Here is a 113,670-nt window from a genome sequence, read left to right as displayed (position 1 = left end):
CAGATAATGCGGTTATGCGGATCGGCAGCCGTCACCACGGCGCGGCGGTCGGTCGGCCGGAAATGCGCAAATGATACCTCGGACACCGCAAGATCGGTTTCCATCAGCAGGAAAAGCGCCGCATCCCGCTGCTCGCGTCCATCGACCATCTGGCAGGTCGGCAGGAAATTCATGCCCTTGGCGGTCGAGCCGCCGACGATGGGCAGGCCCGGTATCGCAGCATCCAGCGTGGCCACCAGAACATCTTCCTGCCGGGCCAGCGCATCGGCCAGAAGCACCCCGAAGATCGAGCGCCGCGGGTCGGGCCTGAACTCGGCGTGAAGACGGCGCAGGGACGCCATCCAGCCCGACACCGGAACCTGGGACTGGTTGCGAAGGACACAGATGCCAATGCGAAAACTGGCCGCCGGAAAGCCCAGTGCGACCACGCTGTCGCTTGCATAGCCGTGGGGCCCGATCTCTCCGGCCGACGAGCATCCGACAATCCTGCAGCCGGGCCCGAACCGGGCATGCAATCCCGCACCGAGATGCGACAGCCCGTCGGACGGATCGCCGAAAATCAGAACGAGCGAAGGATCGACCGGCGCGAGCGCCGCATGGATACGATCCTCAAGATCTTGCAGGGCCGCCGGGAAGGTGACCGCAAGAGGCGAAGCTGGAACGATCGAGGCCGGTTCTCGGCTTTCGGGTGACCTATCGCCCGGCCAAGGCTCGGGCATGGCGGAGTTCATACGGGTTCGAACAGCCTCACGCTGTTGGCCAGAAGCACGGCCTGGGTGCGGCGGCGCGCGTTGATCTTGGACATGATCGCGGTGATATGCGTCTTGACCGTGGCTTCGGCAATGGAAAGTTCGTAGCTGATTTCCTTGTTCGCCTTGCCTTGGCAGATCAGGCGCAGGATCTTCATCTGCTGTGGCGTGAGGCTGGCGAAACGCTGCGCCAGCGCAGCGCGTGCAGCGTCTTCTTCGCCCGCATGGCCCGGCTCATAGCCTTCCGGGGTGACGTGTTCGCCTTCCCACATGCGCCGCAAGCTGTCGACAAGCGACTCGCGGCCCAGGGACTTCGAAAGATAACCCTGCGCCCCGGCCGCCATCGCCGCCGAAATCATCGCATCCTCGAGATCGGCCGAGATCATCGTTATGGGAACCTCTGGCATCTGGCGACGAAGGGCGACCAGCCCTTCGGTGCCACGCGCATCGGGCAGGTTCAGGTCAAGAATGACGGCATCGGGAACGCCCTGACTTCGGATCTGTTCCTGCGCAGAGGCAAGACTGCGCGCGGTTCGGACATTCTTCAGCCCGAAGCTGATCTTGAGCGTCAGCGCCAGCGCGTCGCACATCAAGGGGTGGTCATCTATGATCAGGATCTCGCGCACGCGCTCCGCAAGGAGCCGGGGCGCAGAACTTCGATCCTGCATCTGTTGCATGGCTAGGGCCATCGTTCTCCTCCCAAAGAAACGAATGGGGCCGGGCTCGCATCTCCGGCGGTAACCTGGGGTCATCTTAGTCTGCGTGGGGAATGAAGCAAGCCTCATGGCGGAACCGGGGAAAATCACCTAAGACTTCGGACGTATTGGTGCTTCACAGGCGGCGTGGCAGGCTTGGCACAGCAGATGGAGGCGAAGAACGATGCGACTGACCCGAAGACTGATCCTGCTCGGCGGGGCGGTGATCCTTGCCGGGCTTGCTGGTCGTGGCTCGGCCGCTACGGATCTGCCCGTGATCCGCATCGGCACGCTTGAGAACGGCACCGTCAACTGGGAAATCCAGACCATCATCAAGCAGGGGCTCGACACGGCCAACGGCTTCCGGCTCGTGCCTCTGATCCTAGCAGGCAATCCCGCCACCCAGGTCGCCATGCAGGGTGGAGAGGTTGACACGATCGTTTCGGACTGGCTCTGGGTCGCCCAGCAGCGCGCACGCGGGACCGATTTCACCTTCCTGCCCTATTCGACTTCGGTAGGGGGGCTGATGGTCAATGCGGACAGCCAGATCCAGAGCCTTGCCGATCTGAAGGGCAAGAAGATCGGCATCGCCGGCGGTCCCGTCGACAAAAGCTGGCTCATCCTGCGCGCCTGGTCGCGAGAGGAGCTGGGAGAAGACCTTGCGGACGTGACCGAGCAAGTCTTCGGCGCGCCGCCCATGATCCAGAATGCCGCCGAAACCGGCGAGGTCGATGCCGCGATCAACTTCTGGCATTTCCAGGCCAAGATGCAGGCGCGCGGCATGCGCGAACTGGTTTCCGTCGAGACGGCCGCGAAGGATCTGGGGCTCGATCCTTCGACGCCGCTGCTGGGATATGTCCTGCGTGAAAGCTGGATCGCCGATCATCCGGAGCTTGCCTCGGGGCTTGCTCATGCATCGCGGGCGGCCAAGGATCTGCTGGCCAGTGACGATGCCGCCTGGGAGGAAATCCGCAGCTATGTGAACGCGGCGGATGAAGCCGAGTTCAACGCGCTCAGGGCCGGCTGGAGAGCAGGCATTCCGCCGGCCGGACCGGTCAATGCCGAGAATGCAGCCAGGATGTTCGCCACCATGTCCGAACTGGGCGGCGACGAGCTGACAGGTGGCGTTTCAGAACTGCCGGACGGGCTTTTCTGGGCGCCGGAGTAACGATCCTTGGCTGACAGCAGAATGCCGCGCTCGGGCCTGACCACCGGGTTGCTTTCGGTGCTGGCGTTGCTGATGGTCTGGACGATCGCCTCGCAACTGACCGACAGGCCGCAGACCTTGCCCGCCCCCTGGGTGGTCGCTTCCCGGATCGGTCAGCTGGCCGCTTCGGGTGAGCTGGCCTTCAATGCAGGAATGACCCTGATGCGGGTCATCGCGAGCTTTGCTCTTGCGATGGTGGCCGGGCTGGGTCTTGGACTTGCGATGGGGCGCAGCCGAAACGTCGACAACTGGCTGAACCCTGGGCTGATCATCCTGCTGAACGTGCCGGCCCTTGTGCTGATCGTGCTGAGCTATATCTGGATCGGCCTCAACGAGACTGCGGCGATCCTGGCCGTCGCGCTGAACAAGATCCCGGTGGTCACGGTCATGGTGCGCGAAGGCGCCCGCGCCCTGCGCCCCGATCTTGACGACATGGCCCGGTCGTTTCGCATGTCGCCAGCCGCGCGCCTGCGCCACGTCGTTCTGCCGCAGCTTGCCCCGCAGATCGCGGCGGCCGCACGGGCGGGAATTTCCCTGATCTGGAAGATCGTCCTGGTGGTCGAGTTCCTTGGCCGCTCGAATGGGGTCGGATTCAAGATCCACCTGCTGTTTTCCAGCTTCGATGTCACCGGAGTGTTGGCCTGGGCGCTGACCTTCGTGGCCGTGATGCTGGCCATTGACCTTTTCATCCTGCGGCCATGGGAACGCCACGCCAATCGCTGGAGACGGGATGAAGCTTGATCTGCAATCCAAGAGCTTCGGAACCAGGCCGGTCCTTGGCGACCTCGTCCTGTCGGTCTCGCCGGGCGAACGGCTGGCGATCCTTGGCCCCTCGGGCATCGGCAAGTCGACGCTGCTGCGAATCCTGGCCGGACTCGACACCAATTTCCGAGGGAACAGGAGCGGCAGCGAACGACTCGCCCCGGTCTTTCAGGAACCCGTCCTGCTGCCCTGGCGAAATGCGCTGGCCAATGTCACCATCCCGACAGGCTGCCCGCCGGGGGTCGCGCGCGAATGGATGGCTCGCGTCGGGTTGGCCGGGCATGAGACGAAATTCCCTCGTCAACTCTCGCTTGGCCAGCAGCGACGTCTGTCGCTTGCGCGCGCCTTTGCATCGGACCCCCAGATCCTGCTGATGGACGAACCATTCGCCTCGCTTGATGCCGAAACCGCCAGCCGAATGATCGCGTTGACCGCCGATCTGCTGGATCGGACCGGGGCGGGGCTCGTCATCGTCACCCACGACCCGGCCGAGGCCGAGGCGCTCAGCGCCCGTTCGGTCACCCTTTCGGGAACGCCTGCCCGCCTTCAGAAAGACTGATCCCAGACCCGGCCGTCGGTATCCGCGGCGTGAACCATGACCGGGCCGCTGCCGGGCTCGTAGGCAAAGCGGAACACAGGGTCCTCGGAAATCGAAATACCCGCCGACATGGTGAACAGTTCGGCATCGTCCTGCCGCACAGCAAGCGTCTGGATGAATTCGGCCGGGATGGTCAGCAGGGTCAGCTGGTCGCGTTGCAGGCCCGAGAAATTGGGATGGCGGATCATCAGCGTTCCGATGCTGCGCCCTTCCTCATCGGCCTTGCGAAAGCGCATCTCGCCCATAGTGGCCCGAACCTCGTCCATGCTCTTGCCGGCGGGCGCAGCGCATCCGCCCGAGGCCTTGACATAGCGCCCCGCCATCACCTTGCTGCCGTCTTCGAGCGTCGCGATCGCGCGAAGGTCAGAATAGGTGTCGACACGCACCCGCACCTCGAAATCCAGGGGCATCAGCGCCTGACCAAAAGTGAACTCGGCAGCGACCGGCGCAGGGTTTCCGTCAATGACCAGGGTGAGCGCGGCAATCGCCGGCGCGCCATCGGGTTGGGTGACATGCACCGGCACGAGCGCCGGGTTGTCCGCCCGCTGCGGCGCATCAAGGAGCAGGATCGAGGGGTCGATCCGCGGCTCTTCGTCGGTGCCCAGAATGCTTGCACGCAGATCGTCCCACAGCGGAGAGGGCTGCAAGGGGTTTTCCACCTCGGAAGCAAGAGGAGGACCGGCCGCGAGCAGGGCCGTCGTGAAGGCAAGAACCAGAAGTTTCATGTTCGTTTCTCCTTCGACATGCGGCGGTAGACCAGCGCGATGTCGTCGCTCGACGCCTCGGCTTCGGCCTCGGCGCGAAGCCGGGCGTTCAGGGGCGAGCGCGAACAGACAGGGTCCGTCGCCGCCGGATCATTGGCCATTGCCATCGCCTGGCATCGGCACCCGCCGAAATCGATCTCGCGCCGTTCACACGAAGCGCAGGGCTCGGGCAACCATGCGGTGCCGCGAAAGGCATTGAAGGCCGAACCGTCCCGCCAGATGCGGTCAAGGCTGTTGTCCCGCACATTCTCGAATTCCAGCCCGGAGATCGTCTGGGCCGCGTGGCAGGGCAGCACGATGCCGTCTGGCGTGACGTTCAGGCCGGTCGAGCCCCACCCCCCCATGCAGCTCTTGGGAAAGGTCGCATGGTGATCGGCGGGAACGTAATCGATGACCATCCGCCCGCGCAGCCTGTCGCGTGCCTCGTTCACCACTTCACGAGCACGCTGCGCCTGCTCCGGCGTTGGCATCAAGGGCCTGCGGTTAAGGTTGGCCCAGCCGTGGAACTGAACCGTCGCGACCTCGATCCGGCGGCAGCCGAGACGTTCGGCCAGGGCGATCATCTCGGGCAGGCGATCAAGGTTCTGGCGGTGAACGACAGCATTCAGCGTCAGGGGGAAACCGATTTCGCCGATCCAGTGCGCAACCTGCATCTTGCGCGAGAAGCTGCCGCCGTAGCCGCTGATCCAATCCGCCATCTCGGCGTCGATCCCCTGCAACGAAAGCTGGACGTGATCGACCAGACCGTCCAGTTCGCGCAGCCGCGCCTCGGTCAGACCGATGCCCGAGGTGATCAGATTGACATACAGACCTGCGTCACGCGCGCCCTGTGCAATTTCTGAAAGATCGCGCCGCGAGGCTGGCTCTCCGCCCGACAGATGTACTTGCAGAACGCCAAGTTCGGCTGCCTGGCGAAAGATCGCGGTCCATTCCCCTGCCGTCAGCTCTTCGGCGACGCGGGCCAGTTCGACCGGGTTCGAACAATAGGGGCATGCCAAAGGGCAGCGATGCGTCAGTTCGGCGAGCATCGCGATGGGCAGGCCGACCCTGACCGGATTGCCCTGGATGTCGCGGGGCAAGGATTGGCCGTTCATCGCCCCCTCCCCTCGTCATCGCAACCCGCCAGGAAGACCATCCGTCGATCGACCAGACCCGAGAGGAAATCCTTGACGTCGCCTTCGATCTGCTCGATCGGGGCCGAGTATCGGTCGCACAGGCTCCGGATCACCTCGGCGAGGCTGCGATGGCCGTCCAACTCGGAAAGGATCGCGTCCCCCACCGCATCCAGCTGCATCGCGCGCTCGGGGGCCAGCAGAACACGGATGCCGCGAACCTGGTCGTCGTGCAGGCGAACACCCCTTGGCAGGTATGGAATGCAAAAGTTGCTGAGGGAGGGTGCAGTCATGGGACCTCGGCCAATTCCGGGCTGCGGATCGCCAGCCCCTCGCCGGGACGCCACGCGCCCGGCGCAATCGCCCCTTCCACATAGCCGTGCCAAAGCGCGTCAAGCTGCGCCCAAAGCACATCGGTCTTGAACGTCAGCGCGGCCGCCGCGGCGTCCTGCTTTTCAAGAGTATCGGCACGATCGAGCACATAGTTCAGCCCGAACTCGACATCCTTCGACGCCTCGTTCAGCCGATTGCGAAAATAGGAAAGGCTGGAATCATCGGCGAAATCGTAGTGTTTCAGCAGACCCTCGATGCGTTCGGCATGGATCTTGGGCGCGAACATTTCGGTCAGGCTGGCGGCAACCGCGTCCAGCAGCGGCATGTCGCGCACGAAACGGACATAGGCGTCCACGGCGAAACGCGTGGCCGGCATGACCCCGGCGCCGCTTGCCACATAGGCGGGATCAAGGCCCACGGCCTCGGCCAGGGCCAGCCAGCGTCGAATGCCGCCGCCCTCATCCGTGCCGCCGTCATGATCCTCGATGCGCGACCTCCAGACGCGGCGCAGTTGCGGGTCCTCGACACGCGACATGAAGGCTGCATCCTTCATCGGAATGCGCGACTGGTAATACCATCGGTTCACAACCCAGGCACGCACCTCGTCCGGGCTGCACTCGCCCCCGTGCAACCGCTTATGAAAGGGATGGCGATCGTGGTAGCGCTCGGCCCCGATATGCTTGAGTCTTTCAAGAAATTCAGCACGGGATTGCGGTCCGTGATCGGCAAGCTTCATGGCATGATCTCCATTCCGTCATGGCCGACCTGCCAACCTGCAGCTTCGGCATGGGCTCGCTCCGGGCTGGCGGGATCGACCAGCGGATTTGAATTGTTCAGATGCACATAGATGCGTCGTTGCACCTGCACATCCGCAAGAAGGCTCATGCTGCCATCCGGGCCCGACACCGGCACATGACCCATGCGCCGTCCCGTCTTTACCCCAAGACCGGCGCGGATCATCTCGTCATCCGTCCAGAGCGTTCCGTCGAGCAGAAGCGCGTCCGCGCCCGAAATCCGCGTCCTGAGCCAGTCGGGAACAAAGGCGCAGCCGGGCACGTAAAGCACCCTGCGACCCGCCGCGCTCAGCTCGACACCCACGGTTTCCTCGCCCATGCGTCCGGTCTCGACCACGTCGCCCTCAAGGTAGAGCGGCACCTTGCCGGGCACGGAAAACAACTCGGCCGTAAGGCCTTTCACCAGTTCGAATGGCCGATCCAGCGCAATCTCGCGGCGCTGGACCAATTTCGGATTCAGCGCAGACAACATCGGGTTTGCCGCCAGCACGGCATGAATGGCCGGAGTGGCGAACAGATCGAAGGGCTGGCCTTCACGCAGGGTCAACAAGCCGGCAACATGGTCGATATCGCCATTGGTCACGAGAACCGACAGTATAGGCGAACCGCGCAGCGCGCCGGGACGCAGCACCGGGCTTGCGGCAAGCTGATTTCGCAGGTCTGGTGAGGCATTCACCAGCGCCCAGTTTTCACCATCTGCGGAAATCGCGATCCCGCTTTGGCTCATCGAGGGAATCCGCCCCTCGCGGGCAGCGTCGCAGTTCGGGCAACCGCAATTCCATTGCGGCAACCCGCCACCGGCTCCGGTGCCGAGAATCACGATACGCATGGTCACGGTTTCATGGCACGACCGGCCCCGCTCCGGGGACCGGCCGGTTCAGGTCGACGTCAGTTCAGAACAGAACCGGCTCGTCCTCGGCCGGTGCATACATGTTGATTTCCATGCCGCAGGAGATTTCCTTCAGCGCGGGTTTCTTCCAAGCCATGAGTTCCTCCTCCTCGTTTCGCCCGTGTCATCGGACGTTCTGATGCTATGCCCATGACGGTTTCAGTCAACCCGCCAAAGGTCTTAGATGGTGCTGGCAGAGCAGCCATGTTACCCTGATCCGCCGGGCAAACGAAGGAGACGGCGGTTGTTTCATCTGGTTCTGGCTGCATGTCTCGCCAATGACCCCGAAATCTGCTCGCAACGCCTTCTGCCCGCCGCCGATGCCCCCACCAAAGAGGATTGCCACAACAGGGCAGAGCCCATCGCGCGCGACTGGCTTGCCCGACATCCCGAGTTGAAGGGCAGCATGGCCAATTGTGTCGAAACTGCATCCCTTCCGGCATTCGATGTTCAGGAAATCGCCGACGGCGTCTATTTCCGGCAGGGCGAAATTGCCCAGATGACGCGGGAAAATCAGGGGCGTATCGCCAATCTTGCCTTTATCATCGGCGATACGGTCGCGGTCATCGACGCGGGCGGAAGCAGGGCAGAAGGCGAGGCGCTTTATGCCACCATTCGCCGCCTGACGGATCGTCCGGTCAGCCATCTGATCCTGACCCATATGCATCCCGATCACATCATGGGTGCCGAGGTCTTCGCCGAGGCAGGGGCGACCATCCTGGCCCATTCCGCGCTGCCCGAGGCCGTGGCGCGCCGAACCGCCGCATGGATGATCTCGGTCCCGGACCAGATCGGCCCGCTGGCATTCCTGGGCACGCATATCGCGCCGGTGGACCAGACGATCGACAGCGAAACGATCATCGCGCTGGGTGGAACCGAACTGACGGTCACGCCGCAGCCGACCGCGCATACCGACAACGATCTTGTGGTGCGGGACAGCGAATCGGGCGCACTGTTCACGGGCGATCTGGTGTTTCGCGGCCTGACGCCTTCCATCGACGGTTCTTTGAAGGGTTGGCAGGAATGGATCAACGCCGGGCCACCCGAACCTGCCCCCAGCATGATCATCCCGGGCCACGGCCCGATCGCGAAAACCTGGGACGAAGCCGTCGCGCCCGAAGCCGGCTATTTCGACGCGCTGCGCGACGCGACACGCAAGGCCGTATCCGGTGGAATGCCGCTTTCCCAGGCCATCCCCGCCATCGTCGTGATGATGAAGTCTCATGCCGAAGGCTGGGTCGACTTCGACGCAATCTCGGCCCGCAATGCCGCGACAGCCTATTCGCAACTGGAATGGGAATAGGCCGGTTGCCTGACCGCTGCCACGATGCCACCCTGTCGTCGCGGAGTGGAGGGATATCATGGCGCAGAACTTCTGGCATCGGCTTGTCCCCGCAGCCATGACCCTGGGGTTGTTGGCGGCGCTTCCCGCTCAGGGGCAGGATGCGCCGATTCCACCTTCGCGGCTGGAACTCGAGCCGGACACCGATCGACCCGGAGGTGATCTGGGACGCATTTTCGACACCACGCTGCAAGCCTGTATCCAGGCCTGTCTGGCCGACCCGCAATGCCGCGCCCTGACCTATAATCAGAACGCCCGTTCCTGCTTTCCGAAGGGCCAGGAGGCCGCCGCCGCGACCCCATTTTCCGGAGCCTTGTCAGGGCAGGTGGTTCCCACCGGGCCCGAGGCACTGTCGCGCGCTGCCAGACGAGCCGATGCCGCCAGCTTCCTTGTGCCGGCGGATCTGAACGCCGCGCTGCTTCAGGCAAGGACGCTGCCCGCGATGAACCCGCCCGTCGCGGTGGGCGACCCGCTTTCCGGCTCTGCGGAAGCCGAGGCAGCCGGAGACCTTCCTGCCGCTGCCCGCCTGATGTCCCATGCCGTGGCGGCCAAGGACCGCGCCGAGGATTGGACCAATCTTGCGCGGCTGATGCTTTATACCAGCGATTCCGATGACCGGGACGCTTCGGCCTCGATCGCGTCGATGGCGATCAACGGTTATCTGCGGGCCGATAGCGACGCAGTCTCGGGGCGCGCGCTGTCATGGCTCGCCATGGCGTTTGAAAGGCTCAACCGGGGCCGTGACGCATTGGGCGCTTTGCGGCTGGCTGCCGAGCTTTCGCCCGGAGACGCTGAGATTGCCGCCGCCTTGTCGGAATCCGAGATCCGCAACGGGTTTCGCGTGACTGACACCGAGGTCGAATCCGAGGGGCGGCTGCCCCGCTTCTGCGCCATCATGTCGCGCGATCTCGCCAAGGGTCGCGACTATTCCAGCTTCCTGCGTCTTCCGCCGGGCGATCTGACGGTCGAGGCCGAAGGAAGCGAGCTTTGCGTCGCCGGTCTCGCGCATGGGCAGGAGATCACCTTGACCCTGCGCAGCGGTCTGCCCTCGGCAGATGGCGAAACCCTTGCCCGCGACGTCAACCTTCGCGGCTATGTTCGGGACCGCTCACCGGAAGTGCGCTTTCCGGGCAGGGCCTATATCCTGCCCGCATCGGGCGACCAGCGTCTGTCGATGGTCACGATCAATGCCGACCGGGTCGATCTGAAACTGCTGCGGATTTCGGATCGCAACCTGATCCGCGCCATGACCGAAGACATGTTCGCCAAGCCGCTCGACAGTTGGCGCAGCGGCTATTTCTCGGAGCGCATGGCGCGCGAGATCTGGCAAGGAACGGCCGAGGTCGCCAAGCCGGTCGGGCAGCCCGCCCTGAACCGGGAGCTGACGACAAGCCTTGCCATCCCGGCAGCGGCGGGGCCGCTTGAACCCGGCATCTACATTCTGGAGGCGGGGGTCGCCGATCGTGACCCCGACGAAACCGGGCTCGCGACCCAATGGTTCGTGATCTCGGATTTCGGGATTTCGACCTATTCGGGCACGGACGGGTTGACCGTTGCCGTTCGAAGCCTTCGGGATGTGTCGCCCAAGCCGGGGGTCGAGGTCGCGATGGTCAGCAGGTCGAACGAGGTCCTTGCAAGGGCACGGACCGATGCAGAAGGCATTGCGCATTTTCCTCCGGGCCTCAGTCTTGGCAGCGGCGGGGCCGAACCGGCGCTGGTCACGGTCACGTCCTGGGACGGCCAGGGCCCGGATCGCGTCCCGCTGGACATGGCTTTCCTGTCCCTGGCCGAGCCGGAATTCGACCTTTCCGACCGCGGCGTCGAGGGCCAGCCCCCTGCCCCCCCGATCGACCTTTTCCTGACGACGGATCGCGGCGCATATCGGGTGGGCGAAACCGTCAATGCAACTTTCATTGCCCGTGATGCGGATGGCCGGGCGCTTGTTGGCCTGCCCCTGACGGCCGTCATCCTGCGGCCGGACGGGGTCGAACACGCCCGCATCGCCCCAACCGCTGCGGGTGCCGGAGGTGGAACCGCAAGCTGGTCGATCCCCGGGAATGCGCCACGGGGAACATGGCGCATGGAACTGCGGACAGCGGCCGACGGCCCGGCACTGGCGACCGCCCGGCTTCTGGTCGAGGATTTCCTGCCCGAGCGGATCGACTTCACGCCCTCCCTTCCCGAAGGTCCGGTAAAGGCAGGTGGCGATCTGACCTTGTCGCTGAGTGCGCATTGGCTGTTTGGTGCCCCGGCCGCGAACCTGCCAGTCGAAGCCCAGCTCCGCATCGCGCCGACCCGCAGCCTGGACAGTTTTCCCGGCTACCAGTTCGGACGCGAGGACGACGAGTCCCAACCGGTCATCAGAACCATTCCGGCTGGCGTGACGGATGCGCAGGGGAATTACAGCCTGACGGCAGCGCTTCCTTCGGCGGCCGAGCTTGGCCCCCACCCTGTCGAGGCTGAAGTCGTTCTGGATATTCGCGAAGGCGCGGGCCGCCCGGTCGAAAGAACCGAATCCCGAACTGTCATGCCAGACGAGCCGGTCATCGGCATTCGGCCGCTTTTCGAAGGAGAAACCGTTTCCGAAAATGCCGAAGCGCGTTTCGCTTTCGTCGCCATCGGCCCGGAACTTCAGCCAGTGGCGACTCCGCTGCGCTGGGTGCTGAACAGGATCGACACGGATTACCAATGGTATTCGCTGGACGGCGCATGGAATTGGGAGCCGATCACGACACGCCGGCGCGTGACCGAAGGCGTGGCCGAACCCGGAGCTCAACCGGCCGCGATCACCGTCCCTGTCGAATGGGGTCAATATGAACTGGTGGCCGAGCCAGCTTCGGGCAAGGGCGGGGAAAGCTCTGTTACCTTCCATGCCGGCTGGGGCGCCGTTGCGGAAGCCGGAAGTCCCACGCCCGACCGGCTGCAGGTCGTGCTCGACAAGCCCGCCTATCGCAGCGGCGAAACGGCGCGCGTTAAGATCGTGGCGCGGTCCGACGGAACCGGGCTCGTCTCTGTCCTGTCGAACCGGCTGGTGGCGTTGCAGCCCGTCGAACTGCGAGAGGGAGAGAACACGGTCGAACTTCCGGTGACGGATGCATGGGGCTCGGGCGTCTATGTCACCGTAAGCGCGCTGCGCCCGGTCCGAGATGTGGCGGCGGGCAACCGGTTGCCTGTCCGAGCCCTAGGCCTGGCCCATGCCGCCGTCGATCCGGGAGAAGGCCAGCTTGTCGCCTCGCTCGACCTGCCGACCGAGACCCGCCCGCGCGGAACGGTCCCCGTGACATTGAAGCTCGAGGGCGCCGCTGGCGCCAAGGTCCACGCCACGGTCGCGGCGGTCGATCAGGGCATCCTGAACCTGACGCGTTTCAACCCGCCGGACCCGTCCCAGCACTACTTTGGCCAGCGTCGGCTGGGGGTCGGCCTGCGCGACCTGTACGGGCGGCTGATCCTGTCCACGGGCGCGCCGGACGGTGCGCTGCGCGAGGGCGGCGATGCCATGAATTCGAACACCGCAGCCCCTCCACCCACCGAAGAGCTGATGAGCTGGTTCTCGGGCCCGCTGACGCTGGGCGAGGATGGAACGGCGACGGTCGAGGTGCCGATCGGAGATTTCAACGGCGAAATACGCGTGATGGCCGTCCTTTGGTCCGAAAATGGCGTCGGTCAGGCGAACGCATCGGTTCTCGTGCGCGATCCGGTGGTGATGACTGTAACAGCGCCCGCATTCCTTGCGCCGGGAGACCAGGCCGAGATCGGTCTGCGCCTGACCCATGCTTCGGGTCCGGGCGGAGAAATGAGGCTCGCCCTTGAACAGACGGGCGGCGATGCCCCCCTGACGACCAGCCTGCCATCCGACAGCGTGACGCTGAACGACAAGGACGAAAGCTTGCTTCGGATACCCGTCTCGGCCAGCGATGCCCAAGGGCGGGCGAACCTGCGCCTGACGCTGACGACGCCTGACGGCATGGGTCTTACCAAGGACATCACCCTTCCCGTTTCGCTGAACGAGACCGACATCCAGCGCCATGAGCGAATGACCATCGGTCCGGGACAAAGCGTCACCCTGCCCCCCGAACTGACCGCTTCGCTTTCGCCGGGGGCAGTGCTGAGCGCGGCGGTCGGTCCCTATGCGCGACTCGACGTGGCCGGAGCCCTGACCCGGCTTGCCCGCTATCCCTATGGCTGCACCGAGCAACTGACCTCGGGGGCGATGCCCTTGCTCTACGCTGCAGGACTTTCCGCATTGGAAGGGGTCGATGGCGGCGCGACCGAAGAAAACGTTCAGCGCGCGATTGCCCAGATCCTGACACGTCAGGGCGCGAATGGCGGGTTTGGCCTTTGGCGGGCGGATTCGGGCGATCTCTGGCTTGAAGCCTATGTCACGGATTTCCTGTCGCGCGCCCGCAGCGCGGGATACCAGGTCCCGGACAAGGCCTTCCGGCTGGCCATCGACAACCTGCGCAACCGCTCGAATTACGCGATGGACCCCACCGCCGCTTCACCGGACGAGAACGCGGCCCTCGCCTATGCGCTGGCGGTTCTGGCGCGCGAACGCGCGGCAACCGTCGGCGACCTGCGCTATTATGCCGATACGGCCGCGGCGGCGTTCTCGACCCCGATGGCTGCGGGCAATCTGGGCGCTGCGCTGGCCTCGTACGGCGATCAGGCTCGGGCAGACCGGCTGTTTGCGCAGGCCGCGCGGCTGCTGGAACAGGGCCAGGATGAAGCCCATGTCTTCCGCGCCGATTACGGTACGCGGCTTCGCGATGGGGCGGCCCTTCTCGCTCTTGCCGCCGAGGCAAGGACGCAGACGATCGACGAAACCGCGCTGACTTCGGATCTGGCGGAACGGATCGACCGCGCGGCGCAGGCGGGGAACCCGCTTTCGACGCAGGAATCGGTCTGGACGATCCTGGCGGCTGCTGCCCTGTCGCGATCGGTTCCGCCAGCGGCGCTGAACGGCGTGGCGCTGACCGCACCGATCGCAGAGCTTCCTGATGACGATGCCAGCATCTCGAATCCCGGCGACCAGCCGCTGGAGGTGACGCTGACCGCGACGGGCAAACCCGTTTCCCCTCCGCAGGCGGGCGGGCGGGGCTACCGGATCGAGCGGAGCTATTTCACGACCGGGGGCGAAGCGATCGATCCGGCAAGCGTTGCCCGCGGCACGCGGATCGTCGTGCGTATCGAGGTCACGCCCCAGACCGAGGGCGGCGGACGGCTCATCATCACCGACCCGCTGCCTGCGGGATGGGAAATCGACAATCCCAACCTGCTGCGTGCGGGCGACATCTCGGCCCTCGACTGGCTGGACGGGCAGACCGGGGCGGAGATGACCGAATTCCGTGCCGATCGTTTCTCGGCCGCATTGACCTGGATCACGGACGAGCCGTTCACCCTGGCCTATATCGTCAGGGCCGTCACGGCCGGCAGCTTCCGCCATCCGGCCGCCAGCGTCGAAGACATGTATCGGCCAGAATTCCGGGGCTGGAGCCAGGGCGGAACCATCACCGTGACGCCCTGAGCGGGTCACGACCGCATGAGCAGGCGAAAGGATTGCTTGCCCCAATGTGGAAGCCGCCCGATAATCCGGCGGATCGAGTAAGGAAGGGAGGAAGCCTTGCCCGAACACCGACATGAGGATCGCGTGCTGCAGGCGTCACAATCGCCCGGCGCCGTCACCCGCCTTGCGGCAAGCTGGCGGCGCTCGATGATGAAGCACGGACTTGACCCGGCCCGCGCACCCCGGGTTCGCCAGCTCACCTCGCGTGAACTGGTCGAACGTTGCGATGCGCTGGAAGACTTCATCGAAGTGGCACGGCCCCAGCTTGACCACCTGTTTCAGTTGGTCTGCCCGACCGGATGCAGCGTGCTTTTGACCGATGCCACCGGGATCGTCCTTGAGCACCGCGTAAGCGACGCGGATGCCCTGACCTTTCGCGATTGGGGCCTTTGGAGCGGCGCCGACTGGTCCGAGGCAGCCGAGGGAACCAACGGGATCGGCACCTGCCTTGCCGAAGGACGGCAGGTCACGATCCACCGCGACGAACATTTCTATGCCCGCAATACCGGGCTCTCATGCATGGACGCCCCGATCTGGGGACCGGACGGGCGGTTGATCGCGGCGCTGGATGTCAGCTCGGCGCGCTCGGACCATGCCGAACGCTGGAATGCCCTTATCGGCGCGCAGGTCGCGCAGAGCGCCCGCCAGATCGAGGCCAGCTTTTTCCGCGCCTCGTTCCCCGGCGCGCGCATCGTCACCGCACAGGCCGAGGGCACGGATGACGCCACGCTGCTTGTCGCCGTCGACAAGGACGATCTTGCCATCGGCGCGAACCGGGCCGCGCGCCGCGCCTTCGGGCTGGAAAAGGAAGGCCAGCTTCGCCCTCGCCCCGCCTCTGACCTGTTCGGACGCGAGGACGAGGCGACGGGCTTCGAAAAGGCCGAGCGGGCCGCGGTGATTCGGGCGCTTGCGCGGGCCGAAGGCAATGTCTCGGCCGCGGCGCGCGCGCTTGGCGTTGGCCGTGCGACGCTTTACCGGCGCATGTCTCGGTTGGGAATTTCCGAAAATCCCGGCCGACTGTCTCGGGGGTGAAACACATTCCGCGCTGCGGCGTGAAGCCCGCGTTGATTTGTCTTTCGCCCCGTCACAGGCTTCCCTCAGCACCGGCTGGAGGAGCCGGTCTGACAGGAGGAAACCATGCCGAACGACCAGACGCATGACTTCAAGGGCGTGAACGTGATGCCCTTTGCGAAGCGTTACGACAACTTTATCGGCGGCGATTGGGTCGCCCCGAAATCCGGGAAGTATTTCACCAACACGACGCCTATTACTGGCGCCGAGATCGGCGAGATCGCCCGATCGAACGCCGATGACATCGAACTGGCGCTGGATGCCGCCCATGCCGCCAAAGACAAGTGGGGCCACACTCCGGCTGCCGAGCGTTCCAATATCCTGCTGAAGATCGCGGACCGGATGGAGGCGAACCTAGAACTTCTCGCCACCGCCGAAACCTGGGACAACGGCAAGCCGATCCGTGAAACGATGGCCGCCGACATTCCGCTGGCGATCGACCATTTCCGCTATTTCGCGGGCGTGCTGCGTTCACAGGAAGGCTCGATTTCCGAAATCGACTCGACCACCATCGCCTATCACTTCCACGAGCCGCTGGGCGTTGTCGGCCAGATCATCCCGTGGAACTTCCCGCTGCTGATGGCCTGCTGGAAGCTTGCCCCGGCGCTGGCGGCGGGGAACTGCGTGGTGCTGAAACCGGCCGAGCAGACCCCGGCCACCATCATGGTCTGGGCCAGCCTGATCGGCGATCTGCTGCCCCCGGGCGTGTTGAACGTCGTCAACGGCTTCGGTCTGGAAGCCGGCAAGCCGCTGGCGTCATCCCCGCGCATCGCGAAGATCGCTTTCACCGGGGAAACCACCACCGGCCGGCTGATCATGCAATATGCGTCGGAAAACCTGATCCCGGTGACGCTGGAGCTGGGCGGCAAATCCCCCAACATCTTCTTCGAGGACGTCGCCCGCGAGGATGACGATTTCTTCGACAAGGCGCTGGAAGGCTTTGCCATGTTCGCGCTGAACCAGGGCGAGGTCTGCACCTGCCCGTCGCGCGTGCTGATCCAAGAATCGATCTATGACCGCTTCATGGAACGCGCCGTCGCCCGTACCAAGGCGATCAAGCAGGGCGACCCGCGCGACCTGTCGACGATGATCGGCGCGCAGGCTTCGAGCGAGCAAAAGGAAAAGATCCTGAGCTACCTCGATATCGGCAAGAAGGAAGGCGCCGAGGTTCTGACCGGCGGCAAGGCGGCCGATCTGGGCGGCGAGCTGTCCTCGGGCTTCTACATCGAGCCGACGATCTTCCGCGGCACCAACAAGATGCGGATCTTCCAGGAGGAAATCTTTGGCCCCGTGGTTTCGGTCACGACCTTCAAGACCGAAGCCGAGGCGCTCGAGATCGCCAATGACACGCTTTACGGCCTTGGCGCGGGCGTCTGGTCTCGCGACGCGAATACCTGCTTCCGCATGGGCCGCGGCATCAAGGCGGGCCGGGTCTGGACCAACTGCTACCACGCCTATCCGGCCCATGCGGCCTTTGGCGGCTACAAGCAGTCGGGCATCGGGCGCGAGACCCACAAGATGATGCTCGATCACTACCAGCAGACCAAGAACATGCTGGTCAGCTACTCGCCCCAGAAACTGGGCTTCTTCTGACAAGATCGGGGGCGCCGGGACACCGCGCGCCCCTTTTTCCACGCCTTTCCTTTCTGGATCGACCCCATACGAGGTTACTTCATGGCAAAGACGATGAAAGCTGCGGTCGTCCGCGAATTCGGCAAGCCCCTTACCATCGACGAGGTTCCGATTCCCGAACCGGGGCCGGGCATGATTCAGGTGGCGATTCAGGCTTCTGGCGTCTGCCACACGGACCTGCATGCCGCCTCGGGCGACTGGCCGGTCAAGCCGAACCCGCCCTTCATCCCGGGCCATGAGGGCGTGGGCTTCGTCTCGGGCGTGGGCGCGGGTGTGAAACATGTGAAAGAGGGCGACCGCGTTGGCGTGCCCTGGCTTTACACCGCCTGCGGCCATTGCCGTCATTGCCTCGGCGGCTGGGAGACGCTTTGCACCGAGCAGCAGAATACCGGCTATTCGGTGAACGGCGGCTTTGCCGAATACGTGGTGGCCGACCCGAATTACGTCGGACACCTGCCCAAGGACATCGACTTTCTTGAAATCGCCCCGGTGCTTTGCGCCGGCGTCACCGTCTACAAGGGGCTGAAGGTCACGGACACGAAGCCGGGCGATTGGGTGGTGATCTCGGGCGTGGGCGGGCTTGGCCACATGGCCGTGCAATATGCCAAGGCGATGGGGCTGAATGTCGCCGCCGTCGACATCCATGACGACAAGCTGGAATTCGCCCGGAAGCTGGGCGCGACGGTGACGGTGAATGCCGCAACCGAGCCCGACCCTGCTGCTGCGATCCGGCGCCAGACCGATGGCGGCGCGCAGGGCGTGCTGGTCACCGCCGTCAGCCCCAAGGCCTTCGAACAGGCCATCGGCATGGCCGCGCGCGGGGGCACGATCTCGCTGAACGGGCTGCCGCCGGGGACCTTCCCGCTGGATATCTTCGGCATGGTGCTGGACGGGATCACGGTGCGCGGCTCGATCGTGGGGACGCGGCTCGACCTGCAGGAATCGCTGGATTTCGCGGCCCAGGGCAAGGTCAAGGCCACCGTCAGCCGGGCCAAGCTCGACGATATCAACGGGATTTTCGACCGCATGCGCAAGGACCAGATCGAGGGCCGCATGGTCCTTGATCTGACCGCCTGATCATGGAGGTGCTTGATCAGGTCGAGGCCACGCCCGCTGCGCTGGAACTGCTGGCGGCGATCGTCGCGGATCACGGCCCGGTGCTGTTTCACCAATCGGGCGGCTGCTGCGATGGCTCTTCTCCGATGTGCTATGCGCAGGGTGAGTTTCAAATCGGCGCGCGCGACGTCAGGCTGGGCGAGATCGGTGGCATGCCCTTCTATATCTCGGCCAGCCAATACGAGGCCTGGAAACATACCCGCCTGATCATCGACGCCATTCCCGGTCGGGGGGGCATGTTCAGCCTCGATAATGGGCGCGAGAAAAGGTTTCTCGTCAGATCAGATCTCTGCAAGATCTGATCTGCCAGCGCGGGCGCGGGTCCTCCCCCGAAGCGTGGCGCGCCCGCGCTGCCTTTCCCGGTTTGCCTGAACTGGACGGTTGCTGTAAAAGGCCCCGGCAAACAGGAGGCCATGATGGCGCACAAGGTTTTCATCGACGGCGAGGCCGGCACGACAGGCCTGCAAATTCGCGACCGGCTTGTCGGACGCGACGATATCGAACTGATCCAGATCGATCCCGCCCGCCGCAAGGATGCCGATGCCCGCCGCGATGCCTTTGCCAGCGCCGATGTCGCGATCCTTTGCCTGCCCGACGCCGCCGCGAAAGAGGCTGTCGCGCTGGCCGAAGGGCTGCCGGTCCGCTTCATCGACGCCTCGACGGCCCACCGGGTCGATCCGAACTGGGTCTTTGGGTTCGCCGAACTGACCCCGAACGCGCGCGAAGCCATCGCCGGAGCGAAGCTTGTTTCGAACCCCGGCTGCTATTCCACGGGCGCGATATCGCTGCTCGCGCCGCTGGTTCGTCTTGGGCTGATCGCCCCCGGCGAGGCGCTGTCGATCAATGCCGTCTCGGGCTATACGGGCGGCGGCAAGGAGCTGATCGGCGAATATGAGCGTGGCGAGGCGCCACCCGCTTTCGTCTATGCACTGGGTCAGAAGCACAAGCACCTGCCCGAGATCATGAAATATGCCGGCCTGACGGCACGCCCGGTCTTTGCCCCATCGGTCGGCAATTTCGCGCAGGGCATGGCCGTGCAGATCCCGCTGCATCTTGAAGGGCGCGGCAATATCGGCGACCTGCGCAAGGCCCTGGCCGAGCATTATGCCGGTCAGCAATTCGTCACGGTAGTCGATGCCCCGGCGCGCATCGTGCCGACTGCAGTCAACGATACCAACCGGCTGGAAATCTCGGTTCATGGCGATGACGCGATCGGCTGCGCCGTGCTGGTCGCGGTGCTCGACAACCTCGGCAAGGGGGCTTCGGGCGCGGCGGTTCAGAACCTCAACATCATGCTCGGCGCTGACGAGGCGGCCGGCCTGTAAGCCGCCCGGGAAACGATTGCGGCCTGTGCCCGGCACGGGCCGCAGTTTCCGCCGGACGGATCAGTTCGCCTTGATCTGTCTTGCCTCGTCGATCAGCATGATCGGAATGCCGTCATGGATCGGGAAGGCGAGGCCAGCCGCTTCCGAAATCAGTTCCTGCCGCTGCGCATCATAGCGCAGGGTGGTATGCGTCACCGGGCAGACCAGGGCTTCGAGCATGTGGCGATCGAAGCCGCGTGCGGCTGCCGTTGGGGTGGTTGCGTCGGTCATTGAATGATTTCCTCGTCATCGCCGCCCCTCAGGGCATATTCAAGCAGCCCGTCCAGCAATTCGCGGCGATCCGCAAGGGAAGGGCTTTCCAGAAGCGCCTGTTTCTCCTCGGTCGAGAACGGCAACAACATCGACAGCGAGTTGACGAGCGCTTCCTCGTCGGCGGATTCGGCCGAACTCCAGTCCGAGACAAGCCCGCGTTGCCTCGCAAACCGCGCCAGCCGGGCCATCAGGGCATCGCGATCGAAACCTTCGACCGTTTCGGGTCTGGAAGAGAGATCCCGTTCAAAACCCGTCCACCTGACTTTTGCGTATCGATAGGGGCGAAAGCCGTCTTCGATGCGTCCCAGCCGAAAACGCGACCGCGCCTTCAGCGAGATCATCAACCGGTTGTCGTCGAGTTCCGAAAAAGCGACGATCCGGCCCGCGCAGCCAATCTGTGCCAGGCGCTGCCCCTCGGGGTGAACAGGTTGGATCATCCCGATCAGCCGCGAGGGCGTCTTGAGAACATCCTCGACCATCTGCAGGTAGCGCGGCTCGAAGATCTGCAACGGCAGGCGCGTGCGGGGCAACAGGATCGCCCCGCTCAACGGGAAAAGCGGAATTCCATCGGGCAGTTCCGCAGCGCGTGACATGTCAGGCAAAGATAAGCGACGACAGGCGCCGGCGACCTTTCTGGGCGATCGGATCGGTGGGCTTCATCGCATCGAAAATGGTGATGAGCTGCGCCTTGGCCGCCGCGTCATTCCATTCGCGATCGCGGCGGAAACCTTCCAGAAGCTGGTCGATCGCGGCCTCGACATCGCCTGCCGCGTGAAGGGCGGTCGCATAGTCGAAACGCGCCTGCTGGTCCGCCGGGTCGGCCTCGACCTTCAGGCGCAGGTCATCAAGCGGTCCTGCGGAAGCCGCCTGGCGCGCCAGTTGCAACTGCGCGCGGGCGGCTTCTACCGGCCCGGCCTTGGCGATGACAGCGGGAACATTGGCCAGATCGGCCTCGGCCGTGTCCATGTCGCCCTGCGCCATGCGAGACCGGATCAGGCCACCCCAGGCGATGGCGTTTTCGGGTTCTTCCTCGATAATGGCGGCGAAGGTCTCGGCCGCATCATCGGCGGCGCCCTCGGTCAGCATCGCCTCGGCCGCTTCCAGCGCATCTGCCAGACCGCCGTCATCGCCGCCCATCTGGGCAAGCTTGTCGACGAACTGCTTGATCTGGCTTTGCGGGACCGCGCCCTGGAAACCGTCGACCGGCTGCCCCTGGAAGAACGCATAGACCGTGGGGATAGATTGCACGCGCATCTGCGCTGCGATCATCTGGTTCTCGTCCACATTCACCTTGGCCATGCGGACGCGGCCCTTGTGGCGGGCGACCTCGGCTTCCATCTGCGGCCCCAGCGTCTTGCACGGCCCGCACCAGGGCGCCCAGAAGTCCACGATCACCGGGACCTCCATGGATTTCTCGACGACTTCGGCCATGAAATTGGCCTCGGTCACGTCGATGATGAAGTCTTCGGTCTTGGGCGCGGGCGTATCGGCGCCGTCAAAAATCATGGCCATGGTCTTCCCCAGAAGCTCGGGTTTTCTCGGTCAGGCGCAATATGGTGTCTAAGCGCCCGTTGCGAAAGGGCGGATCAGAGATCGAAACTGGCTAATACCGGAACATGGTCGCTGGGCTGCTGCCAGCCCCGCACCGGGCGCAGGATGCGGCTGTTATGCCCGGCGCTGGCGATATCGGGCGTGGCCCAGATATGGTCGAGACGGCGCCCCTTGTCGGCGGCGTCCCAATCCTTGGCGCGGTAGCTCCACCAGCTGTAGAGCAGGCCAGAGGGAATGTCCTGACGCGTGATGTCGACCCACTTGCCCGCATCCTGTGCGGCGCCCAGATGCTCAACCTCGATCGGAGTATGGCTCACGATCTTCAGAAGCTGCTTGTGCGACCAGACATCATCCTCGCGCGGGGCAATGTTCAGATCGCCGACCATGATGGATTTCTGCGGGTTGTCGGCGTGAAAGGCGTCGCGCATCTCGGTCAGGAAATCGAGCTTCTGGCCGAACTTGAGGTTCTGTTCGCGGTCGGGAATATCACCACCGGCCGGGACGTAGAAATTGTGGATGGTGACACCGTTTTCCAGCCTTGCCGCGACATGGCGCGCATGTCCCAGACCGGCATAGTCGCGGTCGCCAGCATCCTCGATCGGCAGCTTGGAAAGGATCGCGACGCCGTTATATCCCTTTTGCCCGCGAGCCACGAAATGGGTGTAGCCAAGCGCGCGGAACGCCTCGAGCGGGATCTTCTCGACCGGGCTCTTGGTCTCCTGCAGGCACAGGATGTCCGGGGCCTCGTCGGTCAGCAGACGGGCGACGAGGGTCTCGCGCAGGCGAACCGAGTTGATGTTCCAGGTGGCAAGGGTGAACATGGAAAGCCTCCGGTTGGTCGGGGCGTGACCCTAGGACCATGGCCGCCGCTTGTCCACCGCAAGGCAGTTGCCCGGGGGCATCGCCCCCGCGGCACGGGCGGCCCTCGACGGGCCGGCCGGGGCGTGGCTTCCCGCCGGAACGTGCCGCCCGGGAAAGGAAAAACCCGGCCACTGGGGCCGGGTCGTCATGTGGCCGCATCCACCGAACCACTGGGCTTGGCAAGGGAAACCCGCGGCGGGGCCACGGGTTCCTGCCCCCTCACACGACGAGCCGATATCCGCCGGATTCCGTGACCAGCAGCCGCGCGCTCGAAGGATCGGGCTCGATCTTCTGGCGCAGTCGATAGATGTGGGTTTCCAGCGTGTGGGTGGTGACACCCGCATTATAGCCCCAGACCTCGTGCAGCAGCACGTCGCGCGGCACGACGCCGTCCTGCGCACGATACAGGAACTTCAGGATGTTCGTTTCCTTCTCGGTCAGGCGGATCTTGCGGTCCTTCTGATCGATCAGCATCTTCATCGCGGGCTTGAACGTATAGGGCCCAAGCTGGAAGATCGCGTCCTCGGATTGCTCATGGGTGCGCAGCTGGGCGCGCAGCCGCGCCAGCAGCACTGGGAATTTGAAGGGCTTGGTGATGTAGTCGTTCGCCCCGCTGTCGAGCCCCAGGATCGTATCCGCATCGGTATCGTGACCGGTCAGCATGACCACCGGGCATTTCACGCCCTGCTTGCGCAACCGCTTGCAAAGCTCGCGACCGTCCGTATCGGGCAGGCCCACATCCAGCACGACAAGGTCGAAGATCGCGCCCTTGGTCCGTTCGACGGCTTCGTGACCCGAGCCCGCCTCGAACACCTCGAAGTCCTCGGTCGCGACAAGCTGCTCGGCCAGGGCCTCGCGCAGGTCCTCTTCGTCATCGACCAACAGGATCTTTTTCAGTCCGGCCATTCTTGCCTCCATTGCCTTTATGGCGGAAACGTGAGGTGGCCGGGGGCGGGCGTCCAGCACATTGCAGCAATTCTCACATGGAGTTGTCGGAAATCGTCCCTATGTTTCAGTTTGTTTCAACGCGGCGGTTCCGATGACCCTGATTCCGACCCTGACCGAGACCGTTTCCCGCGCGCGCACCGACCTTCGGATGGGCCTGCCCGTCGTGATCGGCGCCGCTTTGGTGGCCGCGGTCGAGACATTGTCACCGGACAGGCTTGCGCTGATGCGCATGCTGGGGCCGGCCCATCTCGCCATCACCAGCTGGCGGGCCGAGACGCTCAAGGCGCGGGTCTATGACAATGACCTGTCCCGGATCGAGCTGCCGCCCGAGGCCGACCTGCGCTGGTTGCGCTCCATCGCCGATCCGGCCGGCGACCTGATGACCCCGATGAAGGGCCCGCTGAAAAGCCTGCGCGGCGGTGACGCCGCAGCCGAGCGTGCGGCGATTGCACTCGCGAAATCGGCCCAGCTTCTGCCTGCAGTGCTGGTCGTGCCCGTCGAAAGCTCCCCCGAGGGTCTGACCCGTCTTTCGCCGGGCCCCGCGCTCGAGCAGCTTGCCACCGAGGCGGCGATGGCGCCGGTCGCCGCGGCCCGCTTGCCGCTTCTTTCCGCCGAGAATTCCAAACTGCACATTTTCCGCCCCAATGATGGCGCGTCCGAACATTACGCGGTCGAGATCGGACAGCCATCGCGCGACAAGCCGGTGCTCGCGCGCCTGCACTCGGCTTGCTTCACGGGGGACGTGCTGGGCAGCCTGAAATGCGACTGCGGCCCGCAGCTTCATGCCGCGCTTGGCGCGATGGGCACGGCGGGCGAAGGCGTGCTGCTTTACCTCAACCAGGAAGGCCGCGGCATCGGGCTTGCAAACAAGATGCGTGCCTATGCCCTGCAGAACCAGGGCTTCGACACGGTCGAGGCAAATCATCGACTGGGCTTTGAGGACGACGAACGCGATTTCCGCATCGGTGCCGGCATCCTGCGCGAGATGGGCTTTGGCTCGGTTCGCCTGATGACCAATAATCCGCGCAAGGTCGCGATGCTGGAGGGGCATGGAATCGCGGTGGCCGAGCGCGTGCCGCTGATCACGCCCCGCAATCGCCACAATACGAACTATCTGGACATCAAGGCTCAGAAATCGGGGCACCTGCTGTGATCCGCCTGACCCCCTTGGGGCTGCATACCCGCCACCGCACCTTCCCCTGCTCGGTCGGTCGCGGCGGGCTTGCGGTCTCGAAACACGAGGGCGACGGGGCGACCCCGGTGGGCGAACATCACATAGTCGGCCTGCTCTACCGCCCCGACCGGGTCGCCCGGCCCGCGGCCTGGGCCCAGCCCATCCTGCCCGGCGACCTGTGGTGTGACGCCTCGGGGGATGCCGATTACAACCAATACGTCCGTGCCCCCTTCATACCGGGCCACGAATCCCTGCGCCGCCCGGATCCGCTTTACGACGTCGTGCTGATCACCGACTGGAACTGGCCCGATGCCGAGCCCGGCAGGGGCTCGGCCATCTTCCTGCACCAATGGCGAAGGCCCGGCTTTCCGACAGCCGGCTGTATCGCGATGGCGCGGCGGCACCTTCTGTGGCTGGCCTCGGTGGTCGAGCCCGGAGAGCGGCTGGAAGTTCCTGCCCTACCCCGCTGGCCCGCCCGCAAGGCGGCGCCACGACACGGCAAGGATTGATCCGGGGGCTTTGGCAAGCCGGCCGGCACGCGGAACACGACCGTCGGCGGACGGTCTGCCGCCCGCGCAGCTTTCACCGCACCGCCGATCCCGAGAGATGTCCGGGACCTAAAGCGGCCCGGTCTGCCAAAGGCGGACCTTCAGCCCGCCATGCGCCACATATGGCCCGGGCTCCATGAACGGCAGCCCGGTTGCGCGGGCCAGCTGGGCATCGCTCGTGACGATGCCGACCCGCCAGCCCTTGAAACGTTCGCGCAGCACCTCGCCCATCGTGGCATGAAGTCCGAAGAGCGGTCCCTTGTTGCCGATCCGCGCGCCGTAGGGCGGGTTGATGATGACAAGGCCTGGCGGTCCTTCAGGACGCTCCAGATCCGCCAGCGCGAGCGTCTCGAACTGCACCCGGCCGGCCAGCCCGGCGCGGTCGGCATTCTCGCGGCTCATGCGGATCGCGCCCGGGTCGCGGTCGCTGCCAAAAAAGCCGATCTCTGTGCGAGGCTTGGCTGAGGTGGCGCCACGCAGCCTTTCCCATGCCTCGGGGTCGAAGCTCACGAAGTCTTCGAAGGCAAAATGGCGTAGCCTGCCCGGCTTCAGCCCCGCCGCGATCTCGGCCGCCTCGATGACGAATGTGCCCGAGCCGCACATCGGGTCCAGCACCGGCTCGCGCCCGTCGTAACCGCATTGGCGAAGGAACATCGCGGCCATGGTTTCGCGCATCGGCGCCTTGCCGACGGCCTGCTTGTGACCGCGCTTGTGCAGCGACTCGCCCGAACTGTCGAGACTGATGGTGCACAGGTCGTCTTCGATCCGGACCTTGACCGTGACCGGGGCGTCTTCGGCGATGGTCGCGCCCAACTCGTCCCTGAGCGCGGCTTCGATCCGCTGGCTGATTGCCCCGGCGTGATAGATGCGCGACTTTCGGCTGCTTGCCTCAACCTTCACGGGAATATCTGGGCGCAGGAAATCGGCCCAGGGAAAGCGGTGCGCCCTCTTGTCGAGCTGTGCCGGGTGCATGGCCCGGAACGAGCCGATCCGGGCCAGAACCCGGGTGGCGCCGCGAATTTCCAGATTGGCGCGCCAGACATCGTGCCACCCGCCGGTAATGGTCACGCCTCCGGGCTGGATCTGGGGCGCATAGCCAAGGGCGCGCGCCTCGTCTGCCAAAGGGTCCTCAAGCCCCGGCGTCGCCACCAGAAAGATTTCCATGCGGGACTGATCCGCAGCGAGCGGCGCGGCTTCGGGCTTCTGGGCAGGCGCGGGCGGCGCCGACCGGCGGGGCGGTTTGGTTCTTGGCTTCATCTTTTCTTGGCAAAATGGGTTCCGCATCATGCTCTGAACCCGGCCGGAAGGCAATCGGCGCAAATTGTCGCCATATGGGGGATATAATCCCCGGAATTGAGCCCATAATCACACATAAAATCGGGGCCTAAGTTCCAGTCGACAGCAAAAAGGAGATCATCATGGCAAGCAGTGACGCCCCCATTCAGGTCGGCCGCGTGGCGCTGACCGTCAAGGATATTGCCGCGGTTGGCGATTTCTACCAGCGCATCATCGGATTGCAGCGCCTGTCTGGCAGCGGTGAGGAACTGGTGCTGGGCGTGGACAGGACACCACTGCTGGACCTGCGTCAGGACAAGTCCGCACGCCATCGCCCGAACGAGGCGGGGCTGTTTCACACCGCCTTTCTGCTTCCCGACCGCGTCGCCCTGGGAAGCTGGCTGCGTTTTGTCGCAGAACAACGGATCGGGCTCGACGGTGCTTCCGATCACCTCGTGAGCGAAGCGATCTACCTGCATGATCCAGAAGGCAATGGCATCGAGGTCTATGTCGATCGTCCCCGCAAGGATTGGCGCTGGCACGGATCGGAAGTCGAGATGGACACCAAGCCGGCGGATCTGCAGGGGCTTCTGGATCTCGGCGATGACGGCTGGACGACCGCGGCCACGGGCACGGTGCTGGGTCACGTTCATCTTCAGGTCGGGGATGTTGCCCAGGCCGAGGATTTCTACATCAATGAGCTGGGTCTTGACCGCACGTCCCATCGCTTCGGGGCAAGTTTCTTCGCCAGCGGCGGTTACCACCACCATCTCGCCGGGAACATCTGGAACAGCCGTGGCGCGGGCAAGCGCAGCAAGGGCGCGACCGGCCTGTCCGAGATCGTGCTGAAAGCCGATCCCGATGCGCGGGCAGCGCTTGGCGGGACCGACTTTGTCGACCCATGGGGCACCCGGATCAGGGTCGAACCCAAGGTGTGAAGCCGCGACCAGGGGCCGAAGGCACCCCGCTGGCACGACCCCTCGATGGGGCCGGGCCAGCGTGCCTGCACCAGGAAATGCGGGCCCAGGGACTCAGACGTGATGCAGGATCAGCGGTCGGCCCTGGTGGCTGCTGACAGCAACGGGGGTGTCGTAAAGCATCGAGAGCACATCCTCGGTCAATACCTCGCCGGGGCTGCCCTGCGCGACGATGCGACCTTCCTTCATGGCGACGACGTGATCGGCCCAGGCGGCGGCATAGTTGATCTCGTGAATGACGGTGATGACGCTTTTCCCGGCCTCGCGCACCAGCGTGCCAAGCCGGGCCATGAGGCCCCGCGCATGGGCCATGTCGAGATTGTTCAGCGGCTCGTCCAGCAAGAGCCATTCGGTTTCCTGCGCGACGGTCATCGCCAGATAGGCGCGCTGCGCCTGCCCGCCCGACACCTCGTCCAGAAATCGTCCAGAGAGCCCGGTCAGCGCGAAATCGACAAGCGCCGCCTCGACGATGCGTCCGTCCTCGGCCCGCGGCCTGCCGCGGTGATGCGGCCAGCGACCAAAGGCGACGAGTTCGCGCAACCTCAGCCGGCTTGCGACTGCCGTCTGTTGGCCCAGCACGGCCATGCGCCGGGCCAGCGCCTCGGTCGGAATTCGACGGATCTCCTCGCCATCCAGCGTGATCGAGCCGGTCTGCAGCGGCTCCAGCCGCCCGATCAGGCGCAACAGGGTCGATTTGCCCGCCCCGTTCGGGCCGATCAGCGCGGTCATCGCGCCCTGCGGCAATTCGATGCTGATATCCTGCAGGATCGGCGCGCCCTGGATGGCATGGGACAGATTGGAAACTCGGATCATCTGATACGCCCCCGGATCAGAAGGAACAGGAAGAACAGGCCACCCGCGAATTCGATGACCACCGACAGGAAGCCGGCCTGACCCAGCAGCCTCTCGAAGACGAACTGGCCAAGCACCAGGGTGATTGCGGCGATCATCGCCGCGGCGGGCAAAAGCAACGCATGGCGGGCGCTGCGCATCACGCCATGCGCGATCCCCGCGATGATCAGCCCGAAAAAAGTCACCGGCCCGACAAGCGCGGTTGCGACCGCAACCAGAACCGCGACCAGAGCCAATGCCACGATCACGACCCGGCCATAGCGCAACCCCAGGGGCACCGCGGTCTCGCGACCCAGCGCCAGCACGTCAAGCCGATCGGCCAGACGCCACGCCACAACCGCCGCCAGCATCGTCAGGATGAACGCCGCGGGCAGCAGGCTCGCGTCGAACTTGCTGAAGCTTGCAAAGCTGGCCTGTTGGACAACCGCGTATTCATTCGGGTCGAGCACCCGCCCGACAAAGGCGTTGATCGAACGGAACATGATCCCCAGAATCACCCCGGTCAGGATCGTGCGGGGGATGTCCCGCACGCCCTGGCCCAGCAATGTCCCGAACAGAACGGTGGCAAGAAGGGTCAAGACAGCGACTTCGCCCAGGAACTTGCTCCAGACCGGAAGTGCGGCGAAACCAGATATGCCAAGCGTCGCCACCAACAGGGTCTGGATCAGCATGTAAAGCGCATCGAACCCCATGATCTGCGGCGTCAGCACCCGGTTCGCGGCGACCGTCTGGAAGATGACGGTCGAAAGTCCCGTCGCGATGCCGACCAGAACAAGACCCGCCAGGCGCTCGGCCCTCAGGTGCAGGATGAAGCCCCGGGCCTGTCCCGCAGGCAATCCCTGGAGCAGCCACAGCGCGCCAAGGCCGACAAGCGCGGCCGCGAGCAGGCCTAGCAGCATCCGACTAGGCATGGGCGGGCCTGCGATAAAGCAGCCAAAGAAAGATCGCCGCGCCGACGACGCCCAGAACCGTGCCGACCGGAATTTCGTAGGGATGGCGGACCAGCCGCCCGATCAGGTCGCAGGCCAGCAGCAGGACCGCCCCCCAAAGCGCCACCACGGGGATAGATGCGCGCAAGTTGTCGCCCATGACGCGCGCCACGAGGTTCGGAACAACCAGCCCGACAAAGGGAATGAGCCCGACGGTCGTGATGACCATCGCGGTGACGACAGCGACGACAGCAAGGCCAAGCCGCATCACGTTTCCCGGTGACAGGCCAAGTCCCGTGGCCACCTCATCGCCAAGGCCAAGGATGGCGAAGCGGTCGGCCGCGAACCAGGCCAGCGCGGCAGCGATGCCGGCAACCCATAACAGCTCGTAGCGCCCGGCAATGACGCCCGAGAATTCGCCCGACAACAGCCAGCCGTTCACGTATTGAAGAAGATCGGTCTGCCACCCGATAAAAGTGGCGACCGAACCGATCACACCCGACAGCACGAGCCCCGCGATCGGCACCAGCATGACCTCGCGCAGGGGCAGGCGACGTATGATCCAGACGAAAAGCGCCGTCCCGGCCATGGCCGCAAGAGATGCGGCGATCATCCTGGCCCAGACCGGTGCAGCGGGGAACAGCAAGGTGATCGCCAAAAGACCCAGCGCCGCGCTTTCGGCCGTTCCCGTCGTCTCGGGCCCGACGAAGCGGTTGCGGACCAGCGCTTGCAGGACGACACCCGCGACCGCCAGAGCGGCCCCGGTCAGGATGACGGCCAGGGTCCGCGGCAGCCGGGATTCCATCAGGATCAGTGCGGCCCAGGGGTCCTCGACGGATGAAAGGATGCTGACATTGGCCGCACCGACGGTCAGGCTCGCGAAGCTCAGGACGACCAGCACCACTAGCCCCGCTGGCAGAGGTCTCATTTGGCTGTCAGGGCCTCGGCCAATTGATCAAGAAGAGTCACGGTCGCTGTGTACCCGCCTGCGGCGATATAGGCGTCGGCAGAGTTCAGGTAGACGACATGACCGGATTTCCAGGCCGTCGTGCCTTCGATCAGCGGGCTCTTCAAAGTCGCTTCGGCGGAATCGCCCTGCTCGCCGATGGCCGCGCCGCGATCGATGACGAACAACCAATCGGGATTGGCCTCGGCCACGAATTCATGGCTCACGGCATCGCCGTGATTGGCGGTTTCGATCTTGCCGCTGGCCTCGGGCATTCCGGTCGCTTCGTGAATCCAGCCAAAACGCGATCCCGTGCCATAGGCCGCGAGCTTGGGGCCATTGGTCATCAAGACCAGCGCGGTGCCCTTGTCCCTTCCGGCCTGGCCAAGCGCAGAGACCTTCTGGTCAATCGTCGCGAGCAGCTCTGCCGCCTTGTCCTGCCGGTCGAAAAGCCTGCCGAACGCGTCGATACGCGCCCGCGCATCCGCGAGCAGATCGGTGCCGATGGTCATGTCGATCGCCGGCGCGACCTGTTCGATTGCCCCTTTCTGCGCCGCCGAGCGGCCGCCCACGATCACCAGATCCGGCGCAAGCCCGGCAAGGGCCTCAAGATTGGGCTCGAAAAGCGTGCCGACCACCGTCGCGTTCCCGGAGAGATTCGAAAGGTGTTTGACATAGAGCTTGTCGGGAATGCCGGCGGGCTCCACGCCCAGAGCCGTCAGGGTATCAAGGGCGGGGATGTCGAAGACCGCGACCTTCTGCGGCGTGCTGGAAATCCTGACGTCGCCAATTGCGGTCGGAACCGCGATTTCGGATGCGCTGACCGCAACCGTCGAGAAAGCGAGAAAAGCCGAAACTACCAAGGCGCGCATCACCGGAACTCCTTAATGCCCAACTGCCGGATATTGACCGTGCCGGGCGTAGCCGCTGGCCGTGGCGAGGTCCAGTGAAAACTAAGCTAAATAGTCAGGATCTATTGGCAGGGCTGCCACAGCCCGTTTGTGCGCACGAAGCGCAGCAACTCCGGCGGCCTGAACCCGGTTTCGTCCATCGGCGCAACATGCCGTTCCACAAGAAGTTCCTCGTCCCGAAAGTCGAGCACGGCGAATTCGTTCTGCCGGTCATCCTCGCGCGAACAAAGCGCCGTCCCTGCCTGAAGCTGAAGCAGCGGCCGACCTTCCGGTCCCAGAAAAGCGCCCGCGAACCACAGATGAAGATGACCCGTCAGAACGACATCGACGCCCTTCAGTTCGAACAGCGCCAAGGCCTCGGGCGCGCCGCGCATCAGCGCCTTGTCGACCTCGGGGCGCTGCTGCATGGGATGATGCAATGCGACGATGTTATAGCATGACGGATCGACGTGATCGGTAACGCGCCTGACCTGTGCAGCAGTCAGCACGCCCCGCTGCCAAGCCATCGGATCTACGCTGTTCACGCCCTGCACGCGCAGGTTTCCGACATGGCCTATGGGTTCAAGATTATCGGCAATGGCACGTCGGTAGCGGCGATAGGGCTGCATCATCCGGTCGGTAAGACGATAGAGCGGGATGTCGTGATTGCCCGGAACCGCCACCAGGGGCGCTTCGATCCGGCGCAGGAACTCGGCCGCCTTGCGATACTGCGCCGAACGGCCGCGATGGGTCAGATCGCCCGTGACCACGACCAGATCCGCACCGGCTGCATTCACTCGATCAAGCAGCGGCTCGACAAGGGCTTCCCGTTCGTATCCGAAATGCAGGTCGGAAAGATGCAGTAGCCGTGTCATCCCTTGCCCCGCCCCCCGGCATCGGCATGCACGAGAACCGCAAGGTCGTTCTTGCGAACCCGGACCTGAAAGGGCGAATCCATCCAGAGCTTCTCGCCGTCATGGGCCACGTATTCGTGCCGAGGAAAGGTTTCGAGCTCGATTTCATCGGCTGCGATCATGTCGAAATCTTCGTATCGGGCCGATTTTCCGAATGCCAGACGAAGTGCCGCGCGCACCAGGGGGCCTGGCCTGCGCGCCCGCGCGACCAGCAGCGCGACGCGACCTTCGCGGATGGCATCGGCGCCTTCGAGACCGAAAGTTTCCAACTGGTAGGCGCTTTTCGCGACGAAGGCGAGCGCCGTGGTGAATTTCCGTTCGGTGCCGCCCGTGCGCACCGTCAGAAGAAGCGGGCGCCGAAGGTTCCACAGCGCAACGACTGCAGACCAATAGGCCGCGACGCGAGACCGGCCCCATCTGCGATAGATGCTCTCGCGTCGCTTGAGGATCTCGGGATAGGCGCCAAAGCTGACATTGTTGAGAAAGATCAGCCCGTTCATCTCACCGACATGGATGCGGCGCAACTCGGGGGCTTCAAAGATGGTAAGCGCTTCGTCGACGGTTTCTCCCACCCCGATATCGCGGGCGAAGTAATTGAACGTGCCGCCGGGAACCGTGACCATCACCGCGCCGCTGCCGGCGACGGCGCTGGCGACTGCTGCCTGCGTGCCATCTCCGCCCGCAGCGACAATTAGATCGAACCCATCGGCAACGGCATCCCGAGCGATGGCCAGAAGATCATTGCCCTTCTTGATGCGGCGGAATTCCAATTGCGCCACGCGACCATCAAGTGCCTCGCGCAAGCGTTCAGCGATGCTCTCCCCCGCTTGCCGCCCCGAGCCCATATTGACGATCACGCAGACCCTTGCCCGCGCCAGATCGTACGGTTCCGCCCCATTCTCCATCGCATCCTCGGTCTTGTCAGATCCCGGAGCCAACACCCGATCAACCCTGCGGTTCCAGCGCCGACGCCACGCCGAGCGAAACCCCGCCACGCTGCCTTGAAATCCTGACTAATTTACTTGAATTTGTTTGGATCGTCTGACAGTTTGCGCGCGGGAAGCCAATCGGCGGGACCCAGGACCCGCTTCCTTCGAACCTTACAGCCGTGTCCGGCAAAGCTCGAAGCGCCACCCGGAACTCGTTTTCATCAGGGGGGCAGTCCCGCATTTCGGCAGTTCGACCGACGCAGCTTGCGTCATTCGCGCTTCGGGCCTTGCGGCAGGCGATCAAGCGGCTGCGTTTCAAATCGACAAGATCTTCCATGAACAACCTATTTGCAAAGGCATCCGAGGCCGTGCCCAAGATCTCGGCCCAGTCCATCCGTTTTTCGTTCAAGGGCGCGACTGGGCATATCGTCGGTAACGGCGTTGCCGACCCGTTGCCGCGCGGGCGCTCGGACACGCTGATCGAGCGGATCGAGCGGGCATGCGCGAATACCTCGCCCGACACGCTGATTGGCGGCGCCCTGCCATTCGATCCCGCCGAAGCCGACTGTCTTTGGTGCGCGGAGCCGGCGCGACCCGCGGCATGCGACCGGGCAGAGGCAATCGCGACACAAGGCTACAGCATCGCCGCCGAACCCTCGGCCGAGGACTTTTCCGCATCGGTGGCCGTCGCACTGGAAAGAATGCGACGAGACAACGGGTGGCCCGGCGGTCTGGAAAAGGTCGTCCTGGCCCGCAGCCTGCTGGTTCAGGCCGCCAGCGAAATCCCGCTCGATGCGCTTATGGCGCGGCTTGGGGTCGATCCGGCAGTCACCGCCTTCCGGGTCGCCCTTCCCTGTCCCGAGGGGCGCGAGCGCGTCCTGTGCGGTGCGACACCCGAACTTCTGGCAAGCAAGAACGACGCGACGGTCATTTCGCATCCGCTTGCGGGATCGGCCCGCCGGGCGACCGACCGGACCAAGGATCGCGCGGCCGGAAACTTGCTGCTTCGCTCGGACAAGGACCGGCGGGAACATGCGCTGGTGGTCGAGGCGATCATGGATCGGCTTGCCCCGCTATGCACCCAACTTTCGGCGCCCGAAGGCATGACGTTGAGCGCTACGCAAAGCATGTGGCACCTTGGCACGCGGATCGAAGGCAAGTTGAGCGATCCGACGATTCCTTCGGTCGTCATTGCATCGCTTCTTCACCCCACCCCGGCCGTCTGCGGCACGCCTGTCCCATTGGCCCGCGAAGTGATCCGGGCGATCGAGCAGGTGCCGCGCGGCTTATATGCCGGTGCAGTCGGCTGGAGCGACGCAAAGGGCGATGGCGCCTGGTATGTCGCCATTCGCTGTGCCGAGATCAGCGGCAGTACCGCCAGGCTTTTCGCCGGGGCCGGAATCGTTCCGGGCTCGGACCCACGATCCGAAACGATCGAGACAGGCGCCAAGTTCGGCGCCCTGCTTGCGGCGCTTGGCCTGCCGGCCGATGCCGCACTTGAAGGCCTTGTCCAGAAGAACGGAGAGACTTGATGGCCCTGCCCGGCATCCCCGCATATGACCTGCCTCGCACCAGCGAATTGCCTAAGGCCCGCGGCCCCTGGCTGCCGCAGCGAGACAGGCTTGCGCTGCTTGTCCATGACATGCAGCGCTATTTCTGCCGTCCTTTTCCCGCCGGAAGTCCGCTTGCCCCGGCCATCGACAATATCGCCCGGCTGATCGGCTCGGCGCGCGCGGCGGGAATTCCCGTCTTCTATACCGCTCAAAAGGGAAACCAGTTCCGCCCCGACCGGGGCCTTCAGGCCGATCTGTGGGGACCAGGCATGAGTGCCGCCCCCGAGGATCAGGACATCCTGCCCGAGCTTGCGCCGGAAGGTGACGATATCGTCCTGCTGAAGCATCGCTACAGCGCCTTCCAGCGGTCGAATCTTGAACACCTGATGCGGGCACGCAGTCGCGATCAGCTCATGATCTGCGGGATCTATGCCCATATCGGCTGCCTCGCGACCGCAGTCGAAGCATTCCAGCGCGATATCGAGACGTTCGCCGTCGCGGATGCCCAGGCCGATTTCAATCGCGACAAGCACGACATGGCGATGGGCTGGATCGCGGCCACCTGCGGCGTGCCCTTGAACACGGACGCGGCCCTGGCGGCCATGAAAATCAAGGACGGAAAAGCATGCGCCTGAGCGGTTTTCAGAATACGCTGACCATCGTGACCGGCGCGGCGGGCGGAATTGGTCAGGCCGTCACGCGCTTGCTGCTGGAAGCGGGCGCGCGGGTGGTAGCAACCGATACCGAGGCGGCACTGGCCTCCTACGAGGCTCCTGCCGGTGCGTCAGTAATGCCCCTTGACGTTCGCGACGCCGAGGCGGCCGAAGCGCTGGTTGCCACTGCCGAAGCTGAGCACGGCCCCCTGGGCCTTGGCGTCCATGCCGCCGGCGTGCTGGCGGTCGGTCCGTTGCTGGACCTGCCGGACGCGGAGTGGCAGCGAGTCATCGACATCAATGCCACCGGCAGTTTCAACGTCACCCGCGCGCTGGGTCGGGCCATGGCACGGCATGGCCGGGGCGCGATCGTTTCGGTCAGTTCGAACGCTGCCGGAGTGCCGCGCCTGAACATGGGGGCCTATGCAGCCTCGAAGGCAGCGGCAACAATGCTCATCCGTTGCCTCGGCCTGGAACTCGCGGGCAAGGGCGTGCGCTGCAATATCGTCGCCCCCGGATCGACCCTGACGCCGATGCAGACCGGGATGTGGACCGAAAAGGATGGCAGCGGCGAACGCGCGGTGATCGAGGGCAGCCTCGAGGCGTTCCGGACCGGCATTCCGCTGAAGAAGATCGCCACACCCGAGGATATTGCGGCGGCAGTGATGTACCTGCTGTCCGATCAGGCCGGCCATGTCACCATGGCCGACCTGTATGTCGATGGGGGGGCGACGCTGCGGGCCTAACGCCGCGCCGCAATCAGCGCCCACCAGGCGTTCAGTGTGGGCTCGCGCGCCAGTTCCTCGAAACTCGCCGCGATGCCCACCTGCTTCAGCTCTGCCGAAAAGGTCATCACCGCGATGGAATCAAGCCCGTAGAGAACAAGATTCTCGGCCGGGTCGATTTCGCACTCGTCCTCGATCATCCGCCCGACGCGCTCGGCCAGCCATTCGGGGCTGAGCTCGGTTTTTTCAAGTGTGGTCATCCGGGGTCCTTTCAGGCGTTTTCATTGACGAGGCTCTCGCGCAGGCGGCGCTTGTCGATCTTGCCGACCGCAGTCAGCGGCAAGGCACTTACAAAGCGGAAGCGATCGGGAAGCTTGTATTCCGCGATGCCCAATGCCAGCAGGTGGCGCCGCAACGCGGGCGGGCCAAGCTTCTCGGAGCCATCGCGCAACACAAGAAAGGCGCAGCTCTTCTCACCCAGATGCGCATCCGGGGTCGCGACAAGCGCGGCATGGGTGATATCGGCATGACGCAGCAGCAGGTTCTCGATTTCTTCGGCCGCGATCTTTTCACCGCCCCGATTGATCTGGTCCTTGATGCGTCCGACGACGCGCAGATAACCGCTCTCGCGCACCACCACATCGCCGGAGTGATAGAACCCGTCGGCGTCAAAAGCGCGGGCATTGTGTTCAGGGCTGCGATAATAACCACGAAATGTATATGGCCCCCGCGTCGCCAGCGCACCGGGGGTTCCGTCCTGCACCGGATTGCCCGCTTCGTCTAGCACGCGTACTTCGTCATCGGGACTGATCGGGCGTCCCTGGGTCGCGAAGACCAGTTCGGGCGGGTCATCAAGCCGGGTATAGTTCACCAGCCCTTCGGCCATCCCGAAGACCTGCTGCAAGCGGCATCCCAGGAGCTCGGGCACGCGGCGCGCCGTCGCCTCGGCAAAGCTCGCCCCACCGACGAGCATGAGGTCGAGACTGGCAAGTTGTTCCCGGCGGACCGGATCATCTTCGGCCAATCTCAGCCAAAGCGCGACGGCGGGCGGGACCAGAGGGACCATGGTGACACGCTCGGCCGCGATCAGATCGAAACATGTCATCGGTTCGGGGCTGGGAGCCATCACCACCGTTCCGCCGGCATGGAACACCCCCAGAGCGCCGGGCGAACTGAGCGGGAAATTGTGCCCGGCCGGCAGGGCGCAAAGAAAGCGCGTCTCGGCCGTCACCCCACAGATCTCGACGCTGGCGCGAATGCTGTAATCATAATCGTTATGGGTTCGCGGGATCAGCTTCGGCGTCCCGGTGCTGCCCCCGGAGAGTTGGAAGAAGGCGACCTCGTGGGGAGGTGTCGGAGCGGAATTTTCGGGCAAGGCTGGTCCCGGCGTCAGCCAATGCTTCAGTGAGATCGCGGGATCTTCATCGTCCAAAAGCAGCAGCAGCCCGGCGCCAAGCCCGCGCAGCTCGTCTGCGAACTGATTGTCGCGAAACAGCTCATGCCCTCGCGAGCCGATGACAAGCGCGGGCTCGACCTGACGGAAGTATTCCGCCATTTCCATTCTGCGATGGCTGAACAGCGCGTTGACCGGAACGACCCCGATGCGAAGCAGCGCGAAGAAGACAATGTAAAGCTCGGCCAGGTTCGGAAGTTGGACCAGTGCGGTATCGCCATGGCCCAGTCCCGTTTCGGCCAGGCGCCCCGCCAGGTTTCGCGAAAGCGCATCCAGATCGGCATAGGTGAAGCGCCGGTCACCGCATATGATCGCCTCATGCGCCCCGCTTGCGGACAACTGGCCATCAAGAATGCGGGTCAGCGGGCGATCGATCCAATACCCTGCATCGCGATAACGTGCCGCGAGATCCTGCGGCCAAGGCGTGAAATCGACCATCGAACTTGCTGTCCCCATGAATGCCGTCCCGAGTTCGGGATCAGATGACCGCTTGACGCGGATTAATAGTTTAGTATTTCTATCTGGCTTTCTCTCTCGAAGCAAGTCTGGGTCCGACGCGTCAGCTCGGGCCCAGCAGATTCGGGCCTTCAGATGCGGTCCTCTCCTGGATCGCAAATCGGAAAGACGTTGCCTGGCACCCGACCTTTCGCCTGTGCTGACGCAATCGGAAAAAAGTTCACAATTTTTTTCGTGTTTGTGCTTTTTCCTCTTGCGCCCCCCGGCAGCCTCCCATAAATGACCGCTCACCGGCGGCGAACGAAGCCAACGGTACGGAGTGCGGGCGTAGCTCAGGGGTAGAGCATAACCTTGCCAAGGTTAGGGTCGTGAGTTCGAATCTCATCGCCCGCTCCAAAAAATCCTTCGGGAAACAAAGCAAAGCGGCCTTCGGGCCGCTTTTGCTTTTTCAGGTCGGTGGATGGCTTGCTGAGCTGAAGACTTGACCGGCCGGGCGACTCTCGGATTTATTTATTCCTCGTATGGCAGAGGAGGCTCTGCGCCGCCTCCAAGTGCTTGACGAGGTAGGCCATGACTGCCCTGGACCATGTAATCGAAAGCAGGCTCGAAACCCTGGCAGTGCCGCTGCGTATCCGGCTGCCCTCGGGAACGACGCTGGGGCCCGCCTCCGCCAAGGTCGAACTTGCCTTCGCGGACCTTGCCCCGCTTGCCGCAATGGCCAGCGGCAACCTGGGCGCAGTGGGCGAGGCGATCGTTGCTGGCCGGGTTTCCGTCCTGGGCAGCATGCGCGACCTGATGGCCGCCGTCGCCGCACTAATCCCGCAGCAGCGCAGGCGGGGAAAGCCGCCCACCTGGAAGCTTGCGCTACGGCGCATCAATTCGGTCCGCCGTCACAATCGCGAACGCGACGCGGCACAGATCCGTTCGCATTACGATGTCTCGGATGAATTCTACCAGATGTGGCTTGATCCGCTGCGGGTCTATTCCTGCGCTTACTTTCGTGACCCGCAGATGACCCTGGCCGAGGCCCAGGTCGCCAAGCTCGATCATATCTGCCGCAAGCTCGACCTGCGCGAAGGCGAACGTTTCGCCGACATAGGCGCAGGCTGGGGTGGCTTGCTGATGCATGCGGCCGAGAATTACGGGGTGAAGGCGACAGGCATCACCCTGTCGAAAAACCAGTTCAATCACGTCTCTCGCATGATCGATGAACGAGGTCTGTCGGAACGCGTGCAGATCCTGTTGTGCGACTATCGCGATCTGAAGCCCGAGGCGCCTTTCGACAAGCTTGCCTCGGTCGGCATGTTCGAACATGTCGGACGCGCCAATCTCACAACCTATTTTGGCTGCATCCGCGACCTGCTTCGACCAGGCGGCCTGGCACTCAACCACGGAATCACCGTCAGCGGGCTCGGTCATGGGGATGTCGGTGGCGGGATGGGTGATTTCATCGAAAAGTTCATCTTTCCGGGCGGCGAACTTGTCCATGTCAGCCGTGCCATCAGCAGCCTGTCGGGCGTCGGCCTGGAAATGCTGGATGTCGAAAACCTGCGGCCTCATTACGCGCGGACATTGTGGTCATGGTCCGACCGGCTCGAGGCATGCCTGCCCGAGGCGGAATCGATTCTTGCCCGGGATCGCGCGCCCGAGAACGCTGCCGAGGTGTTGCGTTCCTACCGCCTCTATCTTGCCGGATGTGCGCTGGCATTCACCGAAAGATGGGTTTCGCTGTACCAAATTCTGATCTCGCGGCCGGGCCCGGGCGATGAAATCCCCGGCCTGCCGGGGTCGGACTCGGCCTATCCCTTCCGAAGGGACTACATGTACCGCCCCGGCCAACGTTGACGCGCAGGCAACATTCCCCGTCTTGCGCCGCGCCGCCGAAGCGGCTAAACCCCCACATGCTACGGCAACGGCGGGTTGGCGGAGAGGTTACGCAGCGGATTGCAAATCCGTGAAGACCGGTTCGATTCCGGTACCCGCCTCCACATTTCTTCTCGAATATCTCTCGATTGACGCATGGCCCGCGGCGATCATGGCTGCGGTTGACGTCGTGGCAAGGGCGTCGGAATTCTGTCGACGCCCTTGCCCGTCTTTCAAGGTCAGTAACAGCCCAGCCGCGCGATGCGATCGTCCGCTCCGATCTCGACGTTGAGGCGGGTCGGACGAAAATCCATCGTCACAGCCTGCTTTGCGCCGATCACCCGCGAACCTTCGGGCAGGTCCACCTGCTCGAGAACCGCGCGCGGCTGACCCACCAACCCGCGCAACGCCTCAGCCCCGCAGTCAACCTTTGCATCCGCAGAGGAAGCAACGTTGGTGCAACCGGTCAGGGTCACCAGCGACAGCGCAAGGAGCGCGGCAACGGGATACATCGATCAGCCGCAGTCGATATTGTAGATGTTGCCCGAAGCATCCAGCCGGAAAACGATCCGGAGCGGGTCATACTCCTGCGGTTCGATTCCCCGGAATTCGACGACGCGATAGTCGCGCGTGACCCCAAGGCTGGGGATGATCGAACCCGGCTGGCCCAGCGCCGAGACGTAGCTCTTTGCCTTGCAGGCGTCGGGCTCGCGCGATTCGAGTCCGCTGACCCCGGCAACCGGGACCATGGGAACCGGATCGACGACTGGCATGGTTTGAGGTGCGGGCGTGGACGGGGCGCAAGCGGCAAGCGGGGCCAGAGCGGCAAGGAAAACGAGGGGTCGGATCATCGCAAAGGTTATCCAGCATGATGAGAGAAGAAAACGAACCCACATCATATGCGGGCGGACCCGGAAGTTGAAGCTTGCCCCTTTTCTGTGGTCAAGGGGGAAGCCGAGACAGGGCGGACACGGGGCCGTGATCTGCTTTGACCGATCAGCGAAGATCGCGCTTCGCAGATGAGGCGGCGCGAGCGTTCCGCGCAGCCGGGCAGGAAATGCCGAGGATTTATCCTCAGGCGGGCTCAACGGGGCTTCGTTGGCGTTTCCTTGCGCACAGATGCCTTGCCGATCGCCTCGATGGCCGTCTTTCTGCCGAATTCCCGCACGGCTGATTGCCTTGCCTCGTGGTAGCTCGGCAAGATCTTTTGCAGGTCTTGTTCTGCCTGAACCAGGGAACGACTGCACTCTCCTGCCAAAGCATTGGCCAGTCGCGCCGCCTCGACCGAAAAAGCGTGATCGGTCTGATAATTGGACCGCAGTTCACGCTCGAGTCCCTCGATACGTGCACGCGCCGCCTCGACATGTGCCAAGAGGGCGGAAAAGCGCCGCATCTCAAGATCGGATCGAAGGCTGGCCAATCTGGCCAAGCCGGAAAGTGACTTTCCTGCCCTGCTCACTTCCTGTCCCTTTTTCTTTCGGCTGACGACCCGCCCCAGCCTTCGCGCATCTTTTTCCGCATCGCTTCGGCAAAGCGGATCGCCGCAGCGACGGGGGCAAAATGTTCGTGCTGGACTTCTTCGCCGATCCCGACCGTCGCATAGAGCGCCCTGGCGCAGGGTGGGTCGGACCAGATAGGCACCTGATTTTCAAGCGCACGCTCGCGGATCTTGAGGGCGATCTGGTCGACACCCTTCGCCAGACAGACAGGCGCCCGTCCGCTTCCGCGTTTCCATTCAAGCGCGACTGCATAATGGGTCGGATTGACGATGACGACATCCGCCTTTTCGATATCCGCGAGCATCGAGTTCAGCACGATGTCGACGGCCTTCTGCCGACGAGCCGAGCGCATATGCGGATCGCCCTCGCTTTCCTTGAACTCGTCCTGCATCTCTTTGCGCGACATCCGCTGACGGGTGAGAAATTCGTGCCGCTTCCACAACAGATCGATGAGCCCAAGAACAAGCCCCGTGCCGATCGCGAGTTGCACGACACGTTCCACGATGAGACGAAGCCCGGCCACCCATTGCAGGTCAGACATCGCCTCGGCGCTGAGCACCCGGCCGAGCAGCGCCGCATAAAGCAGCCACCCTCCCGCTCCGACCAGCACAACCTTGAAAAGAGAGATGGTGAAGGAGGCAAGCCCGGAACGACCGAATTTCTGCGCCGCATTCTTGACCGGGTTGATCCGGTTGAAATCGGGCATCAGCTTCTTGGGTGAAATGACGATTGCGCGCTGCGCGATCAGACCGACAAGGACCGGCAATGCGATAATCGCGGCGCAGGCCACACAGGCAAGCCCCGCATGCCCCGATAGCGCGCGCGCCATATCCATCGTGGATCGGCCGCGTCCATCGGGCCAGGGCTCGGCACCGAGCGCGCGTGCTGCCATCGCCAGCCAGGACGGAGCGGCCCAGTTTGCAATGAAAAGCACGGCTGCCCAAAGCCCCAGATAGGACAGTGCCGAATTCAATTCCGTCGCCCGAGCAATGTCGCCCTGTTCCCGCGCGCGGCGGAGCTTCTGTTCAGAGGCTTCGTATGCCTTGTCTTCGTCCTGATCGCTCATGGTCGGATGCTTATCATCACGTCCAGAACCGCCTGGGCCCAGATCGAAAGGATTGCGGGGGCAAGAACGACAAGCGCCAGCAATGCCATCAAGATCGCTGCCGGGGCCGCCACGAACATGACCGGAAGCGCAGGCATCGCCTTGCTGACTATCCCCGACAGGAGTTGGAACAGCAATCCGCCAAGAATGAAGGGGGAGGCCAACAGCAAGGCCAGGATGAAGGCGCGACGCAAAAGCCCCAGCACATGTGGCACAAGTTCGGCAATTTCAGGCCAATGGCCTATCGGGCGCAGTGAAAGGCTTTGGTGAAGAAAATCGCAAAGCAATTGCGGATAGCCAAGCGCCATCAGGAGGGCGATGCCGGCCAGGTTGAGGATATTGCCGATCGGATGCGGGGCGAATTCGTTTGTCACGCCGATGATCTGGGACAAGGAAGCCGTCGCCGCGATGGCCGAAGCCGTTACATCCAGACCCATGGCAAAAATGCGGACAATCCCACCCAGGACCAGACCGGTCACGATCTCCGCGCCACATAGCAGGGCAAACGGCAGCAGTTCGATGTCCCCTGGCATGCGCGACCGCTCACTCAAAAGCGGCGTGATGGCGAGTGCAAGCGCGACCCGGACACGCAAAGGCACGACCTGCATCGAAAAGCCTGGCATGACCAGAAGGCAGGCCTGGACACGACAATAGGTCAGGAAAGCGACCAGCAGGATCGGCGCGAGGCCCGAAGGGATTGGCAGCTCGATCATGCTGCGACGGTTCCCGCCAGGCGCACACGTGCAGCCGGGTCTATTTCGTCGAGCCCCATGACCGGCATCGCGATGCCGCACGATCCGAGCATCATCCGGACAAGCCGCCGGCGGTGATCGGGAACCGCCAGCACGGCATCGCTCGTGGCGGGAAGCGAGGAAGTCGCCTTCTTGACCGCATCCGCCAGCCTGCGCTGCAATTGCGGCATCGGCGCAGAACCGGTTCGACCTGCCTCGGCTTCGGCGCGCGCCAGCTCTGCTTCCCAATGGGGGTGGAGCTGGAGGATCTCAAGATAGCCGTCCGGCGCCGAGAACTGTTCAGTGATCTGGCCCCGCAGCCGACGCCGCACCTGTTCGTAGACGGCATCCGGTGTCGCAGCCGCCCGCGCTTCATGCACGGCCTCGGTGATCAGTACGAGATTCCGGATCGAAAGCCTTTCCTCAAGCATGGCCCTGAGCACTGCAAGAAGCAGCTCGGGCGCCACCTTGTCGGGAACCATGCTGTCGAAGAATTTTTGATTGAGCTGGGCGCGATGCTCATCCGTGACGTTACATAGCTCGCGGATCATCCGCTGCATCGAGGTCATGGTCAGCAAGGCGGGAAGGTTGTTGCGCACCACCTCCATGAGATGGGTCGAAAGCACCTCCATCGGCACGACGACCGTGGCACCCGCAACGGCTGCTTCTTCCTGCTTGTCCGCCGAGATCCATTTGGCTGCACTATCATAGACCGGCTCGCGCACATCGTCACCCGGCAGGAGCCCGAGCGTGTCGGGCGGTCCAAGCGCCAGAATGGCATGCGGCAACAATTGTCCCTTGCCCCGCACGACACCCTGAAGGCGGATCACATATTCGCCGTCCTGAAAACCATTCCCGTCCGTGATCCGCACATCGGGCAGGATCAGGCCAAAGTTTCGCGCGATATGCAGCCGCAGGTTCGTGATCCGCTGCCCCAGTCCCCGCCCCTGGTCCAGCGCACTGACGATCAGCCCGGGGCCGATATCTATGCTGATTTCCTCGGTATCCAGCACATCGCCGATGCGCGCCGTCACCGGGACCGGCGCCGAGGCCGCGACAGGCTCGACGGGCGGGTCCGGATTGTCCTGCCGCCGCTTGATCGCCCATGCGGCAAGACCAAGGCCGAGGGACAGGCACAGAAAGACCGTGACCGGCATCCCGGGAACCAGCCCGACAAGCAGCATCCCCCCCGAGACGACGGCAGGCACCTGCCAATTCGTCACCACCTGCCGCGAAAGAAGTTCGGCCGTGTTTTCGGTAGCCCCACCGCGCGACAGCAGAACGGCGGCCGCCATCGATGTGATCAGCGCCGGGATTTGCGAAACAAGCCCGTCTCCGATCGTCAACCGCGAATATGTCGACAGCGCCTCGCCGATGGGCATCGAATGGACGACAACCCCCGCCGCAAGGCCAACGAGAAGATTGATGAGAGTGATGACAAGGCCCGCTATCGCGTCGCCCTTGACGAATTTCGATGCGCCGTCGAGCGATCCGAAAAAGCTGATCTCGTGCTGTTCCTGAACGCGGCGGCGCTTCGCCTCATCATGGTCGATCGCTCCGGAATTCAAATCGCCATCGATTGCAAGCTGCTTGCCGGGCAGGGAATCGAGAGCGAAGCGCGCCGAGACCTCCGCCATACGCCCCGAGCCCTTGGTGATGACCATGAAGTTCACGACGGAGATCACACCGAAAACCGTCAACCCGACCAGAAGCGAACCTCCGGCGACGAATTCGGCAAAGCCGTTGATGACCTGGCCTGCTGCCGCTGGGCCGTTCTGTCCGTCGGTGAGGATCAACCGGGTGGACGAGACATTGAGCGACAGGCGCAGCAGAAGCGACACGAGAAGCAGCAGCGGGAAGGCCTGGAAGTCGGTGGGCTTCTCGACCAGAGACGCCATGACGAGAGTGAGCGTCGCGACCGCGATAGAAAGCGCGATCCCCACGTCAAGCACCCGGGCCGGCATCGGCAGAACCATCGAAAGGACGATCACCACCAGCCCGCCGGTGATCGCAAGCGGGCGCAACGAAACCGAGTTTTGCGTCGTTTCTGTCAAGGGCCGGTCTCCGACGACAGGGCCGGAGCCAGCACGCGCTCGATCGTCCAACCCGTGCCCGAATAAAGCCCCGAGCGCCTCAAAAAGATGATCGCGCGCAGCCTTTCGGACGGTTCAAGAGCCTGAAGCCGCGCGTCCAGTCCTTCCGGCAGGTCATCCCCGTTGAGCAGCCATCCGGTCGCGTCCTTGATGAAGGCTGCCGCTGCATCTTCATTGCCCGAGGCCGGGGATGCCGCTGTCACCGTCAGGCTGGCAGAAATTAGCAGCGCCCCTATCACGACGCCCTCTTGAGATCGCGCAGCGCGTTTTCGAGATCACCGAAGCTCGGGCGAACATGTTCTGGGGCAGTCTGTCTTCCGACTTCGACGCAGAGGTTCGTCGCATGCTGGTGCAAACCGGCGACAAGCACCGATTTGATCACGTCGTAAAGGGCGTGATCCTGCTTCGTCACTGACTGCAGCCTGTGGGCAAAGGGGGCGACGATGGCATAGGCCAGAAAAACCCCCAGGAACGTCCCGACCAGCGCACCGCCGATCATGCCACCAAGCACCTCGGGTGGCTGATCGATCGAGCTCATGGTCTTGATGACGCCCAGCACCGCCGCGACAATCCCGAGCGCCGGCAGGGCATCGGCCATGCTTTGAAGCGCATGCGGGGCGTGCAGCGTTTCCTCCTTCATCAGGCCGATCCGTTGGGCCAGCATTTCCTCGACCTGATAGGGGTCATCGTAGTTGAGGCTGGCGGAACGCAGCGTGTCGGCAATCAGCGACACCACCTGCGCATCGGCAAGGAGCCTTGGGAACGCCTGGAAAACCGGCGAGTTGTCGGGGTCTTCGATATGGCTTTCAAGTTCCGCGGGATTGCTGCGCGCCATCCGCAAGAGCTGGAAAAGCAGGCATAGCACATCCTGCAGGTCCGTCTCATGCCATTTGGGCCCCTTGAGAGAGCGTCCAATCCCGCCAAGGGCCTGCTTGATCACGGATGTCTCATTCGACAGCAGGAACGAACCGACCGCAGCGCCGCCGATCATCATCATCTCGTAGGGCAGCGAATGCAGGATCACCCCCAGCTTCCCCCCGGCAAGGATATAGCCCCCAAAGACCATCGCGAAGGTCAGGACGATACCGATCATTCCAAGCATGGCTGTCCTACCTGCTGCCGACGCGTGCCGCGCCCATGTAAGAAGTCAGGACCGCCGCCTGACCCGGATCGACCGATGCCATGATCTTCGCACCCTTCTCGGGCTGGACCCGCATCAGGATCTGTGCGGCGAAATCGGCGGGCAGGTTGGCCAGAACCAAGGCCGCCTGCTCGGGCTTCATTTCGTCATAGACCGCAATGATCCGGGCGATGTCATCCGCCTGTGCCTGCTGCGTGCCGCTTTCACGTCCGTCAGCCTCGCGGCGCGCGTTACGCAGTCCGACCAGCGTTTCGGTCAGTTCCTTTTCGGCCTCGACCAGCTCGGCCTTGCGCTGCTCGATCGCATGCATGTAGCGCTCGATCCGCAATCCGCGCTGATGCAGTGTCTCGGCCAATGCGACCGCCTCGGGCACGTCGCTGCATCCCGCCAGCAGCGATGTGGGTTCGGCATTGGCGCGCAAACCACGCTTCCATTCGATCAGGGTGACGGCCTGACCTGCCAGGGCAAGCGCCATGACGCCGCCCAGAAGCGGAAGAAGTTTCCTAGCCATCAAGCATCGCCTCCTCGGTCTGGCGCCGTCTGCGGCGAAGCCTCGTCGGGCCCGCCTTCGAACTTTCGGCAAATTTCTTCTGCAGAACCCAGAAGGCGCGCTCCTGCTTTGCGCGCTCGATCTCGTCGGCAAGAGCCTGGGTCGCCTGCATCGCCTCGGCCTTGGCTGCGATGATCGCCGCCTCCAGCCGGCTGATCTCGCTTGACATGACCGCGATGGCACCGCCCAACCCGGTTTCAAGGTCATTGAGACGCCGCAGCCGCCGCGCAAGCACGAAACAAAATACGCAAAGCCCGGCCGCAAAGGACAAGAACATCGCCTGGAAAAGATGAGAGAAGGTCATTGGACGCGGAACTCGGTGATGAGAACGTCGCTGAACGCCTTGTCGCCAAGTATCTGCACCGCCCGATTCCCCATCTCGTCCCGGATGATGTCGAGAATTCCCCTGCGCTCGAAGGCTGAAGGTTCGATCCCGGCCAGGAAGCTGTTGAACGTATCGGCCAGTCGCGGAACGAGCATCTCTACGCTCGCCCTGTTTTCGGGGTCGGTTTCCAGCTTCACAGACATGACCAGGGTGCGCATCTGCGGCCCCGAGAGCGTCAGGACGATCTGCGGCAGGCTCACGAAATGCACGGAGGGAAGCTCGGCACCCTCTGCCTGACGGTGTTCCTGCCTGAACAGCGAGGTCGGTGACCAGTAGCCCAGAAATGTCGTGGCAAACCCTGCAGCCAGCAGCAGAAGGCCTGCGGCTACGGGCAGAAGCCTGCGGATCCTGCTTCGGGATGGCAGCATCTCCGGCGAGACGGTGGTGCTCATGTGATTCTCCGACTGATTGGTCATCGGATAGCACCGGCGGGCTAACCAATTCTTAATCGCCCCCGTGGCAAGACTTCTTCCATGGCAGATCCAGCCGATTCGAGAGGACGATGTTTTGCTGAAGCTTCAGGACTATTGGCGCGAACGAAGCATGCCACAGCGTGCCGTTCTGGTGGCGGCCTTCCTCACGACCTTCGTCGCCATCATCGGCCTTTCATGGCTCGCCAGCAGACCGCAGCTCGCGTTGCTCTATTCGGGCCTGGACCCTCAGCAAGCCGGCTCGGTCCTGGAGGCAGTCGAAAAATCCGGCGCCGCCTATCAGATCCGGGGCGATTCGATTTGGGTCCAGCAGGATCGGCGCGACGCCTTGCGCATGACGCTTGCCGCTGCGGGCCTGCCCGCGGCCGGAGGAAGCGGCTACGAAATCCTAGACGGCATGTCGGGATTCGGCACCACCTCTCAGATGTTTGACGCGGCCTACTGGCGTGCCAAGGAAGGCGAGCTTGCACGAACCATCCTTGCCTTGCCCAATGTCAGCTCGGCCCGCGTGCATCTCGCCGTGCCGAGCGGTCGGGGCTACCGCCGCGAAGCGCAGGCCAGCGCGTCAGTCACGCTCACGACAGATGGCAGCCCCATCAATCACAGCCAGGCCAAGGCCCTCAAATTCCTCGTATCGTCAGGGGTACCGGGCATGTTTCCCGATGCGGTGACGGTGATCGACAGCGAACGCGGCGTCGTGGCGGCAAGCGACGATCTCGGCGGCGAAGACCGCGCATCCGAGATGAAGCGGAATGTCGAGCGCATCCTGGAAGCGCATGTCGGGCCCGGCAACGCGATCGTCGAGCTGAACCTCGACGTGATGACCGAAACCGAGCAAATGACCGAGCAGCGTTTCGACCCCCTGGAACGCGCCCTGATCTCGCAGGAAAGCCAGGAATCGGCCGACCAGAGCAGCAACGCCCTTGCCGGCAATGTCACAGCAGCTTCGAACCTGCCCGAAAGCCAGGATGACAAGGGCGAGGAAAGCCGCTCCTCGCGGTCCGAAACCCGCCAGAGATCGAATTTCGAGGTCAGCAAGGTCACGCGTGAAATCCACCGCCAGCCCGGATCGGTCAGGCGCCTGACCGTTGCGGTTCTGGTCAACGGCGTGCCGCGACCGGATGCCTCCGGAAACGCAGAACTCGCGCCCCGTCCCGAAGAGGATCTCAAGGCGATCCGCGAACTCGTCGCATCGGCGGTGGGTCTGGACGAATCCCGCGGCGATGCGATCACGGTGAAGTCCCTGCCCTTTGCCACATTGTCCGAGGCAGGGACGCTTGCCAGCCATGCAGGGCCGCTGGCTCGGCTCGATCTGAACGGCCCCGTCAGGCTGGGTCTTGTCGGTCTGTTCGCGTTCGGCCTGATCTTCTTCCTGCTGAGGCCAGTCAGGCGCGCCAGGGCCCAAGAAGCCGCCCGCGCCGCGCTGGACGAAACGCGCCCCATCCCGATCACCTCCGTGCCAGACCGCGGCGCTGACGCGCCCGCGTCCGCGACGGTGGCCGAAATCGACTTCGCGCCCCTCGGACACGACAACGGCGATCCGGTCGCGCGGCTCAGGGAACTCATGAAATCCCGCAAGGAAGAAAGCCTCAAGCTTCTTTCCGGCTGGATCGAAAAGCCCGAGGATGCATGATGCGACCGGCGACGCTCAGGCTCGAATCCTTTGCCCCGGCCGGCACTGGCCCGCAGATCACCGCACATGCGGCGGAACTTGAGCACGCCTATCAGCTCGGTCATGAAAAGGGCCTGGCAGATGGGCGTGAACTCAGTCTCGATGCGCTCTGTACGAAGCTTTCGGAACTTCAGGACCGGCTTGTGACAAGCGCGACGGACCGCAGCGAACTCCTGCGCGAGACAAGTGCTGCGCTTCAACCCGTGCTCGAGGCTGTCACCGGGCTTCTGGCGGCAGCCCATGGACGAGAGCGGATCCTGGCATGCCTTCGATCCGAGCTTGACCGCATCAGCCGGGACCCGATTCCCCATCAACTGCGAATCTGCTGCCCCGCGGACATGATTGCCGACATCCGCGAATGCGTGGAACGCAGCGGTCTTGCCAATGCGTCGATCGAGGCTGCCGATCTGGGCCCGGACGCGATCGAGATCCTTTTCCAGGGCGGGGCGATCCAGTTGGACCCGGACCGGGTCACGCGCGAATGCCAGGCCATTATCGACGAACTTGCAGGAGATTGAGCATGGACGAATTCAATGGACTCATCGCCACGGACCAGATCCAGGTCGAGGTCACGATCCGACTTGGCGGCACGAAGCTTTCCGTCGCTGAACTTTCCCGCCTGCGCAGCGACGACATCCTGACGCTCGACCAGCAGATCACGGACGGTGTCGAGATCTGCGTCGGCGACAAGGTGATCGCACGGGGTGAGTTGACCAGCTCCGATGACGGCGAGAACCGCATTTTCGTGCGTGTGCTCGGCGCGACGGCCCCATCGTGAAAAGCTTTCTGCTGGTCTTTCCGTTTCTTCTGTTGCCCGATCTGGCGCTTGCCCAAAACCTCGACGGACTGAACGAGATGGCGGATTCGGTAACGAACGGGGTGGGGCGGAACGCGATCGCCATCCTGGCTGTCATGACGGCGCTTTCCCTGGCGCCGGGCCTTGCCATCATGGTGACCTGCTTTCCCTTCATCGTGACCGTGCTTTCCATTCTGCGCCAGTCGCTGGGGCTGCAGCAGTCGCCCCCGAACATGCTGATCGTCAGCCTTGCGATGTTCCTGACCTGGTTCGTGATGGACCCTGTCCTGACTGAGGCCTGGACCATCGCGGGAGCGCCGCTTCGCGACGGCACGATTGGGGCCGAAGAAGCTTTCAATCGTGGAATCGAGCCGTTTCGCGGCTTCATGGAGTTTCGCACCGACCCCGAGATGATCGCGACACTTGCCGAGATTTCCGCCGCGCCCGATGCCCCACCCGAGCGTCTGTCCGTGCTGATCCCGGCCTTCATGCTGAGCGAGATCCAGCGCGCGTTCGAAATCGGATTCCTTGTTTCATTACCGTTTCTTATCATCGATCTGGTCGTTTCGGCAGTGCTCATGTCGATGGGCATGATGATGGTTCCCCCTGCCGTCGTGGCCCTGCCTTTCAAGCTGGCTTTCTTCGTCGTTGTCGATGGCTGGGGATTGATCGCGGCGGCGCTCGTACGCAGCTATCAGTGATCGCCCATGCAGCATCCGACGCAACCGCTGCCAATAATCGGATGACGGCGGCAAGGCCCACGGTTGTATCCCTTCGCGAGGCCGGGTTACACCAAGGCGGTACAGGCTTCATCGGAATGGCAGGCGGTGCGCTTTCTGGCTCAGGGGATCACAAAAAGCGGTGGGCGCTGTGCCCTGACCGGCAGCCTTGTCGCCATGGTGCTTGCTTCGCCTGGCGCGGCAGAGGAGCCGCTTCGGGTCGAACTGTTCACCGTTCAGGAAGTTCCGCTGATTTTCGACGCGGCACTTTCGGGAACAATCCATCCGACAGACAGCATCGATATCGGCTTCCGTCAGGGTGGCCGCGTGATCGAGGTGCAGGTGAACGAGGGAGACGCCGTCAAGCGCAACGAGCCGCTTGCCCGAACCGACCCGCTGCAGCAGGAACAATCGCTACATGTCGCCGAGGCGGCGCTGGCTTCGGCGGTCGCGTCGCAGGAACAGTCCCGGCAGGCTCAGGAACGCGCCCGCGCGATGCTGGAACGAGGCGTCGGGACAAGGGCCGAACTGGACTTGGCGAACCAGGCCCTGTCCTCGGCGGACCGGTCGCTTGCGCAGGCACATTCATCGCGCGACCAGGCGCAACGTGCCTTGGACGACACCGTCATCAGGGCTCCGGCAGATGCCATCGTCACCGCTCGGAACGCCGAGCCCGGGCAGATCGTCGGCGCCGCGCAGCCCGTCATCACGCTGGCTTCATCATCCGGTCGTGAGGTCGTTTTCCAGACGCCCAACTCACCCATGCTCGATGCGGCGCTTGGCGCCAAGGTCAGGCTGAGCGGGATCGACTTTCCCGACATGCGGCTAGAGGCGCAGGTGACGGAAATCGCGCCGCTGGTCAGCCCCGGTACTGGCTCGGTGACCGTGCGCGCCAAGATCGTGGACCCTCCGCCTGGCTATGAGCTGCTGGGCGCCGCCTTCCGCGGCGCGGTTCACTTTCCTGTCGGCAAAGGGATCTCGGTCCCGTGGACCGCCCTGACAAGCCTAGGCAGCCGGCCGGCGGTCTGGGTGGTTGACGGGCAGTCCCGCGTCGAACTGGCCGAGGTGACGATTCAGCGCTTTGCCGAGGGGGAGGTGATCATCGGCACCGGACTTACCCCCGGGCAGTTGGTCGTGGGGGCTGGATCACAGCTGCTCTTTCCCGGTCGCAAGGTCATCGCTGACCGGATCGAGGAGCAGGAATGATCCGGCGCAGTTTCTTCTTCCTCGCCGTCGGCCTGTCGGTCACTGGCCCGGCCTTTGGCTTTCAGCTTCCCTGGTCGGCACCTGCCCCACCGGATGACGAAGGTTTCCGGCCCGTCGCCAGCATCATCGTCAGCAGTTCACCCGCCATGAACCATTCGATGCCCGGCGTGATAAAGGCTCGGACCGAGGTGTCGCTGGCTTTTCAGACCCTTGGCAGGCTCACCGCGCGCAATGTCGAACTTGGCGACGTGGTCCGGCAAGGCGAGACACTTGCGACACTAGACCCCGAGGATCTGCAGGGCCAGGTTGCCGCCGCCCAGGCCGCAGCCGATGCAGCAAAGGTCGCACTCGAGACGGCCGAGGCGACCGCTGCGCGGACCAGGGCCCTTGCCAACCGAAACGTGACGACGACCGCGAATCTGGAGCAGGCCGAACAGATGCTGGCCACCGCCCGCGCAGCCGAGCAGCAGGCCCAGTCCGAGCTCATAAGGGCGCGGGACACCGAGCAATTCGCGGAAATGAAGGCTCCGTTCGACGGAGTCATCAGTTCGATAGATGTCGAGCCGGGCGAGGTCGTCAGTGCAGGCCAGGCCGTGATGCAGTTGTCGGGCCAAGACGAGCTGGAAGTCGTCATCGACGTGCAACCCGCGCTTCTGTCGCGTCTCGCGATCGGGGACAGTTTCGAAGTCTGGTCAGAGAACCATCCCGACATCCGCAACGCTGCCCGCGCCTCGCGCATCGAACCGGTCGCGGATGCCGTGACCAGGACCAGACGCGTGCATCTTTCGCTTGAGAATGTCGAAGGTTTCAGGCTGGGCGCATTGGTGCGTGCCAGCCCGTCGACAGGCGAAATGACCCGCCTGACGATCCCCAGGGCAGCGATCCTTCTTCGGCAGGGCGTTCCCCATGTCTGGATCGTTTCACGTGAAAATGAACCGGCGCGTGTCTCGATGCGTCGCATCGTGACCGACAGTTCCGGCCTGCAGAACCAGGTGACGGTCAGCGAAGGCGTGACCGCCGGCGAGGAAATCGTCATCCGCGGCATCCATTCGCTTCAGGACGGCCAAGCCGTGGGAGAAAGCGTCGATCCATGACCTCTCGCGGCTTCAACCTTTCCGACTGGGCATTGCATCACCGTTCACTCGTCTGGTTCCTGCTCATCGTCTCGATGCTGGCCGGAACCTATAGCTACTTGCGCCTCGGACGCGAGGAAGACCCGAATTTCACCATAAAGATCATGGTGATAAGCGCGTCGCTTCCGGGCGGCACAATTCAGGACACACTCGATCAGGTGACCACGCGGATCGAGACCAAGCTCGAGGAACTCGACGAACTCAAGTTCACGCGCTCGGTGACCATGCCCGGCCAGTCGATCGTCTACCTTGAACTTGACCCGACGATACGCGGCCCCGAGGTGCCCGAGGTGTGGAAGCGTGTCCGCAACATGATGTCGGATATCCGGCCCGACTTTCCTGCGGAATTCGGAGGGTTCCAGTTCAACGACGATTTCGGCGATGTCTACGGGAACATCTATGCCTTCACCTCGGACGGGTTCAGCCCGCGCGAGCTGCGGGATCGGGTCGAGAACATCCGAAAACAGGTCCAGGCTTTGCCCATGGCGGGCAAGACGGCGTTGCTGGGCGTCCGCAAGGAAGAGGTCTATATCGAGTTTTCCTCGGCCCGGCTGGCCGCACTTGGCCTGAACCACAACCAGGTGGTTCAGACGCTGGCAACACAGAACGCGATTGCGCCTTCGGGCATCGTCCAGGCCGGGCCGGAACAGGTGCTGCTGCGCGTTGGCGGCAAGTTCGACGATGCCCAGGCCATCGCTGCGGTGAACCTGCGGGTGGGCGACAGGTTCTTCAATATCGGCGACGTGGCCGAGGTGCGCCGTGGCTACCAGGACCCCCCCGACGAAATGTTCCGCTATAACGGAAAGGCGGCGATCGGCCTGCAGATCGGGATGCGTGAGGGTGAAAACATCCTGGAGTTCGGCAAGGAAGTCGACGCGCTGATGGCAGGTGTCGCGCGAGATCTGCCGATCGGCATCGAAATGGCCAAGTTCGCCGATCAGCCCCATGTCGTGAACGATGCGGTCGGCCATTTCGTCCGCGCATTGGCCGAGGCCGTCGCGATCGTTCTCCTGGTCAGTTTCGTGAGCCTCGGCTTCCGGGCAGGCTTCGTCGTCACGCTGACGATCCCCCTTGTCCTGGCGATCACATTTGTCATCCTTGAGATCTGCGGCATCACCTTGCAGCGGATTTCGCTGGGTGCGCTGATCATCGCGCTGGGATTGCTCGTGGATGACGCGATGATCGCGATCGAAACGATGATTTCGCGACTGGAGATCGGCGAAACCGTCGAGAAGGCGGCAAGCTATGCCTGGACCTCGATCGCGTTTCCGATGCTGACCGGCACGCTTGTCACGGTTGCCGGTTTCATCCCGATCGGACTGAACAATTCGGCGGCGGGGGAATTCACCTTTTCGCTTTTCGTTGTGATCGCCGTTTCGTTGCTGGTCAGTTGGGTCGTCGCCGTCCTTTTCGCGCCGTTGCTTGGCGTGACCTTCCTGGCGCGCTCGGCCGAACGGCATGAACAGCGCGCCGGCCCGCTGCGGCGGGGTTTTCATCGCCTTCTGATCATGGGAATGCGCTTCCGCTGGGCCACCATTACGGTGACATTCGCAGCCTTCGCCCTTTCGGTTTTCGGGATGGGCTACGTTCAGCAGCAGTTCTTCCCGACATCGGACCGGACCGAAATCATCATCGATGTGACCGAGCGTGCCAATGCCTCGATCGCAAAGACCGACGCGGATATCGCGCGGCTGGAAACCTTCCTTGCCGAACAGCAGGATGCGCTGTTCTACACGTCGTTCGTCGGTCGCGGCGCGCCGCGTTTCGTGCTTTCCATGGATGTGCCCACGCCGGGGCCATATATGGGCCAGGTGCTGATCCAGACAGCGGACCTGGCGGCACGGGACAGGTTGAAATCCCGGCTCATCGAGTTTGGCAAGACCGAGCTGATCGGGACCGAACTTTACGTCAAGAATCTCGAGATCGGCCCCCCCGTCGGCAAGCCCGTGCAATATCGCGTCTCGTCACCCGATCTTAATCAGGCGCGGGACAAGGCGCGCGGATTGGCGGCAGTGATGTCGACCGAAGAGCGACTTCGCGACATTTCGCTGGATTGGAACGAACCGGCCCGCGTCATCACCTTGCGGGTCAATCAGGATCAGGCGCGCCGTGTCGGCATCACGAACGAGGATATCGCGGGCGCGCTTTCGGGGACCTTCTCGGGGCGAGAGATCACCCAGCTGCGCGACGGGATCTTCCTCATCACCGTGCTGGCACGCGGATCGGAAAGCGATCGCCAATCTTTGAATTCGATCCAGAACCTGCAGTTGGCGACCGAAACCGGCACGCCCATTCCGCTGGCTTCGCTCGCACAGCTGGATTACGGAACGGAACAGCCGCTCATCATGCAGCGCGATGGCATGCCCACGGTTACGGTCAAGGCGGACATCGCGACCGGGGACCAACCCGCAACGATCATCTCGGCACTTTCGACCAAGGTCGCCGAGTTCGAAAAGGGCTTGCCCGCGCAGGTCAAGGTCGCGGTAGGCGGCACGGTCGAAACCTCGGGCGAAAGCCAGGCTCCGATCGCGGCGGTCGTGCCCGTCATGCTGCTGTTGATGGCTTTGCTGGTGATGATCCAGATGCAGAGTTTCCGCCTGTCGCTGATCGTGTTCGCGGCCGCACCCTTGGGCCTGATCGGTGTCGTGGCGACACTCTTGCCCTTTGGCGTCCCGATGGGTTTCGTCGCGATCCTGGGGGTGCTTGCGCTGATCGGCATCCTGATCCGAAATTCGGTCATTCTCGTCCATGAAATTCAGGTGTTGATCGCAAAAGGGCACAGCAAGTGGGATGCAGTCTTCGAGGCGTCCGACAGCCGCGCGCGCCCGATCCTGCTGACGGCGGCGGCGGCAAGTCTGGCCCTGATCCCGATCTCGCGTCAGGTGTTCTGGGGTCCGATGGCCTATGCCATGATGGGGGGCATCATCGCGGGGACTCTGGTCACGCTGGTTTTCGTCCCGGCACTGTATTGCGCGATATTCGCCGTGAAGCCGCCCGAGGGCGGCGGAATGCCTTCGGCCGAAGAACTGGCGCGGGCCGCTGCCGACCGTTAGAGGCCGCTATTCCGGGTCGATCTCGGCGCGGAAGGCATCTCCAAAACGCTCGATCCGCGCCGCGTCAAGATAGCGGGTCAGGTCACGAGGGCGGTCCTGCGCGATCTTGCGCAGGATCGAGGGGCTGACCGATAGCGGTTTTCCCGTGCCGTCATCGCCCCTGACAAGCCTTCCCTGCGCCGCAGCGAGACGGTCGTAGAGATCGCCCGAGGCACGACCTGCCAAAGCCCGGCGCGACGGATGCATCGGCGCGACCTCGCCCGCAATCACGCGCAGGAATTCCTCGCCATAACTGTCCAGCTTCTTCGTCCCGACGCCACTTACACGGGCCATCTCGTCAAGGGTCTGGGGCCGCGACTGAACCATCTCGATCAGGGTGCGATCGGGGAAGATGACATAGGCCGGCACCCGCGCTGCCTCGGCAAGGGCGCGGCGCTTGGCCTTGAGCGCGGAAAGCAGCGGCGCGTCCTCTTCATCGACCTGCGCGCGCACCACCACCGAGGGACGCGCCCGGCTGACCAGATCCCGCCGCAGGACCACGCTTTGCTCGCCACGCAGGACGGGATGCGCCGCTGCGGTGATCGCCAGGCCGCCATGGCGCTCGGGGTCGGGGCGGATCAGGTCGCGCCCCAGCATCTGGCGAATGATCGCCTGCCACTGGGACCGCGAATTGTCGCGCCCCACGCCGAAAGTCGGAATCCGGTCATGCCCGCGCTGCTGGACGCGTTCGGTCGCGTTGCCGATCAGGACATCGATGATATGCCCCGCGCCAAAGCTTTCCCCGGTGCGCAAGACCGCCGAAAGGACCTTTTGCGCATCCTTCGTTCCATCGAAGGTTTCGGGCGGCGCATCGCAGATATCGCAATTCCCGCAATTCCCGGTCGTTTCGCCGAAATAGCCAAGCAGGGCAACGCGGCGGCAGGTGGGGCTTTCGGCCAGCCCGAGCAGCGCATTCAGCCGCGCGTGATCGGCGGCCTTGCGGTCATGCGGGGCCAGCCCCTCGTCGATCTGGCCGCGGCGTAGACGGATATCGTCAGGGCCGTAAAGCGTCAGCGTTTCGGCGGGGGCGCCGTCACGCCCGCCGCGGCCGATTTCCTGATAGTAGGCTTCGATCGACTTCGGCAGGTCGGCATGGGCGACCCATCGGATATCCGGCTTGTCGATCCCCATCCCGAAGGCGACTGTCGCTGTGACGATCAGCCCGTCCTCGCGTTGAAAGCGGGTCTCGACGGCGCGACGTTGCTCGGCCTCCATTCCGCCGTGATAGGCCACCGCAGGCAAGGCCGCCTCGTTCAGCGCCTGGGCCAGCGTTTCGGTCTTGGCGCGCGTGCCGCAGTAAACGATGCCCGACTGCCCGCGTCGGGCAGTCGCGAAATCAAGAATTTGCCGACGCGGCCCATCTTTCGGCTGAAAGGCCAGATGGATGTTCGGCCGGTCGAAGCCGCGCAGGAAGATCTGGGGATCGACCCCGTTGAACAACCTGGCCACGATCTCGTCACGGGTTTCGGCATCGGCGGTTGCGGTGAAGGCCGCCAGCGGCACCGATAGCGCCTTGCGCAATTCGCCGACCCGCAGGTAGTCGGGCCGGAAATCATGCCCCCACTGGCTGACGCAATGGGCTTCATCCACGGCAATCGCCTGAACGCCCGCGCGGCGTAGCAGCGGCACCGTCGCGCCCGAAGCCAGCCGTTCAGGCGCGATGTAGAGCAGGCGCAGTTCGCGCGCGGTCAATGCGCGCATGACTTGGGCGTTCTCGTCCTCGGAATTGCCGCTGGTCAGGGCGGCGGCGGCAACACCCGCCTCGGTAAGGGCACGCACCTGATCGCGCATCAGCGCAATCAGCGGCGAAATGACCACCGTAAGCCCTTCCCGCATCAGTGCGGGAAGCTGGTAGCAAAGCGACTTGCCCCCGCCGGTCGGCATGATCGCCAGCACGTCCCGCCCCTCGGCGACCGCGTCGACGATCTCTTCCTGGCCCGGGCGAAACCCGTCGAAGCCGAAGACCTGCCGCAGCAGCGGGGCGGCCGACATGCCTAGAACCCGTAAAACCAGCCGGCGTTATTGGCGAGCGCGCGCTGCGCAATGATGATGATGATGAACACGACGAGCGGCGCCAGATCGAGCCCGCCAGTATTCGGCAGAACCGACCGGATCGGCGCGTAAAGCGGTTCGAGCACGCGGCTCAGGCCGTTCCAGATCTGCCAGACCAGCGGCTGGCGCAGGTTCAGAACCTGGAAGTTGATCAGCCATGACATGATGATATGGGCGATCATCACGAACCAGATCACATCCAGTATCAGCATCAGTGCTTCGAACAGCGTGCCCATTTCATCCTCGCCTTGCGCATGTCAGCGACAGGTAAGCCAGCCTCCCCCGTTTCGCAACCCTGCGCGCCGCAGCGTCGGGATTGACGCCTTCACCGGGTCGGAATAGCCCGTCTGCCATACAAGGGGGACAGATGTATCCGATCCTGCGCTTTGCCTATGAGACGTTCACACACCGCAAATCGCCACGCCTCGGCCTTGTAGATGCCCATGTTTCGACGCATCGCTGCTGGCCTTGGGATCTCGATCCCTGGATCGAGCTGAACAATGGCCGGACGCTCACGCTTTACGATCTTGGCCGCATCCCGATGGCGATGCGAACCGGCCTGATCGACACATTGCGAGAAAATCGCTGGGGCATCACGGTTGCAGGCAATTCGGTGCGCTATCGTCGCAGGGTGCGGTGCTTCGATCGGTTCACGATCGTTTCGCGATCGCTCGGCTGGGACGCAAGATTTCTCTATATGGAGCAGAGCATCTGGCGCAAAGGTGAATGCTGCAACCACATGCTGCTGCGTGCCGCAATCACCTCGGACAAGGGCATCGTCTCTCCGGCCGAGGTCATGGCTGCGGCCGGCCACAATGCCGAAAGCCCGGAATTGCCGGGCTGGGTCCAGTCATGGATCGCGGCGGATGCGCAGCGCGACTGGCCGCCCGCACTGCCCGCCTTGGCCCCGACAGACCCGAAAGACGACTTGCCAGCCTGACCCTGCTTTGGCCTTATGCGCGGGAACAGGGCCAGCAGGGAAGCGGGGATGGAGCGAAAGAGGATCTGGGGCTGGTGGTTCTTCGACTGGGCCAGCCAACCCTATGCGACGCTGCTGACCACCTTCATCTTTCCGGTCTATTACGCCGAAATGGCCCGCGCCCACTACACCGCGCAGGGCATGAGCCCCGAGGCTGCGGGCGCCGCCGCCCAGACGCTATGGGGCTATGGGCTTTCCATCGCCGGCTTTATCATTGCCATGCTGGCGCCTGTCCTCGGGGCGGTTGCCGACAGTAGCGGGCGAAGGCTGGTCTGGGTCTGGGCCTTTTCGGCCTTCTACGTGCTGGGCGCCTGGGGGCTTTGGTTCCTGATGCCCGGCCAGACACATCTGCACATGATCGTTTTCAGCTTTGGCCTGGGCCTGATCGGCCTCGAATTCGCCACGATCTTCACGAATGCGCTTCTGCCGGGACTGGCCTCGAAGGAAGAAATCGGTCGCATTTCCGGCTCGGGCTTCGCCTTCGGCTATCTCGGGGGCGTGATCGCGCTGTTTCTCATGCTGGCTCTTCTGGCCGAGAATGCCCAGACAGGCCGGACGATCATCGGGATCGGGCCCATCCTGGGGCTCGACCCGGAATTGCGCGAGGGAACGCGCGCGGTCGGACCCTTCACCGCGATCTGGTATCTGGTCTTCATGATTCCGTTTGCGCTTTGGGTCCGCGAGCCGCGAGGATCTTCCCGTCCGGTTCGGCTTGGGTCCGCAATGCGTGACCTCTGGCGACTGATCCTGAGCCTCAGGGAAAGACGCTCGCTTTCCGCCTTCCTTTTGTCATCCATGTTCTCGCGCGATGCGCTGAACGGGCTTTATGCCTTCGGCGGCATCTACGCGGCATCGGTTCTTGGCTGGCCCGTGATCCTGTCGGGGATCTTCGGGATCGTCGCTGCCGTCTCGGCCACGATCATCTGCTGGCTTGGTGGACGTGCAGACAGGCGCTGGGGGCCGAAGCCCGTGACCATCGTCTGCTCGCTGATACTCATCCTTGTCTGCACCATCGTCATCGGCATGGACCGCAGCCAGATCATGGGGTTCGAGCTTGCCGAGGGATCGCGCCTGCCCGACGCGCTGTTCTTCCTGTGCGGCGCGCTGATCGGCGGTGCCGGCGGTGTCCTGCAGGCGGCAGGAAGGACGCTTGTCGTTTTCCATACTTCGCCTGAACGCGCGACCGAGGTGTTCGGCCTTTACGCCCTGTCGGGCAAGGCCACGACCTTTCTCGCCCCGTTCCTGATTGCCCTCGTGACCGATATCAGCGGGAACTTGCGGCTTGGCATCTCTCCGCTGATCGTGATGTTCCTTCTTTCGCTGATTTTGTTAAGCTGGGTCAAAGCAAGAGGGGAATACGAGCAGTGATCAGAAAATTCCTGAGCGCATTCGTGCTGTCGCTCACGGTCGCCCTGCCCGCATCGGCAGATCCGCTTGCCAAGGACGTCTTCGGCAGCGCACGTGGTCCCACCGGGGGAAAACCGGTTGCGATCGGCTTCTATTCGAAGGGATGCGTGAACGGTGCGGCGCAATTGCCCGAATCCGGCCCGACCTGGCAGGCGATGCGATTGTCGCGCAACCGAAACTGGGGGCATCCCGAGCTGGTCAATTTCCTGATCGGCCTGTCGCAGGCAGCCCGGCAAGTCGGCTGGCCTGGCCTGTATATAGGTGACATGAGCCAGCCTCGGGGCGGCCCGATGGTCAGCGGCCATGCCAGCCATCAGATGGGGCTTGATGCGGACATCTGGCTTCTGCCGCCGCGCAGCCTGAACCTGACCCCGTCGCAGCGCGAAAGCATTTCCTCGGCCTCGGTGGTCAATTCTGCAGGGACCGCGCCATCCCGGAACTGGTCGCCTTCGCATATGGCGATCATCCGCGCCGCTGCCCGCGACCCCCGCGTCGAACGGATCTTCATCGACCCGGTCGCCAAGGTGGCCATGTGCCAGATGGAAACCGGCAATCGCGCCTGGCTGCGCAAGGTGCGCCCGCTCAGCAACCATGACTACCATTTCCATGTCCGGCTCGCCTGCCCTGCGGGTTCGATCTGCCGCGAGCAGGACGCCCCTCCGCCCGGCGACGGTTGCGCAGAAGCCGCCGAGTGGATCAAGAACCGCATCGATCCAAGCAGGGTCAAGCCAGTACCGCCCGACCCGAACTATCGTCACCCCCGCAGCTTCCGACTTAGCGAGATGCCCCGACAATGCCAGGCCGTCGCGACCGCCCGCTGAGCGGAAGCGCGCAAGTACACCCAGGTTGGCTGAGGCGACCCCTTACCGGGGTCGCCATGGCATTTCTGGGCGTGCTGGTCGCGCTGTCCCATTCCTGTGCCGCCGGGCCAGACATGTCCGCCAAGACGGGAGCGGTCGAGGTCGAACATGTCGGAACATACCGCTGGAACCTCGATGAGCCCGGCTTCGGCGGGTTTTCCGGCATCGAGATCGAAGACGGCGGAACCCGTTTCATGGTTTTGTCCGACCGCGCCTCTCTCAGATGGGGCACGATCACACGAGACGAGCAGGGCCGGATCACCGGCATCAATTCGGACGGGCAATCACGCCTGAAGGACAGTCAGGGCCGCAATCTCGCGCCCGGCTGGAAGGGCGACAGCGAAGGTCTGGCGATCGGGCCCGACGGAACGATCTGGATCAGCTATGAGGGGCTGACCCGCGTCGTGGGTCACACGGCGCCGGATTCCCCAGCCAAGGTCCTGCCAAGAACCGCAGATTTCCGGGCGCTGCAGCGGAACTCATCCCTCGAGGCACTCGCGATCCTGCCGGATGGCACGCTGCTGACCGTACCGGAACGATCGGGCGGACTCGAAAAGCCCTTCCCGGTGTGGCGTTACCGCAATGGCGAATGGGATCATCCCTTCTCGATCCCGCGTCGGGGCGACTGGTTGGCGGTGGGGGCGGATGTCGGCCCCGATGGGCGTTTCTATCTGCTGGAACGCGACTTCATGGGGCTGCTTGGGTTCCGATCTCGGGTCCGGCGTTTCGATTTGTCCGAAACGGCCCTGACGAATGAGGAAACCCTGCTCACCACCTTGCCGCTGCAATATGACAATCTCGAAGGGATCGCGGTCTGGGACGACGGTCAGGGCATTCGCCTGACGATGATTTCGGATGACAATTTCAGTCGCCTCCAGCGAACCGAGTTGGTCGAGTTCAGGGTGATCGACCTGAAACGCGGCGTCCCGCATGCTCAAAATGATTGACAGAATGGCCAACGAGGCCTAAGCGGCGCTGCCCCAGACGAGTGGGGCCGAGTCTCCGCTACCTTGCAAAAACGGATCTGACATGACCCGCATTCTTCCAGGCGTTATCGCCATGGCCATCGTCGTGGTGGCTTCGAACATCCTTGTCCAGCACCTGCTTGGTGACTGGCTGACCTGGGGCGCCCTGACCTATCCCGTCGCATTCCTGGTAACCGACATCATGAACCGGGTCTATGGATCCGACGCCGCGCGCAAGGTCGTTTTCGCCGGCTTCGTCACCGGGGTGCTTTGCTCGGTCGTGGCCGCGGGCATGGACAAGACCACGCTGCGCATCGCCATTGCTTCGGGCGCCGCGTTCCTTTCCGCCCAATTGATGGATATTGCCGTCTTCAACAAGTTGCGGAAATACAACTGGTGGTTGCCCCCTCTCGCCGCCAGCATCGTCGGCTCGATCCTCGACACCGCCGTATTTTTCACCATCGCCTTCTCGACGGCACTCACACCTTTGTTTCCGGGTGATGACGTTTCCTGGGCAAACGAGATTGTTCCCATGCTTGGGCAGGGTCCAGCGCAGCCTTTGTGGATTTCTTTGGCAGTTGCCGATTGGATGGTCAAAATGGCCCAGGCCATTCTTGCCCTGGTGCCCTTCAGGATCATCGTCGGAAATTTGATCCAGAAGCGTGCGCAAATTCATTGACTGCGACTCGCGTTGTGGCACGCTAAGATCATACGGCAACACATTGAAAGGAGGTGGTCCAGTGTCGAGAGTGATAGTGGAGAGAGGTGTCGGGACAGTCAGGGGGGCCGTGGCCTGAGGGCAGCCCCAAGGGTCGTAAACCCTGACTGGGACGGTGAGCACTAACCCTAACCGGACCATCTCCGTGGATCTCGCGGGTCGTTTCCCAAGGAAGCGACCCGTTCCAATTATGGGCAGACTGCCTTCGCGTCGTGCATCTGCCCCTCTGCCTAGCGGCGCCGCATCTCATGCAGAAGATCGACCTGGATCCGCTGGATCTCAAGCAAACGCCGCCATTGGTGAGTGACGTGATGGTCGATCTTCTCATGCAGCTGCCGTAGCTCAAGCTCGGTCTTCAGGTTGATCCGGTAATCGTTTTCGGCCCGGCGCCGATCCTTGGCCTCTTGCCGGCGCTGGCTCATCATGATGACCGGAGCCTGCAGCGCAGCGACACAGGACAGCATCAGGTTCAGCAGGATATAGGGATAGGGGTCGAAGGGACGGTGCAGCAGCCCGACCGTGTTCACCGCCATCCAGACCAGCAGGACCGCCACAAAGACCAGGATGAACCCCCACGACCCGCCGAGGCTCGCGACGCGATCCGCCATGCGCGCGCCAAAATCCAGATCTTCGTCCTCATCCTCGGGCGTGGTCTGCAGGGTCAGCAATTCGTTGCGAGAAAGCGCCTGGGCAACCTCGGCCTCAAGTTCGCCCAGCTCGCCTGTTTCATCCGCCATGAGCCTGGTCAGGTACATCTGGCGATAGCGTTGCAGGCAATCAGGACAGATCAGGCTGGCGTCGGACCAGTCCGGGATATCCTCGCGCAGCAATTCAACGAGCGAGGGTCGCACATGCGCCCCCTCGGTCAGCTCTTCCTGAGGCAGGTATTTACCGCAGACCGCACAGCGGCCAGTGCGGGTCGGATCATCGATCATGGCAGGGCCCCGTGCAACCGGCCCAAAGGATAGACCGGACACGAGGCCCTGCCAATCTGGGCGTCAGATGCGCTCTATGGCCAGCGCGATCCCCTGCCCCCCGCCGATGCACATGGTGACAAGCCCTTTGCTACCTCCGATGCGCATCAACTCGTACATGGCCTTGATCGTGATGATCGCCCCGGTCGCGCCGACGGGATGCCCCAAGGCGATTGCCCCGCCGTTCGGATTGACCTTTGCGGGGTCGAGGCCAAGCCCCTTGTTCACCGCGAGCGCCTGAGCCGCGAAGGCTTCGTTCGATTCGATGACATCGAAATCAGAAGCTTTCAGGCCTGTCTGCGCCAACAGCTTTTCGACAGCCGGGATCGGGCCGATGCCCATCACCTCGGGGCGGACGCCCGCGATCGCATAGCCCAGCAGTCGGAACTGGGGTGTCAGACCGGCCGCCCGCGCGGCTTCGCCGCGTGCGAGCACCAAGGCGGCCGCGCCGTCATTGATGCCCGAGGCATTCCCCGCCGTGACCGAGCCATCCCGCTTGAAGACCGTCTTGAGCGCAGCAAGCTTCTCGAGGCTCGTTTCCTTCGGATGTTCATCGGTGTCGAAGGCCACGACGCCCTTGCGCGTCTTCACTTCGATCGGAATGATCTGGTCCCTGAACCGGCCTTCGGCGATTGCCAGTGCTGCCCGTCGCTGGCTTTCCAGCGCGAATTCGTCCTGGGCTTCGCGGCTGATGTCATGCTCGGTCGAGACATTCTCGGCGGTCACGCCCATATGGCCCGTGCCCATCGGGCAGGTCAGTGCGCCCACCATCATGTCCAGCATCTGCACGTCGCCCATCTTGGCACCGAACCGCGCCGCCGGAACCGCATAGGGCGCGCGGCTCATGGATTCCGCGCCGCCCGCCACGGCGAAATCCGCGTCACCCAGAGCGAGCGACTGCGCGGCCGAGACGATGGCCTGTGCGCCCGATCCGCAAAGCCGGTTCACGTTCATCGCCGGGGTCGTGTCCGGAACGCCGGCGTCCAGCATGGCGACACGCGACAGGTACATGTCGCGTGGTTCGGTATTCAGCACATGGCCGAAGACCACGGTGCCGATCTTGTCCGCGCTGATCCCGGCACGTTCGATGGCGGCACGGGTGACGGATGCGGCAAGATCGATCGGCGGGATGCTGGCCAAACTGCCGCCAAAGCCGCCGATGGCCGTCCGCGCGCCTGAAAGGATGACGATTTCATTGTCGGACATGATGCTCTCCCCGTTCTCCTCATGCTGTGGGGAAGCTACTCCTGCACTTGCCGTCGAGGAACCCCCGGTCAGCCTTGCCTACGCCGCGTTACTTTCGGATCATACACGAATGGACAACGATCCCCGCCTGAATATCAGATTGCATTTTTCACAGGGCATGACCTTTGGGCGCGGCAAGGCGGATCTGCTGCAGGCCATCGCCGAGTTGGGCTCGATCTCGGCCGCGGGGCGCAGGCTGGCCATGAGCTACCGCCGCGCCTGGGCGCTTGTCGAGGAAATGAACACGCATTTCAGCAGCCCGCTGGTCGACAGCAGCCGAGGCGGGGCCAAAGGCGGCGGGGCCTCACTGACGGAACTCGGCCAGCAGGTGCTCGCAGATTATCGGAAGCTCGAAGACCTCGTGAGGCAAAGGCCAGAGCTTTCCAGACTGAGCGCTTCGCTATCCGATATGTCCGACCAGAAATAACGGTTGCGGTGGCATCGGTGTTTTGGTTATGTCCATTCGTGCATAACGATAAGGAACGACGCCTTGCGATTGCCCCTGCTTGTCGCCGCGCTGATAGCCCTGACGCCCGCCGCACATGCCGACGAAATCACCGTCTTCGCCGCCGCCAGCCTCAAAACGGCGCTGGACGAGATCGCGGATGCCTGGCAGCAGGCCCATGGCGACAAGGTGGTCATCTCGTATGCGGGCAGCTCGAAGTTGGCTCAGCAGATCCGGCAGGGCGCGCCCGCCGATCTGTTCATCTCGGCTTCGTCAGACTGGATGGATGAGGTTGAGGCGAGCGGAGATATCGACAAGGCGACGCGCAAGGACCTGCTCGGCAATACGCTCGTGCTGGTCGGCACCGGCAAGCCTGGCGCCGCCGGTCTTGCCGATCTGCCTGCCCTTCTGGGCGATCGAAAGCTGGCCATGGCGCTCGTCGATTCGGTTCCGGCGGGCCAATATGGCAAGCAGGGGCTGCAAGCCTTGGCCCTTTGGTCCGAGCTAGAGGCGAATGTCGCGCAGGCCGACAATGTGCGCGCCGCGCTGAAGCTTGTCGCGACCGGCGAGGCTCCTTTTGGCATTGTCTATGGTTCGGACGCGGTGGCCGAGCCTGGCGTCGGAATCGTCGCAACCTTCCCCGAGACGAGCCACGACGCAATCACCTATCCGGGCGCCGTGACGACTGCGGCCGACACCCCGCAGGCCCGGGCATTTCTCGACAGCCTTGGGCAGGAGCCAGCGCGATCCATATTCGAATCGCAGGGCTTCACCGTGCTTCCGTGAATCCGGCAGCCTGGCTCAGCCCGCAGGAATGGCAGGCTGTTATCCTGTCGCTGCGGGTTTCGCTTGTGGCGACACTGGCCAGCCTGCCCCTGGCCATCGGCGTCGCCTGGTTGTTGGCGCGACGGCATTTCCCCGGGCATGCGCTGGTCAGCGGGATCGTTCACCTGCCGCTGATCCTGCCGCCTGTCGTGACCGGATATCTGCTGCTCGTCACCTTCGGGACGCAAGGCCCGATCGGCAGCCTGCTGCAACCCCTGGGGGTCGTCTTTGCCTTTCGCTGGACCGGCGCCGCGCTGGCTGCGGCGATCATGGCCTTTCCATTGATGGTCCGAGCGATCCGACTGGGATTCGAGACGGTCGATCCCAGGCTTGAACAGGCCGCCGCCACGCTTGGCGCCCCAGGGCCGTGGATTTTCGCGACCGTGACACTGCCCCTGATCCTGCCCGCGATCCTTGCCGGCGCGACATTGGGTTTCGCAAAAGCCATGGGGGAATTCGGCGCGACGATCACCTTCGTCTCCAACATCCCCGGCCAGACCCAGACATTGCCATCCGCGATCTACGCCTTGCTCGAGACACCCGGCGGAGAAGCGCCCGCCATGCGGCTGGTCGCGATCTCGGTCATCCTGGCGATGGGGGCGGTGCTGCTTTCCGAATATCTCGCGCGCAGGACGGTGGCGCGAAGATGAGCCTTGCCGTCGCCTTCCGCCATGCGTTCCCCGGCCTCGATCTCGACATCGCCTTCGAGGCACCTGTCGGGGTCACCGCGCTTTTCGGCCCTTCTGGCTGCGGCAAGACAACCACGATCAACGCCATCGCAGGCCTGCTTCGGCCGGATTCTGGGCGGATCGCGCTGGACGGGCGGGTGCTGTTCGACCGTACCACCAATCTGCCCCCGCAAGATCGCAGGATCGGTTACGTCTTTCAGGATGCCCGGCTGTTTCCACACATGACCGTCGCCCAGAACCTGCGCTACCCGTCGCGCTGGCGCAGGGGTGCGGCACGCGACTTCGACCGGATCGTCGAGATGCTGGCGCTGGGGCCGCTTCTGTCGCGGCGCCCGGCCACGCTGTCGGGCGGCGAACGGCAGCGCACCGCAATCGGTCGGGCCCTGCTCTCGGACCCTGCCCTGCTGGTCATGGACGAGCCCCTTGCCGCGCTGGACGAGGCCCGCAAGGCCGAGATCATGCCCTGGCTTGAAAGGTTGAGGGACGAAATCAGGTTGCCGATGCTGTTTGTCAGTCATGCGGTTCCCGAGATCCTGCGTCTGGCGACCACCGTGGTTCTGATCCAGCAGGGAAATGTCCGGGGCGCGGGCGCATTGCCCGACATCCTCGCCGATCCCGCGATGGCGCCCGAGCTTGGCGCGCGCGAAGCGGGTGCACTGATCTCTTGCAGGGTCGAGGCGCGCGAGCCGGACGGGATGCTGAAGGTCGCGACTGCCGCAGGGCCAATGCTGCTGCAAGGCGCAGACCTTTCGCCGGGGAAATCGCTGAGATTGAGGGTCCTTGCGCATGAGGTCATCCTGTCGCGCGATCCGCCTGTCGGCCTTTCTGCGTTGAATATCCTTCCTGCAACCGTCACGCGCATATCCGGAGGACTGGTGCAGCTTGCTCTTGCGGACGAACGAATGCTTGCGCAGGTCACGCCAAGATCAGTGGAAACGCTGGATCTGCGGCCGGGCACCCAATGCTTCGCCATCATCAAATCGGTCTCGGTCCTGCCCAGCTAGGCATGATCGAGCCGATGTCATTTGCACGCATGGGTCGAATAACGCTATGCTCTCAGGCAAAAAGAGAGATGAGGGCAGTATGAACAGGTTTCTGAAGCTCGCGATCGTCGGGCTCGTCGCGTCATGTGGCGGCGGAAGTTACAAGGCCCCCCGCAATCTCGAAAACGCATGCGCCCTTGCCGCCGAACGCCCTGCCTATATGCGGGCGATGAAGGCGACCGAACGGCGCTGGGGCATTCCCGTCTATGTCCAGATGGCCACCATACACCAGGAATCCAAGTTCATCGGCGATGCCAAGACCCCGCACCGCTATGCTTTGGGGATCATCCCGATGGGACGCCAAAGTTCGGCCTATGGCTACAGCCAGGCGCTGAACGGAACCTGGGAGGACTATCTGCGCAAGTCGGGAAATCGTGGGGCAAGGCGGGACGATATTCGTGACGCGACCGATTTCATGGGCTGGTACATGAACGATTCGACCCGCATTCTTGGCATTTCAAAGCAGGATGCCGCGTCACAATACCTTGCCTATCATGAAGGTCGGTCTGGTTTTGCGAATGGCTCGCACCGCAGCAAGCCTTGGCTTCTGAATGTGGCCAACAAGGTCAGCGCACGATCGGAACTCTACCGCCTGCAGTTGACCTCCTGCCGGCGCTAGATCGCCAAGGCCCGCCAGGCATGGCGGGCGAACACTCAGCGGATTGCGAATTTGGATGGCGGGATCGAAACGCCCGTCTTCATCTCGCCAAGGATGACGGTCGTGCGCTTGCCCGTGTCATCCTTGACGACCCATTGCCGAAGCTGGGTCGGATTGGCCGTGAACACCATCTGGATATTTCCGTATTCGGGGTGTTGCGGGTCCTGTGCCGTCACTACGGTGGTGTTCTTCTTTTCGGTATAGCCCGTCACCATGCGCGCCTGGCTCAGATTGATGTTTGGCGCAAGGATCAGCGACAGGGGCGTCTTGGACAGCGGATATTGCTGCGGCCCGCTGCGAGACTTGCTGTCATAAACCGCGACCTGTCCGGCCGAGGCCAGAACCAGCGTCTTGCTGCCATTATATTCGAAACGGACCCGGTTCGGGCGGTGGATATAGACCACGCCGGTCGAGATCGTGCCATCGGCATTGACCTGGGTGAAATCCGCCTGCGCTGTCTTCATGGCATTGAGATAGCGCGAGATTTCGTTCAGCGGGATCTTGTCCGCCAGGGCAGGGAACGCCATGGCAAGGGCGAGGACGGGCGCGAGGGCGAGCGATCTGATGTTCATGGTCGGAATGCTACCGTATCTCCAATAACTTGGACATTCACGTTCGCTTGGATGTGCAGGGTTGTAACGCTCGCAGCTTCGTGACCGTTCCCGTCTAGAGCCGTTGCCCTGCCAGCAGCTTCGGCATCGGGTCCAGCCGGAGCCCTGCGGCCTGCCGCATGAACCCACGGCGCAGCGGTGGAATTGCATCGACCATTCCCATCCCAAGTTCGCGCGCTGCGCGCAAGAGCGGGTTTCCGTTCGAAAACAATGCGTTCACGCCGTCCATTCCCAAAGCCAGGGCGGTCGCATCGGGCCTGCGCCATTTCTGATACCGCGCCAGGACCGGTTCAGTACCGATATCTTCCCCCCTGCGGCGCGCGGTAGCGATGATTTCGGCAAGGCTGGCGACATCCCGCAGGCCAAGGTTCAACCCCTGCCCTGCTATCGGATGCACGCCATGCGCCGCGTCACCGATCAGCGCGACACGATGCGCCACATAGCTTTGCGCAAGCGTCAGGCCCAGCGGATAGGAAAAACGCGGCCCGGCCAGGCTGATGCGGCCCAGGAAATCTCCGAAGCGGGGACGCAGCACTTCAAGGAACGCTTCGTCGGTCAGTTCGGTGATGGCGCGGGCCTCGGATTCAGTCTCGGACCAGACGATCGAGCTGCGATTGCCCGGCAAGGGCAGGATGGCCAGCGGCCCCGTCGGCATGAAGAATTGATGGGCAACGCCGTGATGCGGCAGTTCGTGGTCGACCGCTGCCACCAAAGCAAGCTGGCCGTAATCATGGCCAACGCGCCGGATGCCTGCGCGCTCGGCCACGCCCGACCGGCGTCCATCGGCGCCGACCAGCAGCCGAGAACGCAAATTGCGCCCATCCGACAGATGCACCGTGATACCCGACGCATCCGGCGTCTGCCCCGTCACCGAGAGGCCCGGCAGATGGGTCACGCGCTTTTCCATTGCGCCCAGAAGCGCGCGGTAAAGGAACCGATCCTCGATCATGTAGCCCAGCCGGCCCTCTTCGAGCTCGGCACTGTCGAAATGCAGGCCGAAGGGTCCCGCCCCCGCCCCCGCCTGGCCCTGCGTCGCCTCGACCTTCAGAATGGGCTGGGCTTTCTCGGCAAGATCCCGCCAGAGACCAAGCGCGGAAAGCAGCCGCTGCGAGGCAAGCGCGAGCGCATAGGCACGCCCGTCGAAATCATCGCCCGCCCGGGCATCGGCGGGCCGATTGTCGACCACGGCCACTCTGAGCCCCACATCCGCCAGAGCCAGAGCCAGGGCGGGGCCGTTCAGCCCTCCGCCCGCGATCATGATGTCGAAATCCGTCTTCATGGGATCGCACTATGCTCTCGGTGCGGATAATGTCCATGCGGCAAAGCAGGTCACGGCCGCCATTGCAGCCAGATGCCGGGGCCGATAGCCTGAGCGCCGCGAAGAGACCGGAAGGCAAGGGGATCGAAATGGACTGGCTAAAGGCGTCTGCATCGGAACAGGGTCGGGCGTTTCTTGCCGGGCTGATCAGTCCCGTGGAGCAGACTGAAGCCTATCTCGAGGCTGTTTCTCGACAGCCCTATGCCAACAGCATCTATGCCCGGATAACGCCGGACCGTGCGCGGGCCGAAGCGATCGCCGCGCATGATCGCGCAAAATCGGGACTGCGCCGTGGCCTTTTGGACGGTGTCGCGATCAGCTGGAAGGACAATGTCGACAGCGCGGGTGTCCCGACCGAGGCGGGCTCGCGGCTGCTTGCCGGACGCACACCCAAGCAGGATGCGGCAATTCTCGCCTCGGCGACGATCCAGGGCATGGTCTGCCTTGGCAAGACGCACATGACCGAACTGGCATTTTCGGGACTGGGCCTGAACCCGATGACACGCACGCCGCCGAACAGCATCGACCCCGCGATGGCTCCCGGCGGTTCAAGCTCGGGGGCTGCGGTGTCGGTCGCGATGGGATTGGCGGCCGCCGCAATCGGTTCCGATACCGGCGGCTCGATCCGCGTACCGGCCGCCTGGAACGGGCTCGTGGGGTTCAAGCCCACACATGGGACAGTCAACAGCCGGGGAATCGTTCCGCTGTGCAGACGGTTCGATGTGGCAGGACCGCTTGCCCGCACGGTCGAGGATTGCGCCGAGATTCTGGCTGTCCTGACCAATGCCCCCGCCGCCGACCTGACCGATAGCGGCCACCGCAAGCTGCGGCTGATGGTGCTGGATGGGGTGCCCTTCGACGATGCGCGCGAAGGCCCGGTCACGGCCTTCGAGGACGCGCTTGCGCGATTGGCCAGGGCCGGCGCCAGGATCAGCCATGCTGCTCCGCCCTGTGTCGCCCAGGCGATGGCGCTTTCATCGGTCCTTTTCGCGCCCGAGGCCTATGGCATTTGGCGGGACCAGATCGAAGACGCGCCCGAGCTGATGTATCCGCCGATCCTCGAACGGTTCCGTGGAGGCCGCGATGCGAGCGCGGCTGACTACGTCGCTGGCTGGGAGACGCTCAACCGAATCCGCGAGGATTGGGCAAGGCTGGTCGCAGGATATGATGCCGTCATCCTGCCGACCTCGCCCATCCTGCCGCCCGATGCCGAGCGGCTGCTGAACGATCCCGACTATTTCACCGCAGAAAACCTGCTCACCTTGCGAAACACCCGCATCGGCAACCTGCTGGGCCTTCCGGCTGTCACCCTGCCGACCGGACACCCCGCCTGTGGCTTGATGATGATGGGGCATGCAGGCAAGGATCAGGCGCTGCTGGTCACTGCTGCCGCAGCCGAGGCAGCGCTTCGCTAGGCGGCAGGACACACGGGATTATCCCGCAAACCCGGGGGCTTCGGCCCCGAAACTCTGGACGCAATGGGGCTTTGCCGGTATCCTTTCGGGGAAACGGGGCGGCACGACCCCGACTGAGAGGCAGTCATGGCAATACCCGAGCGGTTCTCGAACCTGCCGGAATATGCGTTCCCGCGCCTGCGGACGCTGCTGGCAGGCATTTCGCCTGCCGCTGACCCGGTCGTGATGACCATTGGAGAGCCGCGCCATGCGGTGCCGGAATTCACCGGCCGGATCATGGCGGAGAGCATCAAGGAATTCGGCAAATACCCCTCGAACGAGGGCGTGCCCGAGTTGCTGGCCGCGATTTCGGGCTGGATCGGGCGCAGGCACGGGATCGAGGTCGAGCCCGCGCGTATCACTGCCGTGAACGGCACGCGCGAGGGGCTGTTCAACGCGGCGCTGGCGCTTTGCCCCGAGCAGAAAAAGGGCCAGCGCACGGCGATCCTGATCCCCAATCCCTTCTATCAGGTCTATGCCGTGGCGGCAGCGGCTGTCGGCGCCGAACCGATCTTCGTGCCCGCCACGTCGGAAACCGGTTTCCTGCCTGACTTCGCGGGTCTGCCCGCCGAGACACTCGACCGGGTCGGCATCGCCTATCTGTGCTCGCCCGCGAATCCCCAGGGCTCGGTCGCGTCCGAAGCCTATCTTCAGGATCTCATCACGCTGGCCAATCGCCACGACTTCCTGATCTTTTCGGATGAATGCTATTCCGAGATCTGGCGCGGTGCCCCGCCGCCGGGCGCTTTGGCCGTGGCAACCCGCATGGGGCTGGCCGACCGGGTGGTGATGTTCAACTCGCTCTCCAAGCGATCGAACCTGCCGGGGCTGCGTTCGGGCTTTGCCGCGGGAGGCCGCGAACAGATCGCCCAGTTCCGCCGGCTGCGCAGCTATTCGGGCGCCCCGTTGCCCCTTCCGGTGCAGCGCGTCAGCACTGCGGCCTGGGCAGACGAGGCCCATGTCGACGAGAACCGCGCGCTCTATCATGCCAAATACGCCGTGGCGGACCGCGTTCTGGGCAATATGCCCGGCTATCAGGCGCCGCAGGGCGGGTTTTTCCTGTGGCTGCGCGTGCCTGAAGCTGTCGGGACGGGCGAGGAAGCCGCGAAGATGCTCTGGTCCGAGGCAGGCATTCAGGTCCTGCCCGGCGCCTATCTGTCGCGCGAGACGGCTGCGGGAAATCCCGGCCAGGATTATATCCGCGTCGCACTGGTCGATCCCGCCGACCAGACCGAGGCCGCGCTGATCCGATTGAAGAACTGCTTGTATCAAGGGGGCTAACTGCATGGCGAGCTGGCAGGCGAAACACCGCGATCCGCTGTTCGACCAATCCACGCAGGAGGCGCTGGAGCGGCGCGGCAAGGAAATACTGGGCGCGTTTCTGGTCATCCTTGGCGTGCTCATCGCGATGATGCTGGTCAGCTATTCGCCCGACGATCCCAGCGTGATGTCGGCCACCGACCAGCCCGCGGAAAACCTTCTGGGCCGGCCAGGGGCCTATTTCGCCTCGGCCGCGGTGATGATCACCGGCCATGGCATCTGGGTTGCGGTCCTTGGCCTGATCGTCTGGGGGCTGCGCTTTATGCTTCACCGTGGCGAAGACCGGGTGAAGCGTGCGCTGTTCCTGCCGATCGCCGTCGTGCTTGTCTCGATCTATGCGACCTCGATGGCCCCGCCGCCGGACTGGACGCAAAGTTTCGGCCTCGGCGGGCATCTTGGCGACATGCTGATGGGAGCAATGCTGTCGATCATGCCGATCAAGGCATCGATCGCGATCAAGTTCCTTGCTCTTGTCACAGCAGCAGCAGCCATCGCCTTTCTCAGCTTCGTGCTTGGCTTCGACCGGCGTGAACTTTCGGCGACTGGTCGCTTCCTGCGCAACGGGCTTGCGACCGCCCGGTTGATCGTGCTGCAGGCAGTGGACAAGAGCGCGCGCCTGTCATCTGGCGCCGCTCGCGAAATCAAGACCCGCGCCGATGCACGGCGGGACCGGGTCGCGCGTGCCAGCGCGGCCAGCTTGCCCGAGCCGCGCATCCACAACGCGCCCACGGCCCCGGCCCGGCGCGCGCCAACGATCGGCCACCGCAGCGACGAATATGCGCCGCAATCCGAGCTGATCGATCCCGAAACCAACTATGCCGAGGATGACGAGCCCCCGTCGGATGCCGAGATCTCGGCGCGGATCACCGATGCAATCCGCCAGCGTGCGGAACGTCCGACCGAAAAACCCTCGGTTCTTTCGGCGGTCACTTCGCGTCTGACGGGAAGCCGCCCGGGATCGGACTTCCTGCCCGATCCGGATGACGACACAGACACGGATAATGAAGCGGTTTTGCCCGTGCCCGCGCCGAGGGTCGAACGCCCGGCACCTGCCGCAAAGCCGCGCACGGCAAGCCCGGCGCGTTTCGACGAGACGGCAAGCCATTACGAATGTCCGCCCCTTTCGCTTCTGACCGCGCCCTCGACCGTCGAGCGCCACCAGCTGCCGCCCGAGGCGCTGATGGAAAACGCCCGGATGCTCGAGGCCGTGCTCGACGATTACGGCGTCAAGGGCCAGATCACCGATGTCCGTCCCGGCCCCGTGGTCACGCTTTACGAACTCGAACCGGCCCCCGGACTGAAGGCCAGCCGGGTGATCGGCCTGGCCGATGACATCGCGCGCTCGATGTCGGCGCTGTCGGCGCGGGTCTCGACCGTGCCGGGACGTTCGGTCATCGGGATCGAATTGCCCAATGCCCGCCGCGAAAAGGTCGTGCTGCGCGAAATCCTTGCCGCGCCTTCCTATGCCGATGGCACGCAGCCCCTGCCCCTCGCGCTCGGCAAGGATATCGGCGGCGGCCCGGTGGTCGCGAACCTCGCCAAGATGCCCCACCTTCTGATCGCGGGGACCACCGGTTCGGGCAAGTCGGTCGCGATCAACACGATGATCCTGAGCCTCCTTTACAAGCTCACGCCCGAGGAATGCCGCCTCATCATGATCGACCCCAAGATGCTGGAACTGTCGGTCTATGACGGCATCCCGCATCTGCTTTCGCCCGTCGTCACCGATCCCAAGAAGGCCGTCGTCGCGCTGAAATGGGTCGTCGGCGAGATGGAGGAACGCTACCGCAAGATGTCCAAGATGGGCGTGCGCAACATCGAGGGCTATAATGGCCGGGTCCGCGAGGCGCTTGCCAAGGACGAGATGTTCAAGCGCACCGTCCAGACCGGCTTTGACGAGGATACCGGCGAGCCGATCTTCGAGACCGAGGAATTCCAGCCCGAGACCTTCCCCTATATCGTCGTCATCGTCGACGAGATGGCTGACCTGATGATGGTCGCGGGCAAGGAGATCGAGGCCTGCATCCAGCGCCTCGCGCAGATGGCGCGGGCCTCGGGCATCCATATCGTGATGGCGACGCAGCGCCCCTCGGTCGATGTCATCACCGGCACGATCAAGGCGAACTTCCCGACCCGGATCAGCTTCCAGGTCACCTCGAAGATCGACAGCCGCACCATCCTGGGCGAACAAGGGGCCGAACAGCTTCTGGGCATGGGCGACATGCTCTACATGGCGGGCGGTTCGAAGATCACCCGTGTCCATGGCCCCTTCGTCTCCGATGAAGAGGTCGAAGAGGTCGTGAACCACCTCAAGTCCTTCGGCCCGCCCAGCTACATGTCGGGCGTCGTCGAGGGCCCGGACGAAGAACGCGCCGACAGCATCGACCAGGTGCTGGGCCTGTCCTCGGGCGAGGGCGGCGATGCCGAGCTTTACGACATGGCAGTTGCGATCGTCGCCAAGGATCGCAAATGCTCGACAAGCTATATCCAGCGCAAACTGGCCATCGGTTACAACAAGGCCGCGCGCCTCGTCGAGCAGATGGAGGACCAGGGCATCGTCAGCCCGGCGAACCACGTCGGCAAGCGCGAAGTCTTGGTGCCCGAAGTCTGATCCGTTCGCGCCGGTGTTCGGACGAGGCGCGATTCGAACCCTGCGCCTCGGACGAAACCGCGAAGCCGGTCACGCAGGATTGCAGTATTCCGCGGTCGACTGGATGCGGATGGTCGGGCCCACGGCGCTCGTGATCCTTCCATCTCGGACCAGGTGAAAGAAGCGGCATCTTCGGGATGCGACCGCGACCCGGATTGCCGTCCGGGCGAGTGCAGCCGGAATTTCAGCCGTCATGACCCATGACCGCAGGTCCCGATTGGGCGGACCTGTCCTGCGCGCCCGACCCTTCGTCCACGGTGACGACGACCGAAAGACCCGGTTCGAGATAATCCGACATGCCCTGCCCCGGATCGATCGCGATGCGGACCGGCAGGCGCTGCGCGACCTTGGTGAAATTGCCCGTCGCATTCGAGGCGGAAAGCAGGCTGAATTCCGAAGCTGTCGCCGGTGAGAACGAAGCGACACGGCCCGTGAACGCGCGGCCCTGCATTGCATCCACCGTGAAGCTCGCACGGTCACCGATGCGCATGCCGTGCAACTGGGTTTCCTTGAAATTGGCGATCACCCAGACATCGGGCGAAACCAGGCTGACAAGCGAAGTCCCGGCCGAGACATATTGCCCGAGCCTGACGCCGACCTGCCCCAGGCGTCCATCGGCAGGTGCGCGGATCTGCGTGTTCTCGAGATCGATGCTGGCCAGTTCCACCGCAGCCTCGGCCGATGCGATATCGGCCTTGCTGGCATTGATACCGACCTTGGCGCCATTCAGATCCTCACGCGCGACGGCGATCGCACTTTCGGCCTGTTCGACGGCCACTTCCGCGCGCCGCAGATCCAGCTGGCTTTCGTCAGCCGAGCTTTGCGCGGTAAAGCCGCGCTCACGCAGCTTGCTGGTTCGCGCCCAATCCTGCTGCGCGGTATCGCGGACGGCCATGGCCGAACGGAGTGCGGCTTCGGCCGATTGCAGCCGGGCTTCGGCAGAGTGAACTCCCTGCTCCTTGATCTTGAGTGCAGCCTGGGCCGATTGCAGGGCGGTTTTGGCTTGCGCCAGCTTCTGGCGATACTGGCGGTCATCGATGCGTGCGATGACCTCGCCCTTGGAAACGGTCTGGAAATCATGCACCGCGACCTCGGAGACATAGCCAGATAGCTGGGGCGAAAGCGTCGTGACCTGACCGCGCACATAGGCGTTTTCGGTCCGCGGATGGGCTGCATGGAACGGGGGCAGGTGCCAGGCAAAAAGCACGATCAGGATGCCGGCAAGGCCTGCCAGCGCCGCGATTATGGTCGGAACAACATGTGACTTGGTCATTTGGGGGACTCGGGGGAAACTGCGAGGGGAGAGGAGGAGGAAGCTCTGGACCACCACGCCGCCAGCCAGTCGCGCCAGATATGCAGCAAAAGCGCGCTCAGCGCCGCGACGGCGACGAGGAAGGTCACCAGATAGGCGTCGTTATAGGCCATGACATAGGCTTGGCCGGAGGCATCCTGCGCCAGCGCCGCAACCGCTTGGGCCTTGGTCAGGGCCGCATCTGGCACCTGTGCCAGAAGCGTGGCCGCGCGCGTCGCGATATCGTGCATCACCAGCGGGTCGGTGCTGGCCAGATCCTCACGCAGCACCTGCAGATGATAGGCCTGTCGGTGGTTGATAAATGTCGAAAACACACCCGACCCTGCGGCGCCCCCGATGCTTTGCGTGGAAATGAACACGATCACGAAGGACAGAAGGTAGTTCGGGCCCCGCGCCATCGCCGCCAGCAGGCCGCGCATCATCGCGGGTGCCATGAAAAGCGATCCGGCAAAGGCGATCATCGCCTGGCTGAGCATCATCTGCGCGGGCCGCGTGTCCAAGGTCGAATGGCTGTCCATGAACGCTCCGGCAGCAATCAGGACCAGGGCGACAAGATGAAATTGGGGTACGCGCTCGGGCTTCATGAATGGGACCAGCGCGAGCGCGCCCAGCACGGTCGCAGCCGAGATCACCGCGAACAGCGGAACAAGCTGGCCCTGGGTGATGCCGAGGGCCTGGAACATGCGCGGCGCCCCCGAGCTTTGTTCGGACAGGATCAGCCGGAACAGCAGCAGCGTGATGGTAAGATGCAGCATGGCCGGACTGACCAGCCACCGAATGTCGATCAGTGGCGCCGAACGATTCAGTTCGACCATGACGGCCAGCGTCAGACAGCCAAGCGAGCCCGCCAGCAGCCAGCCCAGCCAGGAAACATCCGTCCACCAGCGGATCGGGCCGATCACGAAGCCTACGATCACGCCGCCGAAGCCCAGCGAGATCAAGGCCCAGCTGACCAGGTCGAGCGGCGCAATCGCCTTCACCCGTGGCGGAGATTTCAGCGGCAGCAGGTAGACCAGCGCGAGCGAGATCGCGGCAAGGCCAAGCGTCATCACGTGCAGGCCGAACCAGCCCGTGTCCCCCATCAGAGCAGGTGAGATCACCCGTGCCAGGTGCGGCCCGACCGAGATCGCCGCCAGCGACAGCGGCAGGCCCAGCCGCAACTTCCAGGCCGGGGGCAGCGGCTCAAGGATGTAGAGGAAGGCCAGCGTCGAAAGCGGTGCCGAAGCCATGCCGGCAAAGAACTGCGCGGCGATGGCCGAGCGCAGGTCGAAGATCGCGAAGGACATGAGCGCGACGGCCAGATAGACGACGATCGCGACCTCGGCAAAGCGGCGCAGGCCGAACTCGGCGCGCAGCTTGATCAGCAAAAGCGGCATCGTCGCCCGCGGGATCAGGAATGCCGCCATCAGCCAGCTGGCCTGTGTCGTCGTCGCGCCGAGGTCTCCGGCGATCTGCGGGATATTCGTGCTGATGAACCCCTGCGCGATACCCTGTGTCAGGCCAATCACCAGCGACGCCGCAATATAGCCGAGCGCGCGCGGCAGGGGCATCGGTTCGAACGGCGCCGGTTGTGGCGGGGCCGGCGCTGCTGAGGCGGGGGCCGTCGTCATTCCCGACGCAACCTTTCGGCGTTCCGCGTCATTTGTGTCAGCACACGGCGGGCGGCCGCGAGGTCTTCGGCAGAGACGCCTTCGACGAGCGCGGCATCAACCTCGCCACGGAATCGCAGCAGGGGCTCGATCCGCGTCGTGTCGGTCAGGAACACGGCATGCTTGCGCGCGTCGCCCGCCAGAGGCCGACGTTCGGCCAGCCCCTGAGCCTCAAGCGCGTCCAGAAGGCGCTTGAGTGTCGGTGTCTCGATTTCCAGCGCCGATGCCAGTTCCGCCTGGCTCGCGCCCGGATTGCGGCCGATCGTCGTCAACAGCCGGGCGCGGGCATAGGTCAGGCCCAGCTTCTTGACGCGCAGTTCAAAGCCCGCGCGGATCGCGCGGGTCAGGGTCAGGAGTTCATCGAACAGGGTCACGGGTCGATCCGCCATTGGAGTACGTTAGCTTGCTAATTATGTTGATTAGCAAGCTAACAGTCCGGCGCAAAAATTCAAGCCCCGCCTGAAAATTCCGGCGGGGCTTTCATGTCGCGCTGCGGCCGTCCTAGTAATCGCGTTCGTAGAACAGCCCGAGCGTGCTTTCCCCGTCGCTTGCCACTGATCCCCGCGCGGTCAGGCTGTTTGAGATGTCGAGATTGAGGTTCAGCTTGGTCTTGCCTTCGTCGCCGACCTGCACGTCCGTATAAAGGTTCTCGGACAGATACTTGCCGGCACGGACCGAAACATTGCCCTCGGAATCCGTGGCGAGGTCAAGATCGTCAAGACCGGTCGAACTGCGCAGCTTGCCGACGATGCCGTCCCCGCCCTTGCCCGCCAGCGCGGCGATGGCACTGGCAAGCTGGGCCGCCTGAAGGGCGCTGATGTTGTCGAGGCCCCGGCCAAAGAGAAGCTGCGAGAGCACCTCTTCCTCGGGCATTTCGGGCGAGGATTCGAAGGTGATCTCGGGGTCGCGGACTTCGCCGTCAATAATGATGCGCGTGGTGATTCCATCTTGCTCGATCTGCGCCACCAACCGGATCACCGGGACCAGGCTGCCCTGCAGCTCGATGATACCTTCGGTCAGGCTCAGACGTTTCCCAAGCAGGTCGACCCGTCCCCGGATCAGTTCGAACTTCCCGATCGGAATGGGCTGACGAGCATTGCCGGTCAGCCGGATCTCGCCGCCCATTTCGGCGTCGACACCGCGTCCGCGGATGAACACCTTGTCCGGGGCCGAGATGGTCAGATCGAAGCGTGCGGGAACTGCCGGAGGAGTGGCAGGCGGCGTCGTCATTCCCGCCTGTCGCGAAGCATCGCTGGGGAATTCCAGCAGCCCGGCCTTTGCGCGGGTCTGACGCTGCGGTGGCCGTTCGCTGAGATGGATGATGTCGGGTATCGCCCTTGCCCCGCCCAGCCCTGTGGAGGGAATGCGGATCTCGACATCGCTCAGGTCGATCCGACCCTGGACCAACGGTCCTTCGACCTGCGAGCCGCCGATCTCGATGGCGCCGTTCGCCCTCAGTTCGTAAAGCGACGGATCGCGCAGGATGACGTCGTCGAGCCTCACGTTAAGATCCATCGCCCGGCTGCCGGAAAGAGAGATCGGCCCCTGGACCGAGATCCTGCCTCCGGCCTCGACCGCGCCGTTGATATCGACCTGGATCTGGCCGCCATTCAGGTCGGCATTCGCATTCAGCGCATTGACGCTGAGCCCGAAGCGCGGCTCGGCAAGACGGCCATTCGTCAGTGCGACCCGGCCAGTGACCGATTCAAGCGCGGGCGGACCGTTCAGGCGCAGATCAAAGCTCAGTGGCCCTTCGATGCTGCGGGTCCGCAGGAAGGGGTTCGCCGCTGCGGCATTCCCGCTGCCTTCGACCCGCATATCCATCGTGGAACCATCAGTGGCGGCCGTGCCGAAGATCCGCGCGCTGGTCTGGCCGGGGGCGGTCGCGTTCAGGTCGACCTCATAGGCGGTTCCTGTATTACGTACCGTTCCGCTGACCGTGGCCGCCCCTGGAAAGCCCGGCACCAGAACACCCAGATCGTTCAGCCGCGCATCGATATTCAACCCTTCGGTCGGACTGCCATCCCCGCTCACGCGAAACTGGGGATTCTCGGCTTCCAGTCTGCTGACGGTGAAGCTGCCATCGGGCCGCTGCGTGGCGGCAAGGTCAAGCGTGGTCTGGCCGGCCAGGATCGCATCGGCCTTGGGATTGCCGATCGCAAGCCCCCGAGCCGAACCCGAAGCCGTGATCGCGCGGCTGCCATCTGTTTCGTCGCGAACCTCGGCCTGAAGGGCGACGCCGCCACGGAAACCCCGGCCCAGGAAACGCAGGTCATCGGCGCGCAGATCGGCGCGCAGATCGGTTGAGCCCGCGCCGACCGTCCCCTCTGCCGCGACATTGAGACTGGGATTCGCGATCTGCGCCGTCTCGATCGTGAACTGGCCATCGCGTTCCACACCGCGCAGCACAAGCTGGGTTTCCCCGGACAGCGCGCCGTCAACCTGCGCCTGCCCGAACGAGAGATCACGCCCTGTGCCAGTCACATCAAGCAACCGGCCGCCGGTGCCGTCATCCTTGAAACTGCCCTGAGCAACCAACGAACCACGCCAGCCGCGGCCGAAGCTCGCCAGCGACCTGATTTCGGCCTGGCCAGTCAGGTCAGTGCCGGATTCGCCCAGCGATCCTGTGGCGCTGGCCGTCATCTGCGCATTCGTCAGATCAAGCTGCCTGATGGTGATATCCTTGCCGCGCTGCTCGGCAGAAAGCTTCAGGTCCGTCACCCCGGTCAGCGCGCCGTCGACGTCGCCCTGGCCGAAACGCAGATCCGTCCCCTGCCCGGTCAGTTCGATCTGACGTGCATCGTCCTTCTGTGACGCGACCCCCTCAAGCACGATGCCGCCCGAGAAGCCACGCCCAAGCACAGCGAGGTCCGGCATCGCGACCCTGAGTTGCCCTTCCAGATCCGTCTGGCTGAACTTCCCGGTGCCCTCGGCATCGAGTTGTGGGTTGACCAGCTTGAACCGCTGCAGCTCATAGGCGCCGTCGACCTGCATCAGGTCGATCGAAAGCTCGGTACGGCCGCTGAAGGCTCCGTCGATCTCGGGCATGCCGATGACCAGATCCTGCGCCTCGCCGGTCAGGGTAAGCTGGCGGTGATCTGCGGCCCCCGTCAGCTTCACGTCGGTGCGGAGCGCGCCGCCATATTTCGGATCGGCCACGGATAGATCGGGCATCGCGACACGGGCATTCACTTCGCTGGCCCAGCTGCTGATGAAACCCTGGGCCTCGGCAGTGAGGTTCTGGGCCTGCACGTCGAGACGGCGCAGATCGATCCCGGAACTGTCGCGCTTGGCACTGAGCTCGATATGCGAACTGCCCGCAAGCAGACGATCGGCCTGCTCCTGGCCAACACTGATATCACTGCCTTCGATGCGGGCATCGATATCGAAAGCCTTGCTGAGCAGAACATAGCGGCCCTTGACATGGGCATCGGCCTTGCCGCCCAGCGGCCGATCGGCAATCCTGGAAAGCGTGCTGATGTTGAGATGCTGTGCGGTCACATCGCCCGACAGCGCAATGCCGGTCCGAAGCCCCGAAGCCTCGAGATCACCCTGCAGCTTGAACTCGTCTCCATTGATGTTCATGCCCCAAAGCTTCATCGCGTTGCCGGGGGTGAAGGCGAAGTTGAGACCTCCGTTCAGCGTCTCGCCCAGGGCTTCGGCCAGGGCCGGATCGTCGGGCGCGATATCGTCCGCGCCAAAGGCAATCCATCCTCGCACTTCCTGCAGGGCCTGCTCGGACGTCAGCACCACGCGTCCGCGGCCATCAAGACGCAGTTCCGACAGGCTGATATCTGGACGGGTGAATTCACCCACGCGCCCGGTCAGCGTCCAGCCCGCGCCCTCGGCCGCATCGTATTTCAGAACGACATTGCCCGAATTCACGGTCGTCTCGACACTGCCAAAGGGAACGACGACCGGAAGCTGGGTCGCACCTGCGTCCTCGCCCAGAAGCAGGGTCAGGTTGGCGCGCTCTGGCGCGCCCTTGTCATTGACCTCGACAAGGCCCTCAAGATCGAGAGCGCCGGTGGAAACCTTCAGTTCTGGCACGACAAGGCGACCGTCCTGCCCCCTCCAGCCATTCGCACGTATCACCGACTGACCCTCGAAGAACTGCTGGCGATCAGGCGCGATCATCGGCGCGACATCGCCTGTCAGCTGGGCCTGGAACGCCGTCCCCGAAATACCTTCGCGTAGCTCTTCCTTGATGGCGACAGTGCCCGCGACGCGTGGCGATCCGTCGGTTTCCAGCCGAATATCCGCGTCGAAATCCGACAGCGGCCCGCTGCCGACTATCTCGGCCTTGACCGCCGGCCGGCCGTTCATCTTGACGATATTCGCGAAAAGGCCGTTCGCATCCTCGTCCAGATTCAGGTCGAGGTTCAATTCACGCGTCTCGTTCGAAAAGGACGACACCAGCGCGAATTCGCCGCGCGGGCCATCGACCCGGTCGATGACGAGATTCGTATCGCCTTCGCCGTCGGCAAGGTTCATCGAGCCCGAGACAGTCAGAACGACTTCCTGCCCGATGATCGGCTCGCCCAGTTCGACGCGACCGATGGAAAGCTGGGCTATGCTCAATGAAACCGGCAGTTGCGGCAACGCGAATTCGGTCGCCTCGGCCTTCGGCTTGGCTTCGCCCCCGCTGGGCAGGCGTGGCAGGATCACGCGTTCGGCAGACAATTCGTCGATATTCACACGGCCGCGCAGCAGCGCGGCGCGATGCCATTGCATGGCGCCGTTTTCCAGGGTGATCCAGACGCCCTGATCGTCGGAGATCGTCATCCTTTCGAAGGTCGCCCGCGAGGAAAGGGCCCCTTGAAAGCCGTCGATCACGACCGAGCGGCCGGCGCCCGAAAGCTTTTCTTCAAGGAAGCGCGTGATGAAGCCCTTGTCGTCATCAACCTCCTCGGCGATTTCGGCTGCGCTGTCCGGCCCGGCGTCGGTTTCCTGGGCGATCGCGGCAAACGGCGCCAGCAGCGCAAACCAGATGGCGACCAGCAGTCGGATGATCAAATCATGCAGTTTCATCAGAATGCCTGCCCTAGACCGATATAGACTTGGACGCCTGAATCGTCGTCGTAACCGCCGCCGACTGGCATCGCGAGATCGAAACGCAGCGGGCCGATCGGCGTGTCGTAGCGCACCCCTGCCCCGGCTCCGGCGTGCCAATCAGTTTCGCCCGAAAAGCCGCCTTCCGTCCAGATCCGGCCGGCATCGACAAAGGCGACGACGCCGATCTGCTCACGCACCTTCAGGCGCGCTTCGGCATTGATGATCGCCATGCTCATCCCGCCGGTCTTGATGAAGCCGTCATTTCCTTCGATCACTTCGACGCCGAGTGATTCATAGGGCTGGCCACGCACGGTGCCGCCCCCGCCTGAATAGAAAAGATAGTCGCGGGGCGTCTCCTCGATATCCGGGCCAAGCACGGTGCCAAGGCGTGCCCGCCCGGCAAGAGTATACCTGTCCTCGGTTCCGAGGCTGTAATAGCCGCGTCCCTCGGTGACCAGCTGAGCACCCGAACCCGTTTCATCCTGCAATCCGACAAAAGGCGTTGCAGAGCCCGAAATCCAGAAGCCCCGCTTGGCATCCGTGGGCTCGTCCCGCTTGTCCCAGGTAACCGAAGCCGGCAGCGCGAAAAGGCGGAAATTGGTTCGACCGGAATCGTCATCGACCCGCAGCGCGCGGAATTGCAGCCCTATATCGGCCGTGATCTCTTCGCTGTGGAGATAGGTGAAGCCAAGACCGACCGTGGCAGATTTGAGATCGTAATCCTCTTCCTGCTCGTCGCTTGCTTCGGCCGCCACATAACCCGTGATGTCGGGATGAAGCGTGGCCGGTCGCTCGAGACGGGCGCTCAGCGTATTGTCCATCCCCGACGTGCTCGAACCGATATCCTCGACGTCAAAGTCGATGCGCAGCCGCTCGCCCCCGCCCAGCAGGTTGCGATGCAGCCAGTAACCCGTCACCGACAGGCCATCGATGCTGGAATATTCGAAACCTCCGCCGATCCTGCGCAGTTTCTGTTCGACAACCAGAAGGTCGACATCAAGCGTATTGTTCGGTCCGATGTAATCGGCCTCGGACAGGGTGATGGCCGAAAAGATCCCCGAACGGCGCAGGCGCTTGCGCACGTCCTCGACCTTTTCCGGATCAAACCTTTCGCCCTCGGGGAAGCCTGCGATCTTGCGAAGGCGGCGCTCGCTCAGCCGTTGCTGTCCCCGGACCGACATCTTTCCGAAACGCAGCGTCGGCCCCGGCGCCAAGAGAATGCGGCTGTCGACAAGATTGGTGGCATGATCCGCGACGATGTCGGTTTCGGCGACTTCGGCCTTGGCATGTCCGACATCGCGCCATCCCTCGACGGCAGAAGTGGCCGCCTGTTTCATGTCGCCGGTGCGCGCGACCTCGCCCGCGCGGTAATCCCTGGGCAGTTCGGTCCCCGGCGCGACAGGTGCGACATCGGCGCGGCTGTAACGGAAACGCGGACCGGGGTCGACCGTCACCATCACCTTGTGCACGACCTTTGGCGCATCCAGGGGCGCGATGCTGGCTGCCTCGCGCCCGTCCAGCTTGATGTCGATGACGCCAGAATAATAGCCCTCGTCATAGAGCACGCCAAGGATGCGGGCATAATCGCCGCGTGCCGCAGCCAGGATGTCCTGCCCCGTCACCCGGCCTTCGTTCTGCGCATTGAGCAATAGCGAGGTGTTGCGAACGGCGGGCAGGATATCCTCATCCGTGCCCGCAACCTGGAAATCGATATCGACAGGAGAGGCATCGTTGCCCTCTGACCCGCCGAAAAGCCCCGAGAAAGGCGAAGATGAAGATGAGGAAGAACCGGAGGATTGCGCCGATACCGACACGACACCCAACGCCAGCAAGCATGCGGCGGCAGTGCCCGCCTTCAATAGAAGTCTCATCCCTGTCCGCCCTGTCTTCGAGGTTTTCGGGCAGTCTCGCAGGGGAAGCCGCTAAAATCCAGCGTTCAGGGAATTTGTCGGCGAATGTTCACGCAACTGCGGCAAGACAGCCATGCAGGGCCGCCATGTCGTCCCGGATCATTCCGATCGGAACGGCACGGGGGATCTGCGCCATCAGCGCATCGGACAGGAAGGCGGCCTCGAAGATATCGAGCCGCTGCGCGGCGCTGCGCGCGACGCTGCCAGCCAGGAACATGCCGTCCATCGGCATGAAGCGCAGCGCAAGTTCGCGGCAGAGCAGGCCGAAAAGCCGCGCGTAGAGATCGCATGTGGCGTTCGCCGCCGCATCACCTGTATCGGCCGCCTCGACGACCGTTTCGGCGCGCACAGGCTCACCACCGGCAAGCAACAGATGCAGGCGCGCGAGTCCGCGCCCGGCAAACAGTTCCTCGACAGAATCGAAGGCCTTGGCGCGGTCACCCAGCGCTTCGACCAAAGGCTCCCACACCGAAAGTGGCAGGCGGGTATGGCCTTCTTCGTGTTCAAGGCAGGCAATCCCCCCGCCCGGCAGAACCTTCACCGCACAGACATTGAAGCCCGTTCCGGCATTCACGACCAGGCGTTGCCCGTTGCGGGTCCCGTCCTTCGGCCCGTCGCGCAGAAATCCCGCCGCCTCACCCGAAAGCGCGGGCGTGGCATAGCCAAGCGCCGTCAGATCGTTGATAAGCCGTGCCCGGGCCGCGCCGGTCAGTTCGATCAGGCGATCCTCGCTGAAATGCCAGTCGCGGTTCGTCAGCCGGGCGCGACCCTGCGAAACCGGTCCGGCGACGGCAACGCAAACCGCTTCGATCCGGGGATTTCCCTCGCGCTCCAGGAAAAGACGCACGACTTCGTCGAAATCCGGATGATCGTCGCCGCGAAAGCGGGTGATGCTGCCGGTATAGATGCCCTCGGTCCGCGCCAGCGCAAGTCGCGCATTGGTGCCGCCCACATCCGCCAGCAAGATCGCCATGACCCGTTCCCTTTTCTCGTCCGTCCTTCGCCTTTTAGGACATGCGCGGCGACGTTGCTAGCGCTCACGGCGGGCGCAGCGCAGATCCGTCGCAGGAACCAGGCAGGGGAACATGCGTTATTTGTCCAGATCAAACGCGTAAGCGAGAGGTTGAGACGATGCCGATGAAACTTCGCCGAAAGGCCGCAATGGCCCTGATCGGGGCGATGCTGCCGTTGCTGGCCGGACAAGCTGGCGCTGCCATCGTCACGCGCGAGGAGAATGTGGCAAACCCCCGTGGCTGGTCCGCGATTTCCGGCATGGACCCACGTTCCGTCCGAGAAATGGCGCGCAGTCTGCCGGTATCGGATCAGGCAACAGACGACCAGCCCTGGTGCGACCAGGATCGGAAGATCGAGACGGCACTGAAGCAGGAATTCGGCGAAAGCAAGATCGCAACCAATGCCGAAGACACCGCCCTTTGGGGTTCCGAATTGATGGGGACCTGGACGATGGTCCTTGAACGCCCCGACGCGACGAGCTGCGTCATTGCATCCGGCATAGGGTTCAGCAGCGAACGAAGCCCCGACGCCTACTTCATCAATGTCGGATTGGCCGGTTGATCTGCGATTTGCAGGAAATCTCGGCAAATGGTATGGGCGCGGCAACTTCCCATTCTTGAGGCATCGCCGTGACCGATCACATCATTCGAGACATTACCCTGGCCGATTTTGGTCGCAAGGAACTGGACATCGCCGAAACTGAAATGCCGGGGCTGATGGCGCTGCGCGCCCAGTTCGGTGAAGCAAAGCCCCTGAAGGGTGCGCGGATCGCCGGTTCGCTGCACATGACCGTGCAAACGGCGGTGCTGATCGAAACTCTTGTCGCCCTGGGGGCCGAGGTCCGCTGGGCCTCGTGCAACATCTACTCGACGCAGGATCACGCCGCCGCCGCGATCGCGGCCGCTGGCATCCCGGTTTTCGCGATCAAGGGCGAGACGCTGACGGAGTACTGGTCCTATACCGATCAGATCTTCCAGTTCCCGGAAGGCACGGCGAACATGATCCTGGACGATGGCGGCGATGCGTCGATGTACATCCTGCTGGGCGCGCGCGTCGAAGCTGGCGAAACCGGCCTTATCGACGTCCCCACCTCGGAAGAGGAAGAGGCGCTTTTTGCCCAGATCCGCAAGCGTCTCGAGCAGTCGCCCGGTTGGTTCACCAAGCAGCGCGACGCCATCCAAGGGGTTTCCGAGGAAACCACCACCGGCGTTCATCGCCTTTACGATCTTCACAAGAAGGGCCTGCTGCCCTTCCCGGCGATCAACGTCAACGACAGTGTCACCAAGTCGAAATTCGACAACAAGTATGGCTGCAAGGAATCGCTCGTGGACGGCATCCGCCGCGCCACCGACGTCATGATGGCGGGCAAGGTCGCGGTGGTTTGCGGCTATGGTGACGTGGGCAAGGGCTCGTCGGCCTCGCTTCGCGGCGCGGGCGCCCGCGTGAAGGTGACCGAGGTCGATCCGATCTGCGCGCTTCAGGCGGCAATGGACGGTTTCGAGGTGGTGCTGCTTGAGGACGTCGTCGCCTCGGCCGACATTTTCGTCACCACCACCGGCAACAAGGACGTGATCCGCATCGAGCACATGCGCGAGATGAAGGACATGGCCATCGTCGGCAATATCGGCCATTTCGACAACGAAATCCAGGTCGCCGCGCTCAAGAACCACAAGTGGACGAACGTCAAGGACCAGGTGGACCTGATCGAGATGCCCTCGGGCAATCGCATCATTCTCTTGAGCCAGGGACGCCTGCTGAACCTCGGCAACGCCACCGGCCATCCCAGCTTCGTGATGTCGGCAAGCTTCACCAACCAGGTGCTGGCCCAGATCGAGCTGTGGACCAAGGGCGACGAATACCAGCCCGGCGTCTACATCCTGCCCAAGCATCTCGACGAGCAGGTCGCGCGGCTTCATCTGGACAAGATCGGCGTGAAGCTGACGACGCTTTCCAAGGAACAGGCCGACTATATCGGCGTGACTCCGGAAGGGCCGTTCAAGTCCGAGCATTACCGCTACTGAGATCAGGCCAGCGGTTTTGGTTGATATTTGGCATCAGCCCGCTACGCTTCCCTCCGAGGATCACATCTCGGGGGGAAGCAAGATGAGCAAAAGGGACGACCTGATCGCGAAATATGCTGCCGACATGCAGGACAAGCTGGGCATGGCGCCCGACATGGACCTGCTGACCAAGGTGGTGATCGGCTGCGGGCCAGCGATCTATAGCGATGATGCCGAAACCGTCGCGGCCTCGGACCCCGATGAACTTGAGCGCATCAGGCAGAACTACCTGATGAAGAAGCTGGGCCTGCCCGACGGGCCCGAGCTGATGGACGCGATCAAGGCCGTTGTCGACAAATATGGCAGCGCCAACCGCAGCAAGTATCGTGCGGTCGTCTACTACATGCTTTGCACCCATTTTGGGAAGGAAGGCGCCTACGCCTGACTGCGCGATGCGGCGGTCAGGCAAGCATCGCCTTGATCGCCGCGACATGGCCGGTGACGGCCTTGCAGGCATCCGCAGTCAGGGCCTCGGCCTCGGTTAGCAGACTTTCAGCCGGGTGGATGCGGTCGACGAGTCCCCAGCTTAGTGCCTCTTGCGCGGAAATCTTCTGCCCGGCCATCAGGATCATCTTGGCGCGCGACGGGCCGATCAAGGTGGAAAGCCGCCCCGGATCGCTGGCGGGCGGACGAAATCCAAGCCGCATCACCGGGTAGAATATCCTCGTCTCGGGCACGCAAAGTCGCATGTCGCAGGCCAGCGCCATGCCCATCGCACCACCCGCCAGCGTGCCGTTGAGGGCCGCGATGGTCAGGCAGGGCATTGACGCGACCCGCGCCGAAAGCCGTTCCCACAGGTCCGACATGGCGAGGCCCGCGCGCGCCTCGTCAAGGTCGGCCCCGGCTGAAAAGACCTTGCCCTGTCCCGTCAGGATCACCGCACGCAGATCCTCGCGTTGTGCAAGCTGCTCGAATGCCGCGATCAGCGCAGACAGCATTTCGGCGGTCAACGAGTTCGCCTTTTCCGGCCGGGCAATGGTTATCCGGCCGGTCCCGTACGAGAATTCGTTCAAGATCATGCTATCCCTCCCACGGGGGGTATGGCAAAACCCCGTCTGGTGCTCTTCTATTGCTTAACGGACCACGAAAGGTATTGAAATGTTCCGCCGTCTGACAAGCTCCGCCCTGGCACTCGCTGCCATGACCGCGCCCTCCTTCGCCGATGTCACTCCGGAACAGGTCTGGCAGTCCTGGGTCGATTACTATCAATCGGTGGGCTATTCCGTTACCGAAGGAAGCCGCGACAAGGCAGGCAGCACGCTGACCCTGCGGGATGTGCTGATTGCCGGGGGCGCCGAAGGCAATACCATGACGTTCAAGGTTCCCTCGGTCGCTTTGAGCGATCAGGGAGATGGCAAGGTCAAAACCGTTTTCGCCGAGGAAATGTCGCTTGATGTCGCGGGCAGGGATCCCGAAGGGGGCGACTACGCGGTTCCGGTAAAGATCATGTTGCCCGGCAATGGCATCGTGACCTCGGGCGCACCGGAAGACATGACGCATGAGTTCGACTATCCGAGCATCGAACTGGTCATGACGACGATGACCGACAATGGCGAGGAAACGCCGCTGCCGATGAGCTTCGGGCTGACGAAATCGACCGGGATGCTGCACATCGTCACGGGCGCGCCGAACAAATACGATTACGACATGAACTCCGAGGCCCTGACCTTCCAGGGCGACGTCACTGATGACGAAGGCGGAGCGGTCAAGTTCGCGGGCAGCCTCAACGGGCTGAACATGAAGGGCGGCATGGACGCCCCGGGCGAGTTCAAGGATTTGGACGAGCAGATGGACGCCGCGCTGAAAGCCGGGCTGTCCATGAACGGAGCGCTTGATGCGGACAGCGTCAACGCGACCTTCGACTATGAAGGCGTTGACGAAGAAGGCCAACCTTCGCAAGGCGCAGGCAAATACCTGGGCCAGGGCATCAAGGCCAATTTCTCGTTGTCGAAAGACGGCATGGGTTACAAGCTTTCCTCGGATGCGGTGGATTTCGAGCTGACCTCGCCCCAGATCCCTTTCCCGGTCAGCTATGGGATCGAGAATGCCGGTGTCGAGATGCAACTGCCCGTCTCGCAATCCGACGAAGCTCAGCCGTTCAAGTTTACCTATCTGCTGAACGGCGTGACCATGTCCGACGATCTTTGGAGCATGTTCGACCCCACTGCGAAATTGCCGCGTGATCCGGCCTCGCTGGAACTGGATCTCTCGGGCCTGATGAAGGTCACGCGCGATGTCTTCGCCATGCCTGAGACGCTGGCCGACGATGCCGACGCATCGGCCGACGACGCTCAGGAACGGGCCGAACCGGACGCGATGACTGACGAAATGGCTGCGGAAGAGACAACCGGATTCGAACCGGTCGAAATGAACATCAACAAGCTTGCCCTGAACCTTCTGGGCGCCAACCTGCTGGCCACCGGCGAGCTCAAGGCGACCGAAGAGGGTATCGGCGCGCCCATCGGCCACATCCACGCGGAATACGAGGGGCTGAATGCTCTGCTCGATACGCTGGGCAGCATCGGTCTGATCCCGCAAGAGCAGATGATGGGCGCCCGCATGATGCTGGCCATGTTTGCCAAGCCGGTCGAAGGCAGTCCCGACAAGATGGCGACAGATCTGGAGCTCAAGGAAGGCGGCTCGATCTTTGCCAATGGTCAGCAGATCAAGTAAGGAACTGCCGGGGTGCGCGCCCAGCCGCGCTCCGGCCTGATTTCGACGGGGGCCGGAGACAATGCCGGCCCCCGCTTCCATGCCAGGAGAAGCCATGCCCGATACGTCCCGCCTCCAGTCCCTTACTGAGCAGCTCCTTGCCGCGGCGCGCCGCGCGGGCGCCGATCAGGCCGATGCCGTCGCCGTCGAGGCCTCGGCGGTTTCGGTCGATGTCCGGGGCGGTCGCCTTGAGCTCGCAGAGCGCGCCGAAGGGGTCGAGATCGGGCTGCGCGTGCTGCTTGGCGGACGGCAGGCCTGCGTTTCCGCGTCGGACCATTCCGCGCGAACGATCGAGGACATGGCCGCGCGCGCGGTCGCCATGGCCCGCGAGGCGCCCGTCGATGACGCACTTGGCCTGGCCGATCCCGGGCAGCTTGCACACGATACCGACAGCAGCAGGCTGGATCTTTTTGACCATGATCCCGATCCCAGCCCCGAATCCCTGCAGGAAGCCGCGCTGCGCGCGGAAGCCGCCGCAGTCGCAGTCCAGGGAATATCGAAGATCGAATCCGCCTCGGCATCCTTTTCGCGCCGTCACATGTGGATGTCGGCCACGAATGGTTTCTCGGCCGGCCTCGGGCGCAGCGGTCATGGCGTCTCGACCATCGCCATCACCGGCGAAGGCACGACGATGGAACGCGATTGGGCCGGGGAGTCTCGGGTCCATGGATCGGACATGCCGGAGCCCGAGGAAATCGGACGCCTCGCGGGGCAGCGCACCGTCGAGCGGCGCGGGGCCAGGAAGCCTCCGACCGGGGCCTTTCCGATCCTTTATGACGAACGCGTCGCCTCGGGGCTGATCGGTCATCTGGTCAGCGCCGCGAATGGCGCGGCCATCGCACGGGGCGCAAGCTGGCTGCGCGACGCATTGGGAGAGCAGGTGCTGCCTGCTGGGTTCGACCTGATCGAACAGCCACAACTGAAACGCATGGGCGGCTCGCGCATCTTCGACGGAGAGGGCCTGCCGACAGCAGAGCGTGCCCTGGTCCGCGGCGGTATCCTTCAGGGCTGGACGCTGGACCTGGCAACGGGACGCAAGCTGGGCATGGATTCAACCGCCAGCGCGATGCGCGGTGTCGGGGGCCCACCCACGCCTGGCGTGACGAACCTTGCCCTGACCCCCGGAGAGCTCAGCCGCGATGACCTGATCCGCGAGATGGGGCGCGGCCTGGTCGTGACCTCGATGCTGGGCGCGTCGATCAACTCGACGACCGGGGATTATTCGCGGGGGGCCAGCGGCTTCTGGGTCGAGAACGGTGAAATCACCCACGCGGTCAACGAATGCACCATCGCGGGCAACCTGCGCGACATGCTGATGCGCCTGACCGCCGCCAATGACATCCGGGATTGGCGTGGCATGCGGGTGCCCAGCCTGCTGGTCGAAGGGATGACCGTTGCCGGAGAGTGATCTCGAGCTGCTGGAACGGGCCGCCCACGAGGCAGGCGAGATCGCGATGCGCTACTGGCGCAACGATCCTCGGGCATGGGACAAGGGCGAAGGAGCGGGCCCCGTCAGCGAGGCCGATCTGGCGGTGAACGCCCATCTCGAAGACATGCTGCTTGCCGCGCGCCCGCATTACGGCTGGCTCAGCGAGGAATCGACCGACGATCCTTCGCGACTCGACGCCGAGCATTGCTTCATCATCGACCCGATCGACGGCACGAGGGCCTTCCTTGCCGGGCAGGAAGGATTTTCCCATTCTCTGGCGATCGCCACCGGGAACCGCATTTCGGCCGCCGTCGTTCACCTGCCTGCATCCGGCATGACCTATGCGGCGACGGCCGGGGGACCCGCCGTCCTGAACGGCGAGTCGCTGTCGCCCTGCGAACACGACATCGCGGGTGCGCGCGTCCTGACCTCCAAACCCAGTCTCGACCCTGCCTTCTGGCGTGGCAGACAGCCGACGATCAGGCGCGAATTCCGGCCGTCGCTCGCCTGGCGGCTTTGCCTCGTGGCCGAAGGGCGCTTCAACGCCACGCTTTCAACCCGCGCCGCCTGGGAATGGGATATCGCCGCAGGTAGCCTGATCGCCGAACGCGCGGGCTGCATCGCGACCGACCTTTCCGGTCGTTGCATTTCCTTCAACACGGCCCGTGCCCTGGCCGACGGGCTGGTGATCGCCCCGCCCCGCCTGCATGGCCAGCTTCTTTCGGCACTTGGCCCCGATCACGCAGCACGGGGGCCGGCCCCAACTTGATGCCCGCCGGACGCGACGTTAAGAATGGGGCGACCGCAGAAGACAGGGCCCTCGCATGCGCCGCATTCCCCCCGCGACCCGCGACAGGCTCGCCGACGAAATCACCTTCCACCCCGCAACTGCAGAGGCCCGGTTGCTGCGTGAAGCCCTCGGGCGCTTTGCGACGGGGGTGACTGTCGTGACGACCCAAGGCCCAAGCGGTCCGATCGGCATGACGGTCAACAGCTTCAGCAGCGTCTCGCTGGAACCGCCGCTGGTGCTCTGGTGCCCAGCAAGGGCTTCGGCACGGCACGGCACTTTCGCCGATGCGGTGCATTGGTCCGTCCATGTCCTGGGCGCCGAGCAGCTGGACACCTGCCTGCGCTTCACCAGAGGCGGAGCACAATTCGATGCGCTCGACCATCTTTCGAACGAGGAAGGCGTTCCGGTCATCCCGGGCGCGGCTGCGCGTTTCGATTGCCAGACTCACGCCGTACATGATGCAGGCGACCATTCCGTGGTGATCGGTCGCGTTTTGCGGGTGACCGTCGCCGGCCCCGGTGATCATCCGCTGGTCTTCGCAGCCGGCCGCTTTGGCCAGTTCGACCCGGCCGAAAGCTAGCGCTCAGCTGCCGTCCAGAGGCGGAAGCGGTTGCGAGAAGATGTCGTCCATGCTGGACGACGCCGGTGCCGAGGTCCGCAGCGAATCCCCCGGGCCGCCCAGAGTGGCGATTTGCCGGGCAAGCTGGGCGATCGCGACGGATTGCGCACGCGCCACCGTCGCGGGAGAAGCCTTGCCCCCCTCGACGCCCATCGGCACCGAGATATCGAAGCTGCGGGACTGATTGGCACCACCGGATCGGGCATCGCCTATGAAATAACGCCCGCCGAGCCGGTAAGTGCCGTTCGATTGCGCGAGGGCCTTTTCGACCCTCACTTCCAGGGTCCGGCGTGGCGGCTCGGCCAATGGCCAAGGCTCGCTGATCACGGTTGCGCCGGAAATGTCCGATATCGCGCGAGCCAGCGATTGGGTGAATGCGCGCTGCGGGTTGTCAGCCCAGAGCTGCTTGGTATTCGAACGCACTGCCCCGTCTTCGCTCTGCCAACTGACCTCGCTTGCCGAAGCATATTCGGGCAGCGACACATCCCTGAGTTCAGTCGTGCCCAGCCGGTTCGGCAGGCGCTCTCCGGTCTGGGGCGGGTCGATCAGGTAGCGGGCGGTATTTTCACCATGCGAACAGGCCGCCAGCGCGGCGAGAAGTGCGGAAGCGGTAAGGAAGTGGCGCATCTTATCGTCCCAGGATGAAGGCTTGCGGATTGCGTTCGATGGTGCGGGCAAGGCCGCCAAAGGCATTCGCAGCGCGGCGCATCTCGCGCATGAGGTTTATGGATTCGGTGTTGAAGGTGGAACGCTCGCCATATGCCGCGATCACGCTTTCTGCACGGGCCGCCAGTGCCTCGAGCCGGGCAGAAAGTTGGGGCAAGCGTTCCGCAGAGGTCGAGACGCTGTCGGCCGCGTTCCTTGCAGAGGCAAGGGCTTCGTTCAGGCTGCCAGCTGCGTTGCCGTCCCGCAGATCGGTAAGCAGGCCCGAAGCCGCCTGCAATGTGTCCGAGAGATTCTTCGGAAGCTGCTCGGCATCTTCCGATCCGATCATGGCCCGAACATCGCGCAAAATGCCCTCGGCTTCGGTCGAGATCGCGGTGAAATCGACCTCAGCTACCTTTCCGGCCGCCTTGTCGATTTCCTGCACCATGCCCGGCACGTCGGCCGCCGCCAGCTTGACCGCTTCAGCCGCGGCCGCCGCCTCATCGACGAGCTTGCGGATCTGGCTCGCGGCCCCGGATTCGCGCAGCTCGGTGGCAATCTGCCGCATCTCCCCAGCGGCAGACCTGGCGCCTTCAAGCGTTCCGCGCAGCGTGCCCGGAATGGCGCGCGCATCCTCGCTGCTGACGAGCGCGGTCACCGAATTCATCATGTCGGTGACCGATTTCACGGCCTCCTCGATCGGAAGCTCGCCAACGCGCGCCAGGAAACCCTGCGCCGTCTCGGAAAAATCCGATACCTGACCCGGCGCCGAGGGGATGACTGGAAAGGGTTCAGCGTCGCGATCAAGCTCGGCCTGGGGCGCATCGGGCAGGTTCACCAGCTCGACCTCAAGCGAGGTGCCAAAGAAACCAGCGCTTGCGATCCGCGCGCGCAAGCCGTTGCGCACCTGTTCGGCCACGAACTCCTCGGCCGCCTCTGGGCTTGCATCCCCGGCCAGTCCCACGCGGTCGGGGGTCAGGGCAAGCGTGACTTCCTGCTCGATCCGGTCGCCGCCTTCCTCGGTCTTGACGATCCGCGCGGCAAGATTGGTGACGCGACCGACCGTGAGGCCCATGTATTGAACATTTGCTCCTGTCTCGAGCCCCTTGACCGATTCATCGACCAGCATCGTCAACCGGATCATGTTGCCCTGATCCGAGAAGAGGTTGTTACGCGCCGATTCCTGATCGGGCTGAAGCGAGAAGACATGCCCGTTCTCGACCGGTTCGCCACCGGACGTGAGTGTCGCGAATTCGGCTCCGCCCTGCAGCACGGAGGCAAGCGAGTTGACGTTCAGCGCCAATCCTTGTGCGCCGAGGGAAATCGAGAAACCGGACGTGTCCCAGAACACGGTGTTCGTGGTCAGCCTTTTGTCGTGCGGGGCGGCTATGAAGACATCTGCCAGCACGCGCTGATCGTTTTCATCAAGCCGCAGGTTCTGCATCTGCCCGACAGGAATACCCCGGAACAGGACGGGCGCCCCTTCCGTCATCCCCCGCGAGCGTTCGGCCGCAAGGACGATCCAGGTTCCGTTCTGACCTGTGCTGTTCAGCGGCGGCTTTTCCAGCCCCTTGAACTCGGTTTGCCGCTCGGCCGCGTTGTCATCCCAATACCCTTCGACGAACGAGCCCGTCAGGACAGTATCGAGCCGCGAGATCCCCTGCGCGGAGACCTGTGGCCGAACGATCCAGAACTGTGCATCATCGTCGATGAAGGGCGCCAGGTCCTTGTCCACTCGGATGCTGACCCTGACCTGCTTCAGGTCTTCGGTGAACCGCACCGATTCGACCTTGCCGACGGTGATCTCTCGGAACTTCAGCGCGGTTTCCCCTGGCGTGATCCCCGTCGCGTCCTTGAAGTCAACCCAGATCAACGTCCCCCTGCTGGCAATCGCGTTCCAGCCTACGCCCAAGGTCACGATCAATGCCAAGATGGGCACAAGCCAGATCAGCGACGAACCCGCGCGAACCCCACGAGACGTGGATTGACGGACGGGTTCGGCGGGTTTGAGGGCAGAGGGCTCTTTGTCGGGCGAAGGTGTGTCTGTCATTCAGTCCTGTTCAGTCACTGCGGCGTCGCAGCGGCAGCCCGCGCCAGATCAGCCTTGGGTCGAAGCTTTGCGCGGAAAGCATGGTGAAGGCAACAGAAAGGGCGAAGCACACCGCCGCCGGACCGGGATGGATCGAGGCAACGAACCCGAGTTGAACAAGTGCGGAAAGAATTGCCACGACGAATACGTCGATCATCGACCATCGCCCGATGAATTCGACCACCTCGTACAGTCTCAGGCGGGAATGCGCTGCCTCGACCGTCGCGGGGCGCCCGGCCACCACGGCCAGCCAGCCGATCGCCACGAACTTGCCGATCGGGACCATGATCGACGCGATGAAGATCACGCCCGCCACGAACCAGCTTCCATAATGGATCAGTTCAAGGACACCGCCAAAGATCGTCGATTCGTCATTTCCGGCGAGTCCACCGAAAGTCGTGGTCTTGAGCATCGGAAAGAGGTTCGCGGGAATGTAGAAGATGAGCCCCGCCGCCAGCCACGCCCAGACCGCATTCAGTGACCGCCTGTCAGGAGGAACAAGGTCGGCGCCGCACCTGGCGCAGACCGTCTCGACCTCGGGCCAGACCCTGCCACAGCTTCGGCAGCCGACAAGCCGTGCACGATGCGCCGTCATGATCGGCGCGCCATGATCGGGCGCGCCCTCGTTTCGGGTTTCGCTCATTGCCGGGCCCCCTCGACCATCCGCGCCGCCTCGTCTGCGCGCATGCCATCCTCGATCGCGTCCCAGATCGTGGCGGCACTTGTGAAGGCATTGCTTGCCGCATTGACAAGGATCAGGCCGCAAAAGGCCCAGAAAGCCGGGCCAAAGCTGATATTGGCAAGCCCGCCGACCTTGACCAGCGCGAGGGCGGTGCCGATCACGAAGATCTCGGCCATCGACCATGGCCGGAGCGTCTCGGACAGGCGAAAGGCGGGAACCGCATGGGAAAACGGCGGGCGCCCGCGTGACAGCGGCAGCAGGGTGTAGACAAGCAGCATTGCGCGCAGCACCGGCAGCCCGACGATCGTGCCAAGAAGAGCAACCGTCAGGGGCATCAGCGCACCATGTGAAAATGCCATGGCCACCCCGAAAAGCGATGTCTCATTGCCAAAACCCATCCGCGAGATCTCGAGAAACGGGAAGAAGACCGCGCCGATCATCAGCACAAAGGTTGTGAAGGACAGCGCGATGATCCGGGTAAAGGCCCCGGACCTGGGGCTGGCAAGCACAGCATTGCACCGAAGGCAGCGAGCGGTCTCGCCCGGCGCCAGGTCCCGTTCGAGATGCAGCGCATCGCAGCGGGGGCATGCCACCAGCCCCCGTCCTGTCGTCAGATCATAGCTCACCGCATCCTGCATGCTCTTCAGAATAGGATCTGCCCTGCCCCTTTCAAGGCGGGATCGCACCCCCACACACCCGTCACAACCAAGGACGAGCGAAAATAGCTCACAATTGATCGATTAACTGGTTTTTAGCCGGGGGCAGGCAATTCTCGGCACAGGAGTTTCGAGAAGGGCGAAGCATGGCCACGAAAGAGCGCGTTGCGCCAATCATCATCAAGAAGGTCCGGGGCGGCGGTGAGACGGGTCACCATGGCGGGGCGTGGAAGGTCGCCTATGCGGATTTCGTCACCGCGATGATGGCTTTCTTCCTGCTGATGTGGCTCTTGAATGCCACGACCGAAAAGCAGCGCCAGGGGCTCGCGCAATATTTCAACCCGACGATCGTGCAATCCACTCTCGGCGGATCAGACGGCGCCTTCGGAGGCGAGCAGCAGGACAGCGACAGCAATTCGGGCAAGGGCATCGGGGCGTCGCGCGACAATCGGGGCGGCGATATTCGTGCACAAGATTTCGAAGAACTCGCGCGCCATGTTCAGGACGAACTGACGGGCAGCGGGGCCGAATCCATGCAGCGGGTCAACCTGCTTCGGCATGTGATCACCCGGATGACGGATGAAGGGCTGGTCATTGAACTGACCGATCTGATGGACGAGCCGCTTTTCGCGGAAAACAGCGCTCAACCGACCCCGGCTTTGCACGAACTCTCCGTGATCCTTGCGCAGGTCCTCGAACGGGTGCGGAACCCCCTTTCGATTCAGGGCCATGTCAGGACCTATCCGGACTTGCTCATTCATTCTCCTGTCTGGGCGTTATCGGATGCAAGGGCACATGCGGTGCGCAACCTCCTTGAAAAGGCACGGCTTGACACCCGCCGGATCGAAAGGGTGACGGCCTATGCCGACCGTCGCAACCGCTCTGTCAACCCGATGGACCCCAGCAACAACAGGATCGAGCTGATCCTGCTCAGATAGGCCGCCAACCCACCGGCCATTAGTCCGATCTTAACCCCCCGCCCCGAAAACTGAACCGACACGAATCATACAGGATGACGTGACATGTCGATCTCATCTGCCCTCAGCGCCGGAGTATCCGGTCTCTCCGCGAATGCCGCGCGGCTTGCCGGCATTTCTGACAACATCGCGAATTCAAGCACCTACGGATATCGTCGGGTCTCGACGGAATTCGAAAGCGTGGTGATAGGCGGCAGCGGCGGGGGGCAGTACGCGGCCGGCGGCGTCCTGTCCCAGACCCTTCGCGACGTCGAGAAAAGTGGAAGTCTCGTCGGAACCAGCAATGCGCTGGACATCGCGATTTCAGGCCGTGGCATGTTGCCGGTGATGAACGCCTCCGAGATTGCCTCGCTGCAAGGCGGAAGCCCATCGCTGTCGCTGACGCGTACCGGCGCCTTCCGCCTGGACGAAAGTGGCATCCTGCAGACCTCCTCCGGGCTTGTCCTGCTGGGTTGGCCTGCGAATCGCGATGGAACGATCCCGTCCATGCCACGAGATACGACGACAGGATTGCAGCCGATCAAGATCAGCACGAATGACGTCTATGCAGAACCCACGACGGCGGTAAGCCTTGGCTTCAACCTTCCCGCCGACGCAACTGCGGCAACTACGGCCACCCCCTACAGCACCTCTGTCGAATATTACGACAATCTCGGCGCATCCCAGACCCTGACGATCACCTTTACCCCAGTCGTCGATCCAGTCGGAACCGGGCGAACGAACCACTGGACGATGGAAATCGTCGATTCCTCGAAACCCGGGGGCAGCGAGGTGGTCGGCATGTACGATCTGCAATTCTCGGATGTTCCGGGCGGACCGCTTCAGTCGATTTCGGCCCTTGCCCCGGCGGGTAGCTACGATCCGGCGACGCAGCTTCTGACCATCGACGCGGCGCAGCAGATCCAGATCAGCCTTGGCGGGACGGGCGGGACATCGGGCATGACGCAGATCAGCTCGGATTTCGCACCCATGAACATCACCAAGAACGGCACTCCGGCGGGTGTTCTGGTCGGGCTCGAGATCAACGAAAACGGCTATCTCCAAGGGACTTATGACAATGGCATGACCCGCACGTTGTATCAGGTGCCCCTGGTCGATGTGCCCAACCCGAACGGATTGATCGCGCTCGACAATCAGACTTTCAAGATTTCGCCGAACTCGGGGGCTTTCTTCCTGTGGGAGGCGGGTGATGGCCCGACCGGATCCATTGTCGGATATGCGAGAGAGGGCTCGACGACCGACGTCGCGGCCGAACTGACCGATCTGATCCAGACCCAGCGTGCCTATTCGTCGAACGCGAAGATCATCCAGACCGTGGACGAGATGCTTCAGGAAACAACCAACATCAAACGCTAGTGCAGTTTTGCCGGTCACGGCATGAACAAGGATCAAGGCAATGAGCCTTTCTTCGGCAATCTCCTCGGCGCTCTCCGGTCTGACGGCGGCCACCCGCGGAACAGAACTCGTCGCGACCAATGTCTCGAACAAGTCGGTCGCAGGCTACGCCCGGAGGGAGCTCGAGCTCTCGTCCCGGATCCATTCGGCTGGCGGCGGCGGGGTGAGCATCGATGGCGTCCGTCGCATCGTGAATGCGGCGCTTGTGGCCGACAATCGCCTTGCCGCCGCCAAAGCCGGGAATTCCAGCGTAATGGCAAGCTTTCATGCAGCGTTGGAGGCTGCCTTCGGAACAACCGCAGCAACGAATTCGCTCGCAACGTCTCTGGGCAGCCTCGATGAGGCGATCACTTTGGCGGCTGGCAGCCCCGACAGCGAAATCAGGCTGCAGAATGTGCTGGATGCGGCGGCAGGGCTTGCGGGCAAGATCAACTCAATCGCGAAGTCCATCGAAGAGGCCCGTTCGTCGGCCGAAAACTCCATCAGGTCGGATGTTGACCGTCTGAACGAATCTCTGTCCCAGGTGGCGCTGCTGAACCGCCAGATCGCTGCTCGGCAGGCTCAGGGCCAGGATGCCTCCTCTCTGGTCGATGCACGACAGGCAGTGATCGACGGCATCTCGGGCATCGTCCCGATCGTCGAGGTCAGCCGCGAAAATGGACGGGTCGCCATCTACACGAAGGGCGGTGCCACGCTGCTCGACGGGGTCGACCCGGTTGCGATCGAATTCACCGCGAAGGGCCATGTCACGGCGGACATGTCGGTCGAGAACGGTGCATTGGCCATGCTGTCGGTCAACGGCAAGGCGCTGGGTTCGGCCGAAATGGGGTTGTTTGGCGGTGGCACTCTGGCCGCGCATTTCGAAATCAGGGACAGTTCCGCACCTGCCTACCAGGCGCAGATCGACGCATTCGCGATGGAGCTTTACCAAAGGTTTGCCGACCCGGGCGTCGATCCGACGCTTTCGATCGACCAGCACGGCCTCTTCACTGATGCGCAGGGCAATTTCGATGCCGCCAACTTCACCGGACTGGCGAACCGTATCGCGGTGACGAAACTGGCCGATCCCGCCCAGGGCGGAGAGATCTGGCGGATCCGGGCGGGGCTCAACGCCACCGATGGCGGTGATGCGGGTGACGGCAGCCGCCTGCTTGCGATGTCAGGGGCGCTTTCCGACAGCCGCACCCCGTCGTCACACCACTTGGGAACCACGGCACGCGACATGCTGGGGCTTGCATCGCAGCTTTCGTCGGGCGCGGCCTCCAACCGTCTGCGCAGCGAGGCGCGAGCCCAGCAGGACCAGGGCTATTCGGACGGGCTCAAGACGGCACTGCTGGCCGACGGCGTCGACACCGATGCCGAAATGGAAACCCTTCTCGCGCTTGAGACGGCCTATGCGGCGAATGCGAAGGTACTGCAGGCGGCCAATGACATGCTTGACCAGATCCTGAGGCTGACATGACAAATTTCAATTCCGTGGGCGACCTTGCCCGCAGCCATCAACTGCGCCTGTCGCAATCGGCGATGAAATCGAAGCTTGCCGAATTGTCCGGCGAAGTGACCAGCGGGATCAAATCGGACATTCCGGCCGCGCTTGGCGGAGACATGGTGCGCATTTCCCAGGTCGAATCGCGGCTGGGAATGCTGAGTGTGCTGGGGCAGAACCTTGCCCAGGCCGAAACCTTCCTGTCGGGATTGCAGACGTCGCTGACCAGCATGCACACGCTCGTGTCTGGGACCATTCCGACGCTCTTGTCCGACTCGCTTCTGTCATCTGATACCGCCTTGCAGGTTCAGTTGAAGAAAGGGCCCGAGGATTTGCGTTCGGTTCTGCAGATGTTGAACCAGTCAGTCGCGGGCAGGCACATATTCTCGGGCAGCGGATCGACCGGGTTGGCCGTGGTCCAATACGACACCCTCATGGCGCAGGTCGGAACCGCCGTTTCCGGGCTGACGGACCCTGACCAGATAGTCGCTGGAATTGACGCCTATTTCGACGCGGCCCCCGGATCGGGAGGCTTCGCCGACCTTGGTTATCTTGGAGGTGCAGCTGCAAGTGACATTCCGATTGGACCTGGACAGAAGGTCTCGGTCGGGATCACGGCGAATTCGGCGGAATTGAGCGAGATGCTGAAAGGGTTGGCCATTCTCGCATATGCTGCGGAAAATCCCCAATTGGGCACAAGCGTCGCACGCAAGCTCACCAAGGACGCCGCCAGCCGTCTTGCCACGGGGGAACTCGATTTGATCTCGGCGCAAGGGTCGATTGGCATGCAGGAGGAGCGACTGGCCCGAGTGCGCGTTGCGAACCAGGCGGAGGTCTCGGCCTTGACGATCGCCCGGAACGGCATGATTTCCGCCGACCCCTTTGAAAGTGCATCGGCGCTCGAGGAACTCGCAACGAATGTCGAAGCGCTATACGCGCTGACTGCGCGGCTGTCGAAGCTCAACCTCACGGATTACCTGTGATGCGGGGTTTCGCGTGGCTGATCGCGCTGCTGGCCTGGACGGCCTGTGCCCATGCCGTTCCCGTCCGGATCAAGGACCTGGCGAATGTCGACGGCGTGAGGGGAAACGACCTGATCGGCTACGGGCTTGTCGTGGGCCTGGGTGGCACGGGAGACAGCATTCGCAACTCACCCTTCACCGAAGAGATCATGGCCGGACTTTTGGAAAGACTGGGGGTCAATGTCAGCGAGGAGGCTTTCAGGCCAAAGAACGTCGCGGCCGTGATCGTGACGGCGACCCTGCCCCCCTTTTCCCGCGCGGGCTCTCAGATCGCGGTGAGCGTCGCGGCCATTGGCGACGCGAAAAGCCTGCTTGGCGGTACCCTGGTGATGACGCCTCTGAATGCTGCGGATGGCGAGATCTATGCCGTTGCACAAGGCGCCGTGCTTGCCGGCGGCGCCGAAGCGAGTGGCGCGGCGGCCTCGGTGGTTCAAGGAGTTCCGACGACCGGGACGATCCCGGCCGGGGCACGCGTCGAACGCGAGGTGAATTTCGATTTCTCGCAGATGACGACCCTGCGTCTTGCCCTGCGCAACCCCGACTTCACGACCGCTGCGCGGATCGAGGCGGCCATCAACCGGACGATGGCCAGCGGGCTTGCCAATCTGCAGGATTCGGGAACGATCAACATCGACCCTTCGGTCATGGGAAAGGTCAATCTGGCAAGGCTCGTCGGACAGATCGAAAACATCACCGTCGAGCCCGAAGCCGCCGCCCGTGTCGTGATCGACCACAAATCCGGCACGATCGTGATGGGCGAGGACGTCCGCATTTCGCGGGTCGCCGTTTCCCAGGGGAACCTTACCCTGCGGGTGAGAGAGGCGCCGATCGTTTCCCAGCCAAACCCCTTCGCGCCGGGAGAAACGGTCGTGTTGCCGCGCAGTCAGGCCGATATCACGCAGGAACCGGGCATAGGCTTTGCCGAGGTCAGCGGAGAATCCTCGCTTTCGGATGTCGTGGCGGGGTTAAACGCGCTTGGCATCCGTCCGCGCGACATGATCGACATCCTGAAGGCCGTACATGCGGCCGGAGCACTTCATGCCGAGTTCGTCGTGAACTGAACTGCCCGCTCATGTCTCGTGCACGGCACAGGGAGAGACGCCTACCGGGGGATCCCGAGACGATCCCGAGACGGGCCCGAGATAACCGTGGCGCGAGCTGGCTCGATGAGACGGCAACCATGCCGGTAGCAAGCCCGGCATGGTATCCGCGACCTTCGGGCCCATCAGGTCAACCTGACGGAACAAGCCGTCTTGCCGGATTGCCTGTTCGGAGCGCCTTATGGGCGGGCTTCGGCCATCCAGGCCCGTACCAGCGTAAGATCTTCGTCCGAGAGCTCATGTCCCGCAGGCAGCGTTCTGCTTTCGACTTGGGCCCCGCCGCTGCGCAACGCCCCCTCCAGCGCGGGCGCCATCGGGGCGAAGATGTCCTGCGCACCGTTCAGCATCAGCACATCCTGACCGACAAGCGCGCCCGGTTCTTGCGCAGGCATGTCTTCGAGCACCTGAACCGCTCGCAACAACGCAGCCCGCCGGATCACAAGCGGGTAAAGCTGCAGGATCGCGCCGATGAGGTTTGCGCCGTTGGAGTAGCCAAGAATGCTGGTCCGGCCGGGGTTCAGCCCATATGCGCGCTGCGCTTCCGCGAGGAAGGCGACAAAGGCCTCGGCCTCGGCGCGGATATCCTGCTGATCGTAGGTCACGGCGTCAAAGCGGCGAAACCAGCGATTGATCCCTTCTTCGGTAGAGCGTCCACGCACGCCTAGCAATTGCGCCCCAGGTGAGATGCGATGCGCAAGCGGCATGAGATCGGCCTCAGTGCCACCGGTACCGTGAAGCAGGATGATCGTGCTGCCATCCGCATCTTCGGGTTGATGGAAGCGATGCACGAAATGCAGATCGCGCATCGGCATCCTTTCCTCACCCGGCATGGCGAATTGTGGAAGCAGGACGCGCAGATCCTCGGCCCGCTTCGCATCCTGAGGCGGCACGAACAGCCTGCGTCCCAGATCGTCTGCCGGTTCGTCGACGGTGAAACCGGGTGCATCGGTGGCATATTCCAGAAGGATGCCGGCGGGCTCGCGCACGTAGAGCGACAGGAAATATTTCCGGTCGTGAACATTGGTCACGTCCGAGTCGTGCAATTCAAGCCGCATCTGCCGCACGGCTTCGGCATCCCTTGCCCGAAAAGCAACGTGATCCAGGACACCGGTTCCAGCTATGCCGGGAAAGAAGCCGGCCGCATCGCGCACATCCACCACGTCGCTATCGGAAACGAGACGCCGAATTGCGCCTTCAGTGACCGAAGGGCGATAGCCGAACCGGGCGAGAAACTGGGCCGTTTCATCCGCGTTCTCGGTCAGCAGCGTCACCGCCCGCAACCTGGTCGGTGCAATCGCATCGGGAAGCGGCGCCACCGCAGGCAGATCGGCACCGACCAGCTTCACGATCACCCCATCCGGGTCCCTGAGCCGCAGCACCGTTTCGCCGAACTCGCGGGACGGACCCTGAACCGGCACATGCGCGCTCATCGCGCGGGTGAACCACGTTCCGATAGAGTCCGGCGGCACGGCAAGGGCGATTTCTCCGACCTGCCCGTGGCCTACACGCCCGGCCGCCCCGTCCTCCCACACAAGAAACGTGATGATGGAACCCGGGGCGCCGATGGCGTCACCATAGAACAGGTGCAATTGTTCCGCATCCTCGAAGCCCCCGGTCCTCTTGACCAGACGCAATCCCAGGAAACCGGCGTAGAAATCGACATTCGCCTGCACCCGTCGGGTGATGCCGGTCACATGATGTATGCCCGAAGTCATCCTGCTTTCCCCTGTCGCCTCTCAATGCTGAGCGGCATCGTGCATCGGGTATCCCGTCAGATTTCCCGATCCCGAAGCGGACCAGGGCAGCGAGACGCCGAAGCTGAGGATGCCAACCTTGCTGCAGTAGATCTAGCGCCTGTCGGGCCACGGGGCAGGCCGCGATCGCGGAACCCGGCGTTCCGTGATCGCGAACATGCGCCAAGCACTTCCAGGATCAGGCCGCGGAATGCGCGCCGCTGGCCAGATCCGAGACAAAGCCCAGCACCTCGGGGACAGAGCGCCCCTCGCCGATCAGCTTGACGATGGCCGAGCCCACGACGCAGCCATCTGCGACGCCCGCCACGGCATTCGCGGCTTCGGGGGTCGAGATGCCAAAGCCCACGACGACCGGAAGACCCGCCGCGGCACGAATCCGGGCAACCTCCGGCGCGACATCGGCGGCATTCGCGGCCGGCCCGCCGGTGATGCCGGTGACCGAAACGTAATAGACAAAGCCAGAGGTGTTCTTGACCACGGCGGGCAGACGGCGGTCATCCGTTGTCGGAGTGGCAAGGCGGATGAAATTCATCCCCGCACGATTGGCTGGAAGGCAAAGCTCATCATCTTCCTCGGGGGGCAGGTCAACGACGATCAGGCCGTCGACGCCAGCCTCGACCGCCTCGGCGATGAAGCTATCGACGCCGCCCTTCCGCGCGTAGATGGGGTTGTAATAGCCCATCAGCACGATCGGGGTGCTGTCATTCCCGGCGCGGAAGGCGCGGACCATGTCCAGCACCTTGGTAACGCTGCCGCCCGCCTCCAATGCGCGCTGGCCCGCCGCCTGAATCGTCGGGCCGTCGGCCATGGGATCGGTAAAGGGCACGCCCAGTTCTATGATGTCGACGCCTGCGTCGGGCAGACCGCACATGATCTCGAGCGCTTTGTCATAATCGGGATCACAACCCATCATGTAAGCGACAAATGCCTTGCTACCGTTTTCAGCAAGCCGTGCGAAGGTGTCGTCGATTCTGGTCATGCGCGCCCGGTTCCCTGTCCGCCGTTTTCAATCCGCCGCCAAGGGTTAATCCCTTCCGCAGGGGAAGATCAATCGCCCGCACTGGACTTGGCGCGCCCCCGCCCATAAAAGGCGCGGAAATCCGTACAAAAGGGGTGCATCATGGGCTTTCGCATGGGGATCGTCGGCCTGCCGAACGTGGGCAAATCGACGCTGTTCAACGCGCTGACGAAGACCGCTGCCGCGCAGGCGGCGAATTTCCCCTTCTGCACGATCGAACCGAACGTGGGCGATGTCGCCGTTCCGGACCCGCGGCTGGACAAGCTTGCGGCGATTGCGGGCTCAAAGCAGATCATTCCGACCCGCATCACTTTCGTGGATATCGCGGGCCTCGTGAAGGGCGCCTCCAAGGGCGAAGGGCTCGGCAACCAGTTCCTCGCCAATATCCGCGAGGTCGACGCCATCGCACATGTCCTGCGCTGTTTCGAAGATGGTGACGTGACCCATGTCGAAGGCCGCGTCGACCCGATCGCAGACGCCGAAACCATCGAGACCGAACTGATGATCGCCGATCTCGAATCGGTCGAGCGCCGGCTTGCCAACCTTCAGCGCAAGCTGAAGGGGGGCGACAAAGAGGCGGTGGCGCAGGAAAAGCTGCTCAAGGCAGCGCAGGTTGCGCTGGAATCCGGCAAGCCCGCCCGCACCGTCGAGGTCGCGGAAGAGGATCAGAAGGCCTGGGCGATGCTTCAGCTTCTGACCGCAAAGCCCGTGCTCTACGTCTGCAACGTCGAAGAGGACAAGGCAGCGGAGGGCAATAGCCAGTCCGAGCGGGTCGCCGCCATGGCCGCCGAGCAGGGGGCGGGTCACGTCGTGATCTCGGCCAAGATCGAGGAAGAGATCAGCCAGCTTCCCGCCGATGAGGCCTCGATGTTCCTCGAGGAAATGGGCCTGCACGAAGCCGGGCTCGACCGCCTGATCCGCGCGGGATACGCCCTGTTGGGACTTGATACCTATTTCACCGTCGGCCCGAAGGAAGCCCGCGCCTGGACCATCCACAAGGGCACTTTGGCTCCGCAGGCCGCAGGCGTGATCCACGGCGATTTCGAGCGCGGCTTCATCCGTGCCGAAACCGTCGCCTATGATGACTATATCACCTACAAGGGCGAAGCCGGCGCACGCGAAGCGGGCAAGTTCCGGGTCGAGGGCAAGTCCTACGAGGTGAAGGACGGCGACGTCCTGCACTTCCTCTTCAACGCCTGATCCCGCTCCCGGCCCCAGCGACCGCCTTGGGCCGGGTTCGGCCCGCGAGGGCCCAAGAACCGTCAAGGACATGCCCGTGCACAGCCTGGCCGAACGCCTCGAATTCAGCCTTCCTGCCGATGCGGCAGGAAACCGCCGCGCCATGTCAGCCTATCGCTACGGAGAAGCGGGAACCGGTCCCAAGGCTTATATCCAGGCTGGGCTGCACGCGGACGAATTCCCGGGCATGCTCGCTTTGCATCACCTGCGCCCCATGCTCGATGCGGCCGCCCGCGATGATCGCATCCGGGGCGAGATCGTCATCGTGCCCCAGGCCAATCCGCTTGGACTGACCCAGCACGAGCGCGGCTTCCTTCTGGGCCGCAAGGACACCCTGACGGGTGAAAATTTCAATCGCGGTTATGCCGATCTCGCAGCTGGCCTGACCGACTTGCCACTGGGTGGCGATGCCGTGGCAAACGTGGCCATCATTCGCGCCGGGATGGCACGGATTCTGGGTCAGATGCGGCCGCGGACGGCGCTGGAAGCCATGCGGCACCGGCTTCTGACCTGGGCCCATGACGCAGATCTGGTGCTGGATCTGCATGCCGACAACCAGGCCCTGCCGCATATCTATGTCGGGACGCCGCTTTGGCCCCAATCCTCAGACATCGCAGCCGAATTTTGCGCCAAGGCCGTGCTCCTGGCAGAGGTGTCGGGTGGGCATCCTTTCGACGAAGCCCTGAGCGGACCCTGGTGGGAGCTCGCAAGGCGCTATCCCGGTTGCCCTGTGCCCTCGGCATGCCTGGCCACGACAATCGAATTGGGCAGCAATGACGATGTCGATCCCGACCTCGCGCAGGCTCAGGCGACAGCTCTCTTCCGGATACTTGCCCGTCGGGGTTTCGTTGATGCCGAGTCCCTGCCCCCGCTGCCAGAGCTGGCATGCGCGGCCTCGCAATTAACGGCAATGGCGCAAATCCAGGCCCCGGCAAGCGGGCTGATCGTTTACCATGCCGAACTGGGCGAAACCGTGGTCATGGGCCAAAGGATCGCCACGATCACCGTACCTTTCGGCGACGAAATCCCCGTTCTGGCCGAAACCCACGGCCTGCTTTTTGCCCGGCACAGCCAGCCTTATGCCTGGCCGGGTAAGTTCATCGGCAAGATCGCAGGTTCCGACGACCTTGCTGGGCGAGTGGGCCTTCTTCTGACAGACTGATGCGCCGCGCCCTGCGCAAACTTCCTTCACTGGCCATTGCCGAACCGGTCATGGACGAACGGAAGATCCGCAGCGAAGTCCAGCGACCGGCGTGCATTGGCTAGCGCGCCGACCAGGACAGGAACCCGCGAACGGACGGCCTTCCACTTGCGCACCCTCAACCCTTCCTCAGGTTGAGTCGATAGATCCAGGCGATCGCCCTCGCGGCGCACGAGGACGAGAGACGTCGCCAGAACCAGACCGGACGCAATTTGGCCAAGTCACACAGCCCGCGCCGCTTCGCGTCTGCCATCGTCATGCCGCCAAACTTGGCCTTCCAGTTGGAGAAAGTCCCTTTCGACACGCCGTGCATACGACACAGAATCGCGCTTCTGTAAGTCCCGCCTTCTTCATTGACCCTGCTCAGGTTGGGCGGGGTGCTTACCGACAGTGGAGAAAAGATCCCGCGGCAGGCCACGGCCGCCACAATTCCCGCATACAACAAACGCAACGAGACCCATCCGCCATGTGCCGAAGCAAGTTTGCCTCACTCTTCCAGAAACCCCTTGTTTCCCCGAAACGTCACCAATATACGGGTCGACGGAGACGTGGCCGAGTGGTCGAAGGCACACCCCTGCTAAGGGTGCAGACGGGAAACCGTCTCGAGGGTTCGAATCCCTTCGTCTCCGCCACCTTTCTCTTTTTCATTCTTATTTTGCTGGCGATTTTCGTCGTCAAGAATTCGTTACCAACAAAAATACCAACTTCTGTGCAGCGCTAGGGATGTCTCTATCTCCCGAAGATAGCGCGCAGTGCGGACCGCGACCTTGTTGTGAGCCGCGGATCGGTCTGATCGGATACTTCGCGAATTTCGTCCAGCCAGGCTCGCTCATTTTCGGTCGTGGGTGTGCCGAACGTCTCGAGGATCGCGGAAGCTGCCGTCTTGCCGACCGACTGCTCGAGAGCGAGCTGCATTAGCCTGGCGGGGTCAACCTCAAGCGCGCGGGCTAGAGACGGGACGCGGTCGAGGGGAATCTTGCTAGAACCGTGCTTCATTAACGAGAGCATATTCTGGTTCGCGAAGCCTGCCTCGTGGGTAAGAGTTGGGGGCAACGTCAGGAGCACTTTTCCTGGTGTTGGGCCGAATTCCCTCGAACGCGGAGATCGCCCCTTGGGGCGTTTTTGGTGTATTGATGTATTTTGATTTTTGGTTGCGGGGGCAGGATTTGAACCTGCGACCTTCAGGTTATGAGCCTGACGAGCTACCGGGCTGCTCTACCCCGCGCCGTTTTGCCTGGTTTTCGGCGTTTTTTCATCGTTTTGAGAGAACCGTTTCTTTCCAGGTCTGGCGGTGACCTACTCTCCCACGTCTTGAGACGCAGTACCATTGGCGCGACGGCACTTAACGGCCGAGTTCGGGATGGGATCGGGTGTTTTGCTCGTGCTTTGGCCACCAGACCGGGAAAGAAACGGATCGGCGTTACCCTTTGCAGGGTTTCGGTTGTCCAAGGATGCTTTTGGAAGCGTGACAGATTGATCTGTCTTCTTCCGGATCAAATCAAGCCAATCGAGCCATTAGTACCGGTCAACTGAATGCATTGCTGCACTTACATCTCCGGCCTATCGACGTGGTGGTCTTCCACGGCTCTCAAGGGATACCTTGTTTTGAGGGGGGCTTCACGCTTAGATGCCTTCAGCGTTTATCCTGTCCGTTCATAGCTACCCAGCACTGCCGTTGGCACGACAACTGGTCCACCAGTGGAACGTTCACCCCGGTCCTCTCGTACTAGGGGCAACTCCTCTCAAGTATCCTACACCCACGGCAGATAGGGACCGAACTGTCTCACGACGTTCTAAACCCAGCTCACGTACCTCTTTAAATGGCGAACAGCCATACCCTTGGGACCTGCTCCAGCCCCAGGATGAGATGAGCCGACATCGAGGTGCCAAACGATGCCGTCGATATGGACTCTTGGGCATCATCAGCCTGTTATCCCCAGCGTACCTTTTATCCGTTGAGCGATGGCCCTTCCACTCGGGACCACCGGATCACTATGGCCGACTTTCGTCTCTGCTCGACTTGTCAGTCTTGCAGTCAGGCTGGCTTCTGCCATTGCACTCAACGAGCGATTTCCGACCGCTCTGAGCCAACCTTCGCGCGCCTCCGTTACTCTTTGGGAGGCGACCGCCCCAGTCAAACTACCCACCACGCAGGGTCCCGGACCCGGATAACGGGCCGCGGTTAGACATCAAGAGTGCGAAGGGTGGTATCTCAAGGATGGCTCCACAGCGACTGGCGTCACTGCTTCGATGCCTACCACCTATCCTGCACATCACAATCCTGATGCCAGTGCGAAGCTATAGTAAAGGTGCATGGGGTCTTTCCGTCTAACCGCGGGAAGTCTGCATCTTCACAGACAATTCAATTTCGCTGAGTCCACATTTGAGACAGCGGGGAAGTCGTTACGCCATTCGTGCAGGTCGGAACTTACCCGACAAGGAATTTCGCTACCTTAGGACCGTTATAGTTACGGCCGCCGTTTACCGGGGCTTCAATTCAATGCTTGCACATCTCCTTTTAACCTTCCGGCACCGGGCAGGCGTCAGACCCTATACGTCGCCTTACGGCTTCGCAGAGCCCTGTGTTTTTAGTAAACAGTCGCCACCCCCTGGTTTGTGCCCCCCGCCGATAGTTGCCTACCAACGGGGCCTCCTTCTCGCGAACTTACGGAGGTATTTTGCCGAGTTCCTTAAATGTGGTTCTCTCAAGCGCCTTGGTATTCTCTACCAGTCCACCTGTGTCGGTTTAGGGTACGGTCTTGTGGAGGGCTATTTCCAGGAACCGCTCACCAGCCCTTCCAATCCGATAAGGAAGAACTAGCTCTGCGATCCGTCACCATCTCCTGGCCCAGGAATATTAACCTGGTTCCCATCGACTACGCCTTTCGGCCTCGCCTTAGGGGCCGGCTTACCCTGCTCAGATTAGCTTTAAGCAGGAACCCTTGGACTTTCGGCGACAGGGTCTCTCACCCTGTTTGTCGCTACTCATGTCAACATTCTCGCTTCTGATCACTCCACCGGATGCCTTACAGCCCGGCTTCACAGTCAGAACAATGCCTCCGTAACCCCGAAGGGCTAAAGAGGCAGCGTTCTATATCACAGAACGCTCCGCTACCACGCACATAAATGTGCATCCAAAGCTTCGGCTCGTGGCTTGAGCCCCGTTACATCTTCGCCGCAAGACCTCTTGATTAGACCAGTGAGCTGTTACGCTATCTTTAAAGGATGGCTGCTTCTAAGCCAACCTCCTGGTTGTTTTGGAAGTCTCACATGCTTTCCCACTTAGCCACGAATTGGGGGCCTTAGCTGTTGGTCAGGGTTGTTTCCCT

At 63.5% G+C, this 113,670-nt stretch carries 104 protein-coding genes, 4 tRNA genes, 2 rRNA genes and 1 pseudogene (2 of these 111 cut by a window edge); 54 read left to right on the top strand and 57 right to left on the bottom strand.

The annotated features are described in order from the left end of the window. A protein-coding gene (locus RGQ15_RS05280) for an FIST N-terminal domain-containing protein (RefSeq protein WP_311159178.1) crosses the window boundary here: on the bottom strand, positions 1-719 show its 5' portion. 460 nt of this gene lie to the left of the window's left edge; 719 of the gene's 1,179 nt are visible here — the first part of the coding sequence; its start codon is at positions 717-719; the stop codon falls past the left edge of the window. An 8-nt stretch (positions 720-727) separates the two neighbouring features. Then, on the bottom strand, positions 728-1,438 hold the full coding sequence (locus RGQ15_RS05275) for a response regulator transcription factor (RefSeq protein WP_311159177.1): 711 nt from the start codon (positions 1,436-1,438) through the stop codon (positions 728-730). A gap of 190 nt (positions 1,439-1,628) precedes the next feature. On the opposite strand from RGQ15_RS05275, the gene RGQ15_RS05270 reads away from it, so the two are divergent. Genes RGQ15_RS05270 through RGQ15_RS05260 form a run of 3 tightly spaced genes read left to right on the top strand, consistent with a single transcriptional unit; the run spans position 1,629 to position 3,972 of the window. Beyond that, complete coding sequence (locus tag RGQ15_RS05270) at positions 1,629-2,612, top strand: ABC transporter substrate-binding protein (protein ID WP_311159176.1); 984 nt, start codon at positions 1,629-1,631, stop codon at positions 2,610-2,612. 21 nt (positions 2,613-2,633) lie between these two features. After that, entirely contained in the window at positions 2,634-3,392 is a 759-nt protein-coding gene (locus RGQ15_RS05265; protein WP_311161035.1) for an ABC transporter permease, read from the top strand. Beyond that, positions 3,382-3,972 (top strand): ABC transporter ATP-binding protein, encoded by a 591-nt coding sequence (locus tag RGQ15_RS05260; RefSeq protein WP_311159175.1) that lies wholly within the window; start codon positions 3,382-3,384, stop codon positions 3,970-3,972. Before RGQ15_RS05265 ends, RGQ15_RS05260 begins: the two co-directional genes overlap by 11 nt. On the opposite strand, the gene RGQ15_RS05255 is transcribed toward RGQ15_RS05260, so the two are convergent. From RGQ15_RS05255 to pqqA, 6 genes are all read right to left on the bottom strand, one after another. Then, the gene (locus RGQ15_RS05255) at positions 3,960-4,736 is read right to left on the bottom strand and encodes a quinoprotein dehydrogenase-associated SoxYZ-like carrier (RefSeq protein ID WP_311159174.1); all 777 of its coding nucleotides are present in this window, start codon (positions 4,734-4,736) and stop codon (positions 3,960-3,962) included. The two genes, RGQ15_RS05260 and RGQ15_RS05255, sit on opposite strands and share 13 nt — an antisense overlap. Continuing rightward, positions 4,733-5,869 carry a pyrroloquinoline quinone biosynthesis protein PqqE gene (gene pqqE / locus RGQ15_RS05250; RefSeq protein WP_311159173.1) on the bottom strand — a complete coding sequence of 379 codons (1,137 nt, stop codon included), beginning with the start codon at positions 5,867-5,869 and terminating at the stop codon, positions 4,733-4,735. The genes RGQ15_RS05255 and pqqE overlap by 4 nt, the downstream gene beginning before the upstream one ends. Beyond that, positions 5,866-6,180: a pyrroloquinoline quinone biosynthesis peptide chaperone PqqD gene (gene pqqD / locus RGQ15_RS05245; RefSeq protein ID WP_311159172.1), complete on the bottom strand. Its 315-nt coding sequence runs from the start codon at positions 6,178-6,180 to the stop codon at positions 5,866-5,868. Before pqqD ends, pqqE begins: the two co-directional genes overlap by 4 nt. After that, on the bottom strand, positions 6,177-6,956 hold the full coding sequence (gene pqqC / locus RGQ15_RS05240) for a pyrroloquinoline-quinone synthase PqqC (protein WP_311159171.1): 780 nt from the start codon (positions 6,954-6,956) through the stop codon (positions 6,177-6,179). Before pqqC ends, pqqD begins: the two co-directional genes overlap by 4 nt. Continuing rightward, positions 6,953-7,843, bottom strand: a complete 891-nt coding sequence (gene pqqB / locus RGQ15_RS05235) for a pyrroloquinoline quinone biosynthesis protein PqqB (protein WP_311159170.1) — start codon at positions 7,841-7,843, stop codon at positions 6,953-6,955. The genes pqqC and pqqB overlap by 4 nt, the downstream gene beginning before the upstream one ends. Before the next feature lie 64 nt (positions 7,844-7,907). After that, a complete protein-coding gene (gene pqqA, locus RGQ15_RS05230; RefSeq protein WP_311159169.1) occupies positions 7,908-8,000 on the bottom strand; it encodes a pyrroloquinoline quinone precursor peptide PqqA in 93 nt (30 codons plus the stop codon). A gap of 147 nt (positions 8,001-8,147) precedes the next feature. On the opposite strand from pqqA, the gene RGQ15_RS05225 reads away from it, so the two are divergent. The 7 genes from RGQ15_RS05225 (at position 8,148) to argC (ending at position 19,952) form a co-directional block, all read left to right on the top strand. After that, positions 8,148-9,206 carry a quinoprotein relay system zinc metallohydrolase 2 gene (locus RGQ15_RS05225; RefSeq protein WP_311159168.1) on the top strand — a complete coding sequence of 353 codons (1,059 nt, stop codon included), beginning with the start codon at positions 8,148-8,150 and terminating at the stop codon, positions 9,204-9,206. 58 nt (positions 9,207-9,264) lie between these two features. Further along, complete coding sequence (locus RGQ15_RS05220; RefSeq protein ID WP_311159167.1) at positions 9,265-14,769, top strand: alpha-2-macroglobulin family protein; 5,505 nt, start codon at positions 9,265-9,267, stop codon at positions 14,767-14,769. Positions 14,770-14,865: 96 nt separating this feature from the next. Next, positions 14,866-15,840 (top strand): helix-turn-helix domain-containing protein, encoded by a 975-nt coding sequence (locus RGQ15_RS05215; protein WP_311159166.1) that lies wholly within the window; start codon positions 14,866-14,868, stop codon positions 15,838-15,840. 105 nt (positions 15,841-15,945) lie between these two features. Continuing rightward, positions 15,946-17,472, top strand: coding sequence for an aldehyde dehydrogenase (gene adh / locus RGQ15_RS05210; RefSeq protein WP_311159165.1), 1,527 nt, complete (start codon positions 15,946-15,948; stop codon positions 17,470-17,472). An 81-nt stretch (positions 17,473-17,553) separates the two neighbouring features. Then, positions 17,554-18,588: an alcohol dehydrogenase AdhP gene (gene adhP, locus RGQ15_RS05205; RefSeq protein WP_311159164.1), complete on the top strand. Its 1,035-nt coding sequence runs from the start codon at positions 17,554-17,556 to the stop codon at positions 18,586-18,588. A gap of 2 nt (positions 18,589-18,590) precedes the next feature. After that, entirely contained in the window at positions 18,591-18,929 is a 339-nt protein-coding gene (locus tag RGQ15_RS05200) for a DUF779 domain-containing protein (protein WP_311159163.1), read from the top strand. A 114-nt stretch (positions 18,930-19,043) separates the two neighbouring features. Next, positions 19,044-19,952, top strand: coding sequence for an N-acetyl-gamma-glutamyl-phosphate reductase (gene argC, locus RGQ15_RS05195; protein ID WP_311159162.1), 909 nt, complete (start codon positions 19,044-19,046; stop codon positions 19,950-19,952). A gap of 60 nt (positions 19,953-20,012) precedes the next feature. Here argC and RGQ15_RS05190 read toward each other — a convergent pair whose 3' ends face one another. The 5 genes from RGQ15_RS05190 to RGQ15_RS05170 form a co-directional block, all read right to left on the bottom strand. Continuing rightward, on the bottom strand, positions 20,013-20,222 hold the full coding sequence (locus RGQ15_RS05190) for a Trm112 family protein (RefSeq protein WP_311159161.1): 210 nt from the start codon (positions 20,220-20,222) through the stop codon (positions 20,013-20,015). After that, positions 20,219-20,857, bottom strand: coding sequence for an LON peptidase substrate-binding domain-containing protein (locus RGQ15_RS05185; RefSeq protein ID WP_311159160.1), 639 nt, complete (start codon positions 20,855-20,857; stop codon positions 20,219-20,221). The genes RGQ15_RS05190 and RGQ15_RS05185 overlap by 4 nt, the downstream gene beginning before the upstream one ends. A 1-nt stretch (position 20,858) precedes the next feature. Continuing rightward, positions 20,859-21,770, bottom strand: a complete 912-nt coding sequence (trxA, locus tag RGQ15_RS05180) for a thioredoxin (RefSeq protein ID WP_311161033.1) — start codon at positions 21,768-21,770, stop codon at positions 20,859-20,861. An 80-nt stretch (positions 21,771-21,850) separates the two neighbouring features. After that, positions 21,851-22,636: an exodeoxyribonuclease III gene (locus RGQ15_RS05175; protein ID WP_311159159.1), complete on the bottom strand. Its 786-nt coding sequence runs from the start codon at positions 22,634-22,636 to the stop codon at positions 21,851-21,853. 259 nt (positions 22,637-22,895) lie between these two features. Further along, positions 22,896-23,582 (bottom strand): response regulator transcription factor, encoded by a 687-nt coding sequence (locus RGQ15_RS05170; RefSeq protein WP_311159158.1) that lies wholly within the window; start codon positions 23,580-23,582, stop codon positions 22,896-22,898. A gap of 133 nt (positions 23,583-23,715) precedes the next feature. On the opposite strand from RGQ15_RS05170, the gene ribA reads away from it, so the two are divergent. Together ribA and RGQ15_RS05160 are read left to right on the top strand one after the other, a co-directional pair. Beyond that, positions 23,716-24,777 carry a GTP cyclohydrolase II gene (gene ribA, locus RGQ15_RS05165; protein WP_311159157.1) on the top strand — a complete coding sequence of 354 codons (1,062 nt, stop codon included), beginning with the start codon at positions 23,716-23,718 and terminating at the stop codon, positions 24,775-24,777. After that, the gene (locus tag RGQ15_RS05160; protein ID WP_311161031.1) at positions 24,777-25,307 is read left to right on the top strand and encodes a L,D-transpeptidase family protein; all 531 of its coding nucleotides are present in this window, start codon (positions 24,777-24,779) and stop codon (positions 25,305-25,307) included. The genes ribA and RGQ15_RS05160 overlap by 1 nt, the downstream gene beginning before the upstream one ends. A 108-nt stretch (positions 25,308-25,415) precedes the next feature. Here RGQ15_RS05160 and RGQ15_RS05155 read toward each other — a convergent pair whose 3' ends face one another. Further along, the gene (locus tag RGQ15_RS05155) at positions 25,416-26,510 is read right to left on the bottom strand and encodes a THUMP domain-containing class I SAM-dependent RNA methyltransferase (protein WP_311159156.1); all 1,095 of its coding nucleotides are present in this window, start codon (positions 26,508-26,510) and stop codon (positions 25,416-25,418) included. 254 nt (positions 26,511-26,764) lie between these two features. On the opposite strand from RGQ15_RS05155, the gene RGQ15_RS05150 reads away from it, so the two are divergent. After that, positions 26,765-27,559 (top strand): VOC family protein, encoded by a 795-nt coding sequence (locus RGQ15_RS05150; protein ID WP_311159155.1) that lies wholly within the window; start codon positions 26,765-26,767, stop codon positions 27,557-27,559. A 93-nt stretch (positions 27,560-27,652) separates the two neighbouring features. Here the strand turns inward: RGQ15_RS05150 and RGQ15_RS05145 are convergent, their stop codons facing one another. The 6 genes from RGQ15_RS05145 to RGQ15_RS05120 all read right to left on the bottom strand — a co-directional run bounded on the left by RGQ15_RS05145 (position 27,653) and on the right by RGQ15_RS05120 (position 33,124). Next, positions 27,653-28,411: an iron ABC transporter ATP-binding protein gene (locus RGQ15_RS05145; RefSeq protein ID WP_311159154.1), complete on the bottom strand. Its 759-nt coding sequence runs from the start codon at positions 28,409-28,411 to the stop codon at positions 27,653-27,655. Beyond that, positions 28,408-29,361 carry an iron chelate uptake ABC transporter family permease subunit gene (locus RGQ15_RS05140; protein WP_311159153.1) on the bottom strand — a complete coding sequence of 318 codons (954 nt, stop codon included), beginning with the start codon at positions 29,359-29,361 and terminating at the stop codon, positions 28,408-28,410. The genes RGQ15_RS05145 and RGQ15_RS05140 overlap by 4 nt, the downstream gene beginning before the upstream one ends. Beyond that, a complete protein-coding gene (locus RGQ15_RS05135) occupies positions 29,354-30,307 on the bottom strand; it encodes an ABC transporter permease (RefSeq protein WP_311159152.1) in 954 nt (317 codons plus the stop codon). Before RGQ15_RS05135 ends, RGQ15_RS05140 begins: the two co-directional genes overlap by 8 nt. Beyond that, positions 30,304-31,197: a siderophore ABC transporter substrate-binding protein gene (locus RGQ15_RS05130; protein ID WP_311159151.1), complete on the bottom strand. Its 894-nt coding sequence runs from the start codon at positions 31,195-31,197 to the stop codon at positions 30,304-30,306. Before RGQ15_RS05130 ends, RGQ15_RS05135 begins: the two co-directional genes overlap by 4 nt. Positions 31,198-31,298: 101 nt before the next feature. Beyond that, on the bottom strand, positions 31,299-32,090 hold the full coding sequence (locus tag RGQ15_RS05125) for a metallophosphoesterase family protein (protein WP_311159150.1): 792 nt from the start codon (positions 32,088-32,090) through the stop codon (positions 31,299-31,301). Continuing rightward, positions 32,087-33,124 carry a diacylglycerol/lipid kinase family protein gene (locus tag RGQ15_RS05120; protein ID WP_311159149.1) on the bottom strand — a complete coding sequence of 346 codons (1,038 nt, stop codon included), beginning with the start codon at positions 33,122-33,124 and terminating at the stop codon, positions 32,087-32,089. The genes RGQ15_RS05125 and RGQ15_RS05120 overlap by 4 nt, the downstream gene beginning before the upstream one ends. Positions 33,125-33,393: 269 nt before the next feature. Between RGQ15_RS05120 and RGQ15_RS05115 the strand changes: the two genes are divergently transcribed. From RGQ15_RS05115 to RGQ15_RS05105, 3 genes are read left to right on the top strand one after another with little or no spacing between them, the layout of a single operon-like run. Further along, the gene (locus tag RGQ15_RS05115) at positions 33,394-34,590 is read left to right on the top strand and encodes an isochorismate synthase (RefSeq protein ID WP_311159148.1); all 1,197 of its coding nucleotides are present in this window, start codon (positions 33,394-33,396) and stop codon (positions 34,588-34,590) included. Further along, positions 34,590-35,246, top strand: coding sequence for an isochorismatase family protein (locus tag RGQ15_RS05110; protein WP_311159147.1), 657 nt, complete (start codon positions 34,590-34,592; stop codon positions 35,244-35,246). The genes RGQ15_RS05115 and RGQ15_RS05110 overlap by 1 nt, the downstream gene beginning before the upstream one ends. Next, the gene (locus tag RGQ15_RS05105) at positions 35,237-36,010 is read left to right on the top strand and encodes a 2,3-dihydro-2,3-dihydroxybenzoate dehydrogenase (protein ID WP_311159146.1); all 774 of its coding nucleotides are present in this window, start codon (positions 35,237-35,239) and stop codon (positions 36,008-36,010) included. The genes RGQ15_RS05110 and RGQ15_RS05105 overlap by 10 nt, the downstream gene beginning before the upstream one ends. Here RGQ15_RS05105 and RGQ15_RS05100 read toward each other — a convergent pair. Continuing rightward, positions 36,007-36,249, bottom strand: a complete 243-nt coding sequence (locus RGQ15_RS05100) for a phosphopantetheine-binding protein (RefSeq protein WP_311159145.1) — start codon at positions 36,247-36,249, stop codon at positions 36,007-36,009. The two genes, RGQ15_RS05105 and RGQ15_RS05100, sit on opposite strands and share 4 nt — an antisense overlap. 11 nt (positions 36,250-36,260) lie before the next feature. After that, on the bottom strand, positions 36,261-37,898 hold the full coding sequence (locus RGQ15_RS05095) for a (2,3-dihydroxybenzoyl)adenylate synthase (RefSeq protein ID WP_311159144.1): 1,638 nt from the start codon (positions 37,896-37,898) through the stop codon (positions 36,261-36,263). A 321-nt stretch (positions 37,899-38,219) separates the two neighbouring features. Between RGQ15_RS05095 and RGQ15_RS05090 the strand changes: the two genes are divergently transcribed. From RGQ15_RS05090 to RGQ15_RS05080, 3 genes are all read left to right on the top strand, one after another. Beyond that, positions 38,220-38,294 (top strand) — tRNA-Gly (locus RGQ15_RS05090). A gap of 174 nt (positions 38,295-38,468) precedes the next feature. Then, positions 38,469-39,743 (top strand): class I SAM-dependent methyltransferase, encoded by a 1,275-nt coding sequence (locus tag RGQ15_RS05085; protein ID WP_311159143.1) that lies wholly within the window; start codon positions 38,469-38,471, stop codon positions 39,741-39,743. Positions 39,744-39,812: 69 nt separating this feature from the next. Continuing rightward, positions 39,813-39,886: transfer RNA gene (locus RGQ15_RS05080), tRNA-Cys, on the top strand. A gap of 114 nt (positions 39,887-40,000) precedes the next feature. Here the strand turns inward: RGQ15_RS05080 and RGQ15_RS05075 are convergent. From RGQ15_RS05075 to RGQ15_RS05025, 11 genes are all read right to left on the bottom strand, one after another. Then, positions 40,001-40,273: an I78 family peptidase inhibitor gene (locus tag RGQ15_RS05075; protein ID WP_311159142.1), complete on the bottom strand. Its 273-nt coding sequence runs from the start codon at positions 40,271-40,273 to the stop codon at positions 40,001-40,003. A gap of 3 nt (positions 40,274-40,276) precedes the next feature. Beyond that, positions 40,277-40,612 carry a hypothetical protein gene (locus RGQ15_RS05070; RefSeq protein ID WP_311159141.1) on the bottom strand — a complete coding sequence of 112 codons (336 nt, stop codon included), beginning with the start codon at positions 40,610-40,612 and terminating at the stop codon, positions 40,277-40,279. Positions 40,613-40,845: 233 nt separating this feature from the next. Then, positions 40,846-41,220 carry a hypothetical protein gene (locus RGQ15_RS05065; RefSeq protein WP_311159140.1) on the bottom strand — a complete coding sequence of 125 codons (375 nt, stop codon included), beginning with the start codon at positions 41,218-41,220 and terminating at the stop codon, positions 40,846-40,848. Next, complete coding sequence (flhB, locus tag RGQ15_RS05060; protein ID WP_311159139.1) at positions 41,217-42,326, bottom strand: flagellar type III secretion system protein FlhB; 1,110 nt, start codon at positions 42,324-42,326, stop codon at positions 41,217-41,219. Before flhB ends, RGQ15_RS05065 begins: the two co-directional genes overlap by 4 nt. Next, positions 42,323-43,078, bottom strand: coding sequence for a flagellar biosynthetic protein FliR (locus RGQ15_RS05055; RefSeq protein WP_311159138.1), 756 nt, complete (start codon positions 43,076-43,078; stop codon positions 42,323-42,325). The genes flhB and RGQ15_RS05055 overlap by 4 nt, the downstream gene beginning before the upstream one ends. Continuing rightward, positions 43,075-45,150, bottom strand: a complete 2,076-nt coding sequence (locus RGQ15_RS05050; protein ID WP_311159137.1) for an FHIPEP family type III secretion protein — start codon at positions 45,148-45,150, stop codon at positions 43,075-43,077. The genes RGQ15_RS05055 and RGQ15_RS05050 overlap by 4 nt, the downstream gene beginning before the upstream one ends. Further along, positions 45,147-45,428: a hypothetical protein gene (locus tag RGQ15_RS05045; protein ID WP_311159136.1), complete on the bottom strand. Its 282-nt coding sequence runs from the start codon at positions 45,426-45,428 to the stop codon at positions 45,147-45,149. The genes RGQ15_RS05050 and RGQ15_RS05045 overlap by 4 nt, the downstream gene beginning before the upstream one ends. After that, entirely contained in the window at positions 45,425-46,291 is an 867-nt protein-coding gene (motA, locus tag RGQ15_RS05040; RefSeq protein WP_311159135.1) for a flagellar motor stator protein MotA, read from the bottom strand. The genes RGQ15_RS05045 and motA overlap by 4 nt, the downstream gene beginning before the upstream one ends. A gap of 7 nt (positions 46,292-46,298) precedes the next feature. Next, positions 46,299-46,841 (bottom strand): MotE family protein, encoded by a 543-nt coding sequence (locus tag RGQ15_RS05035; RefSeq protein ID WP_311159134.1) that lies wholly within the window; start codon positions 46,839-46,841, stop codon positions 46,299-46,301. Further along, positions 46,834-47,184: a hypothetical protein gene (locus tag RGQ15_RS05030; RefSeq protein ID WP_311159133.1), complete on the bottom strand. Its 351-nt coding sequence runs from the start codon at positions 47,182-47,184 to the stop codon at positions 46,834-46,836. The genes RGQ15_RS05035 and RGQ15_RS05030 overlap by 8 nt, the downstream gene beginning before the upstream one ends. Next, positions 47,181-47,657 carry a flagellar basal body-associated FliL family protein gene (locus RGQ15_RS05025; protein WP_311159132.1) on the bottom strand — a complete coding sequence of 159 codons (477 nt, stop codon included), beginning with the start codon at positions 47,655-47,657 and terminating at the stop codon, positions 47,181-47,183. The genes RGQ15_RS05030 and RGQ15_RS05025 overlap by 4 nt, the downstream gene beginning before the upstream one ends. 115 nt (positions 47,658-47,772) lie before the next feature. Here RGQ15_RS05025 and fliF point away from each other — a divergent pair, with 115 nt between their 5' ends. The 7 genes from fliF (at position 47,773) to RGQ15_RS04990 (ending at position 56,275) form a co-directional block, all read left to right on the top strand. Further along, entirely contained in the window at positions 47,773-49,329 is a 1,557-nt protein-coding gene (gene fliF, locus RGQ15_RS05020; protein ID WP_311159131.1) for a flagellar basal-body MS-ring/collar protein FliF, read from the top strand. After that, positions 49,329-49,886, top strand: a complete 558-nt coding sequence (locus RGQ15_RS05015; protein ID WP_311159130.1) for a hypothetical protein — start codon at positions 49,329-49,331, stop codon at positions 49,884-49,886. The genes fliF and RGQ15_RS05015 overlap by 1 nt, the downstream gene beginning before the upstream one ends. Positions 49,887-49,888: 2 nt before the next feature. After that, positions 49,889-50,146, top strand: coding sequence for a FliM/FliN family flagellar motor switch protein (locus RGQ15_RS05010; protein WP_311159129.1), 258 nt, complete (start codon positions 49,889-49,891; stop codon positions 50,144-50,146). Positions 50,147-50,223: 77 nt separating this feature from the next. Further along, positions 50,224-50,865: a flagellar type III secretion system pore protein FliP gene (gene fliP, locus RGQ15_RS05005; RefSeq protein WP_409201331.1), complete on the top strand. Its 642-nt coding sequence runs from the start codon at positions 50,224-50,226 to the stop codon at positions 50,863-50,865. A 126-nt stretch (positions 50,866-50,991) separates the two neighbouring features. Then, entirely contained in the window at positions 50,992-52,089 is a 1,098-nt protein-coding gene (locus RGQ15_RS05000) for an efflux RND transporter periplasmic adaptor subunit (protein ID WP_311159128.1), read from the top strand. Continuing rightward, the gene (locus tag RGQ15_RS04995) at positions 52,086-53,183 is read left to right on the top strand and encodes an efflux RND transporter periplasmic adaptor subunit (protein ID WP_311159127.1); all 1,098 of its coding nucleotides are present in this window, start codon (positions 52,086-52,088) and stop codon (positions 53,181-53,183) included. The genes RGQ15_RS05000 and RGQ15_RS04995 overlap by 4 nt, the downstream gene beginning before the upstream one ends. Then, entirely contained in the window at positions 53,180-56,275 is a 3,096-nt protein-coding gene (locus RGQ15_RS04990; RefSeq protein ID WP_311159126.1) for an efflux RND transporter permease subunit, read from the top strand. Before RGQ15_RS04995 ends, RGQ15_RS04990 begins: the two co-directional genes overlap by 4 nt. A 6-nt stretch (positions 56,276-56,281) precedes the next feature. On the opposite strand, the gene recQ is transcribed toward RGQ15_RS04990, so the two are convergent. Both recQ and RGQ15_RS04980 read right to left on the bottom strand, forming a co-directional pair. After that, positions 56,282-58,306: a DNA helicase RecQ gene (recQ, locus tag RGQ15_RS04985; protein ID WP_311159125.1), complete on the bottom strand. Its 2,025-nt coding sequence runs from the start codon at positions 58,304-58,306 to the stop codon at positions 56,282-56,284. Between the two features lie 2 nt (positions 58,307-58,308). Next, positions 58,309-58,602: a YggT family protein gene (locus tag RGQ15_RS04980; RefSeq protein WP_311159124.1), complete on the bottom strand. Its 294-nt coding sequence runs from the start codon at positions 58,600-58,602 to the stop codon at positions 58,309-58,311. 131 nt (positions 58,603-58,733) lie between these two features. Here RGQ15_RS04980 and RGQ15_RS04975 point away from each other — a divergent pair, with 131 nt between their 5' ends. The 5 genes from RGQ15_RS04975 to RGQ15_RS04955 all read left to right on the top strand — a co-directional run bounded on the left by RGQ15_RS04975 (position 58,734) and on the right by RGQ15_RS04955 (position 63,256). Next, complete coding sequence (locus RGQ15_RS04975) at positions 58,734-59,306, top strand: acyl-CoA thioesterase (protein WP_311159123.1); 573 nt, start codon at positions 58,734-58,736, stop codon at positions 59,304-59,306. A gap of 48 nt (positions 59,307-59,354) precedes the next feature. Then, a complete protein-coding gene (locus RGQ15_RS04970; protein ID WP_311159122.1) occupies positions 59,355-60,713 on the top strand; it encodes an MFS transporter in 1,359 nt (452 codons plus the stop codon). Then, a complete protein-coding gene (gene mepA, locus RGQ15_RS04965; RefSeq protein ID WP_311159121.1) occupies positions 60,710-61,573 on the top strand; it encodes a penicillin-insensitive murein endopeptidase in 864 nt (287 codons plus the stop codon). The genes RGQ15_RS04970 and mepA overlap by 4 nt, the downstream gene beginning before the upstream one ends. A 56-nt stretch (positions 61,574-61,629) precedes the next feature. Then, positions 61,630-62,559, top strand: a complete 930-nt coding sequence (locus tag RGQ15_RS04960) for an esterase-like activity of phytase family protein (protein WP_311159120.1) — start codon at positions 61,630-61,632, stop codon at positions 62,557-62,559. Between the two features lie 82 nt (positions 62,560-62,641). Next, the gene (locus tag RGQ15_RS04955; RefSeq protein ID WP_311159119.1) at positions 62,642-63,256 is read left to right on the top strand and encodes a VUT family protein; all 615 of its coding nucleotides are present in this window, start codon (positions 62,642-62,644) and stop codon (positions 63,254-63,256) included. 269 nt (positions 63,257-63,525) lie between these two features. Here RGQ15_RS04955 and RGQ15_RS04950 read toward each other — a convergent pair whose 3' ends face one another. After that, positions 63,526-64,230 (bottom strand): DUF1003 domain-containing protein, encoded by a 705-nt coding sequence (locus tag RGQ15_RS04950; RefSeq protein WP_311159118.1) that lies wholly within the window; start codon positions 64,228-64,230, stop codon positions 63,526-63,528. A gap of 63 nt (positions 64,231-64,293) precedes the next feature. After that, positions 64,294-65,475 carry an acetyl-CoA C-acyltransferase family protein gene (locus RGQ15_RS04945; RefSeq protein WP_311159117.1) on the bottom strand — a complete coding sequence of 394 codons (1,182 nt, stop codon included), beginning with the start codon at positions 65,473-65,475 and terminating at the stop codon, positions 64,294-64,296. Between the two features lie 109 nt (positions 65,476-65,584). Between RGQ15_RS04945 and RGQ15_RS04940 the strand changes: the two genes are divergently transcribed. From RGQ15_RS04940 to RGQ15_RS04920, 5 genes are all read left to right on the top strand, one after another. Further along, positions 65,585-65,941, top strand: coding sequence for a winged helix-turn-helix domain-containing protein (locus RGQ15_RS04940; RefSeq protein WP_311159116.1), 357 nt, complete (start codon positions 65,585-65,587; stop codon positions 65,939-65,941). A 63-nt stretch (positions 65,942-66,004) separates the two neighbouring features. Continuing rightward, positions 66,005-66,745 (top strand): molybdate ABC transporter substrate-binding protein, encoded by a 741-nt coding sequence (gene modA / locus RGQ15_RS04935; protein ID WP_311159115.1) that lies wholly within the window; start codon positions 66,005-66,007, stop codon positions 66,743-66,745. Continuing rightward, positions 66,742-67,434 carry a molybdate ABC transporter permease subunit gene (gene modB, locus RGQ15_RS04930; RefSeq protein ID WP_311159114.1) on the top strand — a complete coding sequence of 231 codons (693 nt, stop codon included), beginning with the start codon at positions 66,742-66,744 and terminating at the stop codon, positions 67,432-67,434. The genes modA and modB overlap by 4 nt, the downstream gene beginning before the upstream one ends. Further along, positions 67,431-68,477, top strand: coding sequence for a molybdenum ABC transporter ATP-binding protein (gene modC / locus RGQ15_RS04925; protein WP_311159113.1), 1,047 nt, complete (start codon positions 67,431-67,433; stop codon positions 68,475-68,477). The genes modB and modC overlap by 4 nt, the downstream gene beginning before the upstream one ends. A gap of 79 nt (positions 68,478-68,556) precedes the next feature. After that, complete coding sequence (locus RGQ15_RS04920) at positions 68,557-69,135, top strand: transglycosylase SLT domain-containing protein (protein WP_311159112.1); 579 nt, start codon at positions 68,557-68,559, stop codon at positions 69,133-69,135. Between the two features lie 35 nt (positions 69,136-69,170). Here RGQ15_RS04920 and RGQ15_RS04915 read toward each other — a convergent pair whose 3' ends face one another. Beyond that, positions 69,171-69,746 (bottom strand): LolA family protein, encoded by a 576-nt coding sequence (locus RGQ15_RS04915; RefSeq protein WP_311159111.1) that lies wholly within the window; start codon positions 69,744-69,746, stop codon positions 69,171-69,173. Between the two features lie 94 nt (positions 69,747-69,840). Continuing rightward, complete coding sequence (locus RGQ15_RS04910; protein ID WP_311159110.1) at positions 69,841-71,064, bottom strand: UbiH/UbiF/VisC/COQ6 family ubiquinone biosynthesis hydroxylase; 1,224 nt, start codon at positions 71,062-71,064, stop codon at positions 69,841-69,843. Between the two features lie 128 nt (positions 71,065-71,192). Between RGQ15_RS04910 and RGQ15_RS04905 the strand changes: the two genes are divergently transcribed. From RGQ15_RS04905 to RGQ15_RS04895, 3 genes are all read left to right on the top strand, one after another. Further along, the gene (locus tag RGQ15_RS04905; protein WP_311159108.1) at positions 71,193-72,518 is read left to right on the top strand and encodes an amidase; all 1,326 of its coding nucleotides are present in this window, start codon (positions 71,193-71,195) and stop codon (positions 72,516-72,518) included. 126 nt (positions 72,519-72,644) lie between these two features. Next, complete coding sequence (locus RGQ15_RS04900; RefSeq protein ID WP_311159107.1) at positions 72,645-73,838, top strand: aminotransferase class I/II-fold pyridoxal phosphate-dependent enzyme; 1,194 nt, start codon at positions 72,645-72,647, stop codon at positions 73,836-73,838. A gap of 4 nt (positions 73,839-73,842) precedes the next feature. Continuing rightward, positions 73,843-76,488, top strand: a complete 2,646-nt coding sequence (locus RGQ15_RS04895; protein ID WP_311159106.1) for a DNA translocase FtsK — start codon at positions 73,843-73,845, stop codon at positions 76,486-76,488. Positions 76,489-76,711: 223 nt separating this feature from the next. Here RGQ15_RS04895 and RGQ15_RS04890 read toward each other — a convergent pair whose 3' ends face one another. The 6 genes from RGQ15_RS04890 to RGQ15_RS04865 form a co-directional block, all read right to left on the bottom strand. After that, positions 76,712-77,800, bottom strand: coding sequence for an HlyD family secretion protein (locus tag RGQ15_RS04890; RefSeq protein ID WP_311159105.1), 1,089 nt, complete (start codon positions 77,798-77,800; stop codon positions 76,712-76,714). After that, positions 77,797-79,449, bottom strand: a complete 1,653-nt coding sequence (locus tag RGQ15_RS04885; protein WP_311159104.1) for an MFS transporter — start codon at positions 79,447-79,449, stop codon at positions 77,797-77,799. The genes RGQ15_RS04890 and RGQ15_RS04885 overlap by 4 nt, the downstream gene beginning before the upstream one ends. Beyond that, on the bottom strand, positions 79,446-79,862 hold the full coding sequence (locus RGQ15_RS04880; protein WP_311159103.1) for a MarR family winged helix-turn-helix transcriptional regulator: 417 nt from the start codon (positions 79,860-79,862) through the stop codon (positions 79,446-79,448). The genes RGQ15_RS04885 and RGQ15_RS04880 overlap by 4 nt, the downstream gene beginning before the upstream one ends. 127 nt (positions 79,863-79,989) lie before the next feature. Next, complete coding sequence (locus RGQ15_RS04875; protein WP_311159102.1) at positions 79,990-84,519, bottom strand: translocation/assembly module TamB domain-containing protein; 4,530 nt, start codon at positions 84,517-84,519, stop codon at positions 79,990-79,992. After that, entirely contained in the window at positions 84,519-86,414 is a 1,896-nt protein-coding gene (locus RGQ15_RS04870; RefSeq protein ID WP_311159101.1) for an autotransporter assembly complex protein TamA, read from the bottom strand. The genes RGQ15_RS04875 and RGQ15_RS04870 overlap by 1 nt, the downstream gene beginning before the upstream one ends. Positions 86,415-86,502: 88 nt before the next feature. Then, entirely contained in the window at positions 86,503-87,426 is a 924-nt protein-coding gene (locus RGQ15_RS04865) for a glucokinase (protein WP_311159100.1), read from the bottom strand. A 164-nt stretch (positions 87,427-87,590) separates the two neighbouring features. On the opposite strand from RGQ15_RS04865, the gene RGQ15_RS04860 reads away from it, so the two are divergent. The 3 genes from RGQ15_RS04860 to RGQ15_RS04850 all read left to right on the top strand — a co-directional run bounded on the left by RGQ15_RS04860 (position 87,591) and on the right by RGQ15_RS04850 (position 89,912). Further along, positions 87,591-88,028: a hypothetical protein gene (locus RGQ15_RS04860; RefSeq protein ID WP_311159099.1), complete on the top strand. Its 438-nt coding sequence runs from the start codon at positions 87,591-87,593 to the stop codon at positions 88,026-88,028. A gap of 68 nt (positions 88,029-88,096) precedes the next feature. Beyond that, complete coding sequence (gene ahcY, locus RGQ15_RS04855) at positions 88,097-89,488, top strand: adenosylhomocysteinase (RefSeq protein WP_311159098.1); 1,392 nt, start codon at positions 88,097-88,099, stop codon at positions 89,486-89,488. 82 nt (positions 89,489-89,570) lie between these two features. After that, positions 89,571-89,912, top strand: coding sequence for a DUF2853 family protein (locus RGQ15_RS04850; RefSeq protein ID WP_311159097.1), 342 nt, complete (start codon positions 89,571-89,573; stop codon positions 89,910-89,912). A gap of 16 nt (positions 89,913-89,928) precedes the next feature. Here RGQ15_RS04850 and RGQ15_RS04845 read toward each other — a convergent pair whose 3' ends face one another. After that, positions 89,929-90,546 (bottom strand): enoyl-CoA hydratase/isomerase family protein, encoded by a 618-nt coding sequence (locus tag RGQ15_RS04845; protein ID WP_311159096.1) that lies wholly within the window; start codon positions 90,544-90,546, stop codon positions 89,929-89,931. 79 nt (positions 90,547-90,625) lie between these two features. Between RGQ15_RS04845 and RGQ15_RS04840 the strand changes: the two genes are divergently transcribed. The 4 genes from RGQ15_RS04840 (at position 90,626) to RGQ15_RS04825 (ending at position 95,038) form a co-directional block, all read left to right on the top strand. Continuing rightward, positions 90,626-92,200 carry a DUF2125 domain-containing protein gene (locus RGQ15_RS04840; protein WP_311159095.1) on the top strand — a complete coding sequence of 525 codons (1,575 nt, stop codon included), beginning with the start codon at positions 90,626-90,628 and terminating at the stop codon, positions 92,198-92,200. 94 nt (positions 92,201-92,294) lie between these two features. Further along, the gene (locus RGQ15_RS04835) at positions 92,295-93,647 is read left to right on the top strand and encodes a TldD/PmbA family protein (RefSeq protein WP_311159094.1); all 1,353 of its coding nucleotides are present in this window, start codon (positions 92,295-92,297) and stop codon (positions 93,645-93,647) included. Then, positions 93,634-94,437, top strand: coding sequence for an inositol monophosphatase family protein (locus RGQ15_RS04830; RefSeq protein WP_311159093.1), 804 nt, complete (start codon positions 93,634-93,636; stop codon positions 94,435-94,437). The genes RGQ15_RS04835 and RGQ15_RS04830 overlap by 14 nt, the downstream gene beginning before the upstream one ends. A gap of 55 nt (positions 94,438-94,492) precedes the next feature. Continuing rightward, the gene (locus RGQ15_RS04825; protein WP_311159092.1) at positions 94,493-95,038 is read left to right on the top strand and encodes a flavin reductase family protein; all 546 of its coding nucleotides are present in this window, start codon (positions 94,493-94,495) and stop codon (positions 95,036-95,038) included. A gap of 3 nt (positions 95,039-95,041) precedes the next feature. Here the strand turns inward: RGQ15_RS04825 and RGQ15_RS04820 are convergent, their stop codons facing one another. From RGQ15_RS04820 to RGQ15_RS04805, 4 genes are read right to left on the bottom strand one after another with little or no spacing between them, the layout of a single operon-like run. Then, a complete protein-coding gene (locus RGQ15_RS04820) occupies positions 95,042-95,704 on the bottom strand; it encodes a PqiC family protein (protein WP_311159091.1) in 663 nt (220 codons plus the stop codon). A 1-nt stretch (position 95,705) separates the two neighbouring features. After that, positions 95,706-97,772, bottom strand: coding sequence for a PqiB family protein (locus RGQ15_RS04815; RefSeq protein WP_311159089.1), 2,067 nt, complete (start codon positions 97,770-97,772; stop codon positions 95,706-95,708). Between the two features lie 10 nt (positions 97,773-97,782). Further along, the gene (locus RGQ15_RS04810; RefSeq protein ID WP_311159088.1) at positions 97,783-98,454 is read right to left on the bottom strand and encodes a paraquat-inducible protein A; all 672 of its coding nucleotides are present in this window, start codon (positions 98,452-98,454) and stop codon (positions 97,783-97,785) included. Next, positions 98,451-99,131 (bottom strand): paraquat-inducible protein A, encoded by a 681-nt coding sequence (locus RGQ15_RS04805; RefSeq protein ID WP_311159087.1) that lies wholly within the window; start codon positions 99,129-99,131, stop codon positions 98,451-98,453. The genes RGQ15_RS04810 and RGQ15_RS04805 overlap by 4 nt, the downstream gene beginning before the upstream one ends. 164 nt (positions 99,132-99,295) lie before the next feature. On the opposite strand from RGQ15_RS04805, the gene RGQ15_RS04800 reads away from it, so the two are divergent. The 5 genes from RGQ15_RS04800 to RGQ15_RS04780 all read left to right on the top strand — a co-directional run bounded on the left by RGQ15_RS04800 (position 99,296) and on the right by RGQ15_RS04780 (position 105,090). Further along, positions 99,296-100,087: a flagellar motor protein MotB gene (locus RGQ15_RS04800; RefSeq protein ID WP_311159086.1), complete on the top strand. Its 792-nt coding sequence runs from the start codon at positions 99,296-99,298 to the stop codon at positions 100,085-100,087. A gap of 84 nt (positions 100,088-100,171) precedes the next feature. Further along, positions 100,172-101,482: a flagellar hook protein FlgE gene (locus tag RGQ15_RS04795; protein ID WP_311159085.1), complete on the top strand. Its 1,311-nt coding sequence runs from the start codon at positions 100,172-100,174 to the stop codon at positions 101,480-101,482. 40 nt (positions 101,483-101,522) lie between these two features. Then, a complete protein-coding gene (gene flgK / locus RGQ15_RS04790; protein ID WP_311159084.1) occupies positions 101,523-102,983 on the top strand; it encodes a flagellar hook-associated protein FlgK in 1,461 nt (486 codons plus the stop codon). Then, a complete protein-coding gene (locus RGQ15_RS04785; protein WP_311159083.1) occupies positions 102,980-103,990 on the top strand; it encodes a flagellar hook protein in 1,011 nt (336 codons plus the stop codon). The genes flgK and RGQ15_RS04785 overlap by 4 nt, the downstream gene beginning before the upstream one ends. Continuing rightward, positions 103,990-105,090, top strand: coding sequence for a flagellar basal body P-ring protein FlgI (locus RGQ15_RS04780; RefSeq protein WP_311159082.1), 1,101 nt, complete (start codon positions 103,990-103,992; stop codon positions 105,088-105,090). The genes RGQ15_RS04785 and RGQ15_RS04780 overlap by 1 nt, the downstream gene beginning before the upstream one ends. A gap of 218 nt (positions 105,091-105,308) precedes the next feature. On the opposite strand, the gene RGQ15_RS04775 is transcribed toward RGQ15_RS04780, so the two are convergent. Then, a complete protein-coding gene (locus tag RGQ15_RS04775; RefSeq protein ID WP_311159081.1) occupies positions 105,309-106,844 on the bottom strand; it encodes a VOC family protein in 1,536 nt (511 codons plus the stop codon). Positions 106,845-107,061: 217 nt separating this feature from the next. Next, positions 107,062-107,862 (bottom strand): tryptophan synthase subunit alpha, encoded by an 801-nt coding sequence (gene trpA, locus RGQ15_RS04770; RefSeq protein ID WP_311159080.1) that lies wholly within the window; start codon positions 107,860-107,862, stop codon positions 107,062-107,064. Between the two features lie 141 nt (positions 107,863-108,003). On the opposite strand from trpA, the gene ychF reads away from it, so the two are divergent. Beyond that, entirely contained in the window at positions 108,004-109,101 is a 1,098-nt protein-coding gene (ychF, locus tag RGQ15_RS04765; protein ID WP_311159079.1) for a redox-regulated ATPase YchF, read from the top strand. A gap of 70 nt (positions 109,102-109,171) precedes the next feature. Continuing rightward, positions 109,172-110,302: a succinylglutamate desuccinylase/aspartoacylase family protein gene (locus RGQ15_RS04760; protein ID WP_311159078.1), complete on the top strand. Its 1,131-nt coding sequence runs from the start codon at positions 109,172-109,174 to the stop codon at positions 110,300-110,302. 26 nt (positions 110,303-110,328) lie between these two features. Here RGQ15_RS04760 and RGQ15_RS04755 read toward each other — a convergent pair whose 3' ends face one another. Both RGQ15_RS04755 and RGQ15_RS04750 read right to left on the bottom strand, forming a co-directional pair. Next, a complete protein-coding gene (locus tag RGQ15_RS04755) occupies positions 110,329-110,457 on the bottom strand; it encodes a hypothetical protein (RefSeq protein WP_311159077.1) in 129 nt (42 codons plus the stop codon). A gap of 119 nt (positions 110,458-110,576) precedes the next feature. After that, a pseudogene (locus RGQ15_RS04750) lies at positions 110,577-110,663 on the bottom strand (transposase); the annotation flags it as partial. A gap of 220 nt (positions 110,664-110,883) precedes the next feature. On the opposite strand from RGQ15_RS04750, the gene RGQ15_RS04745 reads away from it, so the two are divergent. Then, positions 110,884-110,973, top strand: a tRNA-Ser gene (locus RGQ15_RS04745). A 516-nt stretch (positions 110,974-111,489) separates the two neighbouring features. On the opposite strand, the gene RGQ15_RS04740 is transcribed toward RGQ15_RS04745, so the two are convergent. From RGQ15_RS04740 to RGQ15_RS04730, 3 genes are all read right to left on the bottom strand, one after another. Continuing rightward, positions 111,490-111,566 (bottom strand) — tRNA-Met (locus tag RGQ15_RS04740). A 58-nt stretch (positions 111,567-111,624) separates the two neighbouring features. Further along, positions 111,625-111,739 (bottom strand): 5S ribosomal RNA (rrf, locus tag RGQ15_RS04735). 96 nt (positions 111,740-111,835) lie between these two features. Then, a 23S ribosomal RNA gene (locus tag RGQ15_RS04730) occupies positions 111,836-113,670 on the bottom strand (it continues 996 nt past the right edge of the window).

This window comes from Paracoccus sp. MBLB3053 (genome assembly GCF_031822435.1).
Classification (GTDB): Bacteria; Pseudomonadota; Alphaproteobacteria; order Rhodobacterales; family Rhodobacteraceae; genus Paracoccus; species Paracoccus aurantius.
Note: the sequence above shows the minus strand (reverse complement) of the source record. Positions and strands in the feature narration are given on the sequence as shown.

Coding starts and splice junctions, on each gene's coding strand:
- RGQ15_RS05275 (WP_311159177.1), bottom strand. CDS start 1,438: ATGGCCCTAGCCATGCAACAGATGCAGGATCGAAGTTCTGCGCCCCGG.
- RGQ15_RS05270 (WP_311159176.1), top strand. CDS start 1,629: ATGCGACTGACCCGAAGACTGATCCTGCTCGGCGGGGCGGTGATCCTT.
- RGQ15_RS05265 (WP_311161035.1), top strand. CDS start 2,634: ATGCCGCGCTCGGGCCTGACCACCGGGTTGCTTTCGGTGCTGGCGTTG.
- RGQ15_RS05260 (WP_311159175.1), top strand. CDS start 3,382: ATGAAGCTTGATCTGCAATCCAAGAGCTTCGGAACCAGGCCGGTCCTT.
- RGQ15_RS05255 (WP_311159174.1), bottom strand. CDS start 4,736: ATGAAACTTCTGGTTCTTGCCTTCACGACGGCCCTGCTCGCGGCCGGT.
- pqqE (WP_311159173.1), bottom strand. CDS start 5,869: ATGAACGGCCAATCCTTGCCCCGCGACATCCAGGGCAATCCGGTCAGG.
- pqqD (WP_311159172.1), bottom strand. CDS start 6,180: ATGACTGCACCCTCCCTCAGCAACTTTTGCATTCCATACCTGCCAAGG.
- pqqC (WP_311159171.1), bottom strand. CDS start 6,956: ATGAAGCTTGCCGATCACGGACCGCAATCCCGTGCTGAATTTCTTGAA.
- pqqB (WP_311159170.1), bottom strand. CDS start 7,843: ATGCGTATCGTGATTCTCGGCACCGGAGCCGGTGGCGGGTTGCCGCAA.
- pqqA (WP_311159169.1), bottom strand. CDS start 8,000: ATGGCTTGGAAGAAACCCGCGCTGAAGGAAATCTCCTGCGGCATGGAA.
- RGQ15_RS05220 (WP_311159167.1), top strand. CDS start 9,265: ATGGCGCAGAACTTCTGGCATCGGCTTGTCCCCGCAGCCATGACCCTG.
- adh (WP_311159165.1), top strand. CDS start 15,946: ATGCCGAACGACCAGACGCATGACTTCAAGGGCGTGAACGTGATGCCC.
- adhP (WP_311159164.1), top strand. CDS start 17,554: ATGGCAAAGACGATGAAAGCTGCGGTCGTCCGCGAATTCGGCAAGCCC.
- RGQ15_RS05200 (WP_311159163.1), top strand. CDS start 18,591: ATGGAGGTGCTTGATCAGGTCGAGGCCACGCCCGCTGCGCTGGAACTG.
- argC (WP_311159162.1), top strand. CDS start 19,044: ATGGCGCACAAGGTTTTCATCGACGGCGAGGCCGGCACGACAGGCCTG.
- RGQ15_RS05190 (WP_311159161.1), bottom strand. CDS start 20,222: ATGACCGACGCAACCACCCCAACGGCAGCCGCACGCGGCTTCGATCGC.
- RGQ15_RS05185 (WP_311159160.1), bottom strand. CDS start 20,857: ATGTCACGCGCTGCGGAACTGCCCGATGGAATTCCGCTTTTCCCGTTG.
- trxA (WP_311161033.1), bottom strand. CDS start 21,770: ATGATTTTTGACGGCGCCGATACGCCCGCGCCCAAGACCGAAGACTTC.
- RGQ15_RS05175 (WP_311159159.1), bottom strand. CDS start 22,636: ATGTTCACCCTTGCCACCTGGAACATCAACTCGGTTCGCCTGCGCGAG.
- RGQ15_RS05170 (WP_311159158.1), bottom strand. CDS start 23,582: ATGGCCGGACTGAAAAAGATCCTGTTGGTCGATGACGAAGAGGACCTG.
- ribA (WP_311159157.1), top strand. CDS start 23,716: ATGACCCTGATTCCGACCCTGACCGAGACCGTTTCCCGCGCGCGCACC.
- RGQ15_RS05155 (WP_311159156.1), bottom strand. CDS start 26,510: ATGGAAATCTTTCTGGTGGCGACGCCGGGGCTTGAGGACCCTTTGGCA.
- RGQ15_RS05150 (WP_311159155.1), top strand. CDS start 26,765: ATGGCAAGCAGTGACGCCCCCATTCAGGTCGGCCGCGTGGCGCTGACC.
- RGQ15_RS05145 (WP_311159154.1), bottom strand. CDS start 28,411: ATGATCCGAGTTTCCAATCTGTCCCATGCCATCCAGGGCGCGCCGATC.
- RGQ15_RS05140 (WP_311159153.1), bottom strand. CDS start 29,361: ATGCCTAGTCGGATGCTGCTAGGCCTGCTCGCGGCCGCGCTTGTCGGC.
- RGQ15_RS05135 (WP_311159152.1), bottom strand. CDS start 30,307: ATGAGACCTCTGCCAGCGGGGCTAGTGGTGCTGGTCGTCCTGAGCTTC.
- RGQ15_RS05130 (WP_311159151.1), bottom strand. CDS start 31,197: ATGCGCGCCTTGGTAGTTTCGGCTTTTCTCGCTTTCTCGACGGTTGCG.
- RGQ15_RS05125 (WP_311159150.1), bottom strand. CDS start 32,090: ATGACACGGCTACTGCATCTTTCCGACCTGCATTTCGGATACGAACGG.
- RGQ15_RS05115 (WP_311159148.1), top strand. CDS start 33,394: ATGAACAACCTATTTGCAAAGGCATCCGAGGCCGTGCCCAAGATCTCG.
- RGQ15_RS05110 (WP_311159147.1), top strand. CDS start 34,590: ATGGCCCTGCCCGGCATCCCCGCATATGACCTGCCTCGCACCAGCGAA.
- RGQ15_RS05105 (WP_311159146.1), top strand. CDS start 35,237: ATGCGCCTGAGCGGTTTTCAGAATACGCTGACCATCGTGACCGGCGCG.
- RGQ15_RS05100 (WP_311159145.1), bottom strand. CDS start 36,249: ATGACCACACTTGAAAAAACCGAGCTCAGCCCCGAATGGCTGGCCGAG.
- RGQ15_RS05095 (WP_311159144.1), bottom strand. CDS start 37,898: ATGGGGACAGCAAGTTCGATGGTCGATTTCACGCCTTGGCCGCAGGAT.
- RGQ15_RS05085 (WP_311159143.1), top strand. CDS start 38,469: ATGACTGCCCTGGACCATGTAATCGAAAGCAGGCTCGAAACCCTGGCA.
- RGQ15_RS05075 (WP_311159142.1), bottom strand. CDS start 40,273: ATGTATCCCGTTGCCGCGCTCCTTGCGCTGTCGCTGGTGACCCTGACC.
- RGQ15_RS05070 (WP_311159141.1), bottom strand. CDS start 40,612: ATGATCCGACCCCTCGTTTTCCTTGCCGCTCTGGCCCCGCTTGCCGCT.
- flhB (WP_311159139.1), bottom strand. CDS start 42,326: ATGAGCGATCAGGACGAAGACAAGGCATACGAAGCCTCTGAACAGAAG.
- RGQ15_RS05055 (WP_311159138.1), bottom strand. CDS start 43,078: ATGATCGAGCTGCCAATCCCTTCGGGCCTCGCGCCGATCCTGCTGGTC.
- motA (WP_311159135.1), bottom strand. CDS start 46,291: ATGCTTGGAATGATCGGTATCGTCCTGACCTTCGCGATGGTCTTTGGG.
- RGQ15_RS05035 (WP_311159134.1), bottom strand. CDS start 46,841: ATGGCTAGGAAACTTCTTCCGCTTCTGGGCGGCGTCATGGCGCTTGCC.
- RGQ15_RS05030 (WP_311159133.1), bottom strand. CDS start 47,184: ATGACCTTCTCTCATCTTTTCCAGGCGATGTTCTTGTCCTTTGCGGCC.
- RGQ15_RS05025 (WP_311159132.1), bottom strand. CDS start 47,657: ATGAGCACCACCGTCTCGCCGGAGATGCTGCCATCCCGAAGCAGGATC.
- RGQ15_RS05015 (WP_311159130.1), top strand. CDS start 49,329: ATGCGACCGGCGACGCTCAGGCTCGAATCCTTTGCCCCGGCCGGCACT.
- RGQ15_RS05010 (WP_311159129.1), top strand. CDS start 49,889: ATGGACGAATTCAATGGACTCATCGCCACGGACCAGATCCAGGTCGAG.
- fliP (WP_409201331.1), top strand. CDS start 50,224: ATGGCGGATTCGGTAACGAACGGGGTGGGGCGGAACGCGATCGCCATC.
- RGQ15_RS04995 (WP_311159127.1), top strand. CDS start 52,086: ATGATCCGGCGCAGTTTCTTCTTCCTCGCCGTCGGCCTGTCGGTCACT.
- RGQ15_RS04990 (WP_311159126.1), top strand. CDS start 53,180: ATGACCTCTCGCGGCTTCAACCTTTCCGACTGGGCATTGCATCACCGT.
- recQ (WP_311159125.1), bottom strand. CDS start 58,306: ATGTCGGCCGCCCCGCTGCTGCGGCAGGTCTTCGGCTTCGACGGGTTT.
- RGQ15_RS04980 (WP_311159124.1), bottom strand. CDS start 58,602: ATGGGCACGCTGTTCGAAGCACTGATGCTGATACTGGATGTGATCTGG.
- RGQ15_RS04975 (WP_311159123.1), top strand. CDS start 58,734: ATGTATCCGATCCTGCGCTTTGCCTATGAGACGTTCACACACCGCAAA.
- RGQ15_RS04970 (WP_311159122.1), top strand. CDS start 59,355: ATGGAGCGAAAGAGGATCTGGGGCTGGTGGTTCTTCGACTGGGCCAGC.
- RGQ15_RS04960 (WP_311159120.1), top strand. CDS start 61,630: ATGGCATTTCTGGGCGTGCTGGTCGCGCTGTCCCATTCCTGTGCCGCC.
- RGQ15_RS04955 (WP_311159119.1), top strand. CDS start 62,642: ATGACCCGCATTCTTCCAGGCGTTATCGCCATGGCCATCGTCGTGGTG.
- RGQ15_RS04950 (WP_311159118.1), bottom strand. CDS start 64,230: ATGATCGATGATCCGACCCGCACTGGCCGCTGTGCGGTCTGCGGTAAA.
- RGQ15_RS04945 (WP_311159117.1), bottom strand. CDS start 65,475: ATGTCCGACAATGAAATCGTCATCCTTTCAGGCGCGCGGACGGCCATC.
- RGQ15_RS04940 (WP_311159116.1), top strand. CDS start 65,585: ATGGACAACGATCCCCGCCTGAATATCAGATTGCATTTTTCACAGGGC.
- modC (WP_311159113.1), top strand. CDS start 67,431: ATGAGCCTTGCCGTCGCCTTCCGCCATGCGTTCCCCGGCCTCGATCTC.
- RGQ15_RS04920 (WP_311159112.1), top strand. CDS start 68,557: ATGAACAGGTTTCTGAAGCTCGCGATCGTCGGGCTCGTCGCGTCATGT.
- RGQ15_RS04915 (WP_311159111.1), bottom strand. CDS start 69,746: ATGAACATCAGATCGCTCGCCCTCGCGCCCGTCCTCGCCCTTGCCATG.
- RGQ15_RS04910 (WP_311159110.1), bottom strand. CDS start 71,064: ATGAAGACGGATTTCGACATCATGATCGCGGGCGGAGGGCTGAACGGC.
- RGQ15_RS04905 (WP_311159108.1), top strand. CDS start 71,193: ATGGACTGGCTAAAGGCGTCTGCATCGGAACAGGGTCGGGCGTTTCTT.
- RGQ15_RS04900 (WP_311159107.1), top strand. CDS start 72,645: ATGGCAATACCCGAGCGGTTCTCGAACCTGCCGGAATATGCGTTCCCG.
- RGQ15_RS04895 (WP_311159106.1), top strand. CDS start 73,843: ATGGCGAGCTGGCAGGCGAAACACCGCGATCCGCTGTTCGACCAATCC.
- RGQ15_RS04890 (WP_311159105.1), bottom strand. CDS start 77,800: ATGACCAAGTCACATGTTGTTCCGACCATAATCGCGGCGCTGGCAGGC.
- RGQ15_RS04885 (WP_311159104.1), bottom strand. CDS start 79,449: ATGACGACGGCCCCCGCCTCAGCAGCGCCGGCCCCGCCACAACCGGCG.
- RGQ15_RS04875 (WP_311159102.1), bottom strand. CDS start 84,519: ATGAAACTGCATGATTTGATCATCCGACTGCTGGTCGCCATCTGGTTT.
- RGQ15_RS04870 (WP_311159101.1), bottom strand. CDS start 86,414: ATGAGACTTCTATTGAAGGCGGGCACTGCCGCCGCATGCTTGCTGGCG.
- RGQ15_RS04865 (WP_311159100.1), bottom strand. CDS start 87,426: ATGGCGATCTTGCTGGCGGATGTGGGCGGCACCAATGCGCGACTTGCG.
- RGQ15_RS04860 (WP_311159099.1), top strand. CDS start 87,591: ATGAAACTTCGCCGAAAGGCCGCAATGGCCCTGATCGGGGCGATGCTG.
- RGQ15_RS04850 (WP_311159097.1), top strand. CDS start 89,571: ATGAGCAAAAGGGACGACCTGATCGCGAAATATGCTGCCGACATGCAG.
- RGQ15_RS04845 (WP_311159096.1), bottom strand. CDS start 90,546: ATGATCTTGAACGAATTCTCGTACGGGACCGGCCGGATAACCATTGCC.
- RGQ15_RS04840 (WP_311159095.1), top strand. CDS start 90,626: ATGTTCCGCCGTCTGACAAGCTCCGCCCTGGCACTCGCTGCCATGACC.
- RGQ15_RS04835 (WP_311159094.1), top strand. CDS start 92,295: ATGCCCGATACGTCCCGCCTCCAGTCCCTTACTGAGCAGCTCCTTGCC.
- RGQ15_RS04825 (WP_311159092.1), top strand. CDS start 94,493: ATGCGCCGCATTCCCCCCGCGACCCGCGACAGGCTCGCCGACGAAATC.
- RGQ15_RS04820 (WP_311159091.1), bottom strand. CDS start 95,704: ATGCGCCACTTCCTTACCGCTTCCGCACTTCTCGCCGCGCTGGCGGCC.
- RGQ15_RS04815 (WP_311159089.1), bottom strand. CDS start 97,772: ATGACAGACACACCTTCGCCCGACAAAGAGCCCTCTGCCCTCAAACCC.
- RGQ15_RS04810 (WP_311159088.1), bottom strand. CDS start 98,454: ATGAGCGAAACCCGAAACGAGGGCGCGCCCGATCATGGCGCGCCGATC.
- RGQ15_RS04805 (WP_311159087.1), bottom strand. CDS start 99,131: ATGCAGGATGCGGTGAGCTATGATCTGACGACAGGACGGGGGCTGGTG.
- RGQ15_RS04800 (WP_311159086.1), top strand. CDS start 99,296: ATGGCCACGAAAGAGCGCGTTGCGCCAATCATCATCAAGAAGGTCCGG.
- RGQ15_RS04795 (WP_311159085.1), top strand. CDS start 100,172: ATGTCGATCTCATCTGCCCTCAGCGCCGGAGTATCCGGTCTCTCCGCG.
- flgK (WP_311159084.1), top strand. CDS start 101,523: ATGAGCCTTTCTTCGGCAATCTCCTCGGCGCTCTCCGGTCTGACGGCG.
- RGQ15_RS04785 (WP_311159083.1), top strand. CDS start 102,980: ATGACAAATTTCAATTCCGTGGGCGACCTTGCCCGCAGCCATCAACTG.
- RGQ15_RS04780 (WP_311159082.1), top strand. CDS start 103,990: ATGCGGGGTTTCGCGTGGCTGATCGCGCTGCTGGCCTGGACGGCCTGT.
- RGQ15_RS04775 (WP_311159081.1), bottom strand. CDS start 106,844: ATGACTTCGGGCATACATCATGTGACCGGCATCACCCGACGGGTGCAG.
- trpA (WP_311159080.1), bottom strand. CDS start 107,862: ATGACCAGAATCGACGACACCTTCGCACGGCTTGCTGAAAACGGTAGC.
- ychF (WP_311159079.1), top strand. CDS start 108,004: ATGGGCTTTCGCATGGGGATCGTCGGCCTGCCGAACGTGGGCAAATCG.
- RGQ15_RS04760 (WP_311159078.1), top strand. CDS start 109,172: ATGCCCGTGCACAGCCTGGCCGAACGCCTCGAATTCAGCCTTCCTGCC.